Source organism: Micromonospora sp. R311 (assembly GCF_056780015.1).
The window spans coordinates 169843-264441 of the sequence record NZ_JBSWCE010000003.1 but is presented as its reverse complement, the minus strand read 5'-3'; the positions used below and the strand labels follow the sequence as shown (position 1 = coordinate 264441).

General features: G+C 72.9%; 93 protein-coding genes, 2 tRNA genes and 2 riboswitches (1 of these 97 only partly in view). Of the genes, 56 read left to right on the top strand and 39 right to left on the bottom strand.

Translation table 11 applies throughout. From position 1 onward, the window contains the following. The coding region (locus AC1WTP_RS04075; protein ID WP_481647880.1) for an IS1634 family transposase at positions 1-974 on the top strand (974 nt) is incomplete at its 5' end. Positions 975-1131: 157 nt separating this feature from the next. Here AC1WTP_RS04075 and AC1WTP_RS04070 read toward each other — a convergent pair. The 3 genes from AC1WTP_RS04070 to AC1WTP_RS04060 all read right to left on the bottom strand — a co-directional run bounded on the left by AC1WTP_RS04070 (position 1132) and on the right by AC1WTP_RS04060 (position 2852). Further along, positions 1132-1704, bottom strand: a complete 573-nt coding sequence (locus AC1WTP_RS04070) for a hypothetical protein (protein WP_481647879.1) — start codon at positions 1702-1704, stop codon at positions 1132-1134. A gap of 339 nt (positions 1705-2043) precedes the next feature. After that, positions 2044-2382, bottom strand: coding sequence for a DUF7668 domain-containing protein (locus AC1WTP_RS04065; protein ID WP_481647878.1), 339 nt, complete (start codon positions 2380-2382; stop codon positions 2044-2046). Positions 2383-2588: 206 nt separating this feature from the next. After that, positions 2589-2852, bottom strand: a complete 264-nt coding sequence (locus tag AC1WTP_RS04060; RefSeq protein WP_481647877.1) for a tyrosine-type recombinase/integrase — start codon at positions 2850-2852, stop codon at positions 2589-2591. Positions 2853-2975: 123 nt separating this feature from the next. Between AC1WTP_RS04060 and AC1WTP_RS04055 the strand changes: the two genes are divergently transcribed. The 3 genes from AC1WTP_RS04055 to AC1WTP_RS04045 all read left to right on the top strand — a co-directional run bounded on the left by AC1WTP_RS04055 (position 2976) and on the right by AC1WTP_RS04045 (position 5114). Beyond that, positions 2976-3098 carry a hypothetical protein gene (locus tag AC1WTP_RS04055; RefSeq protein WP_481647876.1) on the top strand — a complete coding sequence of 41 codons (123 nt, stop codon included), beginning with the start codon at positions 2976-2978 and terminating at the stop codon, positions 3096-3098. Further along, positions 3095-4198 carry a phospho-N-acetylmuramoyl-pentapeptide-transferase gene (gene mraY / locus AC1WTP_RS04050; RefSeq protein WP_481647875.1) on the top strand — a complete coding sequence of 368 codons (1104 nt, stop codon included), beginning with the start codon at positions 3095-3097 and terminating at the stop codon, positions 4196-4198. Before AC1WTP_RS04055 ends, mraY begins: the two co-directional genes overlap by 4 nt. Before the next feature lie 373 nt (positions 4199-4571). Beyond that, the gene (locus tag AC1WTP_RS04045; RefSeq protein ID WP_481647874.1) at positions 4572-5114 is read left to right on the top strand and encodes a dihydrofolate reductase family protein; all 543 of its coding nucleotides are present in this window, start codon (positions 4572-4574) and stop codon (positions 5112-5114) included. 268 nt (positions 5115-5382) lie between these two features. Here AC1WTP_RS04045 and AC1WTP_RS04040 read toward each other — a convergent pair whose 3' ends face one another. Further along, on the bottom strand, positions 5383-5976 hold the full coding sequence (locus AC1WTP_RS04040; protein WP_481647873.1) for a maleylpyruvate isomerase mycothiol-dependent enzyme family protein: 594 nt from the start codon (positions 5974-5976) through the stop codon (positions 5383-5385). Between the two features lie 110 nt (positions 5977-6086). After that, a complete protein-coding gene (locus tag AC1WTP_RS04035) occupies positions 6087-6632 on the bottom strand; it encodes a GNAT family N-acetyltransferase (protein ID WP_481647872.1) in 546 nt (181 codons plus the stop codon). A gap of 62 nt (positions 6633-6694) precedes the next feature. On the opposite strand from AC1WTP_RS04035, the gene AC1WTP_RS04030 reads away from it, so the two are divergent. Continuing rightward, entirely contained in the window at positions 6695-7114 is a 420-nt protein-coding gene (locus AC1WTP_RS04030; protein WP_447139376.1) for a CBS domain-containing protein, read from the top strand. 84 nt (positions 7115-7198) lie between these two features. On the opposite strand, the gene AC1WTP_RS04025 is transcribed toward AC1WTP_RS04030, so the two are convergent. Then, a complete protein-coding gene (locus tag AC1WTP_RS04025; RefSeq protein WP_481647871.1) occupies positions 7199-8038 on the bottom strand; it encodes an MBL fold metallo-hydrolase in 840 nt (279 codons plus the stop codon). A gap of 39 nt (positions 8039-8077) precedes the next feature. Continuing rightward, on the bottom strand, positions 8078-12604 hold the full coding sequence (locus AC1WTP_RS04020; RefSeq protein WP_481647870.1) for a cation-translocating P-type ATPase: 4527 nt from the start codon (positions 12602-12604) through the stop codon (positions 8078-8080). 327 nt (positions 12605-12931) lie between these two features. On the opposite strand from AC1WTP_RS04020, the gene AC1WTP_RS04015 reads away from it, so the two are divergent. From AC1WTP_RS04015 to AC1WTP_RS03995, 5 genes are all read left to right on the top strand, one after another. Next, positions 12932-14347, top strand: a complete 1416-nt coding sequence (locus AC1WTP_RS04015) for an MFS transporter (RefSeq protein ID WP_481647869.1) — start codon at positions 12932-12934, stop codon at positions 14345-14347. Positions 14348-14515: 168 nt separating this feature from the next. Then, the gene (locus tag AC1WTP_RS04010; protein ID WP_481647868.1) at positions 14516-15160 is read left to right on the top strand and encodes a GAP family protein; all 645 of its coding nucleotides are present in this window, start codon (positions 14516-14518) and stop codon (positions 15158-15160) included. A gap of 84 nt (positions 15161-15244) precedes the next feature. After that, a complete protein-coding gene (locus tag AC1WTP_RS04005; protein ID WP_481647867.1) occupies positions 15245-16024 on the top strand; it encodes an SDR family oxidoreductase in 780 nt (259 codons plus the stop codon). 36 nt (positions 16025-16060) lie between these two features. Further along, a complete protein-coding gene (locus tag AC1WTP_RS04000) occupies positions 16061-16255 on the top strand; it encodes a hypothetical protein (protein WP_481647866.1) in 195 nt (64 codons plus the stop codon). 115 nt (positions 16256-16370) lie between these two features. Continuing rightward, positions 16371-16919: a YbaK/EbsC family protein gene (locus AC1WTP_RS03995; protein ID WP_481647897.1), complete on the top strand. Its 549-nt coding sequence runs from the start codon at positions 16371-16373 to the stop codon at positions 16917-16919. Positions 16920-17015: 96 nt separating this feature from the next. Here the strand turns inward: AC1WTP_RS03995 and AC1WTP_RS03990 are convergent, their stop codons facing one another. The 4 genes from AC1WTP_RS03990 to AC1WTP_RS03975 are packed head-to-tail and all read right to left on the bottom strand — an operon-like array spanning position 17016 to position 20400. Beyond that, positions 17016-17642 (bottom strand): DsbA family oxidoreductase, encoded by a 627-nt coding sequence (locus AC1WTP_RS03990; RefSeq protein WP_481647865.1) that lies wholly within the window; start codon positions 17640-17642, stop codon positions 17016-17018. A 19-nt stretch (positions 17643-17661) separates the two neighbouring features. Continuing rightward, positions 17662-18090: a SufE family protein gene (locus AC1WTP_RS03985; protein ID WP_088996719.1), complete on the bottom strand. Its 429-nt coding sequence runs from the start codon at positions 18088-18090 to the stop codon at positions 17662-17664. A gap of 55 nt (positions 18091-18145) precedes the next feature. Beyond that, positions 18146-18571: a CBS domain-containing protein gene (locus AC1WTP_RS03980; protein WP_481647864.1), complete on the bottom strand. Its 426-nt coding sequence runs from the start codon at positions 18569-18571 to the stop codon at positions 18146-18148. A 59-nt stretch (positions 18572-18630) separates the two neighbouring features. Further along, positions 18631-20400, bottom strand: coding sequence for a proline--tRNA ligase (locus AC1WTP_RS03975; protein WP_481647863.1), 1770 nt, complete (start codon positions 20398-20400; stop codon positions 18631-18633). Positions 20401-20565: 165 nt separating this feature from the next. On the opposite strand from AC1WTP_RS03975, the gene AC1WTP_RS03970 reads away from it, so the two are divergent. Continuing rightward, positions 20566-21333 carry an SGNH/GDSL hydrolase family protein gene (locus AC1WTP_RS03970; RefSeq protein ID WP_481647896.1) on the top strand — a complete coding sequence of 256 codons (768 nt, stop codon included), beginning with the start codon at positions 20566-20568 and terminating at the stop codon, positions 21331-21333. 80 nt (positions 21334-21413) lie between these two features. Further along, on the top strand, positions 21414-22316 hold the full coding sequence (locus tag AC1WTP_RS03965; protein WP_481647862.1) for a sulfurtransferase: 903 nt from the start codon (positions 21414-21416) through the stop codon (positions 22314-22316). Positions 22317-22381: 65 nt separating this feature from the next. Here AC1WTP_RS03965 and AC1WTP_RS03960 read toward each other — a convergent pair whose 3' ends face one another. The 4 genes from AC1WTP_RS03960 to AC1WTP_RS03945 form a co-directional block, all read right to left on the bottom strand. Beyond that, positions 22382-22981, bottom strand: a complete 600-nt coding sequence (locus AC1WTP_RS03960; protein ID WP_481647861.1) for a hypothetical protein — start codon at positions 22979-22981, stop codon at positions 22382-22384. 198 nt (positions 22982-23179) lie between these two features. Continuing rightward, positions 23180-24364 carry a hypothetical protein gene (locus AC1WTP_RS03955; protein ID WP_481647860.1) on the bottom strand — a complete coding sequence of 395 codons (1185 nt, stop codon included), beginning with the start codon at positions 24362-24364 and terminating at the stop codon, positions 23180-23182. Then, the gene (locus AC1WTP_RS03950) at positions 24361-24885 is read right to left on the bottom strand and encodes a SigE family RNA polymerase sigma factor (protein ID WP_481647859.1); all 525 of its coding nucleotides are present in this window, start codon (positions 24883-24885) and stop codon (positions 24361-24363) included. Before AC1WTP_RS03950 ends, AC1WTP_RS03955 begins: the two co-directional genes overlap by 4 nt. A 69-nt stretch (positions 24886-24954) precedes the next feature. Next, on the bottom strand, positions 24955-25533 hold the full coding sequence (locus tag AC1WTP_RS03945; protein ID WP_481647858.1) for a TetR/AcrR family transcriptional regulator: 579 nt from the start codon (positions 25531-25533) through the stop codon (positions 24955-24957). A gap of 110 nt (positions 25534-25643) precedes the next feature. Between AC1WTP_RS03945 and AC1WTP_RS03940 the strand changes: the two genes are divergently transcribed. Next, the gene (locus tag AC1WTP_RS03940; protein ID WP_481647857.1) at positions 25644-26807 is read left to right on the top strand and encodes an FAD-dependent oxidoreductase; all 1164 of its coding nucleotides are present in this window, start codon (positions 25644-25646) and stop codon (positions 26805-26807) included. A 104-nt stretch (positions 26808-26911) separates the two neighbouring features. On the opposite strand, the gene AC1WTP_RS03935 is transcribed toward AC1WTP_RS03940, so the two are convergent. Then, positions 26912-28237, bottom strand: a complete 1326-nt coding sequence (locus AC1WTP_RS03935) for an MFS transporter (protein ID WP_481647856.1) — start codon at positions 28235-28237, stop codon at positions 26912-26914. A 105-nt stretch (positions 28238-28342) separates the two neighbouring features. Between AC1WTP_RS03935 and AC1WTP_RS03930 the strand changes: the two genes are divergently transcribed. The 6 genes from AC1WTP_RS03930 to AC1WTP_RS03905 all read left to right on the top strand — a co-directional run bounded on the left by AC1WTP_RS03930 (position 28343) and on the right by AC1WTP_RS03905 (position 37301). Then, the gene (locus AC1WTP_RS03930) at positions 28343-28966 is read left to right on the top strand and encodes a TetR/AcrR family transcriptional regulator (RefSeq protein WP_481647855.1); all 624 of its coding nucleotides are present in this window, start codon (positions 28343-28345) and stop codon (positions 28964-28966) included. Between the two features lie 149 nt (positions 28967-29115). Beyond that, positions 29116-30483, top strand: coding sequence for an acetyl-CoA carboxylase biotin carboxylase subunit (locus AC1WTP_RS03925; RefSeq protein WP_481647854.1), 1368 nt, complete (start codon positions 29116-29118; stop codon positions 30481-30483). Between the two features lie 174 nt (positions 30484-30657). Next, a complete protein-coding gene (locus AC1WTP_RS03920; RefSeq protein WP_481647853.1) occupies positions 30658-31578 on the top strand; it encodes a hydroxymethylglutaryl-CoA lyase in 921 nt (306 codons plus the stop codon). Between the two features lie 188 nt (positions 31579-31766). Further along, the gene (locus tag AC1WTP_RS03915; RefSeq protein WP_481647852.1) at positions 31767-33299 is read left to right on the top strand and encodes an acyl-CoA carboxylase subunit beta; all 1533 of its coding nucleotides are present in this window, start codon (positions 31767-31769) and stop codon (positions 33297-33299) included. A 58-nt stretch (positions 33300-33357) separates the two neighbouring features. After that, a complete protein-coding gene (locus AC1WTP_RS03910; protein WP_481647851.1) occupies positions 33358-34506 on the top strand; it encodes an acyl-CoA dehydrogenase family protein in 1149 nt (382 codons plus the stop codon). 89 nt (positions 34507-34595) lie between these two features. Then, positions 34596-37301: an ATP-binding protein gene (locus AC1WTP_RS03905; protein ID WP_481647850.1), complete on the top strand. Its 2706-nt coding sequence runs from the start codon at positions 34596-34598 to the stop codon at positions 37299-37301. 206 nt (positions 37302-37507) lie between these two features. On the opposite strand, the gene AC1WTP_RS03900 is transcribed toward AC1WTP_RS03905, so the two are convergent. After that, entirely contained in the window at positions 37508-38017 is a 510-nt protein-coding gene (locus tag AC1WTP_RS03900; protein ID WP_481647849.1) for a MarR family winged helix-turn-helix transcriptional regulator, read from the bottom strand. Positions 38018-38119: 102 nt separating this feature from the next. Here AC1WTP_RS03900 and AC1WTP_RS03895 point away from each other — a divergent pair, with 102 nt between their 5' ends. After that, entirely contained in the window at positions 38120-38701 is a 582-nt protein-coding gene (locus tag AC1WTP_RS03895) for a YceI family protein (RefSeq protein WP_481647848.1), read from the top strand. A gap of 344 nt (positions 38702-39045) precedes the next feature. Beyond that, positions 39046-40524, top strand: coding sequence for a glutamate-cysteine ligase family protein (locus tag AC1WTP_RS03890; protein ID WP_481647847.1), 1479 nt, complete (start codon positions 39046-39048; stop codon positions 40522-40524). A gap of 9 nt (positions 40525-40533) precedes the next feature. Here the strand turns inward: AC1WTP_RS03890 and AC1WTP_RS03885 are convergent, their stop codons facing one another. After that, complete coding sequence (locus AC1WTP_RS03885; protein WP_481647846.1) at positions 40534-41868, bottom strand: hypothetical protein; 1335 nt, start codon at positions 41866-41868, stop codon at positions 40534-40536. 209 nt (positions 41869-42077) lie between these two features. Between AC1WTP_RS03885 and AC1WTP_RS03880 the strand changes: the two genes are divergently transcribed. Both AC1WTP_RS03880 and AC1WTP_RS03875 read left to right on the top strand, forming a co-directional pair. Continuing rightward, positions 42078-42737 carry a PASTA domain-containing protein gene (locus AC1WTP_RS03880; RefSeq protein WP_481647845.1) on the top strand — a complete coding sequence of 220 codons (660 nt, stop codon included), beginning with the start codon at positions 42078-42080 and terminating at the stop codon, positions 42735-42737. Between the two features lie 340 nt (positions 42738-43077). Next, positions 43078-43857 carry a PASTA domain-containing protein gene (locus AC1WTP_RS03875; RefSeq protein WP_481647844.1) on the top strand — a complete coding sequence of 260 codons (780 nt, stop codon included), beginning with the start codon at positions 43078-43080 and terminating at the stop codon, positions 43855-43857. Positions 43858-43899: 42 nt separating this feature from the next. On the opposite strand, the gene AC1WTP_RS03870 is transcribed toward AC1WTP_RS03875, so the two are convergent. Both AC1WTP_RS03870 and AC1WTP_RS03865 read right to left on the bottom strand, forming a co-directional pair. Next, complete coding sequence (locus tag AC1WTP_RS03870; RefSeq protein ID WP_481647843.1) at positions 43900-44319, bottom strand: hypothetical protein; 420 nt, start codon at positions 44317-44319, stop codon at positions 43900-43902. Positions 44320-44418: 99 nt separating this feature from the next. After that, complete coding sequence (locus AC1WTP_RS03865) at positions 44419-44706, bottom strand: hypothetical protein (protein ID WP_481647842.1); 288 nt, start codon at positions 44704-44706, stop codon at positions 44419-44421. Between the two features lie 617 nt (positions 44707-45323). On the opposite strand from AC1WTP_RS03865, the gene AC1WTP_RS03860 reads away from it, so the two are divergent. The 3 genes from AC1WTP_RS03860 to AC1WTP_RS03850 all read left to right on the top strand — a co-directional run bounded on the left by AC1WTP_RS03860 (position 45324) and on the right by AC1WTP_RS03850 (position 47017). Continuing rightward, the gene (locus tag AC1WTP_RS03860) at positions 45324-46205 is read left to right on the top strand and encodes a helix-turn-helix domain-containing protein (RefSeq protein ID WP_447135022.1); all 882 of its coding nucleotides are present in this window, start codon (positions 45324-45326) and stop codon (positions 46203-46205) included. Continuing rightward, positions 46175-46396, top strand: a complete 222-nt coding sequence (locus tag AC1WTP_RS03855; RefSeq protein WP_481647841.1) for a DUF397 domain-containing protein — start codon at positions 46175-46177, stop codon at positions 46394-46396. The genes AC1WTP_RS03860 and AC1WTP_RS03855 overlap by 31 nt, the downstream gene beginning before the upstream one ends. A gap of 213 nt (positions 46397-46609) precedes the next feature. Next, positions 46610-47017, top strand: coding sequence for a hypothetical protein (locus AC1WTP_RS03850; RefSeq protein ID WP_481647840.1), 408 nt, complete (start codon positions 46610-46612; stop codon positions 47015-47017). Here AC1WTP_RS03850 and AC1WTP_RS03845 read toward each other — a convergent pair. Continuing rightward, on the bottom strand, positions 46985-47647 hold the full coding sequence (locus AC1WTP_RS03845; RefSeq protein WP_481647839.1) for a hypothetical protein: 663 nt from the start codon (positions 47645-47647) through the stop codon (positions 46985-46987). The two genes, AC1WTP_RS03850 and AC1WTP_RS03845, sit on opposite strands and share 33 nt — an antisense overlap. A 222-nt stretch (positions 47648-47869) precedes the next feature. On the opposite strand from AC1WTP_RS03845, the gene AC1WTP_RS03840 reads away from it, so the two are divergent. After that, positions 47870-49744: a S8 family peptidase gene (locus tag AC1WTP_RS03840; protein WP_481647838.1), complete on the top strand. Its 1875-nt coding sequence runs from the start codon at positions 47870-47872 to the stop codon at positions 49742-49744. A gap of 60 nt (positions 49745-49804) precedes the next feature. Here the strand turns inward: AC1WTP_RS03840 and AC1WTP_RS03835 are convergent, their stop codons facing one another. The 3 genes from AC1WTP_RS03835 to AC1WTP_RS03825 form a co-directional block, all read right to left on the bottom strand. Then, positions 49805-50608, bottom strand: coding sequence for a WecB/TagA/CpsF family glycosyltransferase (locus AC1WTP_RS03835; RefSeq protein ID WP_481647837.1), 804 nt, complete (start codon positions 50606-50608; stop codon positions 49805-49807). Continuing rightward, the gene (locus tag AC1WTP_RS03830; RefSeq protein WP_481647836.1) at positions 50605-51720 is read right to left on the bottom strand and encodes an NAD-dependent epimerase/dehydratase family protein; all 1116 of its coding nucleotides are present in this window, start codon (positions 51718-51720) and stop codon (positions 50605-50607) included. The genes AC1WTP_RS03835 and AC1WTP_RS03830 overlap by 4 nt, the downstream gene beginning before the upstream one ends. Positions 51721-51789: 69 nt before the next feature. Then, positions 51790-51875: transfer RNA gene (locus tag AC1WTP_RS03825), tRNA-Leu, on the bottom strand. A gap of 227 nt (positions 51876-52102) precedes the next feature. On the opposite strand from AC1WTP_RS03825, the gene AC1WTP_RS03820 reads away from it, so the two are divergent. From AC1WTP_RS03820 to AC1WTP_RS03785, 8 genes are read left to right on the top strand one after another with little or no spacing between them, the layout of a single operon-like run. Continuing rightward, a complete protein-coding gene (locus AC1WTP_RS03820; protein ID WP_447135015.1) occupies positions 52103-52894 on the top strand; it encodes an FhaA domain-containing protein in 792 nt (263 codons plus the stop codon). 6 nt (positions 52895-52900) lie between these two features. Further along, positions 52901-53386 (top strand): FHA domain-containing protein FhaB/FipA, encoded by a 486-nt coding sequence (locus tag AC1WTP_RS03815; RefSeq protein WP_481647835.1) that lies wholly within the window; start codon positions 52901-52903, stop codon positions 53384-53386. Further along, positions 53383-54822 carry a PP2C family protein-serine/threonine phosphatase gene (locus tag AC1WTP_RS03810; RefSeq protein ID WP_481647834.1) on the top strand — a complete coding sequence of 480 codons (1440 nt, stop codon included), beginning with the start codon at positions 53383-53385 and terminating at the stop codon, positions 54820-54822. The genes AC1WTP_RS03815 and AC1WTP_RS03810 overlap by 4 nt, the downstream gene beginning before the upstream one ends. A gap of 28 nt (positions 54823-54850) precedes the next feature. After that, positions 54851-56344, top strand: a complete 1494-nt coding sequence (locus tag AC1WTP_RS03805; protein ID WP_481647833.1) for an FtsW/RodA/SpoVE family cell cycle protein — start codon at positions 54851-54853, stop codon at positions 56342-56344. Then, positions 56341-57846, top strand: coding sequence for a peptidoglycan D,D-transpeptidase FtsI family protein (locus AC1WTP_RS03800; protein ID WP_481647832.1), 1506 nt, complete (start codon positions 56341-56343; stop codon positions 57844-57846). The genes AC1WTP_RS03805 and AC1WTP_RS03800 overlap by 4 nt, the downstream gene beginning before the upstream one ends. A 1-nt stretch (position 57847) precedes the next feature. Continuing rightward, a complete protein-coding gene (locus AC1WTP_RS03795; protein ID WP_481647831.1) occupies positions 57848-59233 on the top strand; it encodes a serine/threonine-protein kinase in 1386 nt (461 codons plus the stop codon). After that, on the top strand, positions 59230-61044 hold the full coding sequence (gene pknB, locus AC1WTP_RS03790) for a Stk1 family PASTA domain-containing Ser/Thr kinase (RefSeq protein WP_481647830.1): 1815 nt from the start codon (positions 59230-59232) through the stop codon (positions 61042-61044). Before AC1WTP_RS03795 ends, pknB begins: the two co-directional genes overlap by 4 nt. 25 nt (positions 61045-61069) lie before the next feature. Then, complete coding sequence (locus AC1WTP_RS03785) at positions 61070-61378, top strand: hypothetical protein (RefSeq protein ID WP_481647829.1); 309 nt, start codon at positions 61070-61072, stop codon at positions 61376-61378. A gap of 100 nt (positions 61379-61478) precedes the next feature. Here the strand turns inward: AC1WTP_RS03785 and AC1WTP_RS03780 are convergent, their stop codons facing one another. From AC1WTP_RS03780 to AC1WTP_RS03765, 4 genes are all read right to left on the bottom strand, one after another. Beyond that, complete coding sequence (locus AC1WTP_RS03780) at positions 61479-62129, bottom strand: aminodeoxychorismate/anthranilate synthase component II (protein ID WP_481647828.1); 651 nt, start codon at positions 62127-62129, stop codon at positions 61479-61481. A 4-nt stretch (positions 62130-62133) separates the two neighbouring features. Next, positions 62134-62415, bottom strand: coding sequence for a hypothetical protein (locus AC1WTP_RS03775; protein WP_481647827.1), 282 nt, complete (start codon positions 62413-62415; stop codon positions 62134-62136). Between the two features lie 3 nt (positions 62416-62418). Continuing rightward, positions 62419-63822 carry a class E sortase gene (locus AC1WTP_RS03770; RefSeq protein ID WP_481647895.1) on the bottom strand — a complete coding sequence of 468 codons (1404 nt, stop codon included), beginning with the start codon at positions 63820-63822 and terminating at the stop codon, positions 62419-62421. Between the two features lie 401 nt (positions 63823-64223). Then, the gene (locus AC1WTP_RS03765; RefSeq protein WP_481647826.1) at positions 64224-65030 is read right to left on the bottom strand and encodes a DUF881 domain-containing protein; all 807 of its coding nucleotides are present in this window, start codon (positions 65028-65030) and stop codon (positions 64224-64226) included. Between the two features lie 228 nt (positions 65031-65258). Here AC1WTP_RS03765 and AC1WTP_RS03760 point away from each other — a divergent pair, with 228 nt between their 5' ends. Further along, complete coding sequence (locus AC1WTP_RS03760; RefSeq protein WP_109900262.1) at positions 65259-65522, top strand: cell division protein CrgA; 264 nt, start codon at positions 65259-65261, stop codon at positions 65520-65522. 347 nt (positions 65523-65869) lie between these two features. Next, complete coding sequence (locus AC1WTP_RS03755) at positions 65870-68107, top strand: (Fe-S)-binding protein (protein ID WP_481647894.1); 2238 nt, start codon at positions 65870-65872, stop codon at positions 68105-68107. A gap of 53 nt (positions 68108-68160) precedes the next feature. Here AC1WTP_RS03755 and AC1WTP_RS03750 read toward each other — a convergent pair whose 3' ends face one another. Continuing rightward, complete coding sequence (locus AC1WTP_RS03750) at positions 68161-68841, bottom strand: GOLPH3/VPS74 family protein (RefSeq protein ID WP_481647825.1); 681 nt, start codon at positions 68839-68841, stop codon at positions 68161-68163. Between the two features lie 126 nt (positions 68842-68967). Between AC1WTP_RS03750 and AC1WTP_RS03745 the strand changes: the two genes are divergently transcribed. The 3 genes from AC1WTP_RS03745 (at position 68968) to AC1WTP_RS03735 (ending at position 72456) form a co-directional block, all read left to right on the top strand. After that, the gene (locus AC1WTP_RS03745) at positions 68968-70281 is read left to right on the top strand and encodes a hemolysin family protein (protein ID WP_481647893.1); all 1314 of its coding nucleotides are present in this window, start codon (positions 68968-68970) and stop codon (positions 70279-70281) included. Further along, complete coding sequence (locus AC1WTP_RS03740) at positions 70274-71275, top strand: hemolysin family protein (RefSeq protein WP_481647824.1); 1002 nt, start codon at positions 70274-70276, stop codon at positions 71273-71275. The genes AC1WTP_RS03745 and AC1WTP_RS03740 overlap by 8 nt, the downstream gene beginning before the upstream one ends. Positions 71276-71442: 167 nt before the next feature. Further along, positions 71443-72456: a C40 family peptidase gene (locus AC1WTP_RS03735; RefSeq protein ID WP_481647823.1), complete on the top strand. Its 1014-nt coding sequence runs from the start codon at positions 71443-71445 to the stop codon at positions 72454-72456. Between the two features lie 99 nt (positions 72457-72555). Here AC1WTP_RS03735 and AC1WTP_RS03730 read toward each other — a convergent pair whose 3' ends face one another. Beyond that, positions 72556-74577: an N-acetylmuramoyl-L-alanine amidase gene (locus AC1WTP_RS03730; RefSeq protein ID WP_481647822.1), complete on the bottom strand. Its 2022-nt coding sequence runs from the start codon at positions 74575-74577 to the stop codon at positions 72556-72558. A gap of 240 nt (positions 74578-74817) precedes the next feature. Beyond that, positions 74818-74954, top strand: a riboswitch (cyclic di-AMP (ydaO/yuaA leader). A gap of 12 nt (positions 74955-74966) precedes the next feature. Between AC1WTP_RS03730 and AC1WTP_RS03725 the strand changes: the two genes are divergently transcribed. Further along, complete coding sequence (locus tag AC1WTP_RS03725) at positions 74967-76007, top strand: C40 family peptidase (RefSeq protein WP_481647821.1); 1041 nt, start codon at positions 74967-74969, stop codon at positions 76005-76007. A gap of 61 nt (positions 76008-76068) precedes the next feature. On the opposite strand, the gene dcd is transcribed toward AC1WTP_RS03725, so the two are convergent. Then, positions 76069-76647 carry a dCTP deaminase gene (gene dcd / locus AC1WTP_RS03720; RefSeq protein WP_481647820.1) on the bottom strand — a complete coding sequence of 193 codons (579 nt, stop codon included), beginning with the start codon at positions 76645-76647 and terminating at the stop codon, positions 76069-76071. A gap of 79 nt (positions 76648-76726) precedes the next feature. Between dcd and AC1WTP_RS03715 the strand changes: the two genes are divergently transcribed. Then, positions 76727-77275 (top strand): pyridoxamine 5'-phosphate oxidase family protein, encoded by a 549-nt coding sequence (locus AC1WTP_RS03715; RefSeq protein WP_481647819.1) that lies wholly within the window; start codon positions 76727-76729, stop codon positions 77273-77275. Positions 77276-77338: 63 nt separating this feature from the next. Here AC1WTP_RS03715 and AC1WTP_RS03710 read toward each other — a convergent pair whose 3' ends face one another. Beyond that, on the bottom strand, positions 77339-78322 hold the full coding sequence (locus AC1WTP_RS03710; RefSeq protein ID WP_481647818.1) for a zinc metalloprotease: 984 nt from the start codon (positions 78320-78322) through the stop codon (positions 77339-77341). Positions 78323-78616: 294 nt separating this feature from the next. Here AC1WTP_RS03710 and AC1WTP_RS03705 point away from each other — a divergent pair. Then, positions 78617-78687, top strand: a tRNA-Gly gene (locus AC1WTP_RS03705). A 92-nt stretch (positions 78688-78779) separates the two neighbouring features. Here AC1WTP_RS03705 and AC1WTP_RS03700 read toward each other — a convergent pair. Then, positions 78780-78941 carry a hypothetical protein gene (locus tag AC1WTP_RS03700; RefSeq protein ID WP_481647817.1) on the bottom strand — a complete coding sequence of 54 codons (162 nt, stop codon included), beginning with the start codon at positions 78939-78941 and terminating at the stop codon, positions 78780-78782. A gap of 235 nt (positions 78942-79176) precedes the next feature. On the opposite strand from AC1WTP_RS03700, the gene AC1WTP_RS03695 reads away from it, so the two are divergent. Further along, complete coding sequence (locus AC1WTP_RS03695) at positions 79177-79737, top strand: hypothetical protein (protein WP_481647816.1); 561 nt, start codon at positions 79177-79179, stop codon at positions 79735-79737. Positions 79738-80387: 650 nt separating this feature from the next. Here the strand turns inward: AC1WTP_RS03695 and AC1WTP_RS03690 are convergent. Beyond that, the gene (locus AC1WTP_RS03690; protein WP_481647815.1) at positions 80388-80978 is read right to left on the bottom strand and encodes a TetR/AcrR family transcriptional regulator; all 591 of its coding nucleotides are present in this window, start codon (positions 80976-80978) and stop codon (positions 80388-80390) included. Between the two features lie 50 nt (positions 80979-81028). Here AC1WTP_RS03690 and AC1WTP_RS03685 point away from each other — a divergent pair, with 50 nt between their 5' ends. Together AC1WTP_RS03685 and AC1WTP_RS03680 are read left to right on the top strand one after the other, a co-directional pair. After that, positions 81029-81580 (top strand): GNAT family N-acetyltransferase, encoded by a 552-nt coding sequence (locus AC1WTP_RS03685; protein WP_481647814.1) that lies wholly within the window; start codon positions 81029-81031, stop codon positions 81578-81580. Then, positions 81577-81798: a hypothetical protein gene (locus tag AC1WTP_RS03680; protein WP_481647813.1), complete on the top strand. Its 222-nt coding sequence runs from the start codon at positions 81577-81579 to the stop codon at positions 81796-81798. Before AC1WTP_RS03685 ends, AC1WTP_RS03680 begins: the two co-directional genes overlap by 4 nt. A 214-nt stretch (positions 81799-82012) precedes the next feature. Here the strand turns inward: AC1WTP_RS03680 and AC1WTP_RS03675 are convergent, their stop codons facing one another. After that, entirely contained in the window at positions 82013-82387 is a 375-nt protein-coding gene (locus AC1WTP_RS03675; RefSeq protein ID WP_481647812.1) for a VOC family protein, read from the bottom strand. A 160-nt stretch (positions 82388-82547) separates the two neighbouring features. After that, positions 82548-83444 carry a bifunctional 5,10-methylenetetrahydrofolate dehydrogenase/5,10-methenyltetrahydrofolate cyclohydrolase gene (locus AC1WTP_RS03670; RefSeq protein WP_481647811.1) on the bottom strand — a complete coding sequence of 299 codons (897 nt, stop codon included), beginning with the start codon at positions 83442-83444 and terminating at the stop codon, positions 82548-82550. 11 nt (positions 83445-83455) lie between these two features. Further along, a riboswitch (ZMP/ZTP riboswitch) is annotated at positions 83456-83538 on the bottom strand. 150 nt (positions 83539-83688) lie between these two features. Between AC1WTP_RS03670 and AC1WTP_RS03665 the strand changes: the two genes are divergently transcribed. The 3 genes from AC1WTP_RS03665 to AC1WTP_RS03655 all read left to right on the top strand — a co-directional run bounded on the left by AC1WTP_RS03665 (position 83689) and on the right by AC1WTP_RS03655 (position 86386). Further along, positions 83689-84027 (top strand): YciI family protein, encoded by a 339-nt coding sequence (locus AC1WTP_RS03665; protein WP_481647892.1) that lies wholly within the window; start codon positions 83689-83691, stop codon positions 84025-84027. After that, a complete protein-coding gene (locus tag AC1WTP_RS03660; protein WP_481647810.1) occupies positions 84020-85243 on the top strand; it encodes an RNA polymerase sigma factor in 1224 nt (407 codons plus the stop codon). The genes AC1WTP_RS03665 and AC1WTP_RS03660 overlap by 8 nt, the downstream gene beginning before the upstream one ends. Positions 85244-85498: 255 nt before the next feature. Further along, entirely contained in the window at positions 85499-86386 is an 888-nt protein-coding gene (locus AC1WTP_RS03655) for an LLM class flavin-dependent oxidoreductase (protein ID WP_481647891.1), read from the top strand. Positions 86387-86422: 36 nt separating this feature from the next. On the opposite strand, the gene AC1WTP_RS03650 is transcribed toward AC1WTP_RS03655, so the two are convergent. Continuing rightward, a complete protein-coding gene (locus tag AC1WTP_RS03650; RefSeq protein ID WP_481647809.1) occupies positions 86423-86854 on the bottom strand; it encodes an ASCH domain-containing protein in 432 nt (143 codons plus the stop codon). Between the two features lie 104 nt (positions 86855-86958). Here AC1WTP_RS03650 and AC1WTP_RS03645 point away from each other — a divergent pair, with 104 nt between their 5' ends. Further along, positions 86959-87489 carry an alpha/beta fold hydrolase gene (locus tag AC1WTP_RS03645; protein WP_481647808.1) on the top strand — a complete coding sequence of 177 codons (531 nt, stop codon included), beginning with the start codon at positions 86959-86961 and terminating at the stop codon, positions 87487-87489. A gap of 34 nt (positions 87490-87523) precedes the next feature. Here the strand turns inward: AC1WTP_RS03645 and AC1WTP_RS03640 are convergent, their stop codons facing one another. Continuing rightward, on the bottom strand, positions 87524-88075 hold the full coding sequence (locus AC1WTP_RS03640; protein ID WP_481647807.1) for a phosphoribosyltransferase family protein: 552 nt from the start codon (positions 88073-88075) through the stop codon (positions 87524-87526). 196 nt (positions 88076-88271) lie between these two features. Here AC1WTP_RS03640 and AC1WTP_RS03635 point away from each other — a divergent pair, with 196 nt between their 5' ends. The 4 genes from AC1WTP_RS03635 to AC1WTP_RS03620 all read left to right on the top strand — a co-directional run bounded on the left by AC1WTP_RS03635 (position 88272) and on the right by AC1WTP_RS03620 (position 92692). After that, a complete protein-coding gene (locus AC1WTP_RS03635; RefSeq protein WP_481647806.1) occupies positions 88272-88889 on the top strand; it encodes a septal ring lytic transglycosylase RlpA family protein in 618 nt (205 codons plus the stop codon). 100 nt (positions 88890-88989) lie between these two features. Next, on the top strand, positions 88990-90117 hold the full coding sequence (locus tag AC1WTP_RS03630) for a PP2C family protein-serine/threonine phosphatase (RefSeq protein WP_447134978.1): 1128 nt from the start codon (positions 88990-88992) through the stop codon (positions 90115-90117). 161 nt (positions 90118-90278) lie between these two features. Continuing rightward, positions 90279-92135: an acyl-CoA dehydrogenase gene (locus AC1WTP_RS03625; protein ID WP_481647805.1), complete on the top strand. Its 1857-nt coding sequence runs from the start codon at positions 90279-90281 to the stop codon at positions 92133-92135. A gap of 287 nt (positions 92136-92422) precedes the next feature. After that, entirely contained in the window at positions 92423-92692 is a 270-nt protein-coding gene (locus AC1WTP_RS03620) for a DUF6458 family protein (protein ID WP_155329506.1), read from the top strand. A 153-nt stretch (positions 92693-92845) separates the two neighbouring features. Here AC1WTP_RS03620 and AC1WTP_RS03615 read toward each other — a convergent pair whose 3' ends face one another. After that, positions 92846-93385, bottom strand: coding sequence for a SixA phosphatase family protein (locus tag AC1WTP_RS03615; RefSeq protein WP_481647804.1), 540 nt, complete (start codon positions 93383-93385; stop codon positions 92846-92848). Positions 93386-93499: 114 nt separating this feature from the next. Here AC1WTP_RS03615 and AC1WTP_RS03610 point away from each other — a divergent pair, with 114 nt between their 5' ends. Beyond that, complete coding sequence (locus tag AC1WTP_RS03610; RefSeq protein ID WP_481647803.1) at positions 93500-93787, top strand: DUF6458 family protein; 288 nt, start codon at positions 93500-93502, stop codon at positions 93785-93787. A 191-nt stretch (positions 93788-93978) separates the two neighbouring features. Further along, a protein-coding gene (locus AC1WTP_RS03605) for a dihydrofolate reductase family protein (RefSeq protein WP_481647802.1) crosses the window boundary here: on the top strand, positions 93979-94599 show its 5' portion. It continues 24 nt past the right edge of the window; 621 of the gene's 645 nt are visible here — the first part of the coding sequence; its start codon is at positions 93979-93981; the stop codon falls past the right edge of the window.

The window sequence follows — 94599 nt, the reverse complement described above, 5'->3', positions numbered from 1 at the left end:
ACGACCTGCCGCAGATCGTCATCGGCATGGCCGTCACCCGGGACGGCATCCCGGTGCGCTGCTGGTGCTGGCCGGGCAACGCCTCCGACCAGACGGTGATCCGGCAGGTCAAGGACGAGATGCGGGACTGGACCCTCTCGAAGATCGTGTGGGTGACCGACCGCGGCTTCTCCTCCGCCGAGAACCGCCGCTACCTGCGGCAGGGCGACCACGCCTACATCATCGGCGAGAAGCTCCGCTCCGGATCGCCCGAGGTCAAGGCCGCCCTGTCCCGGCAGGGCCGCTACACCGAGATCGCCGAGAACATGCGCGTCAAGGAAGTGCGGATCAGCGACACCGACCGGTTCGTGATCTGCCACAACCCCGAAGCCGCCGAACGCGACAAGCACATGCGAAAGCAACTCGTCGCCCACCTGCAGGAGTTGATCGCCGACACGGACAAGCTCAGCGAATTCAAGCGCGGCGAGGTGCGCGGGAAGATCGCCGGCAAGCCCGGACTGAACCGCTACCTCCGCGCCACCCCCGCCGGCAAGCTCCGTGTCGACCAGGCCAGGATCAAGGCGGAGGAAAACCTCGACGGCAAGTACCTCCTGCGCTGCTCGGACCCCCACCTGAGCGCCGAGGACATCGCCCTGGGCTACAAGCAACTGCTGGAAGTCGAACGCGGCTGGCGCGACATGAAGCAAATCATCGACCTCCGGCCGGTCTACCACCGGCTCGAAGAACGCATCCGCGCCCACGTCGTCCTGTGCTGGCTCGCCCTCCTGCTCATCCGCATCATCGAGACCCGGTCCGGCACGACCTGGCCCCGAGCCCGCCGTGAACTCCAACGCCTCCACGTCGGAACATTCACCGGTCCCACCGGCACATTCCAGCAGGTCACCAGCCTGACCAAGCCCCAGCGAGACCTGCTCGCCAAGCTCGGCATCCCCCACCCCAAGCAGGTCCTCGACCTTCAGCCCCCACCCCGCTGACCAGCCCAAACGCCACCGCCTAGAGAAACGCCCTCCAGGCGGTCCCACCCATCTCCGCCCAGGTCAGAACCAAAATTTCAGCTCTCCAGGTCCCCGAATTACGTCGAACCCGGGACGAGGAGATCCGCTTCAACGCTTGGCCTTGGTCTGTTACGCGTCAGCCCACCGTGCCTATGCGTGAACACTTGCTCAGAGCATCGCGCTCCCAGTCGCTTCCTACGAGAGCGACGGGGTAGCTGGCCTCTCGGCCCCGCTTGTCATCGGTCTCGACTGACAAACCTAGCGGCAGCGGCTCTCGCTGGACACGTTCCACCGAGCACTCGAACCACAGCTCGACCGCGAGCTGACCGGTGCTGCCAGGGGGTAACAGCCGGGGTGATCCGATGGTGCGTATCACGACACCCGGCCTCTCTGCATGAACCCCACGAATGGTGATCGGCCCGGGGCCAGCGTTGGCCAACGCCAAATACCCGGACAGTCGGACGGATCCCTCGGAGCCCGCGCTTCCAGAGTCGGCCGATTGAGGGAAGGCCACGAATGCGACCACGGCGTTCCGCTCGCGCTGTTCACGCTGGTCTTGCAGTTGGTTGACACCGAAGCCGCCAAGCACAACGCCGACCACGAAGGCGGCAACGAGCCGCAGGGTCACCTTGCGTCTGACCACGAGGCGATCATGGGCGGAGGTACCCGACTTCGCCGACTGATGATTGTGCTCGTCCAGGTCGATCACTGCATGCTCCGCAACATGGACGTCAGCCTAAGTCTCTTGACACCAGCAGGTCGCCCGGCCGTAGAGCCGCCCGCACAGCCAAGGCCATCCACAGACGCCGACCAAGCCCGACAACGACGGACAGGCTGACCAGCCGTGCAAAGCCGGACCAGCCACCCCTGATGTTCTACTCACCGGAAGGCCAGCATGGGCCATCCGTGGGCCAGTAACCGTGGCGCGCAGCGGGCACGAGGGGGCATGAGACGCAACCGGACCGGCCGCCGCCCGCAGGCGTTTCGGGCGTAGCGACCGCCTGAGTGCACACTTCCAAACTGACGGTGCGGTGGGGCGGCAGCGCTACTAGAGAGCGTGCAGGTCATCGATGGTCAGCTTGATTGCGCCGGCCTCTTCCCAGACCGTTACCTGCAAGGTCATGTCGCTTCTGCCTTCCTCGCGAGACCAGAGGTCGACGTCGACCTTCCAGGCGTCGTGGTCAGCAAGGGAGTAGGCCTCGGCGTGGTTCCACGCCTCGGGCGGCAGTGGGATGAACGTCGCCGGGTAATCACGTGCCCAGACGCCCAAGTCGTGGTCCGGTCGCGAGTAGTCCCGCGCTAGGCCGTCGAAGTCGCCGGCGGCAATCCGTTCGACCACCTGCTCGATGATTGGTCGGAACCGGGCTGGGAGATCCGCAGCAGTCACCGGTCGAGTATGAGAAGCGGGGACGACGGCTGTACAGCCATTCGTACAGCCAAGCCGGCAGACAGACGGGGGCGAGAAGCGGCGGCAGCCGACAGACCGAGCAGGTCAGCCGCAGTAGCCGACACCCACCGACAGCAGTCTTGATCTTTGCAAGGCAGGGGTTAGGGGTTCGAGTCCCCTGGGCTCCACCACATCATCCGGTCTGCTCACGGCCTCTCTTCCTCCTCCGTCGGCTCCCCGCCGGATTGAGGATCATCTTTGGTCGTCAGCGGATCGTCAGCACCACCGCCGAAGACCCTGCGCACCGACTCGTGGAAATCCGCCGGGGTGTGCGTGTAGCGGTTGAGTGTCGTGGATGCCTGCTCGTGGCCCATCACCGCCTGCACGATGTCGACCGGGACCCCGCCGGACACCAACCAGGTCGCATCGCAGTGCCACGTCGTTTGGGCTATCTCCGCCGCTACGGACACAAGTTGAACCTCGGGTCAGGCGCTGCAAGATCGCCGTCGGATGCGTGTCGGCGAGTTTACGGACCACGGCGCTGTGAGGTCCAGGGCTGCTCCGCTCGCCGTCGGATGGCAAGCTCATGCCTCATGATCCATGACTTCGCCAAGGACTATCTGCACCGCCAGCTCAGGTCGATACGTCAGGCGCTGATCTGGAAGCTCGGTGGGGACGCCGTGAGAAATCCGGATCGCGTGGAGGTTCGCCCGTGAGGGCGGTCATCGTCGCGGCCGCGGTCGCGTTCATCATCTCCCTAATCGGCACGCCGGTGGCGATTCGCGTCTTCACCGCGCTCAAGGCCGGCCAGCCGATCCGATCCATCGGGCTCGCCAGCAACCAGGGCAAGAAGGGCACGCCCACGATGGGCGGCGTCGTCTTCATCGTGGCGACCGTCTTCGCCTACGTCGCCGGGCACATCGCCCTGACCACCCTGCCCGAGCGGCAAATCGCGCAGGAGGGGCCGACCATGACGGCCCTGGTGCTGCTCGGGCTGTTCGTCTTCTGCGGCGCGGTCGGCTTCTTCGACGACTTCCTCAAGGTGCGCCGGCGCAACTCCGACGGACTGTCCGCCAAAGGCAAGCTGCTCGGCCAGGCGATCGTCGGCGGCGGGTTCGGCATCGCCGCGCTCTACGTGCCGAGCACCAACGGCCACACCGTGGCCAGCGAGCACATCTCGCTCATCCGCGACATCAGCTGGCTGAATGTCGGCAAGGTCGGCGCGGTCATGGTCATCGTCTTCGTGATCATGGCGATGTCGAACGGCGTGAACCTCACCGACGGCCTGGACGGCCTGGCCACCGGCGCGTCGATCCTGGTGCTCGGCGCGTACGCGCTGATCGGCTTCTGGCAGTACCGGCACTGGTGCGCCGACGACGCGTACGCCCGGGTGAACGACTACTGCTACCAGGTCCGGGATCCCCTGGAGATCGCCATCATCGCGGCGGCCGCGGCCGGCGCCTGCGTGGGCTTCCTGTGGTGGAACACGTCCCCGGCGCGGATCTTCATGGGTGACGTGGGCTCGCTCGGGCTCGGCGCCCTGATCGGCGGGCTCGCGGTGGCAACCCGCACCACGTTGCTCTCGATCATGATCGGCGGGCTCTTCGTCATCATCACGACGACCTGGGTGATCCAGATCGTCTCGTTCCGGACCACCGGTCGACGTGTCTTCCGGATGGTGCCGTTGCACCACCACTTCGAGTTGGCCGGATGGAGCGAGGTCAACATTGTGGTCCGGTTCTGGATCGTGGCCGGCGTCTGCGTGGCGATCGGCCTGGGCCTGTTCTACTCGGATTTCCTGGCGGTCGTTGGATAAAAGCCACGCGACAAGCCTGTGTCGCGCCACCGACGGCGATCCACCTGGCAGCCTGGTTCCCCACCCGGGTGCCGGCTGATCACCCGAGCATGACAGCGGCCGTGAGCTACGCGGAATTTCGGGGTGGCGGTGACCGAAGCTTTTCGGGTACCTCTTGCCTCCGGCGTTCCCGCCCTCCGTCAGCAAGAAGTCAGCGAGACGCGCAACAACGGCCGACAACCGCTGGCACAAGACAGCAAGGTCCTTGACGCCAACGCCACGTGGTGAACCGGCCCTCGGTGTGGCCTGACCGATGATTCTTCCGCGCCGTGCTGGTCTGTACGCCGAGTACCGACTCACGGGAGGCTGACACCATGCGAAACTGACCTGCGGCATGAACCTGAGCCTGGACGGCTACATCGCCGCGCCCGGCGACGACCTCGGCTGGAGTGTGCCGAGCGACGAGCTGTTCCAGTGGTGGTCCGACCGGGTGAGGGCGACAGGCCTGGCACTGTACGGGCGCAAACTGTGGCAGACGATGAGTTCCCACTGGCCGACCGCCGACCAGCAGCCGGGTGCCACACCGGCGGAGATCGAGTTCGCCCGCCGCTGGCGGGACATGCCGAAGGTGGTGTTCTCCTCGACGACCAGCACGGTCGACTGGAACACCCGCCTGGTCACCGGCGACGCGGTCACCGAGATTACCCGGCTCAAGGCCGAGGACGGCGGCCCCATGGATATCGGCGGCGCCACACTCGCCGCAGTGGCCATGCGGGAAGGGCTGATCGACGAGTACGCGATCGTCACCCATCCGGTCCTGGTAGGTGGCGGCACGCCGTTCTTTGCGGCCCTGGACAACTGGGTGAACCTGACCCTGGTGGAGACCCGGACGTTCCCTGACGGCGTGGTCCTGACCAGGTACGAGACCAGGCGCTGAGTATCCCAACCTCGGATCGGCCCGGGCTTCGGGGTGGGAAGCGGAAACCGATGCGCTCGCCGCCGGCCGGGGGATCAGCGCATGGCCGCCGCCGTGGTCCGAGGAGGGAAAGGATCTCGCCACCAGTGAGCCGGTCGGGCAGTGGACCCTCCGACGTAGGCCGACGGCCCCGGGGTCGGCCGGACGAGGGTCCGCTGCGTCAGTGCCTGCTAGCAGCCCCACTCCCCGGCAGGACGGGTCGGCGACACGCGGTTGAGCGGTCATCGGCTCACTCGCCCAGCGGAGCACCCCGCCATTGCCACTCCTTCAGCTGCGGACGTCCCGGCAGTTCGATCCGGCCGGTGGACCACCGCAGCGCCGCCCAGGGGTCGACGGCGGCCAGGTCCTGCGCCGCTTCCGGAAACAGTCGAGCGAGTACCCGGGTGCACACCTCACGCGGAGGATCGATGGCGAGGCCGAGGCCCTGGGCGATGTCCTCCCCGTGCAGCAACGTCTCCACGCAGCCCATGGCGGCGAAGCCCGCCGGATCAGCTTGACCCGTGGGGTGGTAGGCCCGGACCTCCGGTCGGGCCGCGCGTACGGTGGCTGCCAAGATGCGGCCCCCCGCCTCGGCGACCTCCAGGACCTCGGCCGGGGAGGCGTCCTTGTCAGCGTTTGCCATGAAGCGCACAAACCGCTTCTCCGGACGGGCCACGAGTTGGCCGGCGAACGACATCAGGCAATCACCGATGTGCTCGGCGGTGTGCCAGCAGTCCCACTCCAGACTGCCCGCCCGCGCGAACCAGTCCAGGTCGGTCGCCGGTCGGAGGCTGGCGACAACACTGGACAAGGCGTCGTCGAGATCATCGGCGGTGACCGTCACGGTTCTCCCCAGATTTGCGAGGCCGGTGCCGCACCGGCCTTGGTCGGTAGCGGCCAACCTGCCTGATGGGTATGACGGATTGAGCGACAAGGGGTGTGGGCAGGGTGGACTCAGACGGGCCGAGGCGGCGGGGAAGGCCGGATCGCGGCGTACCTGACCTGGGGTTCACCGTGCTCGACGAACTCTTCGACGGCCACCATGCCGAGCCGGTCGAGCAGCCGGCGGGAGCGCACGTTGACCACCTGGGTCACCGCCACCACCCGGGCCGGGCCCCGGTCGGCGTCGAAGGCGGCGTCGAGCACGGCGGCACAGGCCTCGTACGCGTAACCGCGCCCCCAGTGCTCGGGCAGGAAGGTGTACGACAGCTCGACGTCGCCGGTGCGGTAACGACCCAGGAAGCAGAAGCCGACGGTGCCGCCCCCGGCGCGTACCGAAAAGGTGCCGGACAGGTCGGCGGCGGCCCGCCGTCGCGCCGCCGCCTCCGGTGACAGTGGACCGCCCAGGTGCCGGCGGACCAGCGGATCGGTCCAGGTGCGCTGTAGTGCCGGCAGGTCGGCGGGCGCGGCCGGTGCGATGGTGAGCCGTTCCGTCGTGATCAGCACCGGCCCGGTCTGCTCGGTCGAGCCCCGGTGCGCCGATGGCGACGGTCCGTGCATGGCCGGCACCGACCGGGGTAGGAGAAACGGCAACAACCCCCCGGAAGTGAGGTGTCATGCCAATGCCGACCGCACGCGACATCATGACCAACGACGTGACCTGCGTCCGTGAGCAGGACGACCTCCGCACCGCCGCCAAGCAGATGGCCCAGCTCGGCGTCGGATCGCTGCCGATCTGCGGCCAGGACAACCGGCTCAAGGGCATGCTGACCGACCGCGACATCGTGGTGAAGGTGCTCGCTGAGGGCCGCGACCCGGGCAGCGTCACCGCGGGTGAGCTGGCCCAGGGAAAGGCGGTGACGATCGGCGCGGACGACGACGCGGCCGAGATCCTGCGCACCATGGGGCAACACAAGGTGCGCCGGCTGCCGGTGATCGACGGGCACGAGCTCGTCGGCATCGTGGCCGTCGCCGACGTGGCCCGCTCGCTGCCGGAGCGCCCGGTGGGTGACCTCATCGAGGCCATCTCCGAGCGCGGCTGACGGCCCGACCAGCGGACGCCGCCCTCCGGCCACCGGCCGGGAGGCGGCGTTCGACGTACCGGCCGGCGGCCGTGAGCTGTCGAGCTAGCTGCCGGTCGGTGGCAGGGTCGGTTCGGCGGGCGGGGTGACCGGGGTGAGCGGAACCGTCTCGCCGCGGGCGATGGTGCGGACCCGCTGGACGAAGCCGCGCCGGCGGGCCTCCGCCACGAAGTGACCCAGCGGCGAGCGGAACACCGGGTAGTCGTCGTAGTGGATCGGCACGGTCAGTTTCGGGTGGACCAGCTCGACCAGGTCGGCGCCCTGCCGCGCGTCCATGGTGAGCAGGATGCCGGCGACCTTGGTGCCGCCCAGGTGGATCAGCATGGCGTCGATGTCCGGGTACCGCTCGGGGATGCCGGCGAGCAGCGGCTTGTTCAGGGTGTCGCCGGTGACGTAGAGGCGGAACTGCCGGCTGCCGTCGCGTTCCAGGTCGACCATCGTGCCCATCACGTCGGGGAGCAGCCGGTCCAGGGCGCCGGGCCCGTGCTGGCCGGGCATCGCGGTCAGCCGCAGCGTCTCGCCGTCGCCGCGCAGCTCCCGGGTACGCCAGGTGGGCAGCCCCTCGGCGGCCCGGAAGCCCCACCGGCGCAGCTTCCGCTCCGCCGCGGGCGTGGTGACGATCGGCAGCTCCCGGTCCAGCTCCCGCCGGGCCACCCGGTCGAAGTGGTCGCCGTGCAGGTGGGACAGGAGCACCGCGTCCAGCGACGGCAGCTGGGCGATCCGCAGCGCCGGGTCGGTACGCCGCCGCGACCACATCCCCTTGCCCAGGTACGCCCGCTGCCCCCGGTGCAGAAAGTTGGGGTCGGTCAGCAGGGTGAACCCGCCGATCCGCAGCACCGTGGTGGCGGTGCCGATGAACGTGACCTCCGGCTGTGCCGCCTCCATGTCCACCTCCACCCGCAGCCGTACCCCCGATGACCGCCGTCATGCGCGCGCTGCCCGGGTGGCCGGCGCCTCAGCCGTCGCCGTCGGTGCGGGCCCCGTCGGGCCGGCCGGTGGGGGCGGTCCCTCCGGACCGTCGGCGTCGGGCGAGCCGTCGGCCGCCTCCGGTCGGGTCTGCGGCAGCCGGTCCACCAGCCGGGTCAGCGCACCGTTGGCGAAGGTCGCGCCGAGCGCCGACCCGGTCGCGATGCTCCAGCCCACCGGCCCGAGCGGGGTGCAGCCGAAGAACTGGCTCAGGCCGGGCGTCTGCACCACCGCCACCAGCACGCCGAGCGACGCGGCGGTGGAGGCGAGCACGGCCGGGCTGGTGCCGCCGGCCAGCACGGTCTGCCCGAGCTGGGTGCCGACCAGCGAGACCAGCGCGATCGTGCCGGCCCGCCGGCGCCGCCCGGTGTAGCGGGCCACCGTCCAGCCGGCGGTGGCGCCCAGCGTGGTGGCCGCGGCGCGGAGCCCGATCTCGCGGGTGAGCGTCGCGCCGAGCGAGGTGTCCGGCCCCTCGCGCAGCAGCCCGTCGGCGTGGTCCGTCCCGGGTGGACGGATCGCGATGGCCAGCGCCGGCGCCAGGTCGGTGAGCAGGTTGACCAGCAGCAGTTGCCGCCCGGTGAGCGCGGAGCGGCCGGTGGCGGCGGCGCTCAGCACGCTGAACGCGATCTCCCCGAGGTTGCCGCCGACCAGGATGCTCAGCGCGTGCCGTACCGAGGACCACATCGCCCGCCCCTCCACCAGGGTGGCGATGATGGTCTCCAGCCGGTCGTCGGTCACCACCAGGTCGGCGGCGGCCCGGGCCGCCGGGGTGCCCCGCTGGCCGAGCGCGATGCCGACGTCGGCGAGCCGGATCGCCGGCGCGTCGTTGGCGCCGTCCCCGGTCATCGCGACGGTACGCCCGCACTTCTGCAACGCCTGGATGATCCGGACCTTGTGCGCCGGGGTGCAGCGGGCCACCACGTCGGTGCCGGCCAGCCGCTCGGCCAGGGCGTCGTCGTCGAGCCGGTCGAGTTCGGTCGCGGTGACCACCCGCTGGTCGTCGCCGTCGCCGATGGTGGCGGCGATCGCCTCCGCGGTCGCCGGATGGTCTCCGGTGATCATGATGGTGTGCACGCCGGCCTGACGGATCCGCCGTACGGCCGGCGCGGCGCTGGCCCGTACCCCGTCGGCGAGCGCCAGGAAGCCGACGAACACCAGGTCGCGTACGTCGTCGTCGCCGATCGTCGGGTCGTGCACCGCGCACTCCGCGACGGCCAGGATCCGGTGCCCCGCCCCGGCCCGCTCGGCGAGCAGCCGGTGCAGGTCGTCCCGACCGCCGTCGTCCAGCGGCTCGTCGTGGCCGTCGACGCGCCGGTACGCGCACCGGGGCAGCACCGTCTCCGGCGCGCCCTTCACGCTGAGCAGCAGCCGGTCCCCGTCCTCGCCGACGGTGGCGTGGTAGCCGCGGGACGGTTCGAAGGGCAGCCCGCCGGCGGCCCGCCAGCCGGGCACGTCGGTCTGCTCGACCACCCCGACGGCCGCGGCGCCGCGGCGTACCGACTGGTCGGTCTGCAGGGCCAGGTTGTCGGGGTCGTCGGCGGCCGGGGTGGCCCGCAGCGCGGCGGCCAGGGTCGGCCGGAGCCGGTCGCCGAGCTGGTCCGCCGGGGCGTAGCGGTGGCCGTCGCCGACCCCGGCGAGCCGCAACTGCCCCTCGGTGAGGGTGCCGGTCTTGTCGAAACAGAGCACGTCGACCCGGCCGAGCGCCTCGATGGTGCGCGGATTGCGGACCAGTGCGCCGTGCTCGGCCAGCCGCCGGGCGGCGGCCAGCTGTGCGGCGCTGACCAGGAACGGCAACCCTTCCGGGACGGACGCCACGGCCAGGTTCGCGGCGGTGGCGGCCGTCTCGGCCAGCGGTACGCCGCGCAGCAGGCCGGCGCCGGCCACCGCCACCGCCGAGCCGGCGGCCAGCGGCACGGCTGCCCGGGTCAGCCGGCCCAACCGGGCCTCCACCCCGCTGGCCGGCGGCGCCTGCCGGGCCAGCGCCAGGCTGCGCCCGGCCTCGGTGTCGGCGCCGGTGGCCACCACCACCGCGGTGCCGTACCCGGCGGCGATCGTGGTGCCCTCGTAGAGCATGGACCGGCGGTCGGCCACGGCGGAGGCGACCACCGGCTGGTCCGTCTTGCCCACCGGCAGCGACTCGCCGGTCAGCGAGGACTCGTCGGCCTCGAGGCCGACCGACTCCAGCACCCGGCAGTCGGCCGGCACCGAGTCCCCCGGTTCCAGGATGACCACGTCGCCGGGCACCAGGTCGTCCGCCGGCAGCATCCGCTCCTGGCCGTCCCGGCGCACCCGCGCGGTCACCGCCGAGCGGGACAACAGCTCGGCCAGGGACCGCTCGGTGTTGCGCTGGTGCACCGCGCCGATCAGCGCCGACCCGCCGACCACCCCGCCCACCAGGGCGGCGTCGACCAGCGAGCCGAACGTCGCGGAGAGCACCGCGCCGGCCGCGAGCACCGGGGTGAGCGGGTTGGCCAGTTCGTCGACGAAGGCGCGGAGCAGCCCGGTCGGCCCGGGCACGTCGCCCGGCCCGGCGCCCCGGCGGCGCTCGGCCTCGCCGCTGGTGAGCCCGTCCGGGCCGGTGCCGAGCCGCTCCAGGACGGTGTCCGTGGGCATCAGGTGCCAGGCGATGATGGTCGGCGCGGGCGCCTCCGTCCGGTCCGGCAGCCGGCGCGCCCGCCAGACGCCGTGCGCGAAGGCCACCGCGGCGGCGCCGTTCACCGGGCCGAGGGTACGGCCGGGCAGGTGCGCGGGGTCGGCGGTGAGCGCGTTCAACGCGCCCAGGCCGGTGCCGGCCAGGGCCAGCTGGATGTTCCGCCCGGTCATCCGCCGGGCCACCCCGGTCGCCTCGACGATCAGGGCGACGATCCGCAGGTCGGTGCCGACCAGCAGGTGCGCGCCCCAGGGCGGCGGCGCCTCCGGGGCGGACATGCCCAATCCACAGTCGGCGGCGCCGAGCGCCGCCCGGTCGGCGGAGGCCAGCATCACCACCGCCCCGTCGCGCTGCAACGCCCGGACGGCGTCGGCCAGCCCCGCGCCACCGGGCACGAGGGCGTCGGCGAAGCCGTAGCGCCGCTCGTCGTCACCGGCCACGACCAGCCGCAACCCGGCCTGCCGGGCGACGGCCGGCAGCGTGTCGACGCCCGGCGCCGGTTCGGGCTCGACCCGCAGCACCGCGGCCAGGGTGTTCCCGTCGGCCAGGCCGAGCAGGTGGCCGCCGGCGTCGCGGAGCCGCCGGCTCTCCGCGGTGTTCCCGGGATCGCGCGCGTCGAGCCGGTCCAGCGGGCCGAGTCGCCAGCCGTCGGCCTGCCGCAGCCGGTGCGGATCGGCGGGGTCGAAGAGCGCGAACGCGCGGCTGGCCACCTGCCCGGTGTCGGCGCCGGGCAGGGGCGCCAGGTCGGCCAGCACCGCTCGGTCCGAGCCGAGCACGGCGGCGTCCAGCACCAGCGTGTCGATCCGGTCCAGGTCCCGCAACACGATGCGGTCCATCGCGATCACGCCACGCCGGGCCAGGACCCGGCCCAGCTGCGCGGCGTACCCCTCCCGACCGCTGCCCGGGGCCTTGGGCAGCGCGGAGAGCCCCAGCGAGGCGGCCCGCTTCCGGCCGACGACCGGCGTCGCGGCGGCGGCCGCGGCGGCGCCGGCGGCCAGCATCCGGGTGGCGTACCGCTCGGCCGGCCCGTCCGGCTTGGGGCGTACCCGCTGGCTGGACGGCGCCCGGGCCACCGCGCGCTCCGGGTCGCCGGTCAACGTCGGTTCGGCCTTCGTCCAGGCGGCGAGCTGGGCGCGCGCCTCACCCCACTGCACCACCCGCTGCGCGCCGTCCAGCACGATGCCGGTCCAACCGCCGGTGAGGCCCTGCACGACCGCCTCGGCGAGCGGGAAGAGCAGGTCGGCGCGGGGGTCGGCGCGCACTCCCCGTTTGACGAGGGCGTGCAGCTTCGGGTGCATGTCGACGGCGCCGAGCAGCCCGGCGACCTCGCCCGGCACCGGGGTGAGCGGCAGGATCCGGGTGGCCGCCGAGATGGTCAGGCCGAGCGCGTCGGAGGCGAGCGCACCGAGCGTGCGGGGGGTGCGCGGCCCCTCCTCGGGCGGGTGCGGCGGGGGGATCTCCGGATCCGGTTCGTGCGGGCAGGCGCGTTCGCAGCGGGCCACCGTCGCGATCAGGTCCCGCAGCTTCGGCTGCGGCGTCCCGACCGCCACCACCACCCGGCCGGACGGGGCGTTCACCCGGGCCCAATCGACCCCGGGCATCCGTTCCAGCGCGGCCTCAACCTGCCGGGCGAGCAGGTCGCCGCCGTCCTGGCAGACGCCGTGCACCTCGATGTGGTGCCGGCCTGGCCGGGACCAGACCCGGCGGCCGGTCAACCCGGCCAGCCGGGCGAGCCGGGACGCGGCCGAGCCGACGCTCCGGGACGCCTCGCCGACCAGCGGCGGCACGGCGACCGGCGGTCGGAGGCGGCCGGCGACGCGGCCCAGCGAGGTCATCGAGGCGTACGGCCGGACGGGTGCCGGCCAGGCCCTCCGCTGCTGCTGTCCCTGCCGTACGCCATCTCGCCTCCCACGTCTGCTCCGGTGGCCGCCCGGGTACGCGGCGGCTCCACGGCTTCCCGCCCGGACGTCCGTTATGCCCCCCGAGCAGGGGAAGTTTCCCCGGTCGGCGCTCCGGGCGGACGGACGAGACCGCGGTCACGCTTGACCTCAATCGGGGTTGAGGTCGCAGGCTGGCCGCATGCTGATCGAACTGCTCAAAGCCGAGGTGCGGCGAGCCGAGTTGCCGCGTCCACCTCGTGCCGGCAACCGTCCGACCCCGGCGTGGCCGCCCCGTACGGCGGACCGGCGGTGACCGCCACCGCCGCGCCGGCCGGACCCGTCGCCCCGGCCCCGGGACTGTTCGCGCCCCGGCTGCGGGCCATGACGGTCGGCAGCGTCGCCCTGGTCTCGCTGCTGGCGTTCGAGGCGCTGGCGGTCGGCACCGCCATGCCGACCGTCGCCCGCAGCCTGGACGGGCTGGCCCTGTACGGGATCGCGTTCGGCGGCCCGTTCGCCGCCGGCGTGCTGGCCATGGTGGCCAGCGGCATCTGGTGCGACACCCGGGGACCGCGCACGCCGATGTGGCACGGGCTGGTCTGGTTCGTGCTCGGGCTGGTCATCGCGGGCAGCGCGACGGCGATGGGCGCGCTGGTCGTCGGCCGGGTGGTGCAGGGGTTCGGCTCGGGCCTGCTCTCGGTGGCGCTCTACGTCATTGTCGGGCAGGCGTATCCGGAGGAACTGCACCGGCGGATCTTCGCGGCGTTCGCGGCCGCGTGGGTCGTACCGTCGCTGGTCGGGCCGGCGGTGGCCGGCCTGATCGTGGAGCACCTCGGCTGGCGGTGGGTCTTCCTCGCGGTGCCGGTGGTGGCGGTGCCGGCGGTGCTGCTGATCCACCCCGGCCTGCGGGCGGTCGGCCCGTCGACGCGGGCGGCCCGGCCGGCCGGCGCGGCGGCCCGGATCGGCTGGGCCTGCGGGGCGGGGGTGAGCGCCGCACTGCTGCACATCGGGGGACAGCAGCGCGGTCCCTCCGCCGTCGCCCTGGTCGCGGTGGCCCTGGTCGGGTTGCTGGTCTGCGCGCCCCGGCTGCTGCCGGCCGGATTCCTGCGGGCCGGCCGGGGCCTGCCGACGGTGATCGGGCTGCGCGGCCTCGCCTCCGCGGCGTTCGTCGGCGCGGAGGTGGTGATCCCGCTGATGCTCTCCCGGGAGCGCGGGTTCTCGCCGACGGCGGCCGGCCTGGTCCTCACCACGGGTGCGCTGGCCTGGTCGGTGGGCTCCTGGTTGCAGGGCCGGTTGCCGGCGCCGCGGAGTCGGGCCACCCTGCCCCGGGCGGGGCTGGCCTGCATCGCGGCCGGCACCGCGGTGGTCGCGCTCACCGTCGCGCCGGCCGTGCCGGTCGGGGTGGGAGTGCTCGGCTGGGCGACGGCCGGGCTCGGCATGGGGCTGCTCTACCCCTCGCTGTCGGTGCTCACCCTGGAGCTGTCCGCCCCCGGCGAGCAGGGCCGCAACAGCTCCTCGCTGCAACTGGGCGACTCGCTCTTCGCGGCGACCGTGCTGGCGCTGACCGGCGCGGTGCTCGCCGCCGGCGCCGCCCCCGGCGCGGGCGACTACGCGGGGACGTTGGCCGTCGCGTCCGGCCTGGCGCTGCTCGGTCTCCTAGTCGCCGGCCGGGTGGTGCCGGCCGCGCGGCTGGTCGCCTGAGCTTCCCGGCCGCCGCCGGGCTCGGGCTGCGACCGGGGAGCGACCGGAGCGGCTGAGCTGCGACCGGGGAGTGCGGGGCGGCCCAGCGGGTCGGCCGGTCGAGCACCCCCGGGTTGTCGGCGGATCGGCGGCCCTCCGGAGATGGCGGCCGGCAGGATGGGTGGAGAGATGAACTTCCTGACCGTCCTGCCGCTGGCCGTGGTGATGGTCGCCGGGACTCAGCTGGTCGCGGCGGTCTTCCTCGCCGCCTCCGATCGGCCGCGGGCCGCGTCGCTGGGCTACCTGGCCGGCGCCGGGCTGGTGGTCGGCGGCGGGGTGACGGTGAGCTGGCTGGTCACCCGGGCCGTGAAGATCAGTTTCGACGCCGGTGGCCACGGCGGCCGGAGCCCGGTCGAGACCAGGATCGACCAGGTGGTGCTGGCTCTGCTGGTCGTGCTGGCGCTGGTGGTGTTCCTCCGGCGGCACTCCACCGGCCCGCCCCGGTGGATGGGAAAGCTCCAGCAGGCCGGGCCGGGCTACGCCGCCCGGCTGGGCGTGCTGCTCTTCCTCGCCATGCCGACGGACGACCTCACCATGATCACGGTCGGCGCGAGCGCCGCCCGGCACGACCTGCCGTGTTGGCACCTGCTGCCGTTCGTGCTGCTCACCCTGACACTGCTGGCCCTGCCCCTGCTGGCGCTGCTGCTGCTCGGCGGGCGGGCCGCCACGGTGCTGCCCCGGATCCGGGACTGGACCGCCCACAACTCCTGGGTGGTCAGTGAGCTCGTCATCGGCTTCTTCCTGGCGGTGACGTTGGTCGACCTGCTGGGGTGAGCCGGCGCACGGACGGTCACACCGGACCGGGCGGCGTCGTCACCGACACGGACGCCGATCCGGGCGCCGGAGAAGGAGGACATCATGCGGGTGCTGGTCACCGGGGCGGGCGGTCATCTGGGACGGGCGGTGCTGCCCCGCCTGCTCGACGACGGGCACGCGGTGCGGGCGACGAGCCGCCGGCCGCGTACCGACCCGGTGGTGGAGTGGGTGGTGGCGGACCTGGCCACCGGCGCCGGGGTGGCCGAGGCGGTACGCGGCGTGGACGCCGTCCTGCACCTGGCCTCGTCGCCCAACCGGCGCACCCACCAGGTCGACGTGCTCGGCACCCGCGGGTTGGTCCGCGCCGCCGGGGAGGCCGGCGTCCGCCACCTGGTCTACATCTCGATCGTCGGCGTCGACCGGGTGCCGATCCCGTACTACCGGCACAAGCTGGCCGCCGAGCAGGTGGTCGCCGCCGGGCCCGTGCCGTGGACCGTGCTGCGGGCCACCCAGTTCCCGCAGTTCCTCGACGACCTGCTGGCCGCGGCGAGCCGGCTGGGTCCGGTGATCGGCGACCGGGCGGTGCTCGCCCAACCGGTAGACCCGGGCGAGGTCGCCGCCCGGCTCGCCGAGCGGCTGGCCGCCGGCCCGCTGCACGGCATCCAGGAGTACGGCGGGCCCGAGGTGCTCCGCTTCGACCATGCGGTCCGCGCCTGGAAGGCCGCCCGGCGGTCCCGCCGGCCGCTGCTGCCGGTACGGATCCCGGGCCGGCTCGGTCGGGCCCTGCGCGCAGGTGGCCTGGTCACCGACGCGACCCCCCGGGGCACCCGGAGCTGGGCGGACCACCTCGCGGACACGTACGGGGGAACCGGGGCAAGATGAGAACCTTCCCCGTTCACGTTCGCCTACCGTGACGCCATGTTCGCCATCGTCACCACAGTGATCCTCTACGTCGCCGGCTTCGTCTTCCTCTACGGCGTGATCCGGCTCGCGGTCCGGCACGCCCTGGAGGATCTGGAGGTGCGCCGGATCCAGGCCGAGCGGGCGGAGGAACTGGCCGGCACACGTGACCGCACGATGCTCCGCGAGAACGCCTTCCTCACCGGCAGTTGAGCCCGCGCGGAGCGCGCCCGTGGACGCCAGCGCCGGGCGGCCGTTGGCCGGTGCCCGGGACGTGCCGGCGTCCGGTGAGCGCGGCCGGCCGGGTGGTGCGAAGATCGCACTCGTGATGGGAACGCTGAAGACCGAACCCGCCCGCACCCGGCTCGACCTGCTGGCGCCGCCGGTCGCCGCCGCGCTCGCGCAGTGGCCCGCCGACACCCCGGTGGACGTCGACGACGTGCTGGTCGCGCCGATCGACGCCGACCTCGCCGACACCGCCGCGTTCTGCGCCGCGTACGGGGTCGGGCTGGAGGAGTCGGCCAACTGCGTGGTGATCGCCGGCAAGCGCGAGGGGGTCGTCCGCTACGCGGCCTGCATCGTGCTCGCCACCACCCGGGCCGACGTGAACGGGGTGGTCCGGCGGACGCTGGACGTCCGCAAGGCGAGCTTCGCGCCGATGGCCGACGCGGTCGAGCTGACCGGCATGGAGTACGGCGGGATCACCCCGATCGGCCTGCCCGAGCAGTGGCCGATCCTGGTCGACGCCCGGGTGATCGCCACCCCGCACGTGATCATCGGGTCCGGCGTGCGGGGCAGCAAGATCGCACTGCCCGGGCCGGCGCTGGGCGCACTGCCCGGGGCGCGGGTGGTGGAGGACCTGGCCAGGCCGGCCTGAGCGATCACCGGCGTCGATACCGTTGCACGTGAAACATCACGTCTGTCGATGACCTGCGGCGAGTCGGCCCTGCGCCGGGCCGACCTGTGCCGCGCGTCAGTCGGCGGACTCGCGCCGCGCCACCTCGGTCAGGGCGGCCAGCAGCGTCGCCGGTTCCTGGGCGCCGGTCACCGCGTACTTGCCGGCGAGCACGAAGGTGGGCACGCTGGTCACCCCGATCTGCCGCGCGGTCTCCAGTTCGGCGCCCAGCTCGGCGACCCGCTCGTCGGAGTCGAGGAACCGGCGCGCCTCCGCCGCGTCCAGCCCGACCTCGCCGGCCAGGGCGGCGAGCGCGTCCCGGGACCCGACGTCGACCCCGTCGGTGAAGTGGGCCCGGTAGAGCGCGTCCACCATCTCGGCGGCGCGGCCCCGCTCGGTGGCCCAGGCGATCAGCCGGTGCGCGTCGAAGGTGTTCGCGGCGACGGCGCGGTCGAAGTCGAGCGTGAGGCCGACCCCCGCGGCCACCCCGGTCACGTGGCCGACCATCTGCCGCGCCTGCGGCCCGAACTTGGTGGCCAACGCGTCCAGCAGGGGCTGCGGCTCGGGCACCGGCGACGGGTCGAGCTGGAACGGCCGGTAGTGGACGGTCACCTCGCCGTCGTACGACTCCAGCGCCTGCTCCAGCCGGCGCTTGCCGATGTAGCACCAGGGGCAGACCACGTCCGCGTAGATCTCGATCTCCATGATCGGGACAACCTCCCGGTCAGCTGGTCTGTTCCCGGACCTGGCGCTTGAGCCGGGCCAGGATGGCGGTGCCGCCGCGGACCCGCAGCGGGCTGATCGCCTGGGCCAGCCCCATCCGCTGGTAGAGGTCGTCGGGCACGGCGAGCACCTCGTCGGGCTTCGCCCCGGCCAGCCCTTCGGCGAGGATGCCGGCGAAGGCACGGGTGGTCGGCGCCTCCGGCGGGCAGTCGAAGAGCGTCTCCACGGTGCCCTCCGGGGTCACCCGGGCGCGCAGGAAGAACGCCGTCTGGCACTCCGGCACCTGCTCCATGCCCTCCCGGTCGGCGGCGTCCGGCGGCAGCGGCGGGATGACGTCGGCGTACTCCAGCAGCATCTCCAGCACCACGTCCCGCGGCGCGGCGGCGAACTCCTCGACGATCTCGGCCAGCCTGGCCGGCATGGATGACATGCCCCCGAGGCTACCGCCGTCGCCGGGGGGTGCCGCCGCGCCGCCGGACACCCGCTCAGGTGGTCGGCGCCTGCTCGCTGATCTCGCTGAGTGCCGACTGAGGGTCGAGCTGCATGGCGAGGTCACCCAGGGAGACGATGCCGACCAGCTTGCGCTCGCTGTCGCAGACCAGCACCCGCCGGATGCCCCGCTCACGCATCAGCGCCGCCGCCTCGCCGGCGGTGGAGTTCTGCTCGATCATCACCACCTCACGGGTGATGATCGAGCCGATGGTGGTGGCGGCCGGGTCGCTGCGCTCGGCCACCGCCCGGACCACGATGTCCCGGTCGGTGAGCATGCCGGCGAGGGTGGCGCCGTCGGTCACCACCACGTCGCCGATGTCCGCCTCCTTCATCACCTTGGCGGCCTCGTCCAGGGTGGTCTCCGCCGGCAGGTACACGACCTGCTTGGTCATCACATCCGCGACCTTGTAACCGGTCATGAGAGCCCCTCCGAAACACACGTCAGCCGATCCAGTGGCGGTACCCGGTGGTGCGATGGCTACACCCGGCCGGCGCGCTGCCGGCCCACCTCGTCACACAGCCGCTCCACCAGCTCGTCGACCGGCAGTTCGGTGCGCTCGCCGGTGGCCCGGTCGCGCAGCTCGACGTACCCCTCGGCGAGGCGGCGGCCGACCACGACGGCGCGCGGGATGCCGACCAGCTCGGCGTCGGTGAACTTCACCCCGGCCGAGACGTGCGTGCGGTCGTCGACCAGCACCCGCAGGCCCGCCGCGGCGAGCCGCCCGCCGAGCTCCAGCGCCGCCGCCAGCTGCGGCCCCTTCCCGGCCGCCACCAGGTGCACGTCGCACGGCGCGATCGCCGCCGGCCAGACGAGTCCCCGCTCGTCGTGGTGCTGTTCGGCGACCGCCGCCACCGCCCGGGACACCCCGATGCCGTAGCAGCCCATGGTGGGCCGGACCGGCTTGCCCTCCGGCCCGAGCACGTCGACCGAGAACGCGTCGGTGTAGCGGCGGCCGAGCTGGAAGATGTGTCCGATCTCGATGCCGCGGCGGATGGTCAGCTCGCCGGTGCCGCAGGCCGGGCAGGGATCGCCGGCGCGCACCTCGGCGGCCTCGATGGTGCCGTCCGGCACGAAGTCGCGGCCGCAGACCACGTGCACCGCGTGCCGGCCCGGCTCGTTCGCGCCGGTCAGCCAGGCCGAGCCGGGCACGACGCGCGGGTCGACCAGGTAGCGGACGCCGAGCTTCGCCATGATCTGCGGGCCGATGTAGCCGCGGATCAGCTCGGGGTGGGCGTCCCAGCCGTCGAAGACGTCCACAGTGGCCGGGGCCACCGCCGCGCCGAGCCGCTTCAGGTCCACCTCACGGTCGCCGGGCAGCCCGACCACCAGCAGTTCGGCCTCTTCCGCACCGGGCCGGCGGACGGTCAGCACCACGTTCTTCAGCGTGTCGGCGGCGGTCCAGTCCGCCCGGCCGCCGAGCCGGCGGGCGTTGGCCAGCTCGACCAGGGTGGCGATGGTGGGGGTCTCCGGGGTGTCGTGCACCTCGGCGGGCGGGTGCGCGTCCGGGTCGCCGGCCGGCGGGGCGGGGGTGGTCACCGCCTCGGTGTTCGCGGCGTAGTCGCAGGCGGTGCAGCCGACGAAGGTGTCCTCGCCGACCGGCGTCGCGGCCAGGAACTCCTCCGAGGCGGAACCACCCATCGCCCCGGACATGGCGTGCACGATGGCGTGCTCCAGCCCCAGCCGGTCGAAGATCCGCCGGTACGCGCCCCGGTGCCGGTCGTACGCGGCCTGCAGGCCCGCCTCGTCGAGGTCGAAGGAGTACGCGTCCTTCATCAGGAACTCGCGGCCCCGTAGCAGGCCGGCGCGCGGCCGGGCCTCGTCCCGGAACTTGGTCTGGATCTGGAAGATCGTCACCGGGAAGTCCCGGTAGGAGGAGAAGAGATCCTGCACCAGCAGCGCGGCCAGCTCCTCGTGGGTGGGCGCGAGCAGGTGCTCGGCGCCCTTGCGGTCGGCGAGGGTGAAGATGTCGTCGCCGTACTCCGTCCACCGCCCGCTGGTCCGGTACGGCTCCGCCGGCAGCAGCGCCGGGAAGTGCACCTCCTGGTCGCCGATCGCGGTCATCTCCTGTCGGACGATCTCGGTGACCCGGTCCAGCACCAGCTTGCCCAGCGGCAGCCAGGTGTAGCCACCCGGCGCGGCCCGGCGGATGTAGCCGGCGCGCAGCAGCAGCCGATGGCTCGGCACCTCCGCGTCCGCCGGGTCCTCACGCAGGGTCCGCAGCAGCAGGGTCGACATACGTAGCAGCATTGGCGCAGCGTACGACCGGTGCGGTGGGTCCGGCGAACGGATTGCGCCGGCCCGTGCCAGGGTGGGCGCCGCCACACCGAGCCGGTGGGCGCGCCGCGGCCACCGGTCGTCGGTGCGAGACTGACCGGTCGACGCGGATCGAACCCGGAGGCCGGAGTGGCAGACGTGCGCTGGCGCAGCTTCGTGGCGGTGGGGGACAGTTTCACCGAGGGCATGGACGACCCGTACCCGGACGGGACCTACCGGGGCTGGGCCGATCTGGTCGCCACCCGGCTCGCCGCCGAGGCCGGCCCCGACTTCCGGTACGCGAACCTGGCCATCCGGGGCCGACTCTTCCCGAACGTGGTGGCCACCCAGGTGCCCGAGGCGGTCGCGATGAAGCCGGACCTGATCAGCTTCGCGGCCGGCGGCAACGACGTGCTCCGCCGTACCTTCGACCCGGACGCCCTGGTCGCCCGCTTCGACGACGTGGTGCGGGAGCTGCGCTCCGGCGGTGCCGACGTGATCCTCTTCCGGTTCGCCGACGTGATGGCCCGGCTGCCCGGGCAGCGGCTCGTCGCGCCCCGGGTGGAACTGCTCAACAGGGCGGTCGGGGAAACCGCCGAACGGCACGGCGCGATCCTGGTCGACCTGTACGCCGACTCCACCTACCTCAACCCGATGCTGTGGAGCACCGACCGGCTGCACCTCTCCCCGGCCGGGCACCGGCGGGTGGCCGCGCAGGTGCTCGGCGCGCTCGGCGTCGGCTGCGACGACGACTGGCTGATGGTGCCGGAGCGCCCGCTGCCCAAGCCGTGGCTGGCCGCCCGCGCGGACGACCTGCGCTGGGTCGGCCAGCACCTGGCGCCCTGGCTCAAGCGCCGCCTCACCGGCCGCTCCTCCGGCGACACGGTGACGGCCAAGCGCCCCTCGCTCGCCCCGTTCACCGACTGACCGGTACGACCCGCCACATCAGCCGGCCCCGATCGCCGATGCGGGGTCGACCCCGCCCGATCCGGCGTACCTTGGGGATCATGTCTGTGCCGAGCGATCCTGATCCCCGACTCCAGTCCTACGCGGACCCGCAGCGGCTGGTCACCACCGGCTGGCTGGCCGATCACCTGGGCGACGAGGGCCTCGTCGTGGTCGAGTGCGACGAGGACGTGCTGCTCTACGACACCGGCCACATCCCCGGGGCCCTGAAGGTCGACTGGCACCTGGAGCTGAACGACCAGGTGACCCGCGACTACCTCGACGCGAAGAGTTTCGCCGAACTCTGCGCCGCCAAGGGCATCGGCCGCGACGACACCGTCGTCTTCTACGGCGACAACTTCAACTGGTGGGCCGCGTACGCCCTCTGGGTGTTCACCCTCTTCGGCCACCCGGACGTGCGGCTGCTCGACGGCGGCCGGCAGAAGTGGATCGCCGAGGGGCGGGAGCTGACCCGTGACAAGGTGACCCGGCCGCGCGCCGAGTACCCGGTGCCGCAACGCGACGACGCGCCGATCCGGGCCTACCGCGAGCAGGTGATGGCGCACGTCGCGGCCGGGCGCCCGCTGGTCGACGTCCGCTCGCCCGGCGAGTACACCGGCGAGATGCTGCACATGCCGGACTACCCGCAGGAGGGCGCGCTGCGCGGCGGGCACATCCCGGGCGCGGTGAACAAGCCGTGGAAGTCGGCGGCCAACGACGACGGCACCTTCAAGTCGCCCGACGAGCTGAAGGCCATCTACGCCGACCAGCTCGGGCTGAGCCCGGACGACGACATCGTGGCGTACTGCCGGATCGGTGAGCGGTCCAGCCACACCTGGTTCGTGCTGCGCCACCTGCTCGGCTACCCGCAGGTGCGCAACTACGACGGCTCGTGGACCGAGTGGGGCAACCTGGTCCGCGCCCCCGTCGTCAAGGGCGACCAGCCCGGCGGCCTGAACGCCTGACCTTGCGGGAAGGGCCCCTTCATATCGAATGAGGTAGGAGGGGCCCCTCTTCGGCATCCCTCTCGCTAGTTGGACCTGCCCGCCCGTAGGCGCTCGATCAGCCGCGCAGTGAACTCCTCGATGGCGGGCGCGTCTACGCCCAGGCTCACCCTTGGCCGGGTGCCGCCGTCGTACGACGAAACCTGGACCTCGACAAAGAGGTTGCCGTCCACGACATAGATGGTGCCTGCGGTGTCGTCGTGGGCGTGGGACATCAGGTCGACGCCGGGCAGCGATCCCTTGGTGGTGTGTTTGACCAACCTCGCTTCGTGGGCGAGGAGCGCACCCTTCGGCGACTGATAGGTCGCCATGCCGACGCTGACCAGGACGGTTGGCTTCTCCTTCGGGCCATACAAACGGAGGCATTGGATGCCACCGGTGTAGAGGAAGTTCGCTGGGACCTCCCATTTCTGCGCCACCGGCTCCTCCACCAAGGGCTTTGCGATCACCCGATCGAGGCGTCCAAACTCAAGCACGGCACAGGATTGCGCGTTGAGGACGTACCGGGGGCCGGCGGACTCGGCCAGTGGCGATGGCGATGGTGTCGCCTCCGGCTGCTCCGGTGACGTGCAACCGGCTAGGGCGAGGACGGCGGCGAGCAGTCCGGGGAGGACAGGGTTACGCATTCGGGCTCCAAGCTCGGGGTGCGCCATCGTACGGAGCAAATCTCCGTGGGCGTCGACATCGACCGGCTTTGGCAGACGTTCCTACGCCGAACCGATATTGAACACACCATCCGCCCGTTCAGACGGACCATCGGCTGGACCTGCCCGAAAGATCCGCATCCGCACGCTGCCGACTTCTGGACCGGGAGGAGCCGGGTATCAGTTGGCGAGCGAGACCTCGCCGTACAGGTCGCGCACCACGCCGGTGATCTCGCCGGTCTCCGGTCGCCAGCGCAGCAGACCGCCCGGGTCGTGGCGGAGCAGCACCGTCCCGTCCCGATCCCAGCCGAGCACCTCGCAGCAGCCCTTCCAGCGGTCCCGGCCCAGGTCGAGCAGGCGGGTCACCACGCCGGTCTCGGCGTTCAGCACGGTGATCCCCTCCAGGCCGCTCATGGTGCCGGTGGTGATCCAGCCGGCCCGGGCCACCTGGTCGCCGCGTTGCCAACCGCGTCCGTAGAACTCGTCGACCCGGTTGTCGCGGGGCAGCGCGCGGAAGTCGAGCGGTTGGGTGGCCAGCTCCGTGCCGCCGGCGCCCGACGTCCACCGCTTCACCGTCAGGCTTCCGTCGGCGCCGCCCAGCGCCAGCAGGGCGGCCGTCCGGGTGGTCGGGTCGGGCGTGACCAGGTCCCAGGGCGACAGCGGCACCGCCCGGGCGGCGCCGGTGCCCCGGTCCAGCTCGTACGCGGTGTCGTTGTCACCGACGAACAGCCGGTCGCCGGACCAGAGGACGTGCTCGAGGTAGCCCTCGAGCGGGTAGTGACTGACCGTCGCGGTGGTCAGGTCGACCACGATCACCACGTCGGTCTGGGCGAAGGCGGCCAGCCGCCCGTCCGGGGAGAGGCTCCCGGTCTTGAGCGGCACCGCCTCGTTGCCCTCGGCGTCCCGGGTCCGGGACGGGGTGACCACGTCGAGGTCCCGGACGACGCCGTCGTCGCCGAGCACCCGGATCCGCCCTTCCGCGCCACTCTCCGGGTCGACCGGCTGGTACAGCGCCAACGCCCGGCGGACCGGACGGGCGGAGAGCGACGTGCTGACCGGGTCGCCCAGGCGGCCGAGTGGGCCGCCGGGGTAGGTCAGCCGGTCCGGCGGTCGCTGCACCGGCGGCGCGCTCGGCACCGGGCGTACGGTCGGTGTGGCGGGTGTGATCGGCGCCGGCCCCTCGGCGGGGCGCAGGGCCAGCGTCGTGCCGCCGGTGAGCAGGACGACCGCCACCGCGGCGGCCCCGGCGGCCCGCCGGTTGCGGCGCACGCGACGAGCCCGGTCCCAGCTCGCCGCCGCCGGCTGCGACGGCCGGACCTCCTCGGCGGCAAGGGTCAGCAGCTGGTGCAGTTCCTTGTCGTTCACGGCTTCACCTCCAGCCCGCTACGGCCGTCGTCGCGGCCCAGGTCGGGCGCCACCTCGCGGAGCCGGCGCAGTGCCGCGTGGCACTGGCTCTTCACGGTGCCGACGGTGACGCCGAGCGCCTCCGCGGTGGCCGTCTCGGTCAGGTCCTCGAAGTAGCGCAGCACCAGCACCGCGCGCTGACGCGGCGGGAGCTGCCCGAGGGCGTCGTGCAGGGCGAGCCGCAGCGCACCGTCCGCGTCCCGGCTCTCCCGGTCCGGCGGGTACGCGGCGAGCCACTCCCGCCGGCGCCGCCGCCACCAGGAGACCGCGTCCCGGTAGAGGATGGCCCGCACGTACGCGGCCGGGTCGCCCTCGCGCACCGACGCCCAGCGCAGCGCCAGCTTGAGCAGCGCGTCCTGGAGCAGGTCCTCGGCCTGGTGCCGGTTGCCGCAGATCAGGTACGCGGCGCGCAGCAGCCGGTGCTGGTGGGCCTCGACGAAGCTGACGTAGCCGTCCCGGCCGTCGTCGGTCGCCCGTCCCATCCGCCCCCCTCCCCGGCCGGTCGCTGTCCCGTTCACCATTCAGACGCGCGGGGCCGGAGAAAGGTTGGGTCAGTTTCCGGGCCGGCCGGTCAGGTAGCGCTGGATGGTGGGGGCGACCCAGGCGACGAGTTCCTCCGGGCTCATGTCCACCATCGGCGGCAGCCGGACGAGGTAGCGGGTGAAGGCGAGGCCGAGGATCTGACTGGCCACCAGGGCGGCCCGCTTGGCGGTGGTCGCCGGGTCGGTGCCGAACCGGCCCACCGCCGCGCCGAGCTGGTCGGCGAAGATGCCGCGGACCCGTTCGGCCGCGCCCGGATTGGTGCTGGCGGTCCGGAGCAGGGCGGCGAGTGTCTCGTCCCCCTCCCACCGCCGCAGGAAGTGCCGGACCAGCGTCTCGCCGAGCTGTCCGGGCGGCACCTCGGCCAGGTCTGGCAGCCGCAGGTCGAACTCGGCGGCCGCGGCGAAGAGCGCCTCCTTGCTGCCGTAGTAGCGCATCACCATCGACGGGTCGATCCGGGCGTCGGCCGCGATGGCCCGGATCGTCGCCCGGTCGTAGCCCTCGGCGGCGAACCGCTCCCGGGCGGCACGCAGGATCGCCGCCCGGGTGGTGTCGGAGCGACGGGGTCGGCTGGGCGGGGCTTCGGTCATGCCCACCACCGTATGCCAACGGTTGTTGACACTCCATCAACGGCGGGCCTATCGTTGCCAACATACGTTGGCCAACACGTGTTGGCATAGTTGGTGACGGAGGTGTGGCCATGCTGCCCACGAGCACGGACGTCCTGGTGGTGGGGGCCGGCCCGACCGGGCTGACCGCCGCGCTCACGCTGGCCCGGCGCGGGGTTGAGGTGACCGTCGTGGACCGGCTGGACCGGCCCCCGGTCACCTCCCGGGCGGCGGTCGTGCACGCGTACACCCTGGAAGAGCTGGAGAAGGTCGGCGCGGCCGGCCCGCTGATCGAGCGCGGGCTGCGGTCGCCGGGGTTCACCGTGCGCGACCGCGACCGGGTGCTGCTCACCGTGCCGTTCCACACCCTGCCGTCGCGGCACGCCTACGCGCTGATGGTCTCCCAGGCGGTCACCGAGGAGGTGCTCACCGGGCAGCTCGCCGCGCTCGGGGTGCCGGTGCTGCGGCCGTATCAGGTGACCGGGTCGGCGGTCGACGCGGACGGCGCGACCGTCGCCTTCGACGGCGGGGCGAGCGTGCGGGCCCGTTACCTGGTCGGCGCGGACGGCATGCGCAGCATCGTGCGGGAACAGGCGGGCATCGGGTTCTCCGGGCCGGACGGCGGCGCGGAGTCGTACACCCTCGCCGACGTCCGGGTGAGCAGTGCGCTGCCCCGCGACCAGGTGGCCCTCTTCCTCGCCCGCTCCGGCCCGCTGGTCTGGGCGCCGTTGCCCGACGGGGTGGTCCGGCTGGTCGCCGGGGTGGACGAGGCACCCGCCGACCCGGACGCGGCGTACCTCCAGGCGCTGCTCGACGAGCGCGGGCCGGCCCGGCGCCCCGACCGGGTGGTCGAGGTGCTCTGGAGCTCCCGCTTCCGGCTGCACCACCGGATCGCCGACACCTTCCGCGCCGGGCCGGTGCTGCTCGCCGGCGACGCCGGGCACGTGCACAGCCCGGCCGGCGGGCAGGGGATGAACCTCGGCATCGTGGACGCCGTCGACCTCGGCACCACTCTCGCCGACGTGCTCGGCGGCGGCCCCGAGACACTGCTCGACGGGTACGCGGCCCGGCGCCGCCCGATGGCCGAGGCCGTGGTCGGCTTCGCCGATCGGCTCACCCGGCTGGCCACCCTGCCGCCGTACCGTCGGCCGGCCCGGAACCTGCTGTTCCGGCTGCTCTCCGCCGTGCCGCCGGCCCGGCACCGGGTCGCGATGCGCCTCTCCGGCCTCGACCAGCGCGAGCGGGTGGCCGGCTAGGCTGCGCCGGCGGGCAGGTGTGGCCCGACCGGGTCGGCGTCGTGCTCGCCGGGCTGCCGCTGCTGGCCCTGGTCACCGCCTCTCCTCCATCGACGACGTGCTGCTCAACGCGACGGGTGCGGCGCTTGCCGGGCTGGCGTCCCGGCGGTGGCGGGCGGGGCGGCGGGCGGCGGCGGGGCGGCCGGTCGCAGCGCCCGCCACGCCGCGAGGGTGACCAGCGCGAAGGTGACCGCCGCCGCCACCGCCACCGGCACGGTGCCGTACGCCGCCCCGACCAGCCCGGCCAGCGCCGCGCCGATCGGCGCGGTGAGCAGGCCGACCACCCGCTGCGCCGCACCCACCCGGCCGAGCAGGTCGGCCGGCACGCGGCGCTGCCCGTACGACGCCCAGAGGCTGTTCCACACCGCGGTGCCGGCGGCGAAGACGGCCAGCGCGATCCCGCCCGGTACCGGGTGGCGGGCCAGCGCGAACCCGGCCAGCGCGAGGGTCTGCGCGGCGAGCACCACCCGCAGGGCGGGCGCCGTGCCGAGCCGGTCGGCCAGCCGCCCCGCCCCCAGGGCACCCGCGACACCGCCGAGCACCGCCGCCGCGGCGAACACGCCGTACCCGGCCGGCGGCACCCGCAGCACGTCGAGCGCGTAGAGCACCAGCACCGCCAGCAGCCCACTGATCGCCAGGTTGCCCGCCGCGGTCAGCACCGTGATCCGCCACATCGTCCCGTCCGCCCGCAACCACCGCACCCCCACCAGAACCTCCCCCCAAACCGACCCCCTCCCCGCGCCCGGCACGCTCCCCGTTCGCCCCGCGATCTTGCGGTTGTGGCCCGTGCCGGGGCGGGAAGTGCCAGATCGCGGGGAGGGGACGGGGGAGAGGGCGAGGATCAGCACGGCGGCGACGGCGAAGGTGAGGGCGTCGACCGTGAAGGGGAGGGCGGGGGTGGCGGTGAAGAGGACGCCGGCGGCGGGCGCGCCGAGGAAGCCGCCGGCCACCGCCGTACCGGCCTGCAACCGGCCGTTCGCCCGGGGCAGGGCGGCCGGCGGCACCACCGCCGGGAGCAGCGCGAAAGCGGCGGCGTCGAAGAGCGTGCCGAGCGTGGCGAGCAGGAACGCGACCACCAGCAACGCGGCCATCCCCGCCCGGTCGACGGCGACCGCGACGGCGAGCGCGCCCACCACGGCGGCCCGCAGGGCGTCCACCACCGCCATCGTCCGCCGCCGGTCCCAGCGGTCCGCGTACACACCGCCGAGCAGGCCGAAGAGCAGCGGGGGCAGTTGGGCGGCGACGGTCACCGCGGCGATCACCCGCGGGTCGCGGGTCAGCGTGGCGGCCAGCAGGGCCAGCGCCGGCGTACGCAGGGCGTCGCCGAACCGGGACGAGACGGCGGCGGACCAGAGCAGGTGGTAGTCGCGGCCGAGCCGGGGTGCGGTCATGCCGGGGACCCTGTGGGCTCGACCGGGTCGAGGGTCAATCCGGGTGAGGCAACCGGCCGGTAACCGAGCCTCCACGTGGTGCGGCGCGCGGTCTACGCTTGCCCCGTGACGGTGGAGCAGCAGGCACGGGGCACGAACGGAGCCGCGGGGTCGGGTCGGCGCCGGTCCCGCAAGGACGAGATCCTGGAGATCGCGGTCGGCCTCTTCGCCGCGCGCGGCTACCACGGCGTCTCGATGGACGACATCGGCGCGGCCGCCGGGGTCACCGGCCCGGCGCTCTACCACCACTTCGCCGGCAAGGAGGCGATGCTGGCCGCCGCGCTGATCCCGGTCAGCGAGGGGCTGCTCGCCGGCGGTCGGGAGCGCTCCGCCGGTCACCCCGACGACCCGCGCGCCGCGCTGGAGTCGCTGATCGACTTCCACGTCGACTTCGCCCTGGCGAATCCGGCGGTGATCGCGCTGCACCTGCACGAGTTGGACCGCCTCCCGGACGAGCCGCGCCGCCGGATCCGCCGGCTCCAGCGGCTCTACGTCGAGGAGTGGGTGACCGTGCTGACCGCGCTGCACCCGGGCATGCCCGACGGCGAGGCGCGGGTGCTGGCGCACGCCGCGTTCGGCCTGATGAACTCCACCCCGTTCCTCGGCGGCGAGGTGGACCGCCGCCGCCGCGCCGAGCTCCTCCGCGGCGCCACCCTCGCCGCCCTCCTCGCCCCCACCCCCCAGACCTAACCCCCCTCCCCCTCCCCGCACCCCCGCACGTTGATCACTTCATGATCAACGGTCGGGGTGGGGCCGGGAGTGGGGTGGGCGACTCGTGAGTAGGTGGAGTGGCGTGGTTCCCTGTGATTCGTCCTGACCCCCGGACGCTGGGAGGAAACATGATCGAGTCGCTGCTGGTCGCCAACCGGGGCGAGATCGCCCGCCGGATCATCCGTACCGCCCGGCGGCTCGGCATCCGCGCGATCGCGGTGCACTCGGAGGCCGACGCCGGCCTGCCGTTCGTGACCGAGGCCGACGAGGCGGTCTGCGTGGGCCCGGCCAACCCGGCCCAGAGCTACCGCAACGTCGAGGCGATCCTCGCCGCCGCCAAGTCGACCGGTGCGCAGGCCATCCACCCCGGCTACGGCTTCCTGTCCGAGAACGCCGACTTCGCCCGTACCGTCGAGGCGAGCGGGCTGATCTGGGTCGGGCCCGGCGCGGACGCGATCACCGCGATGGGCGACAAGATCAACGCCCGGAACCTGATGGCGGCGGCCGGCGTGCCGGTGGCGCCCGGCACCACCGAGCCGGCGGCCGACCTGGCCGCGGCGGTCGCCGCCGCCGGGGAGATCGGCTACCCGGTGATGGTCAAGGCGGCGGCCGGTGGCGGCGGCATGGGCATGGGCGTGGCCGCCGACGAGGCGGCGCTGCGCACCGAGTACGACAAGGTGCGCTCCTTCGCCGAGCGGATGTTCGGCGACGGCTCGGTGCTGATCGAGCGGTACTTCCCCCGGGTGCGCCACGTCGAGGTGCAGATCCTCGGCCTGGCCGACGGCCGGGTGGTGGCCCTCGGCGAGCGGGAGTGCTCGGTGCAGCGGCGCAACCAGAAGCTGGTCGAGGAGTCGCCGTCCCCGGCGGTCTCCCCGGAGCTGCGCGAGCGCTTCCTGGCCGCGGCGGTCCGCGCCGGCGAGGCGGTCAACTACCGCAACGCGGGCACGGTGGAGTGCCTGTTGGTCCCGCGTCAGCGGGACTTCGAGGACGCCGTCCCCGGCTCCGAAGAATTCTTCTTCCTGGAGATGAACACCCGGCTCCAGGTCGAGCACCCGGTCACCGAGCTGGTCTACGGGGTCGACCTGGTCGAGGAGCAGCTGCGGGTCGCCGCCGGGCTGGCCCCGACCTTCGACCCGGACGCGCTCGCCCCGCGCGGGCACGCCATCGAGCTGCGGATCAACGCGGAGGACCCGAAGCGGTTCCTGCCCGGGCCGGGCGCGATCACCGCGTGGACCGAGCCGACCGGCGAGGGCGTCCGCGTCGACTCGGGCTACGTCGCCGGCAACACGGTGACCCCGTTCTACGACAGCCTGATGGCCAAGCTGATCGTCAGCGGCGCCACCCGCGCCGAGGCGATCGAGCGGGCGCGGGCGGCGGTCGCGTCCTTCGAGCTGACCGGCCCGAAGTGCAACCTCCCCTTCTTCGCCGAGCTGCTGGAGAACGAGGAGTTCCGCTCCGGCGACTACGACACCGCCATCGTCTCCCGGATGCGCTGACCCCGCCTCGCCCCCGCCGCGGTTGATCATGAAGATGTCGCCCGCCGCACCGACGGGTCGCAACACGACTTCATGATCGGCCCGGCTGGGGCGGGTGGGTGCGGGTTGGGTCGTGGGGGTGGGAGGCTGGGGGTACCAAGCACCCAGCACCGCGTCACAGTGAGGTGACCCCTTATGACGAGCCTGCCGAACTCCGTGTCGATCCGGGAGGTCGGGCCCCGCGACGGGCTGCAGAACGAGGACCCGATCCCGACGGACGCCAAGGTGCGCCTGCTCGACGCCCTCTCCGGCACCGGTGTCCGGCGGATCGAGGCGGTGTCGTTCGTGCACCCGAAGGCGATCCCGCAGATGGCCGACGCCGACGAGGTGTGGCAGCGGGCGGCGAAGGCGGACGGGGTGCGCTACTCGGCGCTGGTGCCGAACACCCGGGGCGCACAGCGGGCGCTCGCGGCCGGGTTCACCGAGATCGAGGTGGTCGTCTCGGCCAGCGACACGCACAACCGACGCAACGTGAACCGGTCCACCGAGGAGTCGCTGGACGACATCGCCGAGCTGATCGACCTGCTGCACGGTGCCGGCGCGCAGGCCGAGGTGATCATCGCGACCAGCTTCGGCTGCCCGTACGAGGGGGACACCGACCCGGCCCGGGTGGCCGCCATCGTGGACCGGGTGGTCCGCGACGGCGCTGACCGGGTGGCCTTCGGCGACACCACCGGCATGGGTACGCCCCGCCGGGTCCGCGACCTGCTGACCGCGGTACGCGACCGCAACGCGCACATCCCCGTGCTGCTGCACTTCCACAACACCCGGGGCACCGCGCTGGCCAACATGCTCACCGCGCTGGAGCTGGGGGTGACCGAGTTCGACGCCAGCGTCGGCGGCCTCGGCGGCTGCCCGTACGCGCCGGGGGCGAGCGGCAACCTGGCCACCGAGGAGGCGGTGCACATGCTGCACGACATGGGCATCGACACCGGCATCGACCTGGAGGCCCTGGTCGGGGTGGCCGAGCTGGCCGAGCGCCTGGTCGGCCGCCAACTCCCCTCCGGCGTCCTCCGCGCCGGCCCCCGCACCCGCCTGACCCCCCTCCCCACCTGACAACCACCACCCCACCCCCGCGCGATCCTGCGGTTTGTGCCCGGATATAAGCCGCATATGCCGCGAACAAGGGGCCGAAAGTGCAAGATCGCGGCGGGAGCGGGCGGGGAGGGGGTTGAGGGTCGTCGGGGGGTGGGCGGATGCGCTAGCCTAACGATCGTTCAGGTCGGTACGGCGAGGGAGTCGGCGTGACGCTCGACGGTGAGGCACTGGAGCAGCTGCGCAAGCGGGCCCGGGCCGGCGGTGCGGACAAGTACCACGCGGCGAACGCCGCCAAGGGCAAGCTCTTCGCCCGCGAGCGGGTGGCGCTCCTGGTCGACGAGGGCAGCTTCGTCGAGGACGGCCTCTACGCCAACGCGATGGCCGAGGGCCTGCCCGCCGACGGCGTGGTCACCGGCACCGCCACCATCGACGGCCGGCCGGTCTGCCTGATGGCCAACGACTCCACGGTCAAGGCCGGCAGCTGGGGCGCGCGGACCGTCGAAAAGATCATCCGGATCATCGAGCGGGCCTACTCGACCGGCGTGCCGATGGTCTACCTGGTCGACTCGGCCGGCGCCCGGATCACCGACCAGGTCGAGCTCTTCCCCGGCCGGCGGGGCGCCGGCAAGATCTTCTGGAACCAGGTCCGCGCCTCCGGGTCGATCCCGCAGGTCTGCGCGCTGTTCGGGCCGAGCGCGGCCGGCGGGGCGTACATCCCGGCGTTCTGCGACGTGGTGGCCATGGTGGACGGCAACGCCAGCATGTACCTCGGCTCCGACCGGATGGTCGAGATGGTCACCGGCGAGAAGACCACGCTGGAGGCGATGGGCGGGGCCAAGGTGCACTGCGCCGAGTCGGGCGTCGGGCACTTCCTCTGCAAGACCGAGGCCGACGCGCTCGACGTGGTGCGGCGCTACCTGACGTACCTGCCGGCGAACTGGACGCAGGCGCCGCCGGCCGTCGAGGCCGTGCCCGCGCCGGAGAAGGCCGACCTGGCCGCGCTGGTGCCGGCCAGCGAGCGGCAGGCGTTCGACATGCGGCGGTACGTCAAGGGCCTGCTCGACGAGGGCTCCTTCTTCGAGATCCAGGCGCTCTGGGCCAAGGAGCTGACCATCGGCTTCGGCCGGCTGAACGGCGAGGTCGTCGGCGTGGTCGGCAACAACTCGATGTTCAAGGGCGGCGTGCTCTTCGTCGACTCGGCCGACAAGGCGACCCGGTTCGTGCAGCTCTGCGACGCGTTCAACGTGCCGCTGCTCTTCCTCTCCGACGTGCCCGGCTTCATGGTCGGCAGCGCGGTCGAGAAGCAGGGCATCATCCGGCACGGCGCCAAGATGATCACCGCGATCTCCGAGGCCACCGTGCCGAAGATCTGCGTGGTGGTCCGCAAGGCGTACGGCGCCGGCCTCTACGCGATGGCCGGCCCGGGCTTCGAGCCGGACGCCACCATCGCGCTGCCCACCGCCAAGATCGCGGTGATGGGCGCCGAGGCGGCGGTCAACGCGGTCTACGCCAACAAGATCGCGGCGATCGAGGACGAGGCCGAGCGGGCCGCCTTCGTCACCGCGAAGCGCGAGGAGTACGAGCGGGACATCGACATCGTCCGGCTCGCCAGCGAGCTGGTGGTCGACGCGATCGTCGAGCCGCACGAGCTGCGCACGGAGCTGGTCCGCCGGTTCGCCGCCGCGCGGCACAAGGAACGGCACTTCTCCCGGCGCCGGCACGGCGTCACCCCGGTCTGACCACAGCCGCGTCCGGCGTCACGAGCGCCCGGCGGCCCTTCCGCCAACAGGAGGAACCATGGACTTCCGGCTCAGCTCGGAACAAGAGGCGCTGCGGGAAAGCGTGCGGGACTTCGCCCGCGAGGTGGTCGCCCCGGTCATCGCCGAGCACTACGAGAAGCACACCTTTCCGTACGAGGTGATCCGGCAGATGGGCAAGATGGGGCTCTTCGGGCTCCCCTTCCCCGAGGAGCACGGCGGCATGGGCGGCGACTACTTCGCCCTCTGCCTGGCCCTGGAGGAGCTGGCCCGGGTGGACTCCAGCGTGGCCATCACGCTGGAGGCGGCGGTCTCGCTCGGCGCCATGCCGATCTACCGGTTCGGCACCGACGAGCAGAAGGCGCAGTGGCTGCCGAAGCTGCTCAGCGGCGAGGCCCTCGCGGGCTTCGGGCTGACCGAGCCGGGCTTCGGCTCGGACGCGGGCGGCACCCAGACCCGGGCCGTGCTCGACGGCGACGAGTGGGTGATCAACGGGGCCAAGGCGTTCATCACCAACTCGGGCACCGACATCACCGCCCTGGTCACGGTCACCGCGGTCACCGGCACCCGGCCGGACGGCAGCAAGGAGCTCTCCACCATCATCGTCCCCACCGGGACGCCGGGCTTCACCGTCGCGCCGGGCTACTCCAAGGTCGGCTGGACCGCCTCGGACACCCACGAGCTGACCTTCGACGACTGCCGGGTGCCGGCCGCCAACCTGCTCGGCGAGCGCGGTCGGGGCTTCGCCCAGTTCCTGCGCATCCTCGACGAGGGCCGGATCGCCATCGCCGCGCTCGCCGTCGGGCTCGCCCAGGGCTGCGTCGACGAGTCGATCAAGTACGCGAAGGAGCGGCACGCCTTCGGCCAGCCGATCGGCAACTACCAGGCGATCCAGTTCAAGATCGCCGACATGGAGATGAAGGCGCACACCGCCCGGCTGGCGTACTACGACGCCGCCGCCCGGATGCTCGCCGGGGAGCCGTTCAAGCGGCAGGCGGCCATCGCCAAGCTGCACGCCAGCACGGTCGCCGTCGACAACGCGCGGGAGGCCACCCAGATCCACGGCGGCTACGGCTTCATGAACGAGTACCCGGTGGCCCGGTTCTGGCGGGACTCCAAGATCCTGGAAATCGGCGAGGGCACCTCCGAGGTGCAGCGCATGGTCATCTCCCGCGACCTCGGTCTCTGACGCACGTTTGTCGGATATTCCGCGCGGCGGCGTCGGCAGGCCGACGCTCCGCTGCCGGAGGTCGCACCCGGTCCGTACGCTTCCAGCCGATGACAGCGGACCATGATCGTTCGCGGAGCTCCGGCCGGACGGCACTGGCGGAGCTGCTGCGCGGGCACCGGCTCGCCGCCGGCCTCACCCAGGCCGAGCTGGCGGCCCGGGCCGGTGTCGGCGTACGCACGGTCCGGGACCTGGAGCGGGGCCGTTCGGCGCGCCCGCAGCGCACCACCGTCGAACTGCTCGCCGGCGCGCTGGCGCTGGCCGGGCCGGCCCGCTCGGCGTTCCTCGCCGCCGCCCGGGGAGCGGTGCCACCCGGCCCGGCCGGGGCCATCGCCGGCGCCGAGCCCGGTGACACCGACGCCGGCAGCAACGCCCTCCCGCCACCGGCCGAGCTGATCGGACGCGACCGCGACCTGGCCGAGCTGGTCGACCTGCTCACCGACGAGCGCGGCCCCCGGCTGGTCAGCCTGGTCGGGCTGGCCGGCGTCGGCAAGACCGCGCTGGCCCTGGCGGCCGCCCACGGGGCCGCCGGCAGCCACCCCGGTGGCGTCGCCGGGGTGCTGATCGGCGAGGGCTCCGACGCCGCCGACGTGCTCGCCGCCTCGGTGGCGGTCTTCGGCGTCGCCCGGGTGCCGGAACTCGCCGCCCAGCTCGACGGCCGGCCGGCGCTGCTGCTCATGGACGCGGTGGAGCGCGCCCCGGACTCGGTGGCCGAGACGCTGCACCGGCTGGCCGCCGCGGTGCCGTCGTTGCGGGTGCTGGTCACCGGCCGGCACCCGGTGGGGGTCGCGGGCGAGCGGGTGCGGCCGGTGGCGCCGCTCGACGTACCGCCGCCGGGGAGTGAGCGGGCCGGGCCGGAGGCGCTCGCCGCCTACCCGGCGGTGGCGCTCTTCACCGCCCGGCTCGCCCAGGTGCGCCGGGAGCCGCCCGGCCCGATCGAGCTGCCGGCGCTGGCCGTGCTGGTGCGGCGGTTGGGCGGGCTCCCGCTGGCCATCGAGCTGATGGCGGCCCGCGGCCGGATCCTCGACCTCAACGAGCTGCTCGACCGCTACGGCGACCGGGTCCTCGACCTGGCCACCGTGCCGGGGCGGCCGGGTTGGGAGGCGGAACCGGGCTGGCCGGAGGGCACCCGGGCGGCGGTGGCGGAGACCCTGCGGGACGCGGTGGCGACCAGCTACCGGCTGCTCGCGGCCGACGAGCGGGCGGCGCTGCGCCGGCTCGCGGTGTTCGGCAACCGGTGGTCGGTCGAGCTGGCGGAGGAGCTGCTCGCCGATGACGCCGACCGGGACGGCGTGGTCACCGTCGACCCGGTGCCGCTGCTGGACCGCCTGGTCGAGATCGGGCTGCTGAGCGTACGCGGCACCGGCCCGTTCCGGTTCCGGCTGCTCGACGCGGTCCGTGACTTCGCCGTCGAGCAGGCCGCCGGCGCCGGTGAACTGACCGCGATCCGGCGCCGGCACGCCCAGGTGGTCGCCCGGTTGGTGACCCGGACCGCCCCCGACCTGGTCGGGGCGAACCTGCCCGCCGCCGCGCACCGGCTGGACGAGGTGAGTGGCGACATCAGCTCGGCGCTGGCGCACGCCGCCGTCGACGACCCGATGACCGCGCTGCGCCTGGCCGCCGGACTGACCCGCTGGTGGCGGTTCCGGGGACGGGACGTCGCCGGCCGGCAGTGGCTGTGCCGGCTGCTCGCCGATCCGCGTACCGCCGACGCCGACCCGGTGCTGCGGGCGTGGGGACTGCTCGGCGTGGCCCGGCTCGCCGCCGAGCACGGCGGGGGCGCCGACGAGCTGCCGGCGGCCCGGGCCGCGCTGGCCGCGTTCCGCGAGGCCGGCGACGTGACCGGCGAGCTGGAGGCGCGGACCGTGCTCTGCGCGCTGCTGATCGCCACCGGCGGGCACGACGAGGGCCGCGAGCAGACCGAGGCGGTGCTGGAGTTGGCCGCCCGGAACGGGCGGACCCGGGACATGGCGGTGGCCCAGAACAACCTCGCCTGGCACGAGATCCGGGTGGGCGACCTGCCCGCGGCCCGGCGTCGGCTGGCCGCCGTCGACCGGCTCGCCGCCCAGGCCGGGGAGCGGCGGCTGCGCGTGCTCGCGCGGGCCAACCTGGCCGAGGTGGCCCGCCTCGCCGGCCGGTACGCGGACGCGGTGGACCAGGGCCGCCGGGTCGTGACGGCGCTGACCGACGTGGGTGACCCGGGACACCGGCGCCGGGTGCTCGGCACGGTGGGCCTGGCGCTCGCCCAGGACGGCCGGTCGGCGGAGGCGGCGGAGGTGCTCGCCGAGCTGCGTGCCGCCCCGGCGGCCGGCGGCGGGTCGGGTCCACGGCCGGAGGACGGCATCTGCGCGTTGATCGAGGGCAATCTGGCCCTGCACCGGGGCGACCGGGAGTTGGCCGCGGAGTGGTTCGCCGCCGCGGCGGAGGCCGGCGTGGACGGCCAGGACCGGCGTGACGTGGTGGAGGCGCTGGTCGGGCTGGCCGCCAGCACGGCCGACCACACCGTGCTCGACCGGCTCGACCGGGTCTGCCGGGAGAGCGGCATCCGGCTGCTGCCGCAGGAGGAGGGACTGCTCTACGCGCTGGCCGAGTCGCGCAGCGGGGCTACCGGGCCGGGCCTCGGGGACGACGCCGTCGCTCGGCTACCGCGGCAACGTGGGCCCGGGGTGGCGCGGGCGAGGAAGCCCCCTGTTGCTACCCCTCGCTCTTCGCCCGCGCCGTCACCCCCCGGTGGGTCCCCGTGCGAGGAAGACTAGCCACGGGGCGGACGGGCGTTCGTCCGGTTTGATCGACTATCGACCGCTGCCGTCGGCAGTTCTGCCGGTCTTTCTGCCGGTGGAGATCGGATCGGGTGTGGCGCGTGGGCGCGCCGGGACCGGTGGTGCCGGCGAGGCGCCCCGATCACCGAGCCGGAGGCATGCCGGCCGCGCGGGGGCGACCGCCGTCGCGCCCGGCCTGCGGCTCAGCAGCCCGTCCCGGCCGCCGCAGAGCCGGCGGGAACCTCGTTGCTGCCCGCGGTGGCGCCGGGGTGGACGGCGTCCCGCACCCGGCGCAGGCCGTCGAGCAGGGCGTGCAGCGCCTCCGGTTCGAGCTGGCCGGTGAACCACTGCTCGATGATGCGCAGGTGACCGGGGAGCGTCTCGTCGAGTCGTTGCAGGCCGGCGGCCGTGACGACGGCGTACGAACTGCGCCGGTCGGAGGGGCAGGCGCGACGGGTCAGCAGGCCGTCGCGCTCCATCCGGTCCACCACCCGGGTCACCCCGCTGGTGGAGAGGGAGGTCTGCGCGGCCAGATCGGTCATCCGCAACTGATTGCCGGGTGAGCGGGCGAGCCGGGTCAGCACCTCGAACTCGACCGACGACAGGCCGTGCTCCTCGAACTGGGCGGCGAACCGGGCCGACAGCCCGGCGTGCGCCTCGAAGAGCAGGCCGATGGCGGTGATCCGGGGGTCGTCCAACACGTTCTGGTTCACCCGTACATCCTAACAGTCCTTGACACAGGGAATATTGTTACCGCTATAGTTGCTCAGACAGCCGTTGGGCTACTAAACGATTTCTCTCGGAGGGCAGTTCTCATGACCAGCAGCGTCGAAGCGGTTACCCGCGACTGGGAGGGTCTCACCATCCCGACCGCCGGCACCTACGTGCTGGACGTGGCACACAAGCGCGTCGGGTTCGTCGCCCGGCACATGATGGTGAGCAAGGTACGCGGTGAGTTCGCCGACGCCGCCGCCACCATCACCGTCGCCGAGGACCCGATGCGGTCCTCGGTCACCGCCACCATCCAGGCGGCCAGCATCGACACCAAGCAGGCCGACCGGGACGCCCACCTGCGCAGCGCGGAGTTCCTCGAGGTGGAGAAGTACCCCACCCTCGAGTTCCGGAGCACGGGCGTGAAGTCCCGCGACGGCAACGAGTTCGTCCTCCTCGGCGAGCTCACCATCAAGGACGTCACCCGGCCGGTCGAGCTGGACGTCGAGTTCGAGGGCGTCGGGCGCAGCCCGTTCGGCCAGGACATCTTCGGCTTCTCGGCGAGCACCGAGATCGACCGTGAGGAGTTCGGCCTGACCTGGAACGTCGCCCTGGAGACCGGCGGCGTGCTGGTCGGCAAGAAGATCAAGATCGAGATCGAGGGCGAGGCCGTCCGCCAGGCCTGATCCGAGGATCTGACGTACGTCGGGCCCGTGCCGCACCGCCGGCACGGGCCCGACGCCGTTCCCGCCCGGCCGCCGAGCCCGCGCGGCAGGGCCTGCCGGCCGCGCGGGGCGACCGCCGGGGGTGCGATTTGTCACGGCTCGTTCCTCCCTCGATACGGTGGCCGGCCCCACCAACTGGGTAGAGATGCCGCCGGGAGCGCGTGCGGACCGGTCGCGGTCGTCCCGGCCAGCGGGCCGTGGGTCCGGCCTCTGGCCCGCTGCGATCAACGCTCTTAACGTGGATGGTTCACAATGCGTTTCCGGGACAGTACGGTCCCGAGTGCGCCTCGCGCCGGGAGGACGACATGGGCAGGGACGTCGCGCAGGGCGCCTTCTCCCGGGAGGACCGGGTCCGCTACCGGCAGAAGGTCCGCCGCTGCCTGGACGTGTTCGCGCTGATGCTCGACGACTTCGGGTTCGACGCCGACCGCCCGATGACCGGGCTGGAGATCGAGCTCAACCTGGTCGACTCGGCGGCCGAGCCGGCGATGCGCAACGAGGAGATCCTCGCCCACATCGCCGACCCGCTCTTCCAGACCGAGCTGGGGCAGTTCAACCTGGAACTCAACGCGCTGCCCCGGCTCATCGAGGGCGCCGGGTTCGCCGACTACGAGCAAGAGTTGCGCGGCAGCCTGTCCCGCGCCGACGAGCGGGCGGCCAAGTCGGACGCCAAGATCGTCCTGGTCGGTATTCTGCCCACCCTCACCGAGCGGCACCTGGTCGCGGACAACCTCTCCACGAACGAGCGCTACCGGGTGCTCAACGACCAGATCGTCGGCGCGCGCGGGGAGGACATTGAACTCGACATCCGGGGCGTCGAGCGGCTGCAGACGCACACCGACTCGATCGCCCCCGAGGCCGCCTGCACCAGCCTCCAGTTCCACCTCCAGGTCGCGCCGGACAGCTTCGCCGACTACTGGAACGCGTCGCAGGCGATCGCCGCCGCGCAGGTCGCCGTCGGCGCCAACTCGCCCTACCTCTACGGCCGGCAACTCTGGGCGGAGACCCGGATCGCCCTGTTCCAGCAGGCCACCGACACCCGCCCGGACGAGCTGAAGGCGCAGGGCGTACGCCCGCGGGTCTGGTTCGGCGAACGGTGGATCACCTCGATCTTCGACCTCTTCGAGGAGAACGTCCGCTACTTCCCGCCGCTGCTGCCCATCTGCGAGGACGAGGACCCGGTGGAGGTGCTGCACGCCGGCGGCGTGCCGGAGCTGGGTGAGCTGCGGCTGCACAACGGCACCGTCTACCGCTGGAACCGGCCGGTCTACGACATCATGGACGGCCGCCCGCACCTGCGGGTGGAGAACCGGGTGCTGCCGGCCGGACCGACCGTGGTGGACATGCTGGCCAACGCGGCCTTCTACTTCGGGCTGGCCCGCGGGCTGGCCGAGGCCGACCGGCCGATCTGGAGCCAGCTCACCTTCAGCTCGGCGGAGGAGAACTTCCACGCCGCCGCCCGGCGCGGGATGGACGCCGTGCTGCACTGGCCGCGCCTGGGCGAGGTGCCGGTGACCAAGCTGGTCCTCGACGTGCTGCTGCCCCGGGCCGAGGCGGGGCTGGACCGGTTCGGGGTGGCCCCGGCGGAACGGGACCGGCTGCTCGGCATCATCGAGCAGCGCTGCCGTGCCGGCCGCAACGGCGCGGTCTGGCAGACCGAGGCGGTCTGGGCGGCCGAGCGGCACCGGGGGATGGACCGGAGCGCCGCGCTGCACCACATGGTGCAGCGCTACGCCGAACTGCAACGCAGCAACGAGCCGGTGCACACCTGGCCGGTGGACTGACGGACGTGGTCAGCGGGCGCGCCGGGTCGACCGGGCGCGCCGCCCGGCCGGCGTGTCGCTCTCCGTCGGATCGGCGGCACCGGAGCCCTCTCCGGGCTCACGTCCCGCCGTCGCCGGGGCCGGCGCGTCGTCTCCCGGACCCGCGCCCACCTCCCGGTCGCCGGCCGTACCGCCGGTGGCGACCGGGACGCTCGCCGGGGCGGGGGTCGACGGGCGGGCCGCCTTGCCGGTGCGCTGCCGCGGCACCCGCGTCGTGCCGGGCCCGGCCGGCGCGGCCGGGACAGACTCGACCGGCGCGGCCGGTTCGACCGCACCGGAGACGGTGGGACCGGTCGCCGCCGGTGGGCGGGCGGCCGAGCGGCGCGCGGCGCGCTGGGCGAGCGTGGCCACCAGGGCCGAGCCGCCGACGCCGACGATCACCGCGTACGGGGCGATCAGGTGCGCCGACACCTGCTCCGGGCTGATCGCGGTCACCCGCGGCACCGCCAGGAAGTACGCGACCGCGACCAGCAGCGGTCCGGCCGCGCCGGAGGCCACCGCCCCGACCCGGTGGTCGGGATGGCGGGCGGCGCCCCGGGCCGCCAGCGCGCCGATCACCAGCGCGGAGCCCAGCGAGAGCACCGCCCCGGGCCAGTAGAAGTAGTCCCGGATCCAGTACCGGCCGTCGTCGGCGCTGAGCTGCCAGATGCCGAGTTGCGCGCTGGTCAGGCCACGGCCGGCGAGCACACCGTCGACCACGGCGACCACCGCGAGCAGCCAGAGCCAGGCGACGGTGGCGATGACGTTCCTGGCGGCGGCCCGGGAGTGCAGTGCCCAGCCGGCGGTGAGTACGCCGACCAGCACCCCGACCGCCGCGTAACCGGCGGCGACCTCCCGGGGCGCCGGGGTGTCCGCCACCACCGCCACCCGGGCCGGTACGGCGACCAGCAGCACGGTGATCAGGGCGCCCACTCCGGCGGCGACGGCCAGGGCGAGCTGCCGGAGCGTGCCGGCCTGCTCCGCTCCGCCGTCCGCGCCGGGGACGTCGGCCATCCCGTCCACAGTGGTCGACGGGGCCTCGGTGTGGGTGGCCGTGCCGTCGGGGGGCGGATCACCGGCCGGGCGGCCCGGCGTGCCCCGGTCCCGTAGTCGCTGGGCGCAGACCGCGCCGAAGACGGTCGAGGTGGCGGCGATCCAGGTGGCCCAGACCAGGCTGGCGACCCAGGCCGCCGGCCCGGCGCCGGGGTCGGCCGGTGCCCAGTTGATGATGCCCAGCCCGTAGCCGAAACCCAGTTGGGCGGCACCCGCGCCGGCAGCCACGCCGATCGCGGTGGCGATCGATCCTCCCCAGCCCCGTCTGGCCATGCCGGGCAGCGTAACGTCCCGGGGTCGGCGCGGCGAGTGCTGACGGCGAGCCGGGACCGCCGCCCGCGGAACCGTACCGCCGGGTGGTCGCCCGGTGACCAGCGGCGACCGTGGCCCGGCCCGGCGACCGCGCGGAACGGGTTTGGCGGCGGCGGGTACGGTCGCCCGGGAACGAGGCGGTGGGCGGTATGACGGACGGGAGCACGGGCGTGCGGACGGACGAGGCGCGCGGCGACGCCGGACCGGACCGGCTGACGCTGGTGCTCGGCGGCGGACTGGCCTTCGTGCTGCTCGCCGCGATCGGCGCGACCGGCGGTTGGCTGCTGGCCGGGGAGGATGCCGGGCCCACGGAGCGGCCCGCCGCCTCGGCCACCACCGGCGCGCCGACCCCGAGTGCCGGCCCGACCCGCTCGACGTCCGCCCCGACCGCCCCCCGGACGACGTCGTCGACCCGGCCCACCGGCCTGACCGTGCCGCCGCTGATCGGCACCGACTTCGCCGAGGCCCGCGACGAACTACGGGAGCGGCGGCTGGGCTGGCGGCTCGTCTTCGGCACCGGCACCGGGCGCACCGTCGCCCGCACCTCGCCGGCGGTGGGCGCGCAGGTGCGGCCGGGCACGACGGTGCACCTCTACGTGACCGGTCCGGCGCCGGCCAGCACCGTGCCCGAGGTGGTCGGCGAGGAGTGCGACGACGCGGCCGACGAACTCGTCAACGAGGGGTTCTACCCGCAGTACCGCAGTGGTCGCCGGGGTGTGGTCACCCGCCAGGAGCCGGCCGGCGACAGCACCGGCAACTGGAACGACCCGGTGGCGATCTGGTGCGGTGTGGCGACCCCGAGCGCGCTCCCCTCGTCACCGACGCCGTGACGGGCGGGTCGGGACGCTGATCCCGGCCGATGGCCGCGCGGACCGCTAAGTTGACGGTCGAGGGCCATGACGCCCGCCCCGGTTCGGGAGAGGACGTGCCATGAGCGAGCGTCAGCGAGTGAATCGTCGGCGCAGGGCGGTGGTGCCTCGTGTCGGCACGCAGCGGAGCGGAGTGCCGGCATGAGCGAGCGTCAGCGAGTGAATCGTCGGCGCAGGGCGGTGGTGCCTCGTGTCGGCACGCAGCGGAGCGGAGTGCCGGCATGAGCGAGCGTCAGCGAGTGAATCGTCGGCGCAGGGCGGTGGTGCCTCGTGTCGGCACGCAGCGGAGCGGAGTGCCGGCATGAGCGACGACCGCCAGGAGCCGCCCGCCGGGGAGCACGACGATCGGACCCGACCGATGCCGTCGCCCGAGGACCGGGGGGCGGAGCCCGTCGACCGGACGCAGCGGCTGCCCCGCCCGGAGGACCGGACGGCGGCGCAGCCGGGGGTTCCCGGCGAGCCCACCGCGCCGGACCGCACCGCGCCGCTGCCGCCGGCCGGGCGACCCGGGCCGGCGGCCTGGTCCGGGCGGGCCGAGGTGCCGCCGCCACGGCCGCCCGACTACCGGGAGTCGAGCGGCGCCGAGTGGTACCCCGAGGAGGGGGGCCGGCGCTGGTGGCTGCCCATTCTCTGGGGTGTGGTCGTGCTGCTGCTGCTCGCCGTGCTGGGCGCCGGGCTGTGGCTGGCTTTCCAGGCGGCGGAGGACGGGACGGATCCCGACCCGACCCCGTCGGTCTCGCCGACCCGCGCCTCGCCGAGCACGACCGCGCCGACCACGGCCGCCCCCACCACCCGGTCGCCCTCCGCGTCGCCGACCAGTGAGCCGGTCGAGGTGCCGGTGCCGCCGCTGGTCAACCTGCCGCAGGAGGCGGCGGAGGCGGTGCTGGACCGGCTCGGGTTGGACCACCGGGTCGTGTACCGGGCGTCGGACCGGCCCGCCGGCACGGTGATCGACACCGACCCGGAGGCGGGTGAACCGGTGCCGGAGGGCGAGGAGGTCACCCTGTTCGTGTCGCGGGGCGGGCCGACGCCGACCGCGAGCCCGAGCGAGCCGACCGGCGAGCCGACCACCACCGACTGACCCGACGCGGCCCGCCGCCGTGGCGGTGGACCGGTCGCCCGGTCACCACATCCGGCGTCTCGTCCCCACCAACCCGAGGCCGGCGAGCGAGATGGCCAGGCCGAGAACCCCCGACCAGAAGAGCGAGCGGCGGACGTCCTCCGCCGTGTGCCCGCCGGCAGCCGCCGGGTCCGCGTCCGGCGGCGGCGCGCCGACCGGCACACCGGGGTCGAGCGTGGAGGGATCGGGCTCGTCGAACGCGAACGGCTCGGACCCGGCGTACGGGTCGGCCGACGGGTCCTCGCCGATCACGGTGATCTCCGGCGCCGGGACCGGGTCGTTCAGCCGGGTGGACGACAGAGCGGGGTCGCGGACCACGATCACGAGTGTGGTCGCGGCGCCGAACAGCGCCAGGAGTCCGAAGGCATAGGCGATACGGGAGCGGTGCGGCCGCCGCGCGGCGGACTGATTGACCATGACCATCCCAGGTTCAGGGTCCTGGACGCGCGGGGTGGAAACATGCCGGGGTGGGCGTACCAAGTCTATGGCGACGGCACGCCCCCCGGCGGCCGATCGCGGAGGTCAGCCCACCCGGACCGGGGTGCGCACGACCGGCCGGCGGGCCGTCCGCACGGTGTGCGGGCGGGCCTCCGGGGCGGCCCGGAGCTGGCGCAGCCCCTCCCGCTGGACGTAGATCGACCGCCGGTTGACCGCGTCCCCCGCCGGGTTCAATTCGTAGCCGTCGAGCCAGAGCCAACCGTCGTAGGTCGGCCAGTCGAGCACCCGGATCACCCGGAACATGATGGGCCTGAGGAACTGGACACTCGCCGCGCGAGTCACGTGCAGTACGTCACCGGAGCGGGGAAGCACATGGGCTCCTGGGGAGGGTCGGCCGGCGGACGAGCCGGCGGAAGCTGTCGGGGGAGTTTCGGCCCGGCTACGGGGTCGTGCCTCGTGGACCGGCGGTGCGGGTGGTGGTGGTCGGGCCGTGCCCGCTGGTGGCGTGCCGCCACCCGACCAACACCCGGTTGCTCCCGGGTACCGCTCCCACCACCGCAGCCTGCAGGCGTGCAGCGGCGGGGTCATCTCCCCGGGGCAGATCTTGTTGTCGGAGGTCGGGCACGGTCGCCGTCCGGTCACCGGGCGCTGGTGGGGTCACCGCTCCGGAAGAGCGATCTTGACGGTGAGTGACCCGTGCCATACGGACAGAGTGCATCAGAGACGTGCGACATGCAAGTTGCACGTCGACTTTTGCCGATACGCGAGCGGCTCGCGCGAAACGGCGCTTGAAGCCGTCGGCGTCCGGACGGCACACTGAGGGCCGGTTTCGCCCGTCGCGGCCGGCCGAGGACCGGCACCACCCCCAGCCGCGAACGCCTCGCCCGCCCGACGGTCGCGCCCCGGCGGGCGGCGACAGCGGCGCGTCCACGCGGAGGTGTACCGGTGAGGGCCAGCCAACGGTCCGGAGCGGCAGCCGAGGTGGTCCCGTGAGTGAGCGGCGTAGCCCGACGATCCGGCGGCGCCGGCTCGGCGCGGAGTTGCGCCGGCAGCGGGAGGCGGCCGGGATCACCATCGAGGCGGTCGCCGAGCAGTTGGAGTGCTCGGCGTCGAAGGTCTCCCGGATCGAGACCGGCCACACCACCGCCACGCCGCGCGACGTGCGGGACATGCTGCGGATCTACGGCGTGGTGGGCGCGGAGAGCGACGAGCTGGTGCAGATCGCCCGGGAGGCGCGGCAGAAGGGCTGGTGGCATCCGTACAGCACGGTGCTGGTCGGTGCGTACGTCGGGCTGGAGGCGGCGGCCAGTTCGATCCGGGCGTACGAGCAGCAGGTGGTCCCCGGCCTGTTGGAGACCGAGGAGTACGCGAGTGCCATGATCCGTGCCGCTCGGCCGGACTTCACCGCCGAACAGGTCGCACAACGTGTCCGTGTCCGGCTGGGCCGCCAGTCGTTGCTGACTCAGGATGATCCGGTCGATCTGTGGGTGGTGCTCGATGAGGCGGTGGTGAGCCGGCCGGTGGGCGGGGACGCGGTGATGCGCGGCCAGCTCAAGCGGTTGGTCGAGGTGGCCGAGTTGCCGAACGTGACGCTGCAGATCCTGCCTTTCGAGGTGGGGGCGCACGCCGGCATGGACGGCACCTTCACGATCCTCAGCTTCCCCGAGCCCGGTGATCCGGATGTCGTGTACGCGGAGAACGCCACGGGTGGGCTCTTCCTGGAGAAGAGTGACGAACTGCAGAAGTACAGCTTCATCTTCGATCACATCCGCGCGGCGGCCATTCGTCCGGAGGAGTCCATCGCACACATCGCGAAACTGGCAGAGGAGCCGTTGTGGAAATGGCGACCAAGGGGTTCCCCGTGGACCTGACGCAGGCAACGTGGTTCAAGAGCTCGAAGAGCGGGCCGAACTGTGACAACTGCGTGGAGGTGGCGTACGTGACCGGGGCGGTCGGGGTCCGGGACTCGAAGGACAAGACAGGTCCGGCCCTGGTCTTCGCCCCGGGCGACTGGCACGCCTTCGTCGCCGGCGCCAAGGGCGGCGGGTTCGGCCGGGACTGACGACCCTGTGACGTGACGCCGTGTCCCCGTCCGGTCGCCGGACGGGGACATGGCCGTGCCCGGGTCCGCCGGCGCGGCGACGACCGCCGCCCGGACGCGACCCCGTCTCCGGGAATCCCGTCGCCACATCGGTCCCGTCTCGTTGTACCCCTCGGTACGGCGCTGGTCGACAACCCGCCGCGGATCGACAACCGAGCTAGGCAGGCGAGACGGATGACGACGATCGGTTCAGAGAACCTCACCAACGGTCCGGGCAAGCCGGAACGGTTCGGCGGCAAGTACCGGGGGGCGCGCCGGGACACCGTGTTGACCGAGGTGGTGTCGACCGACACCGAGGCCGGTGGCCGGGACGCCGCCACCGCCCCGCCCGAGCAGGCCGGACCGCCGCTCTCGCTGCCGTCGCTGGACCCGAACCCGCTCACCGAGCCCTCGTTCCCGCCCGGCGGCTGGTCGATGGAGCCGACCGAGTCGCTGGTCGACCACCCGCTGCTGCGCGGCCTGCTGATGGAGCTGCCGCCGAAGGGCAGCGTGCCCCCGCCCGGTTGGCTGGACCGCTGGTTCGAGGCGACCCGGGCGATCCTCGAACTGCTATACGTGCAGGGGACTTCCCGCTCGCGGTGACGCCGGCTCGGCCGGCTCGGCGAGCGCCATCCGCTCGACCGGCACCGCCCATCCCGCCGGTGCCGTCGGTTCCGCCGGCATCGCCCGCTCGACCAGCCGGCTGTGCCGCAGCGCGTGCCGGACGCCGAGCACGGCGACGCAGAGCGCGCCCACGGTGATCGCGGGGCCGGTCACGCCCGGTTCGACGAGCAGGTCCGCACCGCCGGCCGTCAGCAGCGCCGGCACCGTGGCCAGCCCGGTGACCTGCACCGGAAACCCGATCATCGGATGCGCCGCGGCCGCCCGCAGGCGGTGTGGCGCGGGGGTGTCCGGCGCCGCGGCGAAGGCGCCCGCGCCGGCCCACAACCGGCGCAGCCGGCGTACGGCGCAGAGCGCGACCACGGCCGCGGGCCCGGCGGCGAGGGCGAGATCGCCCGCGGCCCGGTCCGCCACCGTGGCCCCGCCGCTGGACAGCCCGACGGCCAGCACCGCCGCGGTCAGGCCCAGTCCGGTGAGGGTGAGGACGAGCGACCAGCCGGCGCGCCGGCGCAGGGCGTGGGCCCGGTCGAGCCGGGGCAGCCCGTCCGCGACGTACCCGGCGGCCAGCCAGATGGCGGCGAGCGGCAGCAGCACGGCGAGATGGCTATCCATGTCTGACAGCCTTGCCCGTTTCCGGTCGGGGCGAATCCGGGCCCGCCCCCCGCTCGGCCCGTAGTCGCCTCCCGTAGGGGCCATCCCTCCGGTGTTATTGACGATTCGACATGTTTATCTGCCTCTCCGGGCCCATCTACCCTCAGATCGATTGGCATCCATCGATCGACTCGCCACGAGCGGGTGGACGGTCGGTGCCGGTCGGAGGAGGGAGGTAGGAAGATGGCTCTTCCACACAGGTCCGTACTCGTCGGGGTGGCCGCGCTGGCGATGGTGGCAGCCGCCACGCCCGCGATGGCCGCCGAACCGGTCGGGGTGATCCGCAGCGCCGGCGGGGACACCGCCGTCGCCGACAGCTACATCGTCGTGTTCAAGGACAGCGCCGTCGGTCGGAGCGCGGTGGGCGACAACGCCCAGCGGCTCGTCGGCCGGCACGGCGGCACCGTCGCGCGCACCTACGGCGCGGCGCTGCGCGGCTTCGAGGTCCGGGTCGGGGCGAAGGCCGCCGCGCGGATCGCGGCCGACCCCGCCGTGGCGTACGTCGAGCAGAACCACACCGTGACGATCTCCGGCACCCAGACCAACCCCCCGTCCTGGGGTCTGGACCGGATCGACCAGCGCAACCTGCCGCTGAACAACTCGTACACCTACCCGAACACGGCGTCCAACGTGCGCGCCTACGTCATCGACACCGGCGTGCTGTACGGGCACAACGACTTCGGCGGCCGGGCGGTCTCCGGCTTCGACGCGGTGGACGGCGGCTCCGCCGACGACTGCAACGGCCACGGCACGCACGTCGCGGGCACCGTCGGCGGCTCGTCGTACGGGGTGGCCAAGGGCGTCCAGATCGTCGGCGTCCGGGTGCTGAACTGCCAGGGCTCCGGCACCAACGCCCAGGTCGTGGCCGGCATCGACTGGGTCACCGCGAACGCGGTCAAGCCGGCCGTGGCGAACATGAGCCTCGGCGGCGGCGCCAACAGCTCGATCGACACGGCGGTGACCAACTCCATCAACTCCGGCATCACGTACGCCGTCGCCGCCGGCAACGGCGACATCTTCGGCAACCGGCAGAACGCCTGCAACTACTCCCCGGCCCGGGTCGCCTCGGCGATCACCGTCGGCGCCACCCAGAACAACGACGCGGCGGCGAGTTTCTCCAACTTCGGCACCTGCGTCGACATCCTTGCGCCGGGCGTCAACATCACGTCGGCCTGGCACACCGGCAACAGCGCGACGAACACGATCAGCGGCACCTCGATGGCGTCGCCGCACGTGGCCGGCGCCGCGGCGCTGGTGCTCTCGGCGAACCCGGCGTGGAGCCCGCAGCAGGTGCGCGACAGCCTGGTCAACAACGCCACCCCGAACGTGGTGACCAACCCGGGCACCGGCACCCCGAACCGGCTGCTCTACGTGGTCAACGAGGGCACCCCGCCGACCAACGACTTCTCCGTGTCGGTCTCGCCGACCTCCGGGTCGACCGCGCCCGGCGGCTCGGTGACCACCACGGTCAACACCGCCACCACCAACGGTTCGGCCCAGTCGGTCAGCCTCTCCGCCAGCGGCCTGCCCGCCGGCGCGACCGCTTCGTTCAGCCCGGCCACGGTGACCTCCGGCGGCTCGTCGACGCTGACCATCAGCACCTCGGCGAGCACCCCGCCCGGCACCTACCCGGTGACCGTCACCGGCAGCGCCGCCTCGGGTACCCGGACCGCGACGTACACGCTGACGGTGACCGGCTCCGGTGGCGGCGGCTGCTCCGGCAGCAACGGCACCGACGTGGCGATCCCGGACACCGGCGCCACCGTGTCCAGCTCGATCACCATCTCCGGCTGCGCCCGCAACGCCTCGGCGAGCTCGACGGTGGCGGTGAACATCGTGCACACCTACCGCGGCGACCTGGTGGTCGACCTGGTCGCCCCGGACGGCTCGGCCTACCGGCTGAAGAACAGCAGCTTCTGGGATGGCGCGGACAACATCAACACCACCTACACCGTGAACCTGTCGAGCGAGGCGGCGAACGGCACCTGGCGGTTGCAGGTGCGGGACGTCTACTCGGGCGACACCGGCTACATCAACACCTGGACGCTGACCCTCTGATCAGCGGCTGTGCGGGGCCCCTCCCAGCCCGGGAGGGGCCCTCGCGCGTACGTCGGGGGATCAGACCGCGAAGCCGGCCGGGCGCTCGGTGGCCGGCGGCGGGGGGGCCGCCTTCCACAGGCCGGTCTTCTGGCCGACCAGCCGGGTCACGTAGGCCGGGTTGAGCACCAGGTAGCGGTGCCAGAGCCGCTTCGGCTCCAGGCCGAGCCGCCAGAGCCACTCCAGGCCGGCCCGCTGCATCCACGGCGGCGGCTTGTGCAGCAGCCCGGCGTGGTAGTCGAAGGCCGCCCCGACCGCCATCAGCGGCATGTCCAGCAGCGGCCGCATGGCGTACGCGAAGACCTCCTGGCGCGGGCAGCCCAGCCCGACCAGGACGAGCCGGGCCCCGCTGGCCTTGATCCGGTCGGCGATCTCGACGTCCTCGCCCGGTTGCACGGCGCGGAACTTGGACGGCTCCACCCCGGCGATCTTGAGAGCCGGGAACATCCGCTCCAGCGCCGGGATCAACCGCGCGAGGGTCTCCTCGGTGGATCCGTAGAGGTAGACCGGCAACCCCTCGTCGGCGAACCGGGCCAGCACGTGCAGGGTCAGCGTCGGGCCGTACACCCGGTCGGTGAGGCCGGCGCCGTGCAGCAGGTTGAGCGCCCACCGCACCGGCTGCCCGTCCGGGGTGACCACGTCGAAGGAGTTCAGCCGGGCGTTGTGCGCCCGGTCGAGCACCCCGGTCATCACGCCGTGCACGGCGAGCGCGGTCAGCGCCAGCGGCCGGCGCTCCTGCGCGGCGGCCACCACCTGCTCGGTGGCGGCGGCGTAGTCGGTGGCGTCCACCAGGACGCCGAGCACGTTCCGCTTCCGGGTCGTCATGCTCCCGGCACCCACTTGTCCACGTTGGCCTCGTAGATCTCCCGCATGATCATGGGTACGTCGTAGACCTGCTTCCACTCCGGGTAGTCGGCCTGGAACGCCTCGTTGGAGCCGATCCACCACTTGTGGTCGCCGATCCGGTTCGCCTCGACGTACTCGGAGATCATCTCGTGGCCGGTGATCTCCTCGGCCAGCCGGAACGCCTCCCGCATCGAGGTGTTGGAGTGCCGGCCGCCGCCGAGGTTGTAGACCGCCGCCGAGCGCGGGTTGCGGAAGAACGCCTCGAACGCGGAGACCACGTCCGAGCTGTGGATCGCGTCGCGCACCTGTTTGCCCTGGTATCCGAAGATCTTGTAATTCCGGCGCTCCATGTTGGCGCGCATCACGTAGCCGAGGAAGCCGTGCAGCTCGGTGGCGGAGTGCGCCGGACCGGTCAGCGTGCCGCCCCGGAAGCAGGCGGTCCGCATGCCGAAGTAGCGGCCGTACTCCTGCACCATCACGTCGGCGGCCACCTTGGAGGCGCCGAAGACCGAGTGCAGGCAGGCGTCGATCGACATGTCCTCGCGGATGCCCTGCTCGTACGGATGCCCCGGCTCGATCTCCCAGCGGGTCTCCAGCTCCACCAGCGGGAGGAAGTTCGGCCGGTCGCCGTAGACCTTGTTGGTGGAGCAGTGGATGACCGGCGCCTCGATGCAGTGCTCGCGCACGTTCTGCAGCACGTTGAGCGTGCCGCCGGCGTTCACGTCGAAGTCGGTGAACGGGTCGCGCACCGCCCAGTCGTGCGAGGGCTGCGCGGCGGTGTGCACCACCACGGCGACGTCGGTGCCGTACCGGCGGAAGAGCTTCGCCAGCGCGTCCCGGTCGCGGATGTCGATGCTGTGGTGCGAGTACGCGTTCCCCAGCTCGTCGGTCAGCCGCCGGACGTTCCAGGCGGTGGACGCCTCCTCACCGAAGAACTCCTGCCGCATGTCGTTGTCGATGCCGACGACATCGAGACCGAGGCCGGCGAAGTGCCGGACCGCCTCGGAGCCGATCAGCCCGCCCGATCCGGTCACGAACGCGACACTCACACGCCACTCCTGGTCCATCGGAGGCAGAAACCATCGGAGCATAGCGTGACGTACGGCACGCCCCGATACGGCGCGAGGGCCCCGCATCGCTGCGGAGCCCTCGTCGTCATCTGGTGGGGAAGGGGGGAGTTGAACCCCCACGCCCTTTCGGGCACACGGACCTGAACCGTGCGCGTCTGCCATTCCGCCACTTCCCCGTGGCTCGACCTCGAACACTGTAGTCTGTGCCGGTCCTGCTGTCTCCAGCGGGGCTCGGCCAGGTTACCCGGCTCCGGTCGTCGGCCGCGACCGGTTACCGTTCGTAGAGGCGGTTACCGTTCGTGGCGGACGAAAGAGTAGCACGACAACATCGGCCCGTCCGAACGGGCGGGCGCCAGCCGGCCGAGCGGCGTGTGAGCTGCGCGCGCCCCGGCCGGATACCATCATGTCCTCGGGACCCGAGGAGGAGCCGGTGAGCGTGCTGCAACGCTTCGAGAAGCGTCTGGAAGGCCTGGTCGAAGGGGCCTTTGCCAAGGTCTTCAAAGGGGTGGTCCACCCCGTGGAGATCCTCAACGCCATGCAGCGGGAGGCCGAGGCGCACAAGGCGATCCTGGCCGGTGGGCGCACGTTGGTGCCCAACCGCTACGTGATCGATCTCTCGCCCTACGACCACAGTCGGCTGGCGCCGTACGCTGCCGCGCTGGCCCAGGAGCTGGCCCAGTCGCAGGCGGAGTTCATCGGCGAGCAGGCCTGGACGGTCTACGGCGACGTGATCGTCGAGATCGAGCGCGGCGAGGGGCTGGACACCGGCATGTTCCGGGTCACCGCCGAGGTCTACACCGGCGGCGAGGTCGCCCCGGTCTCGGCGCCCGGCTACGACGCCGGCCCGCCCGCCTACCCCGCCTACGACCAGGGCGGCGGCTACGGCCCCCCGCCGGGACACGGCGGCGGCACCCGCAACGTCCGGCTGGTCTCCGGCGACGGGCGCACCTACCCGCTGCAGATGGGCTCGACCGTGATCGGCCGCGGCGACCAGGCCAACCTGCGCCTGCCCGACGTCGGCATCTCGCGGCGACACGCCCGGCTGGACTTCGACGGCGGCCAGGTCGTGCTGACCGACCTCGGGTCGACCAACGGCACGATGGTCAACGGCCAGCGGGTCTCCGCCGTCGCGCTCAACCCCGGGGACATGATCCAGCTGGGCACGACGACGCTGACCTTCCGCGTGGACGGCTGACCCGCCTTGCCGGAACTCGTCATCACCGTTGCCCGGTTCGGGTTCCTCATCCTGCTGTGGATCTTCGTGTTCACGGTGGTCGGCGTCATCCGCCGGGACCTCTTCGCGGGCGCCCGGTCGGGCCGGCTGGTGGCCGCGCCCCGGAACATCGGCGCCTCGACGGGGCAGCCGGCGAAGCCGGCGAAGGTGAAGCGGGGTCGGGCGGCGCACCAGCTGGTGGTCACCGCCGGCCAACTGGCCGGCACCAGGATCACCCTCGGTGAAGCGCAGATCACCATCGGTCGGGCCGAGGACTCCACCCTCGTCATCACCGACGACTACGCCTCCGCGCGGCACGCCCGGCTGGTGCCGCGCGACGGGCAGTGGTTCGTCGAGGATCTCGGCTCGACTAACGGCACGTACCTGGATCGCGCTAAGGTCACCGGACCAACCCCCGTCCCCCTCGGCGTGCCGATCCGAATCGGCCGCACTTCCCTCGAATTACGGCCATGACTCTGACCCTGCGCTATGCGGCCCACAGCGACCGCGGTCTGATCCGAGACGGTAACCAGGATTCCGTCTACGCCGGGCCGCGGCTACTCGCCGTCGCCGACGGCATGGGCGGCATGGCCGCCGGTGACGTCGCCAGCAACATCGTCATCGGCGCCATGGCGCCACTCGACGAGGACGTCCCGGGGGACGCCCTCGTGGACGCGCTGCGGTCGGCGGTGGGTACCGCCAACCAGCAGCTCCGCGACACCGTGGACGCCAACCCACAGCTGGAGGGGATGGGCACCACGCTCACCGCGACCCTCTTCTCTGGCAGCAAGCTGGGCATGGTCCACATCGGTGACTCGCGGGCCTATCTCCTGCGCAACGGCGAGTTCGCGCAGATCACCAAGGACGACACGTACGTCCAGATGCTGGTCGACGAGGGCCGGATCAGCGCCGAGGAGGCGAGCAGCCACCCCCAGCGCTCGCTGCTGACCCGGGCGCTCGACGGCCGCGACATCGACCCGGAATACTCCGTCCGCCAGGTGCTGCCCGGCGACCGCTACCTGATCTGCAGCGACGGGCTCTCCGGCGTGGTCAGCGCGGACACCATCGCGGACACCATGCGCGAGTACGCCGACCCGCAGCAGTGCGTCGAGCGGCTGGTGCAGCTCGCCCTGCGCGGCGGCGGCCCGGACAACATCACGGTGATCATCGCCGACGCCACCGACCAGGACATCGTCGAGGCCACCCCGATCGTCGGCGGCGCCGCCGCCCGCGACCGCGGCATGGCCACCTCGGCCGACGTCTCCACCCCGGCGGCCCGCGCCTCGGCCCTCTCCGCGCCCCGCCCCGCCGCTCCGGAGGAGCCGGCGGCCGCCGCCGACGAGGAGCCGGAGCGCCGCCGGCGCCGGCCGGTACGCGCCGCCGCGATGACGCTGGCGCTGCTGGTGATCCTCGGTGGCGGCCTGTTCGGCGGGTGGAGCTACACCCAGCGGCAGTACTACGTCGGGGCGACCGAGGACGGCCAGGTGGCGGTGTTCCGGGGCATCCAGGGCCAGATCGCCGGGATGGACCTCTCCACCGTGCACTCCACCAGCCCGGCCGAGCTGGACGATCTCACCCTGGCCGCGCAGGAGCAGGTGAAGCAGGGCATCCCGGCCAAGAGCGAGCCGGACGCCGAGCGCCGCCTCGCCGAGCTGACCAGCGACAACCCGACGAACCCGAACCTGAAGCCGATCTGCCCGCCGAGCCCCACCCTGACAGCCGCCAGCGCCACCGCGACGCCGACGCCCTCCGCGCCGTCGCCGAGCGCGACCGGCGTCTCGGCCAGCGGCAGCCCGACGGCCAGCGGCGGGCCGAGCGGCAGCCCCGCGCCGGCCAGCACGCCCGACGCCCCGCCCTCCGACACCATCGCGCCGGCGCTGGACCCGGCCGCCTGCCGGTCGCCCGAGTAGGCGTCGGCTCGAACCTGAGGACCCATCGTTGACCGCACAGGCCACCCCGGCACCCTCGCCCGCCACCACGGGCGAGCAGCCCGGCGTACGCCTGGCCCGGTCCCGGCGCAACGCCGAGCTGTCGCTGCTGCTGCTGGCGATGGGGCTGGTGGCCGCGTACGGGGCGATGGTCGAGGCGAAGGTGCTCGACACGGTCACCCCCGACTTCTGGCTGCCGGCCGCCGCGCTCACCGCCGTCTTCCTCGGCCTGCACCTGGTGATCCGGTTCCTGGCGCCGTTCGCCGACCCGGCCCTGCTGCCGGCGGTCGCGCTGCTCAACGGGATCGGGGTGGGCTTCCTGCGCCGGCTCGACCTGGGCGACGCCACGCCGGCCGAGCGGGAGAACCTGGCCATCTTCGCCGGCCAGGGCGGCCGCCAGCTCGCCTGGACGCTGGTGTCGGTGATCCTCGCCGCCGGGCTGCTCGCCCTGATGCGGGACCACCGGTCGATCTCCCGGTACGCGTACACCCTGGGGCTCGCCGGCATCGTGCTGGTGATGATCCCGGCGGTGCTGCCCAGCCGGTTCTCCGAGATCAACGGCGCCAAGCTGTGGATCAAGTTCGGCGACAGTTTCTCGATCCAACCCGGTGAGTTCGCCAAGCTGGCCCTGCTGGTCTTCTTCGCCTACTACCTGGTGCGCAAGCGCGAGGTGCTGTCGCTGGCCAGCCGCCGCTTCCTCGGCATCGACTTCCCGCGGGGGCGCGACCTCGGCCCGGTCGTTGTGGTCTGGCTGATCAGCCTCCTGGTCCTCGTCTTCGAGAAGGACCTCGGCACCTCGCTGCTCTACTTCGGCATGTTCGTGGTGACGCTCTACATCGCCACCGAACGGGTCAGTTGGCTGCTCATCGGTCTGGTGCTCTTCTTCGGCGGCGCCTACCTGGCGTACGTCCTCGGCGACGTCGTCGGCGGCCCGTTCGCCAACTTCTACCTCCGGGCGCAGATCTGGCTGGACCCGTTCGCCGACCCGCACGACGACGGCTACCAGTTGGTCCAGGGGCTGCTCGCGCTCGGCACCGGCGGCCTGTTCGGCGCCGGGCCCGGCGGCGGCCAGCCGGGCCTGCTGCCCGAGGTGCAGAACGACTTCATCTTCGCCGGCATCGGCGAGGAGATCGGCCTGTTCGGGCTCTCCGCGCTGCTCGTGGTCTACCTGCTGATCGTGGAGCGGGGGCTGCGCGCCGCGCTGGCCGTGCGGGACTCGTTCGGCAAGCTGCTCGCCGGCGGCCTGGCGTTCACCCTCGGCCTGCAGGTCTTCGTGATCGTCGGCGGGATCAGCAAGCTCATCCCGCTCACCGGCCAGACCACCCCGTTCCTCTCCGCCGGTGGCTCGTCGCTGATGGCGAACTGGCTGCTCGTCGCGGTGCTGCTCCGGGTCTCGGACGCGGCCCGGCGGCCGGTCACCGGTGGCGGCGGCCGGGCGGTCCGACCCTCCGGCGGCCCGCCGGAGCAGTTGCACGGTGCTCCCACGGAGGTGATCAGGCCGTGAACGCACCCCTGCGCCGGGTCGGTGTCGTCGTGATGATCCTCTTCGGTCTGCTCTTCGCGAACCTGAACTGGATCCAGGCCTACAAGGCCGACGAATACCGCACCAGCGACTACAACGGTCGGGTCCAGGTCGCCGAGTACGAGCGCAAGCGCGGCAACATCGAGGCCGGCGGCACCGCCTTCGCGGTCAGCAAGGAGACCGACGGCGAGCTGAAGTACCAGCGCACCTACCCGGGTGGCGCCAAGTACGCGCACGTGCTCGGCTACAAGCCGGTCAACCTCGCCGACACCGGCATCGAGCGGAGCGAGAACGACTTCCTCGCCGGCACCAGCGACCAGCTCTTCGTGGACCGGTTCAAGGACATGTTCACCGGTGACCAGACCGGTGGCGGCAACGTGCTGCTGACCATCTCCAAGCGGGCCCAGGACGTCGCGTACGACCAGCTGCGGAACAACGAGAGGGGGGTCACGAGGGGGGCGGCGATCGCCATCGACCCGCGGACCGGGGCGGTGCAGGCGCTCGTCTCCATGCCCAGCTTCGACCCGAACCCGTTGGCCAGCCATGACACCCGCGCGGCCACCGCGGCGTACAACCGGCTCGAGCAGGACCGGGACCGCCCGCTGCGTAACCGGGCGCTCGGCGAGGTGCTGCCCCCGGGCTCCACCTTCAAGATCGTGGTGGCGGCCGCGGCGCTGGAGAACGGGGTCGGCAAGAACACCCGGATCCCGGCCGGCGCCAGCTTCACCCCGCCGACCTCCGGCAGCCCGATCAGGAACGCCGCGGCGTCCATCTGCCCGGAGTCGCAGGTCACCCTCATCGAAGCGGTCACCGAGTCGTGCAACACCGGGTTCGCCCAGCTCGGCATCCGGCTGGGCGCCGACACCATCAAGGAGAAGGCCCGCCAGTTCGGCTTCGAGCAGGACGACCTGACCGTCGGCCAGCTCGGCGAGGGCGGGCACCAGGTGGCGGCCAGCCGCACCGGCAGCATCCAGAACGCCGACGGCGGGGACGACCCGGCGGCGCTCGCCCAGTCCTCGATCGGCCAGCGGGACGTCCGGATGACGCCGCTGCAGGGCGCGCTGATCGCCGCGTCGGTCGCCAACGGCGGCAGCCAGATGCGCCCCTACCTGGTCCGCCAGCTGCTCGGGCCGGACCGCACCACCAGCTACTACACCGCCAAGCCGCGGGAGCTGCGCCAGCCGGTCAGCGGCCAGGTCGCCGCCGACCTGCGGGACATGATGGTCAGCGTGGTCGAGAACGGCACCGGCCGGAGCGCGCGGATCAACGGCTACACGGTCGGCGGCAAGACCGGCACGGCCGACGTCGGCCCCGGCATCCCTCCCCACTCGTGGTTCATCGGCTTCGCCCTGGACAAGAACGGCAACCCGGTCTCCGCGGTCTGCGTCCTGCTGGAGAACGGCGGCGACGGCGGCAGCGGTGAGGCCGCCCGGATCGGTGGCCAGATCATGCGGGCGGCGATCGCCGACCCGGGGGGCCGCTGACATGCTCAGCCCCGGCGTGCTGCTCGGCAACCGATACCGTCTCGACGAGCGGATCGCCAGCGGCGGCATGGGTGACGTCTGGCGCGGCACCGACCAGGTGCTCGGCCGGACGGTCGCGGTGAAGAGCCTGCTGCCCGCGCTGCTGGACGAGCCCGGCTTCGCCGAGCGGTTCCGCGGCGAGGCCCGCACCATGGCCACCATCAACCACCCGGGCGTGGTCGACGTCTACGACTTCGGCAACGACCAGCAGATCGCGTTCCTGGTGATGGAGTACGTCGAGGGAGACGCGCTCTCGGCCACGCTGAGCCGGGTCGGCCGGCTCACCCCGGCCCGGACGATGGCGCTGGTCGCGCAGGCGGCCGACGCGCTGCACGCGGCGCACGAGAAGGGCATCGTGCACCGCGACGTCAAGCCCGGCAACCTGCTGGTCCGGCCGAACGGCACGCTGGTGCTGACCGACTTCGGCATCGCCCGCTCCGACCTCGTCGGGCAGCTCACCGCCGCCGGCTCGGTGCTCGGCACCGCCTCGTACATCTCCCCGGAGCAGGCCACCGGCGGCGTCGCCACCCCCGCCTCCGACGTCTACGCCCTCGGCGTGGTCGCCTACCAGTGCCTGGCCGGGCGGCGGCCGTTCGAGGGCGACAATCCCCTCGAGATCGCGATGCGGCACGTCCGGGAGGCCCCCCGGCCGCTGCCGGCCGACATCCCGCCGCAGGTCAAGGCGGTGGTCGAGCGGGCCCTGGCCAAGGACCCGGCGGCCCGCTGGCCGAGCGCCGCCGCGCTGGCCGGGGTGGCCCGGCAGTTGAAGGTCGCGCTCTCCCAGCAGGCCCGGGCCGGTGGTCAGGCCAGTCCGGTCTCGGCCGCGCCCGCCTCGCCGGCCGCTCCGCCCGGTCGCGCCCAGGTGCGCCCGCCGGCGGCAGCCCGGCCGCTGGCCGCTCCGCCGCAGCAGCCCCGCCCGACCGCCGCGCCGCCGCGCGCCGCGGTGACGCCGCAGCGCCCCACCGCGGTCGCGCCGGCCCCCGCACCCCGCCCGCCGGTGGCCCAGCCCGGCTTTCCGCGCGGTGCCGCCCCGGTGCCCCCGCCCGCCACGGCGCGCCCGATGGCGTACGCCCCGCAGCCCGGCCAGCCGGCCCCCGGCCGTTCCCGACCCGGCATGGTGTTCGTCGCCATCCTCCTGGCCGTACTGGTACTCATCTGCTCCGGCGTGATTTCCTACAGTCTGCGGAAGGGCACGCAGTCGGGCGCGCTCGCCCCGCAGGCGGTGACGTCCGGCGCGCTCAGGCCCGCCGGATGCGACGATCTGGCCGAGACGTCGTACCGTCGACAGGTACGGCCCCGGCCGGGCAGCGGCGAGACGACGACGAGCGAAGGACGACAGACGCGATGACAGCGCAGGCCCGCCTGCTCGGTGGCAGGTATCAGGTCGGCGAGCTGCTCGGCTACGGCGGCATGGCCGAGGTGCACCGCGGTCGCGACCTCCGGCTCGGTCGGGACGTCGCGATCAAGATGCTCCGGGCGGATCTGGCCCGGGACGCGACCTTCCAGATGCGGTTCCGCCGCGAGGCGCAGAACGCGGCGTCGCTGAACCACCCGGCGATCGTGGCCGTCTACGACACCGGCGAGGAGACCGCGCCGACCGGCGAGACGCTGCCGTTCATCGTGATGGAGTTCGTCAACGGGCGGACCCTCAAGGAGGTGCTCGGCGCCGAGGGGCGGCTCCAGCCGCGCCGGGCGCTGGAGATCTGCGCCGACATGTGCGCGGCGCTGGAGTTCAGCCACCGGCACGGCATCATCCACCGGGACATCAAGCCCGGCAACGTGATGCTGACCCAGACCGGCCAGGTCAAGGTGATGGACTTCGGCATCGCCCGGGCGCTGGCCAGCGGCGCCACCACGATGACGCAGACCAGCGCGGTGATCGGCACGGCGCAGTACCTCTCCCCGGAGCAGGCCCGGGGTGAGGCGGTCGACGCCCGATCCGACGTCTACGCCGCCGGCTGCGTGCTCTTCGAGCTGCTCTGTGGCCACCCGCCGTTCGTCGGCGACAGCCCGGTCAGCGTCGCCTACCAGCACGTCCGGGAGGCGCCGCCGACGCCGAGCGACATCAACCCGGACGTCAACCCGGCGGTCGACGCGATCGTGCTCAAGGCGCTGTCGAAGAACCCGCTCAACCGCTACCAGAGCGCCGGCGAGATGCGCGCCGACCTGCTCCGCGCGGCCGCCGGTCGGCCGGTGCTGGCCACCCCGGTGATGCGCGAGGACGAGACCATGCCGATGGCGCCGGCCGCCGGCGCGGCGGGCTACCCGCCCGCCCCCGGCGTGCCGCAGACCCGGCAGATCCCGGCCCGGGTCGGTGACCCGCGCCAGCGCAAGGCGTCGTCGTGGCTGATCGCCACCTTCTCCGCGGTCGGCGTGCTCGCGGTGATCGCCCTGGTCGCCGCCCTGCTCTGGAGCCAGCAGGGGGACAAGCAGGTCACCGTGCCCACGGTGACCGGTCTGACCCAGGACCAGGCGTTCGCGCAGATCCAGCAGGCCGGGCTCGTGCCCCAGGCCGGCGAGCAGGTCTTCAACGCCACCTGCCAGAAGGGGACGGTCGCCGAGCAGAATCCGCGTCCGAACGCCCGGCTGGAGGCGGACCAGGTGGTCACGATCCAGGTCTGCGGCGGCCCGGCCACGAAGGCCATCCCGTCCGGGATCGAGGGGTCGACGTTCGAGAGCGCGAAGCAGCGGCTGGAGTCCGAGGGCTTCACGGTCAGGCGGGAGGAGCTGGACAGCCCGGAGCGGAAGGACACCGTGCTCAAGGTGGCACCGGCCGAGGGCACGCGGGTCGCGGAGGGCGCGACGGTCACCCTCACCGTCTCCAAGGGCAATGTCGCCCAGGTGCCGAACGTGCTCAACGCCACCGAGGACGACGCCCGGGACGAGCTGGAGGACGCCGGCTACCGGGTAAAGGTGGAGCAGGGCGACGAGGTACCGGCGGACCGGGCGGGCCGGGTGCAGTCACAGAACCCGAAGGCCGGCAACAACCTGGCCAAGGGTAAGACGGTGACCATCGTGGTCAGCGTGCCCGAGGTGGTCGACCCGACGCCGACCGGATCGGTGACCCCGACGCCGACGACCACGCCGTCCGACGGCAGTGGTGGCGGTTTCCCGTTGTTCCCGACCACCCCGCCACCAGCCCGGCTCTCCGGCGAGTGACGTCCGTCGCGTCGAAGATCGGCACATGGTGACGCCGTCCCGGGCCGCGTGGCTCGGGACCGCCGTGGTGGTGCTCCTGCTGACCCTGCCGATCTCCATTCCCTCGCCCGGTGACCACGAGACGGCGGCCTGCGGCAACGCGTTGGCCGCCGACCTGGACCGTTGGGCCGGCCCCTCGGACGGGAACTACTGGGAGGCGGCCCACCGGTCCTGCACCTCGAGGCGGATCGACCGGATCGGCAAGGCGGTCGGCGTCCTGTCGCTGACGGTCCTGGCCGTGACGCTCCTGGCGGCCCGGGCCCGGCGTCGGGCGGAGGACGGCCTCGAGGACTGAGTCACGGTCGAACGGGCAGCCCGGCCCGCGCGGGGCGTGACCAGGTCGCCAGCGGTCGGCGGAGTCTGCCGGACTCTGGCCGAATCCGGGCCGCGTGACCTCAGGCCGCGGCGAACGCGGCGCGGCGGCGCGCGTCCACCTCGGCGGCGAGTTCCGGGGCGCGCTCCAGCGCCTCCGGGTGACCGCAGCCGGCCAGCCAGTTAGCCAGCATCAGGTGGCCACCCTCGGTCAGCACCGACTCGGGGTGGAACTGGACGCCCTCGATCGGCAGCGTCCGGTGCCGCATCGCCATCACCACGCCGGAGCCGGTCCAGCCGGTGACCTCCAGCTCGCTCGGCAGCGTCTCGGGCAGTACGGCGAGCGAGTGGTAGCGGGTCGCGGTGAACGGGTCGGGCAGGCCGGCGAGCACTCCGGTCGAGCCGTGCCGCACCTGTGAGGTCTTGCCGTGCAGCAGCTCTGGAGCGCGGGCCACGGTGGCGCCGAACGCCTCGCCGATCGCCTGGTGGCCGAGGCAGACCCCGAAGATCGGCAGCTCGCCGGCGTAGGTGCGGATGACGTCGAGGCAGATGCCGGCCCGGTCGGGGCTACCCGGCCCGGGTGAGAGCAGGACGCCGGCCGCGCCGACCCGCCCCACCTCGGCCACGTCGATCTCGTCGTTGCGGCGCACCTCGCACTCGACGCCGAGCTGGCCCAGGTACTGCACCAGGTTGAAGACGAACGAGTCGTAGTTGTCGATCACCAGGACGCGCATCGACTCACCTGTCCGGAGAGGGGGGCGGGGTGTTGTTCCGCTCGGTGTCGTACGGCAGATCGTGCTCGTCGCCGGGGGGCGCGTCCCCCGGAACCACGTCGCCGCCGGGGTCACCGGGCACGCCGGAGTCCTGAGTGACCTGCACGTCGTCGAAGGGCAGCAGGGGCTCCGCCCAGGGGAAGACCACATACCAGAGCAGGGCCACCATCGCGGCGGCGAGCAGGACGCTGCCGGCGAGCTTGCCGGGCAGCCCGAACGGGAGCTTCCGCCAGATCCAGGCGTACACGGGTCAGCCTCCCAGCTCCGCCGGGCGACCCGCCGACTTCGGTTGGGACCGGTCCAGCTCGGCGTGGATGATCAGGCGTTGGTAGTTGTCGAACTTCGGGTTGCAGGTGGTCAGCGTGAGCATCCGCTTGGTCGGCTTCTCGCCCGGCTTGCCCGGCACCGGCGCCACCACCTCGACCTGGGTCGGCTTCACGATGTGGTTGCGGGTCACCTTGTAGACGTACCAGGTGTCCTTGCCCTCGACCACGATGGCGTCGCCGTCGTGCAGCTCGTCCAGCCGCCAGAAGGTGGCCCGGTTGCGGTGCCCGGCCACGGAGAAGTTGCCCACCTCGCCGGGGAGGGCGCTCTTCGGGTAGTGACCCGGGGCGTACCGGATGTCCTTCTGGGTGACGCCCTCGACCACCACCCAGTTCTTGTCCAGCTTGGGGATGTAGAGGCCGGCGATCGGCTTGCCCTGCACGGGCGGCTTGGGCTTGGTGCTCGGGGCGGCGCTGGCCGACGGCGCCACCGTCGGGTCGCCGTCCGGGCCCCACGCCTGCGCCAACTGCTGGCTGAGGTCGTTCTGGTGGGCGTCGACGATCGCCGACTTGCCCCACACCTCGTAGCCGGCGAAGAGAAGCACCACCAGCCCGAACGTGATCAGCACCTCGCCGGTCACCCGGATGCCGCTGCGCAGCCGGGAGGCGAGCGACGGCCGGGTCAGCTCCGAGTAGACGCTCCGGTAGCCCTCGCCGGTCTGCTCCGGCCGGAGCTGCACCACCCGCTCGCCCCGGCGCGGACGGGGTGGCTCGTCGACGTCCCCGGGGTCGCCGGTCGGCTCGGTGCGCGGGACCGCACCCATCAGGGCGGTCGAATCGAGGGCGGGCGGTCCGCCCGGCGTACGGCCGCCGACGGCCGGGATCAGCGCGGTGGCCGCGGGATCGGCGGTGCGGTCCGGGCCGGCCGGAGAGACCGGGACCGCGGGACCGGCGCTCGCGGAGGCCGGGCCGCCGACCTGCGGGAGGAACGCGGTCGGCGCGTCCGTGGTCGGCGCGGGCCGCCCGGCCTGGGCGGCGGCGCGGTCGACGGGCGGGCGCCCGGCCGGCTCGGCGGCGGCCCGGGCGGGCGAGACCGGCCGGTCGGCGTCGAGGGACGCGGCCGGGCCGTGCGGCGTCGCGGGTGCGGCCGGACCGCGGGGCGTGCTGGGTACGGCCGGCCGGAGCGCGGCGTTGCCCGGCCACGCCGGTGGCGCGCCCGGACCCGTCGCGGCCGGCGCGCCCGGACCGGCGGCGGCCGGGGTGCCGGCGTGGCCCGGACCGGCGGCGGCCGGGGGGCCGGCCTGGCCCGGGTTGCGGGGCGTGCCCGGCCGGGGTTCGGTGGCCGGACCGGAGCGGCCGGGGTTCGCCGGCCAGTTCGGCTCCTGCGGCACCCCTGGAGATCGCGCCGCCTCGGCCGAGCGCGCGGAATCGGTCGGCCACGCCGGGCCGGTGGAGCGCGCCTGGTCAGAGGAGCGTGTCGGGTCGGGCGACCAGGCCGGACCGGTCGAGCGGGTGGGCTCGGTGGTCGCGGCCGGGTCGGTGAACCAGCCCGGGCCGGCGGAGCGGCTGGGGGCGGCGGGGCGCGGCAGGTCGGCGGGGTCGCGCTCCGGGGCCTTGCCGCCGGCGGGCGGCTGGGCCGCCGCGGAGCGCGGTAGCACCGGCTCGGGCCAGCCGCGCGTCGGGCGGGCCGTCGGCGCGGGCCGGTCGGTCTTGGGGATGAACGCGGTCGGCTCGTCGGCCGGGTCGCGGTGACGCCCGTCCCGATCCTCCCACCGGTCCTCCGGCACGCGACTCACCGCGGCACCGTCGCCGAACGCAGGGCGGTCGAGTCCTCGAACGCCGGGACGGTCACCGTGGAGACGGTCTCCTTGTAGCCGAGCTGGTAGTGGTCGACCGCGTCCTTGAACAACCGGACTCCCTCAGAGCCGGCGAGGGCCTGCTGGAGGGCAGCGGGATCGCCGATTGCTACGATCTTGAATGGCGGGGAGTACACCCGGCCGTGCAGCAGCAGGGTGTTACCCACGCAGCGTACCGCGCTGGTGGCGAGCACGCGGACGTTCATGATTGACATGGCCTCCGCGCCGCCGGCCCAGAGCGCGTTCACCACCGCTTGGACGTCACCCTGGTGGACGACCAGGTAGTCGTTGGTGACCCCTTCGGGCAGGTTCTGCTCGGTGCGCCGGGGCGCGTCGTTGAGTTCCACCGTGACGCCGGGCCCGGTCAGGGCGGTGAAGCCGGCGGCCTCGCGGGTGGCGGCGGCCCGTTCCTGCTGCTCCTTGATCGGGCCGTCCGTGTCGGCCAGCGTGCTGGTCCGCTCCTCCACCTCGTGGCGCAGGGTCGCGGCCCGGCGCTCGCTCGCCGCCACCTGCTCGCGGCGGTCCTCGATCAGCTGGTTGAGCTGGGGGCGTCGGTCCTCGCGCAGGGCGGTGCCGCCGGCCGTGGTCGCGGTGGTGGTGAAGAGCAGTCCGGCCGCGGCGGCGATCAGCGGTACGCCGATCGACCAGCCCGGTCGTCGCTGCCGCGGTCGCCGGGGCAGCAGCCCGGCGACGGCCCGCCGGAGCACCTTCTGCCACGAGGCAGCGCCGGATGTGTACTCCACCGAGCGTTCCTTCCGCGTCGTCTGGTTCCGCCCGGCACGGTGCGAGCCGGTGCGGTGACCGGTTCGTCCCACACTTTTCGGTCACTCGGTGCACCGGCCTGACCCCATTCGTGGCCCGGACGGGTCTTCGGGACTACGCTAGCTGTCGAACATTATTGGCCATGGACCGTCGCCCCCGCGCCCGGTTGTCAGGCCGGACGAGGTCAGTCATCCCCTCTGGAGAGCGTCGTGCCCAAGTCTCAGGTCCGCAAGAAGAAGGTGTACACCCCGCCGACGGACGTGCGTCCGACGGCGACGGCGGCGACGCGCAAGCCTAGCCCGGTGTGGTTGCCGGTCACCGCGGTCGCGCTCATCGTCGCTGGCATCGGCTGGCTGGTGGTCTACTACCTCTCCGAGCAGGAGTACCCGGTCATGTCGTGGGGTTACTGGAACCTCGCGGTCGGGTTCGGCGCGATGGTGGCCTCGCTCCTGCTGCTCTCCCGCTGGCGCTGACGGTCCGCCGCCACTGCGGCGGCGACTGACGTCGACCCGTGCGGCGGCGCCGGCCCGGTCCGGCCCGCCGCCGCCTGTGCGGCAATCCACATCACTCGACGCGGCCCCTGCCCGGCAGTTGCGGGCGGGGCGACCTATGGTGTGCGCAGGGCGGCGTGGCCGGGTGCGAGAAGACTCACGTTACCGATGGGTAACCTTGCGCGTAGGCTGCACTGCATGACCGAGCGGAGCGAGGTCATCGACCGGTCCGGTCGAGGGTGCGGCAGTGGCGACTCGCCGATCGCGCCCGGACCCGGCCCCCGGTCGCCGAGCCGCTCGACAGGCAGCAGACCGGGGAGGCCAACTCGATGGGCAGCGTCCAGATCGTCACCACGATCCTTGCGTTCGCCATCACCGCGGTGGCGGTGGGGCTTGCGGTACGCGCGGTCATGCAGATGACGGCCGTGATCCGGCTGGGTCAGCCCGACCCGGAGCGGTTCGGGGACAAGGGCACCCGGACGAAGACCATGCTGGTCGAGACCGCCGGCCACACCCGGATGCTCCGGTGGAGCGTGGTCGGCGCCGCGCACTGGTTCGTGATGATCGCCTTCATCGTGCTCTCGCTGCTGGTGCTGGAGGCGTACTTCGAGGTGGTCAGCACCCGTGGCGAGCTGCCGATCATCGGGCACTGGATGATCTTCGGTCTGGCCACCGAGGTGATCGGGGTGCTCGGCCTGGTCGGCATCCTGGTGCTGATGGCGATCCGGCTGCGTAACCGGCCGACCCGGCCGGGCGGCCGCTCCCGGTTCACCGGCTCCACCATGTGGCAGGGCTACTTCGTCGAGTGGGTCGTGCTGCTCGTCCTGATCTTCGGCTTCCTGATCCGCGGCTTCAAGGTCGCCACCGACCACTTCGCGTACCCGGTCTGGGCCACCCCGGTCAGCCATGCCCTCGGCGCCGCGCTGCCGAACTGGGAGGCGGGCGTCAGCGTCGCCGCGCTCATCAAGATCGTTATCTCGATGACCTGGCTCATCGTCATCTCGCTGAACGTCACCATGGGTGTCGCCTGGCACCGCTTCCTGGCGTTCCCGAACATCTTCTTCAAGCGCAACCCGGGCCGGGCCGGCTCCGGCCTCGGCGCGCTGCGGCCGATGATGAGCGCCGGCAAGCCGCTCGACTTCGAGGAGGCCGACCCGGAGAAGGACCAGTTCGGCGTCGCCCAGGTGGAGCAGTTCACCTGGAAGGGCCTGCTGGACTTCAGCACCTGCACCGAGTGCGGCCGCTGCCAGTCGCAGTGCCCGGCCTGGAACACCGGCAAGCCGCTGTCGCCGAAGCTGCTGGTGCTGAGCCTGCGTGACCACGCGTACGCCAAGGCGCCCTACCTGCTGGCCGGCGGCGGCAAGGACCTGACCGGCGAGGAGAAGGCGACCGCCGCGCAGCTCGCCCACGTCGACGTGCTCGCCCTGGCCGAGGCGGAGAAGCCGCTGATCGGCTCCGCCGAGGACGGCGGCGTCATCGACCCGGACGTGCTCTGGTCCTGCACCACCTGCGGCGCCTGCGTCGAGCAGTGCCCGGTGGACATCGAGCACGTGGACCACATCGTCGACATGCGCCGCTACCAGGTGCTGATCGAGTCGAGCTTCCCGTCCGAGGCCGGCGTGATGCTGCGCAACCTGGAGAACAAGGGCAACCCGTGGGGCGCCCCGCAGAACACCCGGGAGGACTGGACCAAGGGCCTGGGCTTCGAGGTGCCGCGGGTCGGCGAGGTCGAGGACTTCGAGTACCTGTTCTGGGTCGGCTGCGCCGGCGCGTTCGAGGACCGGGCCAAGAAGACCACCCGGGCCGTCGCCACGCTGCTCAACGAGGCGGGCGTGAAGTTCGCGATCCTCGGCGAGGGCGAGACCTGCTCGGGCGACCCGGCCCGGCGGATCGGCAACGAGTTCGTCTTCCAGATGCTCGGCCAGCAGAACGTCGAGACGCTCAACGAGGCGTTCGGCGACCGGGAGAAGGCCAAGCGCAAGATCGTGGCGACCTGCCCGCACTGCTTCAACACCCTCGGCAACGAGTACGGACAGCTCGGCGGCGAGTTCGAGGTCGTGCACCACACCCAGTTGCTGGCCCATCTGGTCGCCACCGGCAAGCTCACCCCGGTGCAGCCGGTCGACGGCGGGGTCACCTACCACGACCCCTGCTACCTGGGCCGGCACAACCGGGTCTTCGCCCCGCCGCGTGAGGTGTTGGGGGCCGCCATCGGCGGTCAGAGCGGTTCGGCCGGCGCCTCCGCTGATGGCCGCGACAGCGGCCTGACCGAGATGCCGCGCAACAGCGAGCGCTCCTTCTGCTGCGGCGCCGGCGGCGCCCGGATGTGGATGGAGGAGAAGATCGGCAAGCGGATCAACGTGGAACGGGTCGAGGAGGCCATCTCCACCGGGGCGAAGACGGTCGCCGTCGGCTGCCCGTTCTGCTCGACGATGCTCAACGACGGCGTGAACGGCAAGGGTGCCAGCGAGCAGGTCGAGGTGGTCGACGTGGCCAGTGTGCTGCTCCGCTCGGTCAAGCCGGAGCAGACGCAGGGCGACAAGGAGACCGAGCCGGTCGCCGGCTGAGGCGTACCGCCGCGGGCGCGGTGCCGCCGCGAGGTGGCGCCGCGCCCGTGCCGTCAGGAGGCCGCGGCGGTCACCGTCGCGGCGGTGGCGGCCGAGGTGACCACCAGCAGCACGGCGGCCTCGGTCTCCTGGATGGCCTTGCGGGTCGCCACGGACGCCCAGTCGCCCGCGGCGATCTCGGCCAGCCGGTGCTTCACCCGCTCCTTGGGCAGCTCCCGGAAGAGGTGCCGGTCCAGCCGGACCGCCCGGGCCAGGCCGATCAGGGCCGCCGTGCGCGGCTCCACCGGGCCGTCCGTGGCCACCGCCGCGGTCATCCGCGCCCGGGCCCGGGTCTCCGCCGCCGGCTCCGCCCCGCTCTGGGACGGATAGCGGGTACGCGGGAAGACCCACAGCACCCGGTCGGACTCCCGGCGCAGCACCCCGGCGGTGACCAACCCGTCCAGCACCTGCTCGGGCAGGTCCCGGGCGAGCCGGGCGACCCAGTCCTTCGGCCGGCGGCATTGCTCGTCGGTGCCGATCCGGGTCAACGCGTCGTCGAGTTGCCGCTGACCGAGCGGGGTCGGATCGACCACCACCAGGCGGTCGTCGACCACGTCCACCCGGCCGGCGAGCGCCAGCTCCAGCAGCAGCGCCCCGGCCAGTCCGTGGTCGAGGGCGGGCCGGTTGAGCTGGAGGTTCCCCTTGTCGTCGTAGGCCAGCAGGGCCAGTTCGTGCGCGAGGGTGAGTTCGGCCATGGCCCGACGGTAGCCCGACCCGGCCAGCTCCACCCGCGACGCGCGGGTCGTGCCGGGACGACCCGCCCCGTGCGAGAATCGCGCCGAGGTGAGGCGACCATCGACGGCCTGCTCGTGTCCACGCTGCTGCCCCTGGTCGGCTTCCTGCTGCTGACCGGCGGCAACGCGTTCTTCGTCGCGGCCGAGTTCGCGCTGGTCACCGTGGACCGGGTGGAGATCGACCGGCGGGCCACCGGGGGCGACGGGCCGGCCGCGGCCGTCCGCCGGGCGCTGCGGGAACTCTCCTTCCAGCTCTCCGGAGCGCAGCTCGGCATCACCATCACCGCCCTGCTCACCGGTTACCTCGCCGAGCCCGCGCTGGCCCGGCTCTTCGCGCCGCTGCTGGACCCGCTCGCCGGGGCGGCCACCGACCGGATCACCCCGTTCCTGGCGCTCGCCCTGGCCACCCTGGTCTCCATGCTCTTCGGTGAACTGGTGCCGAAGAACCTCGCGCTGGCCCGGCCGATGCCCGTCGCGCTGGCCACCGCCGGCCCGATGCGGGCCTTCTCCCGCGCCTTCGGCTGGCTGATCCGGGGCTTGAACGGGTCGGCGAACGGCCTGGTCCGGGCGCTCGGGGTCGAGCCGCAGGAGGAACTGGCCAGCGCCCGCTCCCCGGAGGAGCTGGGTCTGCTGGCGGCCATCTCGGCCCGGGCCGGGGCGCTGCCGCCGGACACCGCGATGCTGCTGCGCCGCACCATCCGCTTCGGCGACAAGCGGGCGGCCGAGGCGATGACGCCACGGGTGGACGTGATCGCGCTGCGCGCCACGGCCACCGTGGCCCAGCTGCTCGATCTCGCCCGGCGCACCGGCCGGACCCGGTTCCCGGTCTACGAGGAGACGCTCGACCTGGTGACCGGCGTCGCGGGGGTGCCGGACGTGCTCGGCGTCCCGCTGGCCGAGCGCGGCTCGACCACGGTCGGCTCGGTGGCCCGCGAACCGGTGTACGTGCCGGAGAGCCTCGACCTCGACGGGGTGCTAGCCGCGCTCAAGGCCGCCGGCGCCGACCTCGCCATCGTGGTGGACGAGTACGGCGGCACGGACGGCGTGGTGACCGTGGAGGACCTGGTGGAGGAGCTGGTCGGCGAGATCGCCGACGAGTTCGACCCGGCCGCGGTGTCCGACGTCGGTCCGGTCGAGCTGACCGTGCCCGGCGGGGAGCGCACCGTGCTGGCCGACGGCGTGCTGCGCTCGGACGAGCTGGCCGAGCAGACCGGCTTCCGGTTGCCCGAAGGGCCGTACGAGACGCTGGCGGGGTTCCTGATGGCCCGGCTGGGGCACATCCCGGTGGCGGGTGAGACGGTCGAGGAGGCCGGGTACGAGTTCACCGTCGTCGAGGTGGAGCGGCGCCGGATCGAACAGGTCCGGGTGGTCCGTCCCGAGGATCCCGACGACGATGGCTGAACTGCTCGTCACGGTGGTGCTGCTGCTCGGCAACGCGTTCTTCGTGGGCAGCGAGTTCGCGCTGATCGCGTCCCGGCGCACGGTGGTGGAACCGCTGGCGGCGACCTCGAAGCGGGCCCGCTGGGCGCTGTCCGCGATGAACCAGATCCCCCTGATGATCGCCGGCGCCCAGCTCGGCATCACCATCTGCTCGCTGGGGCTGGGCGCGATCGCCGAGCCGGCCCTGGCCCACCTGCTGGAGTCGCCGTTCCACGCGCTGGGGCTGCCCGCCCAGGCGGTGCACCCGGTGGCCTTCGTGCTCGCCCTCGGGATCGTGGTCTTCCTGCACACCGTGGTCGGCGAGATGGTGCCGAAGAACATCACGCTGGCCGGGCCCGAGGTGTCCGCGCTCTGGCTGGGCCCGGCGATGCTGGCGTTCTGCCTGGCCACCAAGCCGCTGCTGCTGGCCATGAAATGGGCGTCCCGGCGGGTGCTGCGGCTGTGGCGGATCGAGGCAACCGAGGCGGTCAAGACCGTCTTCACCGCCGAGGAACTGGCCGGCCTGGTGTCGCAGGCGCGTACCGAGGGGCTGCTCGACGCCGAGGAACACGCGCGGATCACCGGCGCGCTCGCCCTGCACAGCCGGACCGCGGCCGACGCCCTGCAGCCCTGGTCGACGGTGACCACCGTCGCCGAGGACGTCTCGCCCGCCTCGCTGGAGGTGCTGGCCACCCGGACCGGCCGGTCCCGGTTCCCGGTGGTGCAGCGGTCCACCCGGCGGGTGCTCGGCTTCGTGCACGTCAAGGACGTGCTCGGGTACGCCGGGGTGAGCCGGCGGGCGCCGGTGCCGGCGGAGGTGTACCGCCCGCTGGCGGTGGTGCCGCCGGAGCGTACGCTCGCCGATCTGCTGCTGGCGATGCGCCGTGAGCGGCGGCACATGGTGCTGGTGAGCGACGGCCGCCGCCCGCTCGGCGTGGTGACGCTCGACGACGTATTGACCGCCATCGTCGGCTGAAGGCCGGACACCCTTGGTACACAAGCGGTTGCGCAGTCGTGATGTGGCCGTTGGTCGCCTTGATTCCGCCCCGGGGCTTCCCTAATGTGGGGCACCGGCCGCTGTGGGTCGTCTGCCTCGCCCCTTCCCCTCCGCGAGGCGCCCGGCGGTCGGTTGCAAAGGAGTCGGTGCCGGTGGCAACCATGCCCCCTCATCGTCACGCACCGGGACGGCCTGCTCGTCCGGGCGGCCTGCGCCGGGTCGCCCACCGTCTGCTCACCCTGGTCGCCGCCGCGGCCGTCGGTGCCGGTCTGCTCGCCGCACCGGCGCACGCCGCGCCCTCGGTCGACGAGATCGAGGCGCAGATCGACAAGCAGTGGGAGCAGTTGGAGCCCACCATCGAGCAGTACAACAAGGTGCGGGCGCAGCTGAAGAACAACCGCAAGAAGTCGGCGGACCTGGAGAAGAAGATCCAGCCGCTGGCCTTGGAGAGCGAGCTGGCGATGAACCGGGTGGGCGACCTCGCCTCCCGCTACTACATCACCGGCCCGTCCCAGGACGTCGCGGCCCTGCTGATGAGCGCCAAGCCGAGCACGCTCACCGAGCAGCTCACCATCCTCGACCGGCTGGCCGCCCAGGAGCGCAAGCAGATCGAGGGCGTGCTCGCGGTCCGCAAGAAGTACGACGACCAGAAGCAGAAGCTCGACACGCTGATCGCGGAACAGGTCAAGCAGCAGAACGAACTGGCGGCGAAGAAGAAGCACATCGAGGCCGAGGTCAAGCGGCTCGAGAAGATGCTGCCGGTGACGGTGGTCAAGACGGAGAAGTGCCCGACCATCGAGGGCGTGGTCAGCGAGGCGGCCCGGGAGGCCATCAGGACCGCGTGCGCCCAGGTCGGCAAGCCGTACGTGTGGGGCGCCGACGGGCCGAACTCGTTCGACTGTTCCGGCCTGACCCAGTACGCCTACAAGGCGGCCGGGATCTACCTGACCCACCACACGGGCGCGCAGTGGAGAGAGGGCAAGGCCATCTCGCGCTCCGACGCGCGCCCGGGTGACCTGGTCTTCTTCTTCAGCGACCTGCACCATGTGGGGCTCTACCTCGGCAACGACAAGATGGTGCACGCGCCGCGGGCCGGCAAGCCGGTCAACGTCTCCAGCATCAACACCATGCCGGTCGCCGGGTTCCGCCGACCCGGCTGATCGTCGCCGTACCGCAGAAGGGCCCCCGGTCAGCTGACCGGGGGCCCTCGGCGTGTCGGGTCGGCGGCTCGGCGGGGAGCCCCTGACCCGGGCGGGCGACTAGGGAGCGCCGACCGCCGACGGCAGGAGCCACACGTCGTCCAGGTTGACGTAGCCGATCCGGTGGCCGAACTGGACCTGCACGTAGCGCAGGTCGCCGCTGACCACGGTCCAGTCGCCCGGGGACGACCCGTCGAAGGTGACCGCGCGGTAGTACTCGCTCGGCAGGACCCCGCCCACCGCGTACCGCTGGCCGGCGGCGAGCGTGTACTGCAGCGGTGAGATCGCCTGGTACGGCACCCCGGCGGGGTAGGCCGCCTGCTCCGGGTAGGCCCGCCCGTAGACCGGGATCGTCGCCTTGCCGGGCTTCGGCGTCACCACGAAGCCGGTGGCCCACTTCGCCGTCGGCGCCGAGGCGGGGTTGTGGAACCAGGCCTTCTGACCGAGGTACCAGATCGCCGTCCAGTCCCCCCGCACCTCGGCGACGGCGTACGTCTGGCCGGCCGAGCCCCGGGCGCTGTGGTCCGGGACGTACATCGTGCCCGGCGAGCCGTCCGGGTGCTCGCCCAGGTCCACGGCCAGCGGCGCGTCGTGGCTCGGCGCGCTGCGCAGCAGCACCGCGGACGAGCCGCGCAGCGGGCACGGGTCGCTCACCGGGGGCAGCGGGGTGGGCACCCCCGGCGGCTGCCGCGAGCACCCGGTGAACGCCGGCTGGTTGCCGGCGAACTCGGGGTCGATGGTCACCAGGCCGGTCCGCGGGGTGCCGGTGGACCGGAACGGCGCCTTCAGCAGGTCGAAGTAGTGCGACCAGTCCCAGTACGGTCCCGGGTCCCAGTGCATCCCGGCGACGTTCGCCGCCACCGTGCCGGGGACGTTGTCGTGGCCGATGATGTGCTGTCGGTCCAGCGGGATGTTGAACCGCAGCGCCAGGTGCCGGACCAGCTTGGCCGAGGTGCGGTACATCGCCTCGGTGTACCAGGTGCCGTGGCCGGCGAAGCCCTCGTGCTCCAGGCCGATGGACTTGGCGTTGACGTACCAGTTGCCGGCGTGCCAGCCGACGTCCTTGGTCTTGATGTGCTGGGCGATATGGCCGTCCACCGAGCGCAGCGTGTAGTGCCAGCCCACCCGCTTCGGGTCCTTGACCAGGTTGACGCTGGGCCAGAAGTAGCCCTCGGTGTCGTGGATGACGATGTACTCGAGCTTCTGCTGGGCCGGGCGGTTGCCCAGGTCGTAGTTGCCGTAGTCGCCGGGCCGGGGGCCGTACTTCTGGTACGGAGCCGGGATCCACTCGCAGCCGATGCCGATCGGGCACTCCAGCCCGTCGGGCCGCTCGGCGCGCCGCAGCCCGAGCCGGTGCAGGGCCGACTCGTCGGGGCTGACCGCCCGGGCCGGCAGGGTCACCCGGTGCCCGTCGTCGGTCGTCCGGCTCGCGCCCTCGCGGAGTTGGCCGTACACCTCGTCGGCGAAGGCGGCCGCGGTGTCCTCGGCGCCGGCGCCGGAGTAGCGGGCCACCGCGCCGTACCAGGCCGCCGGGTCGCTGGCCGCGCCGACCGGGCCGCCGAGCTCCCGCTGGTACGCGGCGAGCAGCGCCGCCCCGCCGCGGATGTTGGCGGTCGGGTCGGACCGCAGCGCCTCCGCGCTGGCGCCGGTGAGCGCGGCGGCCGCCTGGAGGGTCTGCAGCGCGGCGTCGCCGGGAGCGGCCGGCGCCGGTTCGGCCGTGGCCGGCGCGGCGACGGCCAACGGCCGTGACTCGTCACCGCGCGGGTCCTCGCCCTCGTCGATGTGGCTGCCACCGGGGAGCGAGGTGACGTGGGCGGCGTCGGTGAGGTGCATCGGGCCGTAGCCGCCACTGGTGCTCGGGGTGCCGGGATGGGTGTCCCAGCGGGACTCGAGGTAGGAGACGGCGAGCAGGACGCTCTCCGGCACGCCGAACTCGGCGGCCGCGGCGGCGTACTGCTGTTGCCGGTCGATCGAGTCGGCGGTGGCGGGACCGCTGGCGGTGAACGGGGTGACCGCCATGGCGAGGGCCGCGGCGGCGGCGAGCAGGGCACGCCTGCTCCTCGATCTCGTGGACAGGTGCATCGGACCCCCTGGTCAGACGGGTGGACGATGCGGCCACCTTCACCCCGGCGCCCGTCCGCCGTCAATACCTTTCCATATATCAACCTCAGAGGAAGAAAACCTTCGAGCCGTCCCCACGAGGGTCGTCGATCCCGCCAGGTACGGAGTGTCACGGCGACACGGGTTGCGGATTGATAACGAGCGTCTCTACTCTGGTCATTCGTCGGCCCGACAACAGCTCCGTCCAACCCGGGCGGTAACGGTCCGGCACCGCCGAATCGCTCGCGAGCGAACCGGGGAACCAGGTAACCCGGGGTGAATCCGCAGTCACTGCGGTAGGGCGACCCCTTCCCGCCCGAACCCGTCAGCTAACCCGGTAGGCGGTACAGGAAGAAGGAGTACGGAGCCCGGTGGCACACCATGCCCCGCGGCCACCGTCGGCACGGTCGGCGTCCGCCGACCCGACGACGGCTGCGCCGCGCCCACGCTGGTCCCGCTTCACCACCGCACTCGCCGCCCTGGTCGGCTTCGCCGTCGTCCTGACCGGCGGCGCCACGGCGGCCCACGCCGAACCCACCGTCGCCGAGATCGAGCGCCAGATCGACGAGGACTGGAACAAGCTCGAACCGATCATCGAACGGCACAACGCCACCCGCCAGGACCTGGCCGCCAAGCGGAAGCAGGCCGACGCCCTGGCCGCCCAGATCAAACCCCTCCAGGCACAGGTCGACGCGGCGATGCAGAAGGTCAGCGCGCTGGCCGTCCGCGCCTACAAGGGCGAGAACGTGCTCACCATCAACGCCGTGCTGGGCAGCAGCTCGCCGGGCGAGGTGGTCGGGCAGCTCGAACTGCTCGACCGGTTCGCCGAGCGCCAGCAGCGGGACGTGCGGCAGGTCGCCGACCTGCGCGACCAGCTGGCCGCCAAGAAGGCGCCGCTGGACGAGATGATCGCCCAGCTCGCCCGGGCCGAGGCCCAGCTGGCGGCGAAGAAGAAGGAGATCAACGCCGAGATCGACCGGCTGCAGAAGCTGCGGCTGCGGGTGTACGGCAACGGCGGCGGCGGACCGCTGCGCCCCGCGCCGTGCCCGGCCGGCTACCCGGGCGGCGCGGCCGGGGTGGCGGTCAAGTTCGCCTGCGCCCAGATCGGCAAGCCCTACGTCTGGGGCGCCGAGGGCCCGAACTCGTACGACTGCTCCGGGCTGATGCTGGCCGCCTGGGCGAAGGCCGGGGTCTCGCTGCCGCACAACGCCGCGCAGCAGCGCGGTGTCACCGCCACGGTCAGCCGGAGCGAGCTGCGCCCGGGTGACCTGGTCTTCTACTACGCCGACCTGCACCACGTCGGGATGTACGTCGGCGGGGGCTGGGTGGTGCACGCCTCCCGCGCCGGGGTGCCGATCAAGATGAAGCGCCTCGACGACGGCCCGATCCACAGCTTCGGCCGGCCGGACTGACGACCGCGTACCACGGAAAGGGGCCCGCTCCGACGCCGGAGCGGGCCCCTTTGCGCGCGGGTCAGCGGGTCGGCCAGGTGCGCCACTGCTGCCAGGAGCGGCTCGGCGTCGGGCCGCGCTGCCCCTGGTAGCGGGAGCCGTAGACGGCCGAGCCGTACGGGTGCTCGGCCGGCGACGAGAGCCGGAAGATGCAGAGCTGGCCGATCTTCATGCCCGGCCAGAGGGTGATCGGCAGGTTGGCCACGTTGGACAGCTCCAGCGTGACGTGGCCGGAGAAGCCGGGGTCGATGAAGCCGGCGGTGGAGTGGGTGAGCAGGCCGAGCCGGCCCAGGCTGGACTTGCCCTCCAGCCGCCCGGCGAGCTGGTCGCCGAGCGAGATCACCTCGAGCGTCGAGGCGAGCACGAACTCGCCCGGGTGCAGCACGAACGGCTCGCCGTCGGGCACCTCGACCACCGAGGTCAGCTCGTCCTGCTGCCGGGCCGGGTCGATGTGCGTGTAGAGGTGGTTGTTGAAGACGCGGAACAGCTTGTCCAGGCGTACGTCGATGCTGGACGGCTGCACCAGCGTGGGCTCGAACGGCTCCAGCGCGAGGGTGCCCGCCTTGATCTCGGTGACCAGGTCGCGGTCGGAGAGCAGCATCGGAACACCATAGCGAAGCGTCCCGGGTGACCTGCGTGTCGGACTAGGTGTTCGTACACGTGTTCGATAGAATGTCCGCATGGCTTCCTGGTCCGAATTCGCCGCTGACGAGCCCCGACTCGCCGACGGGATCCGCCTTCTCATGCAGCAGTACGGGCCGGGCTTCGGCTACCTGGCCACGGTCCGCGCCGACGGCGGGCCCCGGGTGCACCCGGTCTCCCCGGTGATCACCGACGAGGGCCTGTTCTGCTTCGTGGTCGACTCACCCAAACGACGCGACCTGGAGCGCGACGGGCGCTACGCGCTGCACTCCTTCCCGCCCGAGGAGAGCGACGACGAGGCCTACGTCGCCGGGCACGCCCGGCCGGTCACCGACCCGGCCCGGGTCGCCCGGTTGGCCCGCAGCTTCCGGGCCGCCACGCACGTCGACTGGCGGCTGTTCGAGTTCACCGTCGACGTGGCCATGCTCGCCCGCCGCGACCCGGGCGCCGTGGGCGGCCCCGGCAACGGGCACGGCCGGCCCGCCGTCCAGGTCTGGCTCGACCCGGCGGTGCCCGACGCCCGGGACGCCGAGCCCGCGTCGCGCGCGCGCCGGCCCGCCCACGACGCCCACCGCGAGGCCGCCTGAGCCACGAAGACACCGGTGCCGGCTCCGTCGTTCGGAGCCGGCACCGGTGGGTGGTACGTCAGATCAGGCCGCGCGGTACGCGTTCCACGCGGTCAGCATCCGGCTCGCCTGGCCAGCGGTGAACTGGTACATGCACGAGTCGTAGGTGTAGTCCATGAAGTTGGTGATCGGGTCCACGCCCGGGGCCGTGCAGGTGTCCCGCCCGGTCGGGCACTGGAAGGCCGGTGAGGCCTCGGCAGCGGTGTCGCTGACGCCGTCACCCGTGCCCGAGCAGCCGCCCTGGAAGGTGTGGTAGAGGTTCAGCCAGTGGCCGACCTCGTGGGTGCCGGTGTCGCCCTGGTTGTAGTTGGCGGCGGTGCCACCCGGCAGCGACTCGCTCAGCGCGACCACGCCGTCCATGCTGCTCAGCTTCCGCTGCGGGAAGGTCGCCCAGCCGAGCAGGTCGTCGCTCAGTTCGCCCAGGTACACGTTGAGCGTGTTCTTGCCGCCCTCCCGCAGCGAGGTCTTCATCGACCGCTCCGCCGACGAGCCCTGCACGATCGGGTACCACGCCGGGTTGGTCACCCGGTTGATCTTCTGCAGTTGGAAGCTGAACGCGGTGGCCGCGCCTCCGGTCGCTCCGCTGTAGGACTGGTTCAGCACGGTGATCTGCGAGGTGATCATCGAGTCCGGGATGTTGCCGCCGGCCCGGGTGCTGTCCCGCTGGATCACGTGCACCACGACCGGGATGGTGACGGTGGCCAGGGTGGTCGCCCCGGCGCCGGTGCGGAACCGGGCGCGCTCGCGGAGCGCGGCGGCCAGATCGGCCTCCCGCTCGCGGGTCTCCGCGAGGGTCAGCTCGTTCGGTTCGTGCTTCGCCGCGCCGCCCGCCTTGATCCGGGCGTCCGCGTGGACGTCGGCCGGCTCGACGCACACCTCACCGGGGGCGGCGGAGAAGGCCGAAGCGGCCGGTACGACGCCCACCGCGGCGGTGCTGAGCAGCAGCGCGAGGGTCGTCGACGCGACACCGGCGGTACGCCGGGTCAGCAGGTCGGGACGAAGTCCCATGGGCCCACCTCTTTCTGGCGGCATGACAGGGGGTGTGTCACGCCGTGGCTGAGAACGTGGGGGAGAGGTTACAACCGATCGACAAATTTGAGAACGACCATATGTTGCCGGAGGGAAACTTTTTCCTGGCAACGCGGCTGGGCGCCGGCGTCGGGTGCGCGGAGTGTTGCCCTCGGGTGGCTGCGGTGTTTCGCGGCGATCTTGAATCCCCGGGAAGGTGCGTTGCCAGGGTGGTCGGGCGGAGGGGGTACCTGGGTGCGCCGGGGCGGTGACTCAGGTACAGTGGTCCCGCTTGCGGGTGTAGTTCAATGGCAGAACATCAGCTTCCCAAGCTGACAGTGCGGGTTCGATTCCCGTCACCCGCTCCGATCGGAAGGCCCTGGTCAGGACGAAAGTTCCGCCCAGGGCCTTCGACGTTGCTGGGGTCGGCAGCTCCGAACGGGCCATCCACGGGCCACTAGCCACGCTTCTTGCCCGCCTTCTTGCCCTTGCCCTTGGCCTTGTCCGAGGAGCCGGCCGCCGGCTTCTTGCCCGCCTTCTTGCGCTCGGCCTTCACCGCGTCGCTCACCGCCTGGGCGATGGCCCGATCCGCCTCCGAGGTGGCGTGCTGGTAGGTCATGGCGGCCTGGGTCGATGACCTTGTTGAGATTGCCGCGCCAGATCGGCCGCCCGGACGGCGTGGTGAATCCATGGGGTGAGAGCAGACTGGCGGCCTGCGGTTGCATGACTTGCGGCACGCGGCCGCGGCAACGGAGGTCATCGTGGCAATACCGATTGACGCAGGCCGTCCAGGCGACATCTGGAGACTTCACGCCGACGACTGGCCTGTGCGGATAAAGGAGCGACGCAAGCACATGGTGGTGTTCCAGTCGGACGCCGAACCAGCACGATCGGGCCACGGGATCGACTCGGGGGACTGGGGCCATACTCTGCAGCGCTTTCGTGAGGACCTGGAAACGCTTTACGCCGGTGATCAGGCGCATGTCTTCGTCCCCGAAACCGAGGTCTACATCCTCGAGATCGCGAAGAACGAATACAAGGCGTCTGGAAAGGGCTGGGTTGCCTGGAGAACCGGGCAACCGCCCACCTCGGAGTTCGCGGACTACGGCCTGTTCTTCGATCCTGCATCGGAGTGGAACCTCGACGGTGAACTCGTCTACCGACCGTTTGCCATGTTGGACGACGGCGCGCAGGTAACTGATTCCCGGGGTCGGCAATGGACCTTTACCGCGCCCTTCTCGTTCAGTGGCGAGGACGGCCGGCGCGGAACGCCCGCCTGGCCGCTGGTTGTGGCGGGCGACGACGGACCGACCAAGACCCTGACCGGCAGCAGTGACAACGACCAGAGGGCCGAATGGAGCGCGCGCTCGGGCGTGGGTTCAGACGTCTTCGATCTTGAGTTGCCTGACTGGTAGGCAACCGCACAACGACGCGCCCCGCAACGCTACGTGCCCCGGCACCTCCAGCACAGCGACAGCGGTCGCCGTGCTGGGGGTGCCGGGGCCGTCACGGGCCATCCGTGGGCCAGTAACCGGGGCGCGTAGCCGGTCACGAGCGGGCACGAGAAGCAGCCGGGTGAGCCGCCGGCCGCAGGCGTTTCGGACATCGCGGTCGGTTGATCACGCTCTTCCAAACTGAGGCCCGCAGGGACGCGGTGTTGGGAGGCGGCGCCTATCCTCTGGGCCATGGGAGCTGTCAAGCCGTGGCACCTGTTCGTCCTGACGCTCTGCTGCCTCTTGCCGACCGCTGCGGCGATCGTTGGCGGGGTCTGGGCGGTCCGTCGATCCGGTAACCGTCGCTGAGCCCCAAGTCCAGTCGCAGGTGCCAGGCCATCCACGGGGCCACAAACGGGTGCCACCAGGGGCCAAGCCAGGCCATCCAGGACCGGACCGACCAGCGGCTACCCAGCACGACGATCCGATCTTGTCCAACTCCCAAGCTGGCAGTGCGGGTTCGATTCCCGTCACCCGCTCCAACGTGAGGCCCCAGCTCAGGACTCGTCGACGGCGCCGGTGAGCAGTGCGGGCATCGAGGAGAAACGCCAGCCCGCGTGCTCGTCGTTGGATCAGTGCGCGGCGGTCAGGGTGGCCAGGTAGTCGTCCAGGAGCTCGACTTGCCGCTGCGGCGGGAACGCCGCCGGGTCGAACAGGGCCTGGACCACCAGGCCGAGAAGGAAGGACTGCGCGCCAGCCGCGATGCTGGCGGGGTTGCCCGGGGGCAGTTCGCCGAGATCCTGGGCCGCGGCCACCCGCTCGGTCAGTCTTTCGCGACCTCTCGCGTACTTGCGGGCGTAGTCGGTGCTGAGGTTGGGGTCGGAGAGCGCGGTGTCCCAGGAGGAGACCCAGATGCGGTTGATGTGGGTGGTCTCGGGGGTCAGTGGCAGGATGTCCAGCAGTGCGTCCCTGAGGGCGGCCAGACCTTCGCCCGTGTGTCGGCGGGGGCGGGAGATGGTGCGCTGTTCGAGCAGGTCGAGGGCGTACTCCACCAGGGCGTGTTTGGTGGGGAAGTAGTGCGTCAGCAGGCCGGTGGTCGCGCCGAGTTCGGCGGCGACGGCGCGCAACGTCAGGCCGGCGAAGCCGCGGGTGGCCATGACCTGCCAGACCGCTTCCGAGACATCGCGTCGGCGGGCCTCGTGATCTCCCTTGGTGCGTGGCATGCTGCCACGGTACATTCCCGTAACAATTGTTATGCGAATGGGAGGCTCTCATGTTCTCGCTGCCGCTGCGCGACGGTGCTCGCCTTGGGCCGCTAGAGGTCTGGCATGTCGAGGAGTTCGCCGAACATCTGGACCGGGCCCGCGACCACATTCGTCCCTGGGTCGGTGCCGCGTTCGTCACCGACGATGTGGAAGGGGCGCGGGCCACGCTCAAGCGGTACGCCCAACGCCAGGCCGGCGACGGTGCCCGCCTGTATGGCATCTGGCGGGATGGAGTGTTGGTCGGCGGTGTGATGTTCACCGATTTCAATGCCGCTGTCGGCTCGTGTGAGATCGGTTGCTGGCTGGAGCCGTCCGCCGAGGGCCACGGTCTGGTCACGCAGGCGTGTGGCGCGTTGTTGGACTGGGCCTTTGCGTCCCGGGGGCTGCACCGGGCCGAGTGGCATTGCCGGGCCGACAACGACCGCAGCTCAGCGGTGGCCAAGCGGCTCGGCATGACGCTGGAGGGCGTGCGCCGCGAGGCATGGCCGTACGAGGGCGTGCGCCACGACAAGCAGCTCTGGGCGGTCCTTGCTTCCGAATGGCGAGCCCTGGGGCAGTGATCGGCGACGGCTTCGCGGTCCTGGCCTGGGCCGCACGTGGGGCTGAGCTGTTTGGCGGCGAAGCGGTTCGTCGAGAACTCCCGTTCGGCCTCGCCATCGGTCTCGGCCTGCTGCTCGCGTTCGAGGGCATCATCAAACTGATCCGCCGGCGGGGCCACCCGCCGCGCGGTCCGCTTCACCTTGTCCCCGTCCGGTCTTTCGGCCTGACGGCACAGTGAGCGAGGCGACCCTGGCGGCGTGTCAGGCGCTGCGGGCGGCCGGGATCCCGCTGGTGGCCGCCACCGCCCGGACTCCGGCGGGGGATCCGCGCGCTGGGCAGCCCTGGCACCGCTGGTCACCGTCGCCGTCTGCTGCACCGGCGAGATCGGCTACGACCCGGTGGGTGACCACCTCCAGGCCAACGGGTCCTCGGCCGAGCCCGACGATCCGAACTCAGATGAACAGGCAGAACGGGTGGCCGGCCGGGTCGAGGTGCACCCGCACGTCGTCCTGGGGCTGGAAGTCCGCCACGGTGGCGCCTGCGGCGACCGCATGCGCCGAGGCCGCGTCGAGGTCGTCGACCTCGATGTCGAGGTGGACCATCATCGGCGGATCCTGCGGACCGGCCGGCCAGACCGGCCGTACATAGTTCGGCTCGGTCTGGAACGACAGGCCGGCGCCGTCGTCCGGTGCGCGCAGCGTGACCCAGTCCGGCTCGTCGTCGTGGCGCGACCAGCCGAGCAGGCGTTCGTAGAACGCGGCGAGCTCCCGGGCGTCGGGCGAGTCCAGCACGGTGGCGGCCAAGGTCAGCCGAGGTCGATCTGCCATGACACTGGCCATACCCACACATCGGCATGGATCACACCGCACGGAAGGACGACAGGATGTGGCGCCGGACCGGACGGTAGTGCCTTCAGGTATGAGCCTTCGTCACCGTCCCACGGCCGCCCACCCGAACACAGGCGGGCGGCCGTGCCGGTTGCTCGGGTCAGCCGCGCCCGCTCAGCCGCTCGGCGGCGTCGACGGCGTTGCGGAAGAGCATGGCCACGGTGGTCGGGCCGACCCCGCCGACCCGGGGCGTGATCGCGCTGGCCACCTCGGCGCACGACTCGTCCACGTCGGGCAGCAGCCGGCGGCCCTCGTACCGGACGCCGGCCCCGACCACCACCGCGCCCGGCTTGACGTGCTCCGGCTGGATGATCCCGGGTACGCCGGCGGCCGCGACCAGGATGTCGGCCCGCCGGGTGTAGCGGGACCAGTCCGGCACCCCGGTGTGGACGACGGTGACGGCGGCGTTGGCCGTGGGCCGCTTCTGCGCCAGCATGATCGACAGCGGCCGGCCGAGGGTCGCGCCGCGGCCGAGGATGACCACCTCGCGCCCCGCGACCGGAATCTCGTAGTGGGCCAGCAGCGCCTCGATGCCGGCCGGCGTGCAGGGCAGCGGGCCGGGCAGCCCGAGCGCCAGGCGTCCGATGTTGAGTGGGTGCATCCCGTCGACGTCCTTGTCCGGGTCGACGGTCTGCAACGCCCGGTCGTAGTCCAGGTGGGCGGGGACCGGATACTGCACGAGCAGCCCGTGCACCCCCGGGTCGGCGTTGTAGCCGGCGATCACCCGGTGCAGGTCCTCCTGGGTGGCGTCGGCCGGCAGGTGGGTGTGCGGCGAGTCGAAGTCGAGTTCCGCCGCCTGGCGCTGCTTGATCCGGATGTAGCCGGCGCTGGCGTCGTCGTCGCCGACCAGCACGGTCGCGAGCGCCGGTACGACGCCCGCCCGGCGGAGGCGGGACACCCGGTCGGCCACCTCGGCGAAGACCTTGTCGGCCAGCGGCCGCCCGGAGAGCAGCCGGGCGGTGTGCGGCGTTGCGACGGTGTCGGGTGCGATGGGCATGGCTCCCCCAACGTGGGTGCCCAGGCGGTCGACTCCCACGGCGAGCTCCCCGATGGTTGGTGCCATCCCCGTGCCGCCAGTCGCGTTCCCACCCAGCTTGCCCCATCCGCCGGCGTCGCCGCCAGGCGACCCCCGGACGCCGTCGGCGGTCGCCGGAAAAAATCTTGGTCGGCCTGTCCGGAACGGGGCCGCCCGTTCGTCACCCTGGTGAGATCACGAACCAGGGAGTGCCGAGATGAAGTACATGATGTTCGTCTGCAGCGACACCGAGCCGGACACCGACCAGCAGAACTGGCCCGACATCGAGGAGTGGGTGGCCGAGAACGACGCGCGCGGCCGACGGCTGACCGGCGATGTGCTGGCCGAGACCTCGGCCGCCACCACGGTCCGGGTCCGCAACGGCGAGCTGCTGGTGTCGGACGGCCCGTTCGCCGAGACCAAGGAGGTGATCGTGGGCTTCGACCTGCTGGAGTGCGCCGACCTGGACGAGGCGATCGAGGTGGCGCGTACCCACCCGATGGCCCGGGCGGGTCGGATCGAGTTGCGCCCGTTCGCCGACCTGGCCGACCGCCCGGGTGACTGACGCCCCGACGGCCGCGACGGCGGGCGCCGTCGCGGCCGCCTGCGCCGACTCGTACGCCCGGATCGTCGCCGCGCTGATCCGGGTGACCGGGGACTGGACGCTGGCCGAGGACTGCGCGCAGGAGGCGCTCGCGCTCGCCCTCGAACGGTGGCCGGGCGACGGGGTGCCGGCCAACCCGGGCGGCTGGCTGATGACGGTGGCCCGCCGCCGCGCGCTCGACGTGCTGCGCCGTGCCTCCGTCGAACGCCACAAGCTGCGCGACCTGGCGGTGCTCACGCTGCCCGACGTCGAGCGCCCGGAGACGAAGGAGGTCGTGGACGACCGGCTGCGCCTCGTCTTCACCTGCTGCCATCCGGCGCTCTCGCTCCAGGCGCGGGTGGCGCTGACGCTGCGCGTCGTCTGCGGCGTGCCGACCGCCGACATCGCGCGCGCCCTGCTGGTCGGCGAGTCGACGATGACCCGGCGCCTGACCCGGGCGAAGACCAGGATCGCCACCGCCGGCATCCCCTACCGGGTGCCGACCGGACCGATGCTCGCCGAGCGGCTCCCCGGCGTGCTCGCCGTGCTCTACCTGCTCTTCACCCGCGGCTACGACGCCGACGGCGAACCCGCGTTCGCCGACGAGGCGATCCGGCTGGCCCGCCTGCTCGACCGGCTCATGCCCGACCAGTCCGAGGTCGCCGCGCTGCTCGCGCTCTTCCTGCTCCAACACTCCCGCCGGCACGCCCGGCGCGACCCCGACGGCAACCTGCTCACCCTGGACCGGCAGGACCGGGCGCGCTGGGACCACGCCGCGATCGCCGAGGGCGTCGACATCCTGGCGCGGGTGCGCCCGGCCGGCCCGTACGCCCTGCAGGCCCGGATCGCCGCGTGCCACGCCACCGCCGCGTCCGCCGCGGCCACCGACTGGCCGGCCATCGCCCGGGCGTACGACGAACTCGCCCGGATCCAGCCGTCCCCGGTGATCGAGCTGAACCGCGCGGTCGCGCACGGTTTCGCGGACGGCCCGGCGGTCGGGCTGGCGCTGCTGGCCGCGGCCCGCGCCGGCGGGGCGCTGGACGGCTATCCGCCGGCCGTGGCGGCCGAGGCCGAGCTGACCGCCCGCGACGGCGACCGGGGGCGGGCCGCCGCGCTGTTCCGGCGGGCCGCCACGATGTGCCGGGCGGATGCCGAACGGCGCGCCCTGCTGGACCGCGCCGCCGAACTCTCCGCGTGAGCCGCTCCGCGACCGCGTCAGCGCACCCGGTCGGCCCGGCCGGTGGCGCGGGCCGCTGCCGACCGGCAGCGCCGGTGCGCGGCCATCCAGGCGGTGGTCCACCAGGGCGGGCTGCGACATCAGCCGGCCGACCGTCACCCGCCCGGTGGCGTCGAAGTCGGTGCCCAGCCGTTCGAAGTCCCCGGTCGGCTCGCGGCACGGCCGGGAGCCGCCGGGCCGGTCGTCGCGGCCGACCGGCCCGTGCCGGTTAGGCTGCTGATCATGCGGATTGGCATCGTGATCCTTCCCGACCAGCGCTGGTCCGAGTCGCAGCGCCGCTGGCGGCGGGCGGACGAGTGGGGCTTCGACCACGCCTGGACGTACGACCACCTGGGCTGGCGGGACCTGGTCGACGGGCCGTGGTTCGACTCGGTGACCACGCTGACCGCCGCCGCGACGGTGACCTCCCGGATCCGGCTCGGCACGCTGGTCGCCTCGCCCAACTTCCGGCACCCGGCCGCGTTCGCCCGGCAGGTGACCGCGCTCGACGACGTCTCCAACGGCCGGCTGCTGCTCGGCCTCGGCGCGGGCGGCATCGGCTTCGACGCCACCGTGCTCGGCGGGGAGACGCTGCCGCCGCGCCAGCGGGTGGACCGGTTCGGCGAGTTCACCGAACTGCTCGACCTGGTGCTCCGCGAGGACGGGACGACCTGGCGCGGCGACTGGTTCGCCGCGGTCGACGCCCGGAACAACCCCGGCTGCGTGCAGACGCCCCGGGTGCCGTTCGTGGTGGCGGCGAACGGGCCCCGCTCGATGAAGCTGGTGGCCCGGTTCGGTCAGGGCTGGGTCACCACCGGCACCGGCGGCGACGACCTGGACAGCTGGTGGGACGGGGTCACCGAGGTCTGCGCCCGGCTGGACAAGACGCTGGCCGCGACCGGCCGCGACCCGGCCACCCTGGACCGCTACCTCTCGCTCGACTCGGCACCGGTCTTCTCGCTGCGCAGCGCCCAGTTCTTCGCCGACCAGGTCGGCCGCGCCGCCGCGCTCGGCTTCACCGACGTGGTCACCCACTGGCCCCGGGCCAGCAGTTGGTACGCCGGCGACGAGGACGTGCTGGTGGACGTGGCCACCCGGCTGCTGCCCGAGCTGCGCCGGGCCTGACCGTTCCCGCCCGCCCGGTCGGCGGCGGCCCGGCGGCTACGGACCGAGGTCTCCGGTGGCGACGCCACCCTCGCCGCCGGAGACCAGCCGGAAGCGGATGCAGACGACCTGGGTGTCGTCGGTGACGGGGGTGCCGACGCGCGCCCAGTAGGCCGCGTGGCCGGCCCGCCACTCCTCGATCGAGCGGTCACCCTCCCCTTCGGAGCGGGCGAAGTCCCAGGGCACCTCGGCGAAGCGGACCACCTCGACGCCGGTCACCTCGACCACACCGGCCAGCGCGTCCTGGTCGTCGACGAGCACCAGTCGCTCGCCCACGTGCTCCAGTTCCTCGCCCTCCTCGGCGTACTCGGTGAGCAGGCCGGCGGTCGCCGTCTTCACCCCGGCCAGCACCAGCGTGTTCAGTTTCGTCCGCAGTTCCCCGGGAGTGCCGAGGGCGAGCGTGCGCAGTCCACCGATCCGAGGCCACATCCTGCCGAGGCTACGCCCGGGCCGGTCCGGGGTCGCTACATTTGCCGCCCACGAACGGACCGTCCGGCGCTACGGTGGGCGGATCGACGATCAGGAGGCGGCACATGGCGGACCGGCGAGCGGTGCTCATCCCCGGCAGAGGCTACGACACGCGGTTCCCGCTCTTCCTCTACCTGGGCGAGGCGCTGCGCCGCGCCGGCTTCGCCCTGCACGCCGTCTCCTGGCAGGTGCCGGAGCGGTTCGGCCCCGAGCGGAACGGGGCGGACCCGGCGGTCGGCTGGGTGTCCGGGCAGGTCGCCCCGACCCTCACCGGGCGGATGGACCTGTTGGTCGGCAAGTCACTCGGCACGCTGGCCGCGCCGCTCGCCGCCGATCGAGGACTGCCCGCCGTCTGGCTCACGCCGCTGCTGCACGTGCCCGAGGTGGTCGACGCGCTGCGCCGCGCCACCGCACCGTTCCTGCTGGTCGGAGGCACCGCCGACCCCTCCTGGGACGGCTCGGTCGCCCGCCGGCTCACCCCCCACCTGGTGGAGATCGAGGAGGCCGACCACGCGCTGATGGTGCCGGGCCCGCTGGCCCGCTCGGCCGAGGCGCTCGGTCAGGTCTGCACCGCCGTCGAGAAGTTCGTGCGCTGAGCTGAGCCGGCGCGCCCGGACCGCGCGGCGCCGGTCAGGCGTGCAGCGCGTCGGCGGTCACCAGGCCCCGGATCCCCAGTTCGGCGGCGACCTCGGGGGCGCAGTCGAGCACCACGGTGGCGGTGCCGACCGGTCGGGCGCCCCGCGCGGCGCAGATCTCGTAGAGCGCGCGCACCTGCGCCCCGGTGGCCACCCAGTCGTCCACCACCAGCACCCGGTCGTCCCGGTCGAGGGCGCGGTCCCGGACGGCCAGGTCCACCCGCCGGCCGCGGAAGTCCGGAGGGCTCTGCGCCCAGGTCAGCGGCCCGGCCGGCAGGCGGCCGTCGCCCGGCTTGTGCGCCGGCACGAAACCGACCCCGAGGGCGGTCGCGGCCAGCGGACCGAGCAGGAAGCCGGTGACCGCGGGCGAGACGACCACCGTGGGCCGGGCGGCCCGGAACGGCTCCACCAGGGCCGGGCCCAGCCGGGCGAGCAGCTGCGGATCCCGCCACCAGCCGGAGACGTCGCTGACCAGGTGGCTGGCGCCGGGGCCGGGATCGATCCACCGGAACAGCTCGACCAGACGTTCGCTCAGCTCAGCGGGCATGGCACCCATCCTCCGGGATCGGTGCGACGTCGTGCGGGCGGCCGGTGACCGGGCCGGGCGGCCCACCTCGGGTCGGATGATCGGCTACACGTATCACCGCAATTACGGGCATACCACAATGATCACGTTGACTTCGGAAGTGCTTCTCTCGTTACGGTCCGAGCCGGTTTGTTCAGATCAGGAAAGGACCGGTCCGGTGGCTGGTAGGCACTCCCGTACCCGCAGGTTCTCCTCGCCGGCCGGTCTCGCGGCCACCGCCGGGCTCGCCGTCGCGCTCGCCGTCGGTGGCACCGTGGGCGCCGTGCGGCTCACCGCCGGTGCGGAGCCGGCGCGGCCGGTCGCCGTCGACGTCCCGCCGGTCGCCTCGCCGACCAGCGCCGCCCCCACCTCGCCGAGCGCCAGCCCGTCGCCCAGCGTGACCGCGAGCCCCACGGCCACCCGGTCCCCGCAGGCGCCGTCCCGCAGCAAGCCCCGCACCGCAAGCCCGAAGCCCACCGCGACGGCGAAGAAGACCACCACGTCCAAGGTCGTGGACAGCGGCTCGTGCGGCGCCTCGTTCTATTCCGAGGGCCAGCTCACCGCCAACGGCGAGAACTTCGACCCGGACGCGCTGACCGCCGCGCACAAGACGCTGCCGTTCAACACCCGGGTCCGGGTGACCAACCCGGACAACGGCAAATCCGTGACCGTACGCATCAACGACCGCGGCCCGTTCATCGAGGGACGCTGCCTGGACCTGTCCCGGGCCGCGTTCGCCGAGATCGCCTCGCCCGACCTCGGGCACGTGGACGTGCGCTACGAGGTGCTCGGCTGAGCCAGTGCCGGACGGCGATCGGCCCGACGACGCGATCCGGGCGGTCAGAACCTCCTCAGTCGACGGGCCAGCTTCATTCACCCGTTCACGTCCATCAGGCATGCTGTCCTTCGTACGCACGCATCCCTTCCAGTCGGGCCGCGGCCCGCTGAGCCCCGGATCCCGCGCCGGCCTCGGCGCGGCCCTCGTCCTGCTCGCGATCGTCTCCGCGGTGGAGCTGGCGGACGGCCGCGCGGCGAACTACATCGCGCTGATGGTGGCGGCCCCGTTCCTCGCCGCGGCGCTGGCGTCCTGGCGGGTGGTGCTCGGCGTGGGCGCCGCCGCGACGGTGCTCGGGGCCAGCTTCGCGCTGGCCGAGCAGACCGTCTCGCTCGCCACCACGGTCGCGGTGGTCGGCATCGCGCTGGGCACCGGCATCGCGGCGGCGGTGGCCGCGGTACGGCAGCGGCAGGCCGAGCAGATCGCCGAGCTGTCCAAGCTGGCGGCGGTGGCCCAGCAGGCGGTGCTGCGCCCGCTCGGCCCGCAGGTCGGCACGCTCTCGGTGGCCGGCCGCTACATCTCCTCTACGGCGACGGCCGAGATCGGCGGCGACCTGTACGAGGCGATCGACACCCCGTACGGGGTGCGGATGATCATCGGCGACGTGCGGGGCAAGGGGCTGGAGGCGGTCCGGCTGGCCAGCATCGTGCTGGGCTCCTACCGGCACGTGGCGTACGAACGGGCCGACCTGCGCGCCATCGTGGCCGACCTGGACCGGGCGGTGGCCCGCAGCGTCGGCGACGAGGACTTCGTCACCGCGGCGCTGGTCGAGGAGCGGGGCGGGACGCTCACCATCGTCAACTGCGGCCACCCCCCGCCCCTGCTGCTGCGGCGCGGCGCGGTGATCCCGCTCGAACCGCCGGCTCCGGCCCCGCCGCTGGGCTTCATGCCGGTGGTCCGGCCCCGGGTGGAGCGGCTGGAACCGGGCGACCGGCTGCTGCTCTTCACCGACGGGCTCGGCGAGGCCCGCCGGGACGGGGAGTTCTTCCCGACCGCCGACCGGGCCTGGCGGCTGCTCGGCCACGGCACGGTCGCCGACGGGCTGGCCTCGCTGGAGACGGCGCTGGTGGAGTGGGTGCACGGCCGGCTCGACGACGACATCGCCCTGGTGCTGATGGAGTACACCGGCTCCCGGGGCGGCCCGGACGCGGCCGTGCCGAGCTGGGAGGTCGGCGCGGCCGAGGGCTGAGCGAAGGCCGCCCGGGGCCCCGCTGCGGGGACGTGACCCACAGCTGAACCGGAAGTGTGTAATCGCTGTCACTTCCGGAAGCGGGTTGTCGTCCCTACCCGCGAGTAATAGAGTCGGGGTTACTGATCGGTAACACCTGTCCGGAAGCGGGGCCAGCGAGCATGACCCACTACAAGAGCAACCTTCGGGACCTCGAGTTCAACCTCTTCGAGGTCTTCGGAGCGGACCGGGCGTTCGGCCAGGAGCCGTACTCGGATCTCGACATCGACACCGCGCGCAGCTTCCTCGCCGAGGTCGATCGCCTCGCCCGCGAGGACCTGGCCGCCAGCTACACGGACAGCGACCGCAACCCGCCGGTCTTCGACCCGGCCACGCACACCGCGCCGCTGCCGGAGTCGTTCAAGAAGTCGTACCGGGCCTTCATGGAGTCCGAGTTCTGGCGGCTCGACCTCCCGCCGGAGCTGGACGGCACCAACGCCCCGCGGGCCCTGTGGTGGGCGCTCGCCGAACTGGTCCTCGGCTCGAACGCCCCGGTCTGGATGTACGCCTCCGGCCCGTCCTTCGCGCACGTGCTGCACGTCGAGGGCACCGAGCAGCAGAAGAAGTGGGCCAAGCTCTTCATCGACAAGCAGTGGGGCTCCACGATGGTGCTCACCGAGCCGGACGCCGGCTCGGACGTGGGCGCCGGTCGCACCCGGGCCATCCCGCAGCCGGACGGCTCGTGGCACATCGAGGGCGTGAAGCGCTTCATCACCTCCGGTGAGCACGACCTGACCGACAACATCGTGCACTACGTGCTGGCCCGTCCGGTCGGCGTCGAGGGCGTGGGCGGCCCGGGCACCAAGGGTCTGTCGCTCTTCGTGGTGCCGAAGTACCACTTCGACGAGAACACCGGCGAGCTGGGCGAGCGCAACGGCGTCTTCGCCACCAACGTCGAGCACAAGATGGGCCTGAAGGTCTCGAACACCTGCGAGATGACCTTCGGCGAGCACGGCGTGCCGGCCAAGGGCTGGCTGCTGGGTGAGAAGCACGACGGCATCCGGCAGATGTTCATGATCATCGAGTACGCCCGGATGATGGTGGGCACCAAGGCGATCGCCACGCTCTCCACCGGCTACCTGAACGCCCTCGAGTACGCCAAGAACCGGGTGCAGGGCGCCGACCTCGTCCAGCAGGCCGACAAGACCGCGCCGCGGGTGACCATCACCCACCACCCGGACGTGCGCCGCTCGCTGCTGCTGCAGAAGTCGTACGCCGAGGGCCTGCGCGCGCTGGTCTGCTACACCGCCTCCTGGCAGGACAAGGTCGCCATCGCCGAGGCGGCCGGCGACGAGAAGGCCACGAAGCTGGCCAAGCGCGTCAACGACCTGCTGCTGCCGCTGGTCAAGGGCGTCGGTTCGGAGCGGGCGTACGAGCTGCTCGGCCACGAGTCGCTGCAGACCTTCGGCGGCTCCGGCTTCCTCCAGGACTACCCGCTGGAGCAGTACGTCCGGGACGCCAAGATCGACACTCTCTACGAGGGCACCACCGCCATCCAGAGCCTGGACCTGATCTTCCGGAAGATCGTCCGGGACAACGGCAAGGCCCTGATGGCGGTGGCCGGCGAGATCCAGGAGTTCATCACCACCGAGGGCGGCAACGGCCAGCTCAAGGAGGAGCGGCAGGCGCTGGGCAAGGCGCTCGCCGAGATCCAGAACATCCTCGGCGTGATGACCGGCTGGCTGGGCGAGGCGCAGGGCGGCGACACCCGGGCCCTCTACAGGGTCGGCCTGAGCAGCCGCCGGTTCCTGCTGGCGATCGGCGACCTGGTGGTCGGCTGGCTGCTCCAGCGGCAGGCCGACGTGGCGCTGCGGGCGCTGAACGGCGAGGTGTCCGCGGCCGACAAGGCGTTCTACACCGGCAAGGTGGCCGCCGCCCGGTTCTTCGCCCGCGAGGTGCTGCCCCGCATCGGCGCCGACCGGCGGATCATCGAGGGCGCCGACCTCGACATCATGGACCTCCCGGAGGCGGCCTTCTGAGGCACGCCGTACCGCGCCCCGGCGCGGCGGGCTCGACCCGGCACTGAACCCGGCATCGACGGCCGGCGGGCACCCCCCGCCGGCCGTCGGCGTGTCTCAGGGCTCGGTGGGGCGTGCCGGAGTGTCCGGATCGCCCCGCGATCGTCCGTACCACGCGGGCCGCGCGCAGGTGGAACGTCGGCGGATTCGGGGGTGCCGGCCGGGTAGCCCGTCGGCGTGGCGGGTATCCGTCGCGGGACCACGTCAGAGCACGCCCAGAAGCCACCGCACGGGGGAGTGCAGCGCACATGGGCATTGGTAGCGGGATCTTCCTGATCGCCGTCGGTGCGATCCTGACCTTCGCCATCAGAGCCAACGTCTGGTGGCTCGACCTGCGCGCGGTCGGCTGGGTGTTCATCCTGGCCGGGCTGGCCGTACTGCTCACCACGCTCTGGTTCTGGCAGGACCGCCGCAAGCGGGCGCGGACGCTGATCGTGGAGGAGAACCGGCTGTCGCACCCGACCGCGATGATGCCGCCGCCACCCGATCCGCCGCCGCCGACCGCGCCGCCCTCCTGAGCCGGCCGGCAGACACCTGACGGCAACCCTCCTGAACGCCGCCACCAGCGGCCCCGAGCCACCCGCCGAGCACCGGGCGGGTGGCTCGTCCACGTCCACGCACCGGCTCGGGCACGCGTCGGCGTAGTCGCCCCGCCGCCGGCGTCGGCCGGCTCAGCCCCGGGCGGTGTGCCGGTCGGTGATCGCGGCCGAACCCCGGCCCAGCTCCGCCCACGGCGCGCCGGCCCGGTGCACCACCAGGTCGGTGGTGCGCAGCCCGTCCTGGTCCGCCCGCTCCGGGTCGAGCAGCGCGGAGAAGAGCGAGACGCCCGGGTTGTGGGCGACCAGCAGCACCGTCCGGGCGGCCGGGTCGACCCGTCGTACCAGGGCCAGCAGGTCCTCCGGCTGCGCCTCGTAGGCGTCGGCCTCGTAGTGGACCGCGGGGGCGGGGCCGGCCGGACCGCCCTCCGGTGGGCTGCCGGTCATGCCCATCGCCACCTGGTGCCAGGTCTGCCGGGTGCGCCGGGCGGCCGAGCAGATCACCACGTCCGGCAGCAGGCCGTGCCGGGCCAGCCAGGCGCCGGCCGCGGCGGCGTCGGCCTGCCCGCGTGCGGACAACGGGCGGTTGACGTCCGGTCCGTCCTCGTCGGGCGGCTCGGCCTTCGAGTGCCGGAGCAGCACCAGCGTCCGTTCCTCGGCGTGCGCGTCCGTCATGTCCACAGCTTGCCCGATTGGCGATCACAGCGCCGGGGTAAGTCGATGGATGCCGCAACCTCACCGATGGCCGCGGCGGAGGGAAACGCCAGCTACAGCCGAGGAGGCGACGAAATGGGCATTGGTGGCAGCATCTTCCTGATCGCACTGGGTGCGATCTTCGCGTTCGCCGTGCAGGCGGATCTGGGCTGGCTCGACCTGAGCGTCGTCGGCTGGGTGCTGATGCTCGCCGGGGTCGCCGGCCTGCTCGTCACCCTCTACTTCTGGAACTCGCGGCGGCGCACCGTGGCCGCCACCCCCGCCCGGGATGACCGGGTGGTGGCCGAGCGGGTCGTGCCGGTGCAGGACGACCGGGTCGTGCAGGAGTACCGCGAGGTGCGCCGGCCGGGCCGGACGGTCTGACGGGCTCCGCGCCAACCCCCTCGTCCGGGGGCTCCGCGACCTGGCGGGGCCCCCGGGCGCACGTCCGCCTGGTACCACGGCCGATGCAGCGGGCGAGGCAGTACGAAGTTGGGTGGCGTCACAGCGATGAGTTTGCCGTTGCCCACAGGTCTACCTCCCGACCGAGACAACCAACTCATCGGGAGCAGGGCATGGGCCTCATCCACATCGAGCTGTTCGCAACCCTCGACCTCGTCGGGCAGGCGCCCGGCGGCCCCGACGAGGACCCGGTGGGGTTCCCGTTCGGCGGCTGGCAGGCACCCCTGCTGGACGAGGTCGCCGGGGCGCAGGTCGGTGCCGCGTACGAGGGCACGGACGCCCTCCTGCTCGGCCGGCGGACGTACGACATCTTCGCCGCCTACTGGCCGTACCAGGAGAGCGGCGAGGACAACGAGATCGCCACGCTCTTCAACAGCGTCCCGAAGTACGTGGCCTCCCGCGGCAGGCCCGACCTCTCGTGGGCCGGGTCCACCCAGCTCGGCCCGGATCTGGCCGGCGCGGTGCGCGAGATCCGGGACCGGCACGAGCACGTGAAGGTCGTCGGGAGCCTGAACCTGGTGCAGACCCTCCTGCGCGAGAAGCTCTTCGACCGTCTCGACCTCTGGGTGCACCCGATCGTCCTCGGCGCCGGGAAGAAGGTGTTCGACGGTGGCGCGGTGCCCACGAACGTCACACTCCTCGAACCGCCGGTAGCCAGTCCGAAGGGCACCGTCTACCTGCGCTACGGGCGCGCCGATGGGACGCCCGGCACGGGGGACATGAGCGCACCCGAT

Bases quoted from the DNA above. Each gene is read 5' to 3' on its own strand.
- AC1WTP_RS04055 (WP_481647876.1), top strand. From the start codon at position 2,976: ATGATCCATGACTTCGCCAAGGACTATCTGCACCGCCAGCTCAGGTCG.
- AC1WTP_RS04045 (WP_481647874.1), top strand. From the start codon at position 4,572: ATGAACCTGAGCCTGGACGGCTACATCGCCGCGCCCGGCGACGACCTC.
- AC1WTP_RS04035 (WP_481647872.1), bottom strand. From the start codon at position 6,632: ATGCACGGACCGTCGCCATCGGCGCACCGGGGCTCGACCGAGCAGACC.
- AC1WTP_RS04030 (WP_447139376.1), top strand. From the start codon at position 6,695: ATGCCGACCGCACGCGACATCATGACCAACGACGTGACCTGCGTCCGT.
- AC1WTP_RS04025 (WP_481647871.1), bottom strand. From the start codon at position 8,038: ATGGAGGCGGCACAGCCGGAGGTCACGTTCATCGGCACCGCCACCACG.
- AC1WTP_RS04020 (WP_481647870.1), bottom strand. From the start codon at position 12,604: ATGACCTCGCTGGGCCGCGTCGCCGGCCGCCTCCGACCGCCGGTCGCC.
- AC1WTP_RS04010 (WP_481647868.1), top strand. From the start codon at position 14,516: ATGAACTTCCTGACCGTCCTGCCGCTGGCCGTGGTGATGGTCGCCGGG.
- AC1WTP_RS04005 (WP_481647867.1), top strand. From the start codon at position 15,245: ATGCGGGTGCTGGTCACCGGGGCGGGCGGTCATCTGGGACGGGCGGTG.
- AC1WTP_RS04000 (WP_481647866.1), top strand. From the start codon at position 16,061: ATGTTCGCCATCGTCACCACAGTGATCCTCTACGTCGCCGGCTTCGTC.
- AC1WTP_RS03995 (WP_481647897.1), top strand. From the start codon at position 16,371: ATGGGAACGCTGAAGACCGAACCCGCCCGCACCCGGCTCGACCTGCTG.
- AC1WTP_RS03990 (WP_481647865.1), bottom strand. From the start codon at position 17,642: ATGGAGATCGAGATCTACGCGGACGTGGTCTGCCCCTGGTGCTACATC.
- AC1WTP_RS03985 (WP_088996719.1), bottom strand. From the start codon at position 18,090: ATGTCATCCATGCCGGCCAGGCTGGCCGAGATCGTCGAGGAGTTCGCC.
- AC1WTP_RS03980 (WP_481647864.1), bottom strand. From the start codon at position 18,571: ATGACCGGTTACAAGGTCGCGGATGTGATGACCAAGCAGGTCGTGTAC.
- AC1WTP_RS03975 (WP_481647863.1), bottom strand. From the start codon at position 20,400: ATGCTGCTACGTATGTCGACCCTGCTGCTGCGGACCCTGCGTGAGGAC.
- AC1WTP_RS03965 (WP_481647862.1), top strand. From the start codon at position 21,414: ATGTCTGTGCCGAGCGATCCTGATCCCCGACTCCAGTCCTACGCGGAC.
- AC1WTP_RS03960 (WP_481647861.1), bottom strand. From the start codon at position 22,981: ATGCGTAACCCTGTCCTCCCCGGACTGCTCGCCGCCGTCCTCGCCCTA.
- AC1WTP_RS03950 (WP_481647859.1), bottom strand. From the start codon at position 24,885: ATGGGACGGGCGACCGACGACGGCCGGGACGGCTACGTCAGCTTCGTC.
- AC1WTP_RS03945 (WP_481647858.1), bottom strand. From the start codon at position 25,533: ATGACCGAAGCCCCGCCCAGCCGACCCCGTCGCTCCGACACCACCCGG.
- AC1WTP_RS03940 (WP_481647857.1), top strand. From the start codon at position 25,644: ATGCTGCCCACGAGCACGGACGTCCTGGTGGTGGGGGCCGGCCCGACC.
- AC1WTP_RS03935 (WP_481647856.1), bottom strand. From the start codon at position 28,237: ATGACCGCACCCCGGCTCGGCCGCGACTACCACCTGCTCTGGTCCGCC.
- AC1WTP_RS03925 (WP_481647854.1), top strand. From the start codon at position 29,116: ATGATCGAGTCGCTGCTGGTCGCCAACCGGGGCGAGATCGCCCGCCGG.
- AC1WTP_RS03920 (WP_481647853.1), top strand. From the start codon at position 30,658: ATGACGAGCCTGCCGAACTCCGTGTCGATCCGGGAGGTCGGGCCCCGC.
- AC1WTP_RS03910 (WP_481647851.1), top strand. From the start codon at position 33,358: ATGGACTTCCGGCTCAGCTCGGAACAAGAGGCGCTGCGGGAAAGCGTG.
- AC1WTP_RS03905 (WP_481647850.1), top strand. From the start codon at position 34,596: ATGACAGCGGACCATGATCGTTCGCGGAGCTCCGGCCGGACGGCACTG.
- AC1WTP_RS03895 (WP_481647848.1), top strand. From the start codon at position 38,120: ATGACCAGCAGCGTCGAAGCGGTTACCCGCGACTGGGAGGGTCTCACC.
- AC1WTP_RS03890 (WP_481647847.1), top strand. From the start codon at position 39,046: ATGGGCAGGGACGTCGCGCAGGGCGCCTTCTCCCGGGAGGACCGGGTC.
- AC1WTP_RS03885 (WP_481647846.1), bottom strand. From the start codon at position 41,868: ATGGCCAGACGGGGCTGGGGAGGATCGATCGCCACCGCGATCGGCGTG.
- AC1WTP_RS03875 (WP_481647844.1), top strand. From the start codon at position 43,078: ATGAGCGACGACCGCCAGGAGCCGCCCGCCGGGGAGCACGACGATCGG.
- AC1WTP_RS03870 (WP_481647843.1), bottom strand. From the start codon at position 44,319: ATGGTCATGGTCAATCAGTCCGCCGCGCGGCGGCCGCACCGCTCCCGT.
- AC1WTP_RS03855 (WP_481647841.1), top strand. From the start codon at position 46,175: ATGGCGACCAAGGGGTTCCCCGTGGACCTGACGCAGGCAACGTGGTTC.
- AC1WTP_RS03850 (WP_481647840.1), top strand. From the start codon at position 46,610: ATGACGACGATCGGTTCAGAGAACCTCACCAACGGTCCGGGCAAGCCG.
- AC1WTP_RS03845 (WP_481647839.1), bottom strand. From the start codon at position 47,647: ATGGATAGCCATCTCGCCGTGCTGCTGCCGCTCGCCGCCATCTGGCTG.
- AC1WTP_RS03840 (WP_481647838.1), top strand. From the start codon at position 47,870: ATGGCTCTTCCACACAGGTCCGTACTCGTCGGGGTGGCCGCGCTGGCG.
- AC1WTP_RS03835 (WP_481647837.1), bottom strand. From the start codon at position 50,608: ATGACGACCCGGAAGCGGAACGTGCTCGGCGTCCTGGTGGACGCCACC.
- AC1WTP_RS03830 (WP_481647836.1), bottom strand. From the start codon at position 51,720: ATGCTCCGATGGTTTCTGCCTCCGATGGACCAGGAGTGGCGTGTGAGT.
- AC1WTP_RS03820 (WP_447135015.1), top strand. From the start codon at position 52,103: ATGTCCTCGGGACCCGAGGAGGAGCCGGTGAGCGTGCTGCAACGCTTC.
- AC1WTP_RS03810 (WP_481647834.1), top strand. From the start codon at position 53,383: ATGACTCTGACCCTGCGCTATGCGGCCCACAGCGACCGCGGTCTGATC.
- AC1WTP_RS03795 (WP_481647831.1), top strand. From the start codon at position 57,848: ATGCTCAGCCCCGGCGTGCTGCTCGGCAACCGATACCGTCTCGACGAG.
- pknB (WP_481647830.1), top strand. From the start codon at position 59,230: ATGACAGCGCAGGCCCGCCTGCTCGGTGGCAGGTATCAGGTCGGCGAG.
- AC1WTP_RS03785 (WP_481647829.1), top strand. From the start codon at position 61,070: ATGGTGACGCCGTCCCGGGCCGCGTGGCTCGGGACCGCCGTGGTGGTG.
- AC1WTP_RS03780 (WP_481647828.1), bottom strand. From the start codon at position 62,129: ATGCGCGTCCTGGTGATCGACAACTACGACTCGTTCGTCTTCAACCTG.
- AC1WTP_RS03755 (WP_481647894.1), top strand. From the start codon at position 65,870: ATGGGCAGCGTCCAGATCGTCACCACGATCCTTGCGTTCGCCATCACC.
- AC1WTP_RS03750 (WP_481647825.1), bottom strand. From the start codon at position 68,841: ATGGCCGAACTCACCCTCGCGCACGAACTGGCCCTGCTGGCCTACGAC.
- AC1WTP_RS03740 (WP_481647824.1), top strand. From the start codon at position 70,274: ATGGCTGAACTGCTCGTCACGGTGGTGCTGCTGCTCGGCAACGCGTTC.
- AC1WTP_RS03730 (WP_481647822.1), bottom strand. From the start codon at position 74,577: ATGCACCTGTCCACGAGATCGAGGAGCAGGCGTGCCCTGCTCGCCGCC.
- dcd (WP_481647820.1), bottom strand. From the start codon at position 76,647: ATGCTGCTCTCCGACCGCGACCTGGTCACCGAGATCAAGGCGGGCACC.
- AC1WTP_RS03715 (WP_481647819.1), top strand. From the start codon at position 76,727: ATGGCTTCCTGGTCCGAATTCGCCGCTGACGAGCCCCGACTCGCCGAC.
- AC1WTP_RS03710 (WP_481647818.1), bottom strand. From the start codon at position 78,322: ATGGGACTTCGTCCCGACCTGCTGACCCGGCGTACCGCCGGTGTCGCG.
- AC1WTP_RS03700 (WP_481647817.1), bottom strand. From the start codon at position 78,941: ATGACCTACCAGCACGCCACCTCGGAGGCGGATCGGGCCATCGCCCAG.
- AC1WTP_RS03695 (WP_481647816.1), top strand. From the start codon at position 79,177: ATGGTGGTGTTCCAGTCGGACGCCGAACCAGCACGATCGGGCCACGGG.
- AC1WTP_RS03690 (WP_481647815.1), bottom strand. From the start codon at position 80,978: ATGCCACGCACCAAGGGAGATCACGAGGCCCGCCGACGCGATGTCTCG.
- AC1WTP_RS03685 (WP_481647814.1), top strand. From the start codon at position 81,029: ATGTTCTCGCTGCCGCTGCGCGACGGTGCTCGCCTTGGGCCGCTAGAG.
- AC1WTP_RS03675 (WP_481647812.1), bottom strand. From the start codon at position 82,387: ATGGCAGATCGACCTCGGCTGACCTTGGCCGCCACCGTGCTGGACTCG.
- AC1WTP_RS03670 (WP_481647811.1), bottom strand. From the start codon at position 83,444: ATGCCCATCGCACCCGACACCGTCGCAACGCCGCACACCGCCCGGCTG.
- AC1WTP_RS03665 (WP_481647892.1), top strand. From the start codon at position 83,689: ATGATGTTCGTCTGCAGCGACACCGAGCCGGACACCGACCAGCAGAAC.
- AC1WTP_RS03650 (WP_481647809.1), bottom strand. From the start codon at position 86,854: ATGTGGCCTCGGATCGGTGGACTGCGCACGCTCGCCCTCGGCACTCCC.
- AC1WTP_RS03645 (WP_481647808.1), top strand. From the start codon at position 86,959: ATGGCGGACCGGCGAGCGGTGCTCATCCCCGGCAGAGGCTACGACACG.
- AC1WTP_RS03640 (WP_481647807.1), bottom strand. From the start codon at position 88,075: ATGCCCGCTGAGCTGAGCGAACGTCTGGTCGAGCTGTTCCGGTGGATC.
- AC1WTP_RS03630 (WP_447134978.1), top strand. From the start codon at position 88,990: ATGCTGTCCTTCGTACGCACGCATCCCTTCCAGTCGGGCCGCGGCCCG.
- AC1WTP_RS03625 (WP_481647805.1), top strand. From the start codon at position 90,279: ATGACCCACTACAAGAGCAACCTTCGGGACCTCGAGTTCAACCTCTTC.
- AC1WTP_RS03620 (WP_155329506.1), top strand. From the start codon at position 92,423: ATGGGCATTGGTAGCGGGATCTTCCTGATCGCCGTCGGTGCGATCCTG.
- AC1WTP_RS03615 (WP_481647804.1), bottom strand. From the start codon at position 93,385: ATGACGGACGCGCACGCCGAGGAACGGACGCTGGTGCTGCTCCGGCAC.
- AC1WTP_RS03610 (WP_481647803.1), top strand. From the start codon at position 93,500: ATGGGCATTGGTGGCAGCATCTTCCTGATCGCACTGGGTGCGATCTTC.